The 81,875-nt window shown below is 61.7% G+C and carries 67 protein-coding genes and 4 tRNA genes (1 of these 71 only partly in view); 44 read left to right on the top strand and 27 right to left on the bottom strand.

Features of this window, described 5'->3' with window-relative positions:
* Positions 1-49: 49 nt before the first annotated feature.
* Both CTATCC11996_RS21310 and CTATCC11996_RS21305 read right to left on the bottom strand, forming a co-directional pair.
* A tRNA-Leu gene (locus CTATCC11996_RS21310) sits at positions 50-134 on the bottom strand.
* 145 nt (positions 135-279) lie between these two features.
* Positions 280-364 (bottom strand) — tRNA-Leu (locus tag CTATCC11996_RS21305).
* Positions 365-398: 34 nt separating this feature from the next.
* Between CTATCC11996_RS21305 and rnr the strand changes: the two genes are divergently transcribed.
* Positions 399-3,032, top strand: a complete 2,634-nt coding sequence (gene rnr, locus CTATCC11996_RS21300) for a ribonuclease R (RefSeq protein ID WP_034349916.1) — start codon at positions 399-401, stop codon at positions 3,030-3,032.
* A gap of 64 nt (positions 3,033-3,096) precedes the next feature.
* Here the strand turns inward: rnr and CTATCC11996_RS21295 are convergent, their stop codons facing one another.
* On the bottom strand, positions 3,097-4,692 hold the full coding sequence (locus CTATCC11996_RS21295) for an NAD(P)H-hydrate dehydratase (RefSeq protein ID WP_003080322.1): 1,596 nt from the start codon (positions 4,690-4,692) through the stop codon (positions 3,097-3,099).
* A 97-nt stretch (positions 4,693-4,789) separates the two neighbouring features.
* A complete protein-coding gene (locus tag CTATCC11996_RS21290; RefSeq protein ID WP_003080320.1) occupies positions 4,790-6,178 on the bottom strand; it encodes an amidase in 1,389 nt (462 codons plus the stop codon).
* A gap of 226 nt (positions 6,179-6,404) precedes the next feature.
* Between CTATCC11996_RS21290 and rpsB the strand changes: the two genes are divergently transcribed.
* From rpsB to CTATCC11996_RS21185, 21 genes are all read left to right on the top strand, one after another.
* Entirely contained in the window at positions 6,405-7,157 is a 753-nt protein-coding gene (rpsB, locus tag CTATCC11996_RS21285) for a 30S ribosomal protein S2 (RefSeq protein ID WP_003080318.1), read from the top strand.
* Between the two features lie 108 nt (positions 7,158-7,265).
* On the top strand, positions 7,266-8,159 hold the full coding sequence (gene tsf / locus CTATCC11996_RS21280; RefSeq protein ID WP_003080316.1) for a translation elongation factor Ts: 894 nt from the start codon (positions 7,266-7,268) through the stop codon (positions 8,157-8,159).
* 93 nt (positions 8,160-8,252) lie between these two features.
* The gene (gene pyrH, locus CTATCC11996_RS21275; protein WP_003053409.1) at positions 8,253-8,975 is read left to right on the top strand and encodes a UMP kinase; all 723 of its coding nucleotides are present in this window, start codon (positions 8,253-8,255) and stop codon (positions 8,973-8,975) included.
* A gap of 37 nt (positions 8,976-9,012) precedes the next feature.
* Positions 9,013-9,573 (top strand): ribosome recycling factor, encoded by a 561-nt coding sequence (gene frr, locus CTATCC11996_RS21270; RefSeq protein WP_003067379.1) that lies wholly within the window; start codon positions 9,013-9,015, stop codon positions 9,571-9,573.
* A gap of 23 nt (positions 9,574-9,596) precedes the next feature.
* The gene (uppS, locus tag CTATCC11996_RS21265) at positions 9,597-10,334 is read left to right on the top strand and encodes a polyprenyl diphosphate synthase (RefSeq protein WP_003080314.1); all 738 of its coding nucleotides are present in this window, start codon (positions 9,597-9,599) and stop codon (positions 10,332-10,334) included.
* A 14-nt stretch (positions 10,335-10,348) separates the two neighbouring features.
* A complete protein-coding gene (locus tag CTATCC11996_RS21260; RefSeq protein WP_003080312.1) occupies positions 10,349-11,206 on the top strand; it encodes a phosphatidate cytidylyltransferase in 858 nt (285 codons plus the stop codon).
* A complete protein-coding gene (gene ispC / locus CTATCC11996_RS21255; protein WP_003080309.1) occupies positions 11,203-12,381 on the top strand; it encodes a 1-deoxy-D-xylulose-5-phosphate reductoisomerase in 1,179 nt (392 codons plus the stop codon). The genes CTATCC11996_RS21260 and ispC overlap by 4 nt, the downstream gene beginning before the upstream one ends.
* Positions 12,382-12,472: 91 nt before the next feature.
* Complete coding sequence (rseP, locus tag CTATCC11996_RS21250; RefSeq protein WP_034349911.1) at positions 12,473-13,843, top strand: RIP metalloprotease RseP; 1,371 nt, start codon at positions 12,473-12,475, stop codon at positions 13,841-13,843.
* 43 nt (positions 13,844-13,886) lie between these two features.
* On the top strand, positions 13,887-16,202 hold the full coding sequence (gene bamA / locus CTATCC11996_RS21245) for an outer membrane protein assembly factor BamA (RefSeq protein ID WP_003080306.1): 2,316 nt from the start codon (positions 13,887-13,889) through the stop codon (positions 16,200-16,202).
* Entirely contained in the window at positions 16,202-16,708 is a 507-nt protein-coding gene (locus CTATCC11996_RS21240; protein ID WP_003080304.1) for an OmpH/Skp family outer membrane protein, read from the top strand. The genes bamA and CTATCC11996_RS21240 overlap by 1 nt, the downstream gene beginning before the upstream one ends.
* A gap of 16 nt (positions 16,709-16,724) precedes the next feature.
* Positions 16,725-17,726, top strand: coding sequence for a UDP-3-O-(3-hydroxymyristoyl)glucosamine N-acyltransferase (gene lpxD / locus CTATCC11996_RS21235; RefSeq protein ID WP_034349908.1), 1,002 nt, complete (start codon positions 16,725-16,727; stop codon positions 17,724-17,726).
* Positions 17,726-18,166 (top strand): 3-hydroxyacyl-ACP dehydratase FabZ, encoded by a 441-nt coding sequence (fabZ, locus tag CTATCC11996_RS21230; RefSeq protein WP_003053425.1) that lies wholly within the window; start codon positions 17,726-17,728, stop codon positions 18,164-18,166. The genes lpxD and fabZ overlap by 1 nt, the downstream gene beginning before the upstream one ends.
* Before the next feature lie 15 nt (positions 18,167-18,181).
* Positions 18,182-18,970 carry an acyl-ACP--UDP-N-acetylglucosamine O-acyltransferase gene (lpxA, locus tag CTATCC11996_RS21225; RefSeq protein WP_172590556.1) on the top strand — a complete coding sequence of 263 codons (789 nt, stop codon included), beginning with the start codon at positions 18,182-18,184 and terminating at the stop codon, positions 18,968-18,970.
* 50 nt (positions 18,971-19,020) lie between these two features.
* On the top strand, positions 19,021-20,217 hold the full coding sequence (gene lpxB, locus CTATCC11996_RS21220; protein WP_034349904.1) for a lipid-A-disaccharide synthase: 1,197 nt from the start codon (positions 19,021-19,023) through the stop codon (positions 20,215-20,217).
* Positions 20,180-20,911 carry a ribonuclease HII gene (gene rnhB, locus CTATCC11996_RS21215; RefSeq protein ID WP_034349901.1) on the top strand — a complete coding sequence of 244 codons (732 nt, stop codon included), beginning with the start codon at positions 20,180-20,182 and terminating at the stop codon, positions 20,909-20,911. Before lpxB ends, rnhB begins: the two co-directional genes overlap by 38 nt.
* A 216-nt stretch (positions 20,912-21,127) precedes the next feature.
* Entirely contained in the window at positions 21,128-21,919 is a 792-nt protein-coding gene (locus tag CTATCC11996_RS21210; protein WP_003080290.1) for a TrmH family RNA methyltransferase, read from the top strand.
* A gap of 172 nt (positions 21,920-22,091) precedes the next feature.
* Positions 22,092-23,264 carry a glutamine-hydrolyzing carbamoyl-phosphate synthase small subunit gene (gene carA, locus CTATCC11996_RS21205; RefSeq protein ID WP_034349897.1) on the top strand — a complete coding sequence of 391 codons (1,173 nt, stop codon included), beginning with the start codon at positions 22,092-22,094 and terminating at the stop codon, positions 23,262-23,264.
* Positions 23,257-26,508, top strand: coding sequence for a carbamoyl-phosphate synthase large subunit (gene carB / locus CTATCC11996_RS21200; protein WP_003080284.1), 3,252 nt, complete (start codon positions 23,257-23,259; stop codon positions 26,506-26,508). Before carA ends, carB begins: the two co-directional genes overlap by 8 nt.
* A gap of 220 nt (positions 26,509-26,728) precedes the next feature.
* A complete protein-coding gene (greA, locus tag CTATCC11996_RS21195) occupies positions 26,729-27,205 on the top strand; it encodes a transcription elongation factor GreA (RefSeq protein WP_003053437.1) in 477 nt (158 codons plus the stop codon).
* Between the two features lie 121 nt (positions 27,206-27,326).
* Entirely contained in the window at positions 27,327-27,746 is a 420-nt protein-coding gene (locus CTATCC11996_RS21190; protein WP_003080281.1) for a DUF4149 domain-containing protein, read from the top strand.
* A gap of 46 nt (positions 27,747-27,792) precedes the next feature.
* On the top strand, positions 27,793-28,677 hold the full coding sequence (locus CTATCC11996_RS21185) for a Kdo hydroxylase KdoO (RefSeq protein WP_003080279.1): 885 nt from the start codon (positions 27,793-27,795) through the stop codon (positions 28,675-28,677).
* Between the two features lie 84 nt (positions 28,678-28,761).
* Here the strand turns inward: CTATCC11996_RS21185 and CTATCC11996_RS21180 are convergent, their stop codons facing one another.
* Both CTATCC11996_RS21180 and CTATCC11996_RS21175 read right to left on the bottom strand, forming a co-directional pair.
* Positions 28,762-29,520: a glycosyl transferase gene (locus tag CTATCC11996_RS21180; RefSeq protein ID WP_003080276.1), complete on the bottom strand. Its 759-nt coding sequence runs from the start codon at positions 29,518-29,520 to the stop codon at positions 28,762-28,764.
* Positions 29,521-29,582: 62 nt separating this feature from the next.
* The gene (locus tag CTATCC11996_RS21175) at positions 29,583-30,053 is read right to left on the bottom strand and encodes a YhbY family RNA-binding protein (RefSeq protein WP_003067342.1); all 471 of its coding nucleotides are present in this window, start codon (positions 30,051-30,053) and stop codon (positions 29,583-29,585) included.
* Positions 30,054-30,085: 32 nt separating this feature from the next.
* On the opposite strand from CTATCC11996_RS21175, the gene CTATCC11996_RS21170 reads away from it, so the two are divergent.
* From CTATCC11996_RS21170 to ppk1, 5 genes are all read left to right on the top strand, one after another.
* Entirely contained in the window at positions 30,086-30,748 is a 663-nt protein-coding gene (locus tag CTATCC11996_RS21170; RefSeq protein WP_003080273.1) for an RlmE family RNA methyltransferase, read from the top strand.
* A gap of 246 nt (positions 30,749-30,994) precedes the next feature.
* Entirely contained in the window at positions 30,995-32,917 is a 1,923-nt protein-coding gene (ftsH, locus tag CTATCC11996_RS21165; RefSeq protein WP_003053443.1) for an ATP-dependent zinc metalloprotease FtsH, read from the top strand.
* Between the two features lie 71 nt (positions 32,918-32,988).
* Complete coding sequence (gene folP, locus CTATCC11996_RS21160) at positions 32,989-33,837, top strand: dihydropteroate synthase (RefSeq protein ID WP_003080270.1); 849 nt, start codon at positions 32,989-32,991, stop codon at positions 33,835-33,837.
* A gap of 36 nt (positions 33,838-33,873) precedes the next feature.
* Positions 33,874-35,208: a phosphoglucosamine mutase gene (gene glmM, locus CTATCC11996_RS21155; RefSeq protein WP_003080266.1), complete on the top strand. Its 1,335-nt coding sequence runs from the start codon at positions 33,874-33,876 to the stop codon at positions 35,206-35,208.
* A gap of 471 nt (positions 35,209-35,679) precedes the next feature.
* Positions 35,680-37,746, top strand: coding sequence for a polyphosphate kinase 1 (gene ppk1, locus CTATCC11996_RS21150; RefSeq protein ID WP_003080264.1), 2,067 nt, complete (start codon positions 35,680-35,682; stop codon positions 37,744-37,746).
* A 180-nt stretch (positions 37,747-37,926) separates the two neighbouring features.
* On the opposite strand, the gene CTATCC11996_RS21145 is transcribed toward ppk1, so the two are convergent.
* Positions 37,927-39,408, bottom strand: coding sequence for a Ppx/GppA phosphatase family protein (locus CTATCC11996_RS21145; RefSeq protein WP_003080261.1), 1,482 nt, complete (start codon positions 39,406-39,408; stop codon positions 37,927-37,929).
* Between the two features lie 440 nt (positions 39,409-39,848).
* On the opposite strand from CTATCC11996_RS21145, the gene pstS reads away from it, so the two are divergent.
* The 7 genes from pstS to phoR all read left to right on the top strand — a co-directional run bounded on the left by pstS (position 39,849) and on the right by phoR (position 46,563).
* Positions 39,849-40,880 carry a phosphate ABC transporter substrate-binding protein PstS gene (gene pstS / locus CTATCC11996_RS21140; RefSeq protein ID WP_003080259.1) on the top strand — a complete coding sequence of 344 codons (1,032 nt, stop codon included), beginning with the start codon at positions 39,849-39,851 and terminating at the stop codon, positions 40,878-40,880.
* A gap of 173 nt (positions 40,881-41,053) precedes the next feature.
* Positions 41,054-41,992 carry a phosphate ABC transporter permease PstC gene (pstC, locus tag CTATCC11996_RS21135; protein ID WP_034349891.1) on the top strand — a complete coding sequence of 313 codons (939 nt, stop codon included), beginning with the start codon at positions 41,054-41,056 and terminating at the stop codon, positions 41,990-41,992.
* Positions 41,989-42,879 carry a phosphate ABC transporter permease PstA gene (gene pstA, locus CTATCC11996_RS21130; protein ID WP_003080254.1) on the top strand — a complete coding sequence of 297 codons (891 nt, stop codon included), beginning with the start codon at positions 41,989-41,991 and terminating at the stop codon, positions 42,877-42,879. The genes pstC and pstA overlap by 4 nt, the downstream gene beginning before the upstream one ends.
* A gap of 17 nt (positions 42,880-42,896) precedes the next feature.
* Positions 42,897-43,673 (top strand): phosphate ABC transporter ATP-binding protein PstB, encoded by a 777-nt coding sequence (gene pstB, locus CTATCC11996_RS21125; RefSeq protein ID WP_003080251.1) that lies wholly within the window; start codon positions 42,897-42,899, stop codon positions 43,671-43,673.
* 10 nt (positions 43,674-43,683) lie between these two features.
* Entirely contained in the window at positions 43,684-44,385 is a 702-nt protein-coding gene (gene phoU, locus CTATCC11996_RS21120) for a phosphate signaling complex protein PhoU (RefSeq protein WP_003067322.1), read from the top strand.
* Between the two features lie 18 nt (positions 44,386-44,403).
* Entirely contained in the window at positions 44,404-45,099 is a 696-nt protein-coding gene (gene phoB / locus CTATCC11996_RS21115; RefSeq protein ID WP_003080249.1) for a phosphate regulon transcriptional regulator PhoB, read from the top strand.
* 87 nt (positions 45,100-45,186) lie between these two features.
* Complete coding sequence (phoR, locus tag CTATCC11996_RS21110) at positions 45,187-46,563, top strand: phosphate regulon sensor histidine kinase PhoR (RefSeq protein WP_003080247.1); 1,377 nt, start codon at positions 45,187-45,189, stop codon at positions 46,561-46,563.
* Here phoR and CTATCC11996_RS21105 read toward each other — a convergent pair.
* The 3 genes from CTATCC11996_RS21105 to CTATCC11996_RS21095 all read right to left on the bottom strand — a co-directional run bounded on the left by CTATCC11996_RS21105 (position 46,560) and on the right by CTATCC11996_RS21095 (position 50,076).
* Positions 46,560-47,933, bottom strand: a complete 1,374-nt coding sequence (locus tag CTATCC11996_RS21105) for an MATE family efflux transporter (RefSeq protein WP_003080245.1) — start codon at positions 47,931-47,933, stop codon at positions 46,560-46,562. The genes phoR and CTATCC11996_RS21105 overlap by 4 nt on opposite strands.
* Positions 47,930-49,657: a hypothetical protein gene (locus CTATCC11996_RS21100; RefSeq protein ID WP_003080243.1), complete on the bottom strand. Its 1,728-nt coding sequence runs from the start codon at positions 49,655-49,657 to the stop codon at positions 47,930-47,932. The genes CTATCC11996_RS21105 and CTATCC11996_RS21100 overlap by 4 nt, the downstream gene beginning before the upstream one ends.
* Before the next feature lie 173 nt (positions 49,658-49,830).
* Positions 49,831-50,076, bottom strand: coding sequence for a type B 50S ribosomal protein L31 (locus CTATCC11996_RS21095; protein WP_003053459.1), 246 nt, complete (start codon positions 50,074-50,076; stop codon positions 49,831-49,833).
* Positions 50,077-50,432: 356 nt separating this feature from the next.
* Here CTATCC11996_RS21095 and CTATCC11996_RS21090 point away from each other — a divergent pair, with 356 nt between their 5' ends.
* The 5 genes from CTATCC11996_RS21090 (at position 50,433) to CTATCC11996_RS21070 (ending at position 57,585) form a co-directional block, all read left to right on the top strand.
* Complete coding sequence (locus tag CTATCC11996_RS21090) at positions 50,433-52,136, top strand: PHA/PHB synthase family protein (RefSeq protein ID WP_003080223.1); 1,704 nt, start codon at positions 50,433-50,435, stop codon at positions 52,134-52,136.
* A gap of 87 nt (positions 52,137-52,223) precedes the next feature.
* Entirely contained in the window at positions 52,224-52,697 is a 474-nt protein-coding gene (locus CTATCC11996_RS21085; protein WP_003080220.1) for a phasin family protein, read from the top strand.
* Between the two features lie 183 nt (positions 52,698-52,880).
* Complete coding sequence (locus tag CTATCC11996_RS21080; RefSeq protein WP_003080217.1) at positions 52,881-55,199, top strand: DUF3141 domain-containing protein; 2,319 nt, start codon at positions 52,881-52,883, stop codon at positions 55,197-55,199.
* On the top strand, positions 55,196-56,317 hold the full coding sequence (locus CTATCC11996_RS21075; RefSeq protein ID WP_003080215.1) for a bifunctional enoyl-CoA hydratase/phosphate acetyltransferase: 1,122 nt from the start codon (positions 55,196-55,198) through the stop codon (positions 56,315-56,317). The genes CTATCC11996_RS21080 and CTATCC11996_RS21075 overlap by 4 nt, the downstream gene beginning before the upstream one ends.
* A 71-nt stretch (positions 56,318-56,388) precedes the next feature.
* Positions 56,389-57,585, top strand: coding sequence for an acetate/propionate family kinase (locus CTATCC11996_RS21070; protein ID WP_034349944.1), 1,197 nt, complete (start codon positions 56,389-56,391; stop codon positions 57,583-57,585).
* Positions 57,586-57,680: 95 nt separating this feature from the next.
* Here the strand turns inward: CTATCC11996_RS21070 and CTATCC11996_RS21065 are convergent, their stop codons facing one another.
* From CTATCC11996_RS21065 to trxA, 7 genes are all read right to left on the bottom strand, one after another.
* Complete coding sequence (locus CTATCC11996_RS21065) at positions 57,681-57,941, bottom strand: hypothetical protein (RefSeq protein WP_003080206.1); 261 nt, start codon at positions 57,939-57,941, stop codon at positions 57,681-57,683.
* Between the two features lie 89 nt (positions 57,942-58,030).
* Complete coding sequence (locus CTATCC11996_RS21060; protein ID WP_034349889.1) at positions 58,031-59,158, bottom strand: ABC transporter permease; 1,128 nt, start codon at positions 59,156-59,158, stop codon at positions 58,031-58,033.
* 159 nt (positions 59,159-59,317) lie between these two features.
* Entirely contained in the window at positions 59,318-62,104 is a 2,787-nt protein-coding gene (gene rbbA, locus CTATCC11996_RS21055; RefSeq protein ID WP_034349887.1) for a ribosome-associated ATPase/putative transporter RbbA, read from the bottom strand.
* 20 nt (positions 62,105-62,124) lie between these two features.
* Positions 62,125-63,204 carry an HlyD family secretion protein gene (locus tag CTATCC11996_RS21050; protein ID WP_034349941.1) on the bottom strand — a complete coding sequence of 360 codons (1,080 nt, stop codon included), beginning with the start codon at positions 63,202-63,204 and terminating at the stop codon, positions 62,125-62,127.
* 11 nt (positions 63,205-63,215) lie between these two features.
* Positions 63,216-64,658, bottom strand: coding sequence for an efflux transporter outer membrane subunit (locus tag CTATCC11996_RS21045; protein ID WP_003080194.1), 1,443 nt, complete (start codon positions 64,656-64,658; stop codon positions 63,216-63,218).
* Between the two features lie 232 nt (positions 64,659-64,890).
* The gene (rho, locus tag CTATCC11996_RS21040; RefSeq protein ID WP_003053478.1) at positions 64,891-66,153 is read right to left on the bottom strand and encodes a transcription termination factor Rho; all 1,263 of its coding nucleotides are present in this window, start codon (positions 66,151-66,153) and stop codon (positions 64,891-64,893) included.
* Positions 66,154-66,436: 283 nt separating this feature from the next.
* Complete coding sequence (gene trxA / locus CTATCC11996_RS21035; RefSeq protein ID WP_003053480.1) at positions 66,437-66,766, bottom strand: thioredoxin TrxA; 330 nt, start codon at positions 66,764-66,766, stop codon at positions 66,437-66,439.
* Between the two features lie 213 nt (positions 66,767-66,979).
* Here trxA and CTATCC11996_RS21030 point away from each other — a divergent pair, with 213 nt between their 5' ends.
* Both CTATCC11996_RS21030 and CTATCC11996_RS21025 read left to right on the top strand, forming a co-directional pair.
* The gene (locus tag CTATCC11996_RS21030; protein WP_003080192.1) at positions 66,980-68,266 is read left to right on the top strand and encodes a TIGR03862 family flavoprotein; all 1,287 of its coding nucleotides are present in this window, start codon (positions 66,980-66,982) and stop codon (positions 68,264-68,266) included.
* 539 nt (positions 68,267-68,805) lie between these two features.
* Positions 68,806-69,120 (top strand): hypothetical protein, encoded by a 315-nt coding sequence (locus CTATCC11996_RS21025; RefSeq protein ID WP_003080190.1) that lies wholly within the window; start codon positions 68,806-68,808, stop codon positions 69,118-69,120.
* A 45-nt stretch (positions 69,121-69,165) separates the two neighbouring features.
* Here the strand turns inward: CTATCC11996_RS21025 and CTATCC11996_RS21020 are convergent.
* Positions 69,166-69,241, bottom strand: a tRNA-Asn gene (locus CTATCC11996_RS21020).
* Between the two features lie 48 nt (positions 69,242-69,289).
* Positions 69,290-69,365 (bottom strand) — tRNA-Asn (locus tag CTATCC11996_RS21015).
* A 180-nt stretch (positions 69,366-69,545) separates the two neighbouring features.
* Between CTATCC11996_RS21015 and def the strand changes: the two genes are divergently transcribed.
* Positions 69,546-70,085 (top strand): peptide deformylase, encoded by a 540-nt coding sequence (gene def, locus CTATCC11996_RS21010; protein WP_003080185.1) that lies wholly within the window; start codon positions 69,546-69,548, stop codon positions 70,083-70,085.
* A gap of 531 nt (positions 70,086-70,616) precedes the next feature.
* Positions 70,617-72,107: a nucleobase:cation symporter-2 family protein gene (locus CTATCC11996_RS21000; RefSeq protein ID WP_003080181.1), complete on the top strand. Its 1,491-nt coding sequence runs from the start codon at positions 70,617-70,619 to the stop codon at positions 72,105-72,107.
* Between the two features lie 136 nt (positions 72,108-72,243).
* Here CTATCC11996_RS21000 and CTATCC11996_RS20995 read toward each other — a convergent pair whose 3' ends face one another.
* The 7 genes from CTATCC11996_RS20995 to CTATCC11996_RS20965 form a co-directional block, all read right to left on the bottom strand.
* Positions 72,244-73,311 carry an NAD(P)/FAD-dependent oxidoreductase gene (locus CTATCC11996_RS20995; RefSeq protein WP_042438059.1) on the bottom strand — a complete coding sequence of 356 codons (1,068 nt, stop codon included), beginning with the start codon at positions 73,309-73,311 and terminating at the stop codon, positions 72,244-72,246.
* A gap of 36 nt (positions 73,312-73,347) precedes the next feature.
* The gene (gene fdxA, locus CTATCC11996_RS20990; RefSeq protein WP_003053491.1) at positions 73,348-73,677 is read right to left on the bottom strand and encodes a ferredoxin FdxA; all 330 of its coding nucleotides are present in this window, start codon (positions 73,675-73,677) and stop codon (positions 73,348-73,350) included.
* A 145-nt stretch (positions 73,678-73,822) separates the two neighbouring features.
* Positions 73,823-75,196: a sulfate adenylyltransferase subunit 1 gene (locus tag CTATCC11996_RS20985; RefSeq protein ID WP_003080176.1), complete on the bottom strand. Its 1,374-nt coding sequence runs from the start codon at positions 75,194-75,196 to the stop codon at positions 73,823-73,825.
* Positions 75,197-75,329: 133 nt separating this feature from the next.
* Positions 75,330-76,262, bottom strand: coding sequence for a sulfate adenylyltransferase subunit CysD (gene cysD, locus CTATCC11996_RS20980; RefSeq protein ID WP_003080167.1), 933 nt, complete (start codon positions 76,260-76,262; stop codon positions 75,330-75,332).
* Between the two features lie 190 nt (positions 76,263-76,452).
* Positions 76,453-77,100, bottom strand: a complete 648-nt coding sequence (locus tag CTATCC11996_RS20975; RefSeq protein WP_003080162.1) for a phosphoadenosine phosphosulfate reductase domain-containing protein — start codon at positions 77,098-77,100, stop codon at positions 76,453-76,455.
* Positions 77,097-77,483 (bottom strand): DUF934 domain-containing protein, encoded by a 387-nt coding sequence (locus CTATCC11996_RS20970; RefSeq protein ID WP_003080160.1) that lies wholly within the window; start codon positions 77,481-77,483, stop codon positions 77,097-77,099. Before CTATCC11996_RS20970 ends, CTATCC11996_RS20975 begins: the two co-directional genes overlap by 4 nt.
* Positions 77,484-77,507: 24 nt before the next feature.
* Positions 77,508-79,292 carry a nitrite/sulfite reductase gene (locus tag CTATCC11996_RS20965; RefSeq protein ID WP_003080158.1) on the bottom strand — a complete coding sequence of 595 codons (1,785 nt, stop codon included), beginning with the start codon at positions 79,290-79,292 and terminating at the stop codon, positions 77,508-77,510.
* 284 nt (positions 79,293-79,576) lie between these two features.
* On the opposite strand from CTATCC11996_RS20965, the gene CTATCC11996_RS20960 reads away from it, so the two are divergent.
* A complete protein-coding gene (locus CTATCC11996_RS20960) occupies positions 79,577-80,896 on the top strand; it encodes a hemolysin family protein (RefSeq protein WP_003080155.1) in 1,320 nt (439 codons plus the stop codon).
* Between the two features lie 78 nt (positions 80,897-80,974).
* Here CTATCC11996_RS20960 and mnmC read toward each other — a convergent pair whose 3' ends face one another.
* Positions 80,975-81,875, bottom strand: the 3' end of a protein-coding gene (gene mnmC / locus CTATCC11996_RS20955; RefSeq protein WP_034349880.1) for a bifunctional tRNA (5-methylaminomethyl-2-thiouridine)(34)-methyltransferase MnmC2/FAD-dependent 5-carboxymethylaminomethyl-2-thiouridine(34) oxidoreductase MnmC1. It continues 1,067 nt past the right edge of the window; 901 of the gene's 1,968 nt are visible here — the last part of the coding sequence; the start codon falls outside the window, past its right edge; it ends in the stop codon at positions 80,975-80,977.

The following is an 81,875-nucleotide window of genomic DNA, read 5'->3' as shown; positions in this document are numbered from 1 at the left end:
TGCCAAAACGAAAAAGCCGCTGCATTTGCATGCAACGGCTTGTCGTGTTTGGTGCCCAGGAGAGGACTCGAACCTCCACGGAGTTACCCGCTAGTACCTGAAACTAGTGCGTCTACCAATTCCGCCACCTGGGCTTTCAGGGAAGCTTCGTATTGTAATGCATTTTTCTGCATTCAATCCGAATCTTTAAATTTTCATAAGATGCCGTTTGGCTTGCAAACATTCCCTTGAGGAATGTTTTCCAAGTTTGTTTCAACCCTTGCAGGTTGTCGTTAAACTTGGTGCCCAGGAGAGGACTCGAACCTCCACGGAGTTACCCGCTAGTACCTGAAACTAGTGCGTCTACCAATTCCGCCACCTGGGCATCTCAGGAAAGACATAGATTGTATATCAAGAAAATGAACCCTCGCGCAAAAGTTGCCGATATGAACGAAGAAATTTTGGGCACAGTGCAGGGCCACCGCGACGGACACGGCTTTGTCGTCCGTGACGATGGTGAGCGTGACATCTACCTTCCCCCCAATGAAATGCGTGCGGTGTTGCACAAGGACCGAGTCCAGGTGCGCATTGCTCGCCATGATCATCGCGGTCGCCCCGAAGGGCGCGTGGTGGAAATCGTGGAGCGTCCCGATCAGCCCATCATTGGCCGCTTTCTGCAGGAAAGCGGTGTGTGGCTTGTGGCCCCTGAAGACAAGCGCTACGGTCAGGATGTTCTGATTCCTTCCAACGCCACAGGCGCGGCCAAGCCGGGGCAGGTGGTGGTGGTCGAATTGACGGAGGCGCCGGCGCTGTTCGGTCAGCCTGTGGGCCGCATCATCGAAGTGCTGGGTGAGGTGGATGACCCAGGCATGGAAATCGAGATTGCGGTGCGCAAGTATGGCGTGCCGCATATCTTTTCCGACGCCTGTCTCGAGCAAGCCAAGGCGCTGCCAGAAAAAGTCCGGCCCGCAGACTACAAGCACCGCATTGATCTGACCGATATTCCTCTGGTCACCATTGACGGCGAAGATGCGCGCGACTTTGACGATGCCGTGTATTGCGAGCCCGCCAAGGTGGGGCGCAGCAAGGGCTGGCGTCTGCTTGTTGCGATTGCGGATGTGAGTCACTATGTGACCACAGGCAGCGCCATTGATGTGGATGCCTACGATCGCGCCACCAGCGTGTATTTCCCGCGCCGAGTGATTCCCATGCTGCCGGAAAAACTCAGCAACGGGCTTTGCTCCTTGAACCCCGACGTCGATCGGCTGTGCATGGTCTGCGACATGCTGATCACGGCGCAAGGTGAGATTCACGCCTATCAGTTCTACCCGGCGGTCATGCACAGTCATGCGCGCTTCACTTATACAGAGGTGGCTGCAATCCTGGCCAATACGCGTGGCCCTGAAGCAGCCAAGCGCAAGGAGCGCGTACAGGATTTGCTGAACCTGTATGGCGTCTTCCAGTCCCTGCTCAAGGCTCGCGAGGCGCGCGGCGCAGTGGACTTTGAGACGACAGAGACGCAGATCGTCTGCGACGACAACGGTCGCATCGAAAAAATCGTGCCGCGTACCCGCAACGATGCGCACAAGCTGATTGAAGAGGCCATGCTGGCGGCGAATGTCTGCAGCGCAGATTTCATCGACCAAAGCGGGCAGCTTGGTCTGTTCCGAGTGCACGACAAGCCTTCGCTGGAAAAGCAGGAAATTCTGCGCAACTACCTCAAGGCCATGGGTGTGAGCATGAGCATCAGCGAAAACCCTTCGACCAAGGAGTTTCAGCAGATTGCCAATGCCACCAAGGACCGTCCTGACTCGCAGCAGATTCACACCATGCTGCTGCGCTCCATGATGCAGGCCTTCTATACGCCGGAGGGCTCGGGGCACTTCGGCCTGGCCTTTGAGGCCTATACCCACTTCACCAGCCCGATTCGTCGTTATCCGGACTTGCTGGTGCACCGCGTGATCAAGGCTGAGCTGAACGGCACACACTACAAGCTGCCCAGCCTGCCCACGCCGGGTGAAGCCGAAGCCAAGATGGCCAAGCGCCTCTCTTCGCGTGTGGTCGAGCCGGGGCAAAAGCCGCGCAAGCGCTCGGCGGCCAAGGAATTCCAGGCATGGGAGGCTGCCGGCCTGCACTGCAGCGCCAACGAGCGCCGCGCCGATGAAGCCAGCCGCGATGTGGAGGCCTGGCTCAAGTGCAAATACATGCGCGAGCATCTGGGCGAGGAGTTTGCGGGCACGGTTTCCTCGGTCACGACCTTCGGCGTCTTTGTGACGCTTGATGCCATGTATGTGGAAGGCTTGGTGCATATCACCGAGCTGGGCGGCGATTACTTCCGCTTTGACGAAGCTCGCCAGGAGTTGCGTGGCGAGCGCTCGGGTGTTCGCTATGGCATCGGCGCACGAGTGCGGGTGCAGGTCAGTCGCGTGGATCTGGATGGACGTCGCATCGACTTCCGTCTGGTTCGCGATGGCGAGGATGGCTTGGTACAAACACCGCGCAGCGGGCGTGGCCAGGCCAAGGATGAAGGGCGTGGGCGCCGCGAGTCACGTGACGAGCGCAGTGCGGGCGGCTATGCCGACAAGTGGAGTCGCCGCGATGCCAAGGCAAATCGTGCGCAGCGCAATGCCGCTGCGGGCCCTGCTTCTGCACCCGAGCCCGATCGCGCCAAGCAGGGGCGAAAGGCAGCCAAGAAAGCCATGCTGAAAAGCGTGAATCTGGCCGCACTGGAGGCAGAGTACGCACAAGAGCAAGCCGCGCCCAAGCCTGAGCCTGTGATGGAGTCCGTCACAGCGGTGCAGCAAGCCAAGCCGCGCAAGGCGGGGGGCAGGAAAAAGGTTGCAGCCCTGCTTGCGCCTGATGCTCCGGCCATCTCCGTTGCCAAGGCTGCGGTCAAGACCGAATCAAAGTCGGTCGCAAAGCCCGCAACAAAGGTCGCAGCGAAGTCTGTGGTGAAGTCGGCTTCCAAAGTCGTAAAGGCTGCTGCCAAGCCTGCGGCAGGTGCCAAGGCTGTGCCGGCAAGCAAGACCAGCAAGCGCAAGACTGAGCGCTGATTGCTCTCCTATCAAGAGCTGAAAGGCCTTGCCAGATAATGGCAAGGCCTTTGTTTTTGGCAGTTTATGGATTGCCCAGACGCAGAGCCAGTGCACTGGCGCTGAATGGGAGATCTGCTGGCCAGCAATCTGCAATGTGGCCATGGCGGAATGCAGCCTGAGTCGCTGCCATATCGGCACTTTGACCCTGTGTCCATAGCGCCGCTATCAATCCGGCCAGCACATCGCCCGTGCCGCCCGTGGCCAGGCGGGCATTGCCGCTGGCATTGATCCAGACTTGCTGCTGTGGATTGGCAACAACCGTGCCCGAGCCCTTGAGCAGCACCGTGCACTGAAATTTGCTGGCAAGCTGCAGGCAGGATTGAAGGCGGTCGGCCTGTACTTGAGCGGTGCTCGTTCGCAGCAGGCGCGCGGCCTCCAGCGGGTGGGGAGTCAAGACCGTGCTCTGCTGGAGTGCGGCGCGCTGGCTCAGCTGCTGTGCCAGTGCCGGGCTGGCCGCAACGGCGTTGAGTGCGTCGGCATCCAGCACCAGTTGCGGTGCTTGTGCCAGTATATGGGGCAGCCAGGCCTGCACGGCTTCGCCGCCACCGCAGCCGCAGACCACGGTGGCCTGGCTCCAGTCCTGTGCGGCGGGCCGGCGCAACATGATTTCCGGCCAGGGCGCAATGCCTTGCGGTGATGGCTCGTCCAGCAAGGCCAGCATGACGCGGCCGGCACCAGTGTGCAGTGCAGCCAGTGCCGCCAGCCAGGCTGCGCCCGTCATCGACAGGCCGCGCATGCCCAGGCCTTCGCCACCGAGCACGGCCACATCGCCAAAGCTGCCTTTGTGACTGGCGTGCGGGCGTGTTCTTGAGGAGGCAAGGCCAGGGTTGCTCAGGTGCGCCACGGGCTGTGCTGCAGCGGCTAGGGTGGGCGAGCTCGGTACGTCGGGGGTGCTGGCAATGCCGCAGCCCAGGTCGTCCCACCAGATTTGTCCGCAGGCATCGCGGCCTTGACCGGTGAACAGGCCGGGTTGCAAGGTCAGCAAGGCAAGCGTGTGGCGTCGTTGGTCGGTGGTGATATGGACAGGCGCGAACTCCCTCAGATATTGACCGGTATCGGCATCGAGGCCTGAAGCAATGTCTACACAGAGTACGCTGCAGGTGCAATGCTGAACCTGGGCCAGCAACTGCAGCAGGCGCTGATAGGCAGCCGAGGTCTTGCCAGAAGTGCGCGGGCTCAGTCCTATACCCAGCAGTGCATCGACGCACAGATCTTGTGGGCCCAGATCGACGGGTGCGCCATCGAGCCACTGCGCGCCAGCCTGCAAGGCCTTGTCCCGGGAAGTCTGCGCGTCGGAGGGCAGCTCGGCAGCCGCCCGCACTTCGCTGACCATGATTTGTGCATGGGGCAGCATGGCCCTGAGTTGCGCCGCCGCCTCAAAGCCGTCGCCGCCGTTGTTGCCAGGGCCGCAGGCAATCCAGATGCGTTGCGCGTGCGGGGCTATTGCCATTGCCAGCTTGGCGATGGCAAGGCCTGCGCGTTCCATCAGCCTGTGAGGCGGCAGGCGCTCGGCGCAAGCCTTCTCAATCTGACGCGTGGCAGTGGTGCTGAACAGCGGCCAGCCTTGACCAGCGGAAATGGAGGCGGGCGGGGTGTCGGTGGGAGAAATGCGCAGCATGGTCCGAGGATAGCCTCCGGCTGCGTATTTGTGGGTTTTGATGATGTTTGCCTTGTGGCCCGATAACCATAAGCGGTTATAGCTACAAAAATGGAAGTCAGTCCCGATTGAGCATGGCTTCGATGCCCGCGCTGATATTCAGGATGGCGTCGTCGTGCAGGGCGGCATGCCAGATCATCAGGCCCATGGGGAGCTCGTTCGGGTTGTGGCACGGCAGTGACAGGGCGCAGCCGTCCAGCATATTGACCACGCTGGTATTGCGCAGCAGCAGGCCGTTGACGCGGAAAAATTCTTCGTCACGCCTGAGGTCGGCTGCAGCATCGAAGCCGTTGGCCGGGGCGACGGAGGCAATCGTGGGTGCTGTGATTGGCGTGGTGGGCGAGAGCAGGGCGTCATAGCCGGCGATGGCACTCTCCATCTTGGCAATCCAGCTCTTGCGCGCGGCCAGCAGATCAAGATAGTCGGCAGCGCTCATGCTCGCGCCTCGCTCTATGCGCGAGCGCACCCGGGGATCGTAGAGCTCGGCTTTGGCGGGGTCCTGCAGATGGCGCCGGTGCCAGGCATAGCTTTCAGTGGGCGAGAAGCCCCCGATGATGTTGACGCCGTCCAGCTCCTGCAGCTCTGGCAGGTCAATCCACTCGATCTGTGCGCCGCCGGCCTGCAGCTTGGCGATGCTGCGTTCGAAGGCGTTGCGCACGGCGGGCTCGATCTGATCGAAGAAGACGGGGCGTGGCACTGCCAGGCGCCACTGGCTCAGGCTGCGTTCATCCTTGGTGACTTTGCGCCCGGCCAGAATCTCGTGCAGCAGCACGGCATCGCGCACGCTGCGGGTGATGGCACAGGCGGTATCCAATGTGGGCGATAGAGGTACTGTTCCTTCGGTGGGAACCAGTCTAGCCGTGCTTTTGAAGCCAACCAGGCCATTGAGCGCAGCGGGAATGCGTATGGAGCCGCCAGTGTCCGAGCCCAGTGCCGCCCAGGCGGCGCCGCTGGCGACGGAAACAGCAGCGCCTGACGAGGAGCCGCCGGGAATGCGCGCCGGCCACGTGGGCGCCAGCTGAGGGTTGGCGGGGTGGCGGGCGTCCAGCGCGGCGGGGGTGCCGAAATGCGGGTTCACGCCAACGCCGGAAAAAGCGAACTCGACCATATGGGTGCGGCCGATGATGGCAGCGCCTGCCGCGCGCAGGCGGGCAACGGCCGTGGAGTCTGTCCGGGCGAGGGGCGCATCCTGCAGCACCAGGGAGCTGGCGGCGCTGCGCGTGCCTTGCGTGTCGAACAGGTCCTTGACCGAGATGGCCAGGCCGGCCAGGGGCGTAGTGGATGGCGTTTCTGCAGCAGCCCAGCGTGCCTCGTCAAAAAAAGTCTGGCTGAAAACGTTGGCGCACAAGGGGCTTTGCGCGGCAGCAATGCTCATTTGCATGAGGTTTGCAGCGCTTTGGCGGCCTTCGCGGATCTCAAGAGCGACGTGACTGAGGTCGAGTTGCATGGCAGTGTGCTAAAATTTTGCGGCTTTGCTAAGGGTTAGTCCGTGAGGATTGACTTGAAAAGCTCTGAAGGTGGTTGATGCGATGGCGTTTTGTGTGTTGCAGCAATTGCTTTTAAGTCGGCAAGGCAAATAGCAAACCGGCCTATTCAAGGTGTTGCGATCGCTTTTTTCAAGGCGGCTGCAATCGTTGGGCCGGATTTTAGACCCAACCTTTGAGGTAATTAACATGGCAGTAACAATGCGCGAGATGCTGGAAGCCGGCGTCCACTTCGGTCACCAAACTCGTTTCTGGAATCCCAAGATGGCTCCGTTCATCTTCGGTGCCCGCAACAAGATCCACATCATCAACCTGGAAAAGTCCCTGCCGATGTTCCAGGAAGCCCAGAAGTTCGCCAAGCAGCTGACTGCTAACGGCGGCACCATCCTGATGGTGGGTACAAAGCGTCAAGCCCGTGAGCTGGTGGCTGAAGAAGCCAAGCGCGCTGGCGTGCCCTTCGTTGACCAGCGCTGGCTGGGCGGCATGCTGACCAACTTCAAGACCGTCAAGACCTCCATCAAGCGTCTGAAGGACATGAAGGCTCAGCAAGAAGCCGGTCTGGAATCCATGTCCAAGAAGGAACAGCTGATGTTCGTTCGCGAACTGGAAAAGCTGGAAAAGGACATCGGCGGCATTCAGGACATGAACGGTCTGCCCGACGCCATTTTCGTGATCGACGTGGGCTTCCACAAGATCGCTATCGCTGAAGCCAAGAAGCTGGGCATTCCTCTGGTCGGCGTGGTTGACACCAACCACAACCCCGAAGGTATCGACTACGTGATCCCCGGTAACGACGACTCCGCCAAGGCAGTCGAGCTGTACGCCCGCGGTATCGCTGACGCGATCCTGGAAGGCCGTGAAGCCCGTCTGAACGACGTGGTCAAGGCTGCTGCCGGTGAGAACGGCGACGAATTCGTGGAAGTGGAAGCGTCCGCCGCCTAAGCGAAGTCCGGCTGCGCGACCGCATCGCGAGAAAAAGCGGGGCTCTAGGTAGCCCCGTTTTTTTAGCCGGAATCCTGTAACGAATCGAACTGATACTGGAGAAATACGATGGCAATTACTGCAAGCATGGTCGCTGAACTGCGCGCCAAGACCGACGCCCCCATGATGGAATGCAAGAAGGCTCTGACCGAAGCTGATGGCGATATGGCCAAGGCTGAAGAGCTGCTGCGCGTCAAGCTGGGTACCAAGGCTGGCAAGGCCGCTTCCCGTGTGACTGCTGAAGGCGTTGTGGCTGCTTTCATCGAAGGCGGCAAGGGCGGCCTGATCGAAGTGAACAGCGAAACCGACTTCGTGTCCAAGAACGACAGCTTCTTGGCCATGGCCAACGCCGCTGCCAAGCTGGTCGCTGAGCACAACCCCGCTGACCTGGACGCTCTGGGTGCTCTGGCCTACGAACAAGACGGCTACGGCCCCACTCTGGAAGACGTGCGCAAGGGTCTGATCGGCAAGATCGGCGAAAACATGTCCTTCCGTCGCTTCAAGGCTTTCAGCGGCGCTGGCCTGGCTGCCTACGTGCACGGCACCCGCATTGGCGTGGTGGTCGAGTTCGACGGCGACGCTGCTGCTGCCAAGGACGTGGCAATGCACGTGGCTGCCATGAAGCCCGTGGCTCTGACTTCCGCTGACGTGCCTGCTGATCTGATCGCCAAGGAACGCGCTGTGGCCGAAGGCAAGGCAGCTGAATCCGGCAAGCCTGCCGACATCGTCTCCAAGATGGTGGAAGGCTCCGTGCAGAAGTACCTGAAGGAAGTGTCCCTGGCTGACCAGGTCTTCGTGAAGGCTGCTGACGGCAAGCAAACCGTGGCTCAGATGCTCAAGGCTGCCAACACCAATCTGAAGGCGTTCACGATGTATGTCGTGGGTGAAGGCATTGAGAAGAAGACTGACGACTTCGCCGCTGAAGTGGCTGCCCAGGTGGCAGCAGCCAAGGCTGGTGCTTAAACCTAAGCCTTAGCAACAATCGCGGCCTAGAGCCGCGATTGATTTATTCCCCTCCCGTTTTCATACTCATTCAACTTCCATCGGAGAAACACCATGTCCAACGCCATTCCAGCCCACAAGCGCATCTTGCTCAAGCTGTCGGGGGAGGCGTTAATGGGAGATGACCAGTTCGGCATCAACCGTGCAACCATCGAGCGCATGGTGGCTGAGATCGTGGAAGTGACCAAGGTGGGTGTGCAGGTCGCCGTGGTGATCGGCGGCGGCAACATCTTCCGCGGCGTGGCAGGCGGCTCGGTCGGCATGGACCGTGCGACTGCCGACTATATGGGCATGCTGGCCACGGTGATGAATGCCCTGGCTCTGGCAGATGCCATGGACAAGCAGGGTTTGACGGCTCGCGTGATGTCCGCCATCGGTATCGAGCAGGTGGTCGAGCCCTATGTGCGTCCCAAGGCGCTGCAGTACCTGGAAGAGGGCAAGGTCGTGGTGTTTGCTGCCGGTACGGGCAATCCCTTCTTCACCACTGACACCGCCGCTGCGCTGCGTGGTGCTGAAATCGGCGCCGAAGTCGTGCTCAAGGCCACCAAGGTGGATGGCGTGTACACGGCTGACCCGGTCAAGGATCCTTCGGCCACGCGTTACGACAAGCTGGCTTTCGATGAGGCCATCTCGCGCAATCTGGGCATCATGGATGCCACGGCCTTCGCGCTGTGCCGCGACCAGAAGCTGCCGATTCGCGTGTTCTCCATCGTCAAGCCTGGCGCACTCAAGCGCGTGGTCATGGGTGAAGACGAAGGCACTCTGGTGTACGCTTGAGCGTTTTGCTGCCACATGCCCGCAAAGGAACAAGAACATGACGATCGCTGAAATCAAAAAGAATACCGAAACCAAGATGGGTCAGTCCATCGAGGCGCTGAAGAACAACCTGGCTCGCGTGCGTACCGGCCGTGCGAATCCCGCGCTGCTGGATGCCATTCATGTCGAGTATTACGGCTCCATGGTGCCTCTGTCCCAGGTGGCCAATGTGTCTTTGCTGGATTCCCGCACCATCAGCGTGCAGCCCTGGGAAAAGAACATGGCTGCCAAGGTGGAAAAGGCCATTCGCGAGAGCGATCTGGGCCTGAATCCCGCTTCCATGGGCGATCTGATTCGCGTGCCCATGCCTCCCATGAGCGAAGAGCGCCGCAAGGAAATGACCAAGCTGGCGCGCAACGAAGGCGAGAACGCCAAGATTGCCGTTCGCAACCTGCGCCGCGATGCCAACGAAGGCGTGAAGAAGCTGGTCAAGGACAAGGAAGCCTCTGAAGACGATCAGAAGCGCTCCGAAGCCGAAATCCAGAAGATCACGGACAAGCATATTGCCGAGGTCGATACGCTGGTAGCGGCCAAGGAACAGGACATCATGGCGGTCTGAGTCTTTTCGAAGGACTTGCACTTTTGACATCCAAGAAAAACGGCGCGGTTCCGCGCCATATCGCCGTCATCATGGACGGCAACGGACGGTGGGCCAAGCGCCGTCTGCTTCCGCGTCTTGCCGGTCACAAGCAAGGTGTAGAGTCCCTGCGCCGCTGCGCTCGCGCCTGCGTCGAGCGTGGCGTGCAGGTGCTCACGGTGTTTGCGTTTTCCTCCGAGAACTGGAACAGGCCTCAGGAAGAGGTCTCGGGCCTCATGAGCCTGCTGGCCAATGCTCTGGCCAAGGAAGTTGCTCAACTCAGTCGCGACGGCGTGCGCCTGTACTTTGTTGGCGACCGTCAGGGGCTGAGCGACAAGGTCCGGGAGGGCTTGGCAGAGGCTGAGCGCATCACCGCTCACAATACGCGTCTGGTTCTCAACGTCTGCTTCAACTACGGTGGCCGCTGGGATATTGCCCAGGCTGCTCAGAAGCTGGTGGTCCAGGGGCTGGAGCTGACTCCCGAGAATCTTGACAGGGCCATGGCCTTGGCCCATGTGCCCGATCCTGATCTCATGATCCGCACCGGCGGTGAAACTCGCATCAGCAATTTCCTGCTTTGGCAGGCTGCTTATACAGAGCTTTTTTTCAGCAATGCCCTGTGGCCTGATTTCGACGAGGCCGCTCTTGACGAGGCCATTGCCGTGTTTGGCGGCCGTGAGCGCCGCTTCGGTCAGACTTCCGAGCAGATTCAACCATCATCTGCCGTCACCTTGACGGCTTAACCATAAGAGGTGCCATGCTCAAGCAGCGCGTCATTACCGCCTTGATTTTGCTGGCCATTTTGCTGCCGGCACTGTTTTATACGGCCAGCACCGTGCCCTTTGCCGCACTGATGCTGCTGTTCATGGCGGCTGGTGCCTGGGAGTGGGGGCGACTCAATGGTTTTGGACAGGCCGGTTCACTGGGGCTGGGTGCTGTCTGTACGGCGCTGTGCGCCGGCTCCTGGTGGGCCGGCTGGGTCGATCAGCCTCTGTCCACGCTGTGGCTGATTGCGGGTTCTCTCTGGGTACTGGGGGGCGTGCTGCTGCTGCGTGCTGGCGTGGCTGGCTGGCCGCATATTCCCGCTGCAGTTCGTCTGGTCGGCGGCGTGCTGGCATTGTGGCTGGCTTGGCTCGCCGTGGTGCAGGCGCGCAATATCGGCATCAACTTCCTGCTGTCGGTGCTGGTGCTGGTCTGGGTGGCTGATGTCTTTGCCTATTTTGCCGGCCGCACTTTCGGCCTGAAGTTCACCAGAAACAAGCTGGCGCCTTCCATCAGTCCCGGCAAGAGCTGGGAAGGTGTCTGGGGCGGCATGCTGGGGGTGATTGTTCTGGCTCTGGTCTGGAGTTGGGCAGATCGCCACTACGGCGCCGGTGTTCCCAGTTTCTATTCGGTGCTGCAGTCGCGCGGACTTTGGTTCCTGCTGCTGGCTGCGGTGTTTATGGCTGCGATGAGTGTGGTGGGCGACCTGGTCGAATCCCTCATCAAGCGCAGCGTCGGTGTCAAGGACAGCAGCGGCTTGCTGCCCGGCCATGGTGGTGTCCTGGATCGCATTGATGCCCTCCTGCCCACACTGCCGTTGGCGATGATGCTCTCATCCTTTGTGCATCCATGAAGCAGAAAATCACGGTTCTGGGTTCTACCGGTTCCATCGGAACCAATACCCTGGATGTGGTGGCGCGCCACCCTGAACAATACGAAATCTTCGCGCTGAGCGCAGCCACGCAAGTGGATCTGATGCTCAGTCAATGCGCGCAGTTCAAGCCGCAGTTCGCCGTGATGGCCAGTGCGCCCCATGCACGGCAGCTGGCTGAAAAGATCAAGCAGAGCGGACTCCAGACGCAGGTTCTTCAAGAGCGGGATGCTCTTGAAGTGATAGCTTCGCATCCTGATGTGGATGCCGTCATGGGGGCGATTGTCGGTGCGGCTGGACTGCCCCCCTGTCTGGCCGCGGCCAGAGCGGGCAAGCGCTTGCTGCTGGCCAACAAGGAAGCCCTGGTGGTGGGCGGTGCGCTGTTCATGGACACCGTCAGGCGCCATGGCGCCACCTTGCTGCCCATCGATAGCGAGCACTCGGCCATCTTCCAGTGCCTGCCCGAAGACAGCAGCACCTGGGCCGAGCGCGTCGACTCCTTGCTGCTGACGGCCTCGGGCGGCCCGTTCCGCCAGCGCGACCCGGCGACACTGTCCGAGATCACTCCCGAGCAGGCCTGCTCGCATCCCAACTTCTCCATGGGGCGCAAGATCTCGGTGGACTCCGCCACCATGATGAACAAGGCGCTGGAGGTGATCGAGGCGCGCTGGCTGTTCGATATGTCGCCCGAGAAGATCAAGGTGGTGATCCATCCGCAGCAGATCGTGCACTCCATGGTGCAGTTCAAGGATTCGTCGGTGCTCGCCCAGCTGGGAACGCCCGATATGCGGGTGCCGATTGCCTGCGGTCTGGCCTGGCCCGAGCGCATCGAAAGCGGCGCACCTGTGCTGGATTTCGCCAAGCTGGCGGCGCTGACCTTCGAGGAGGCGGATGCGCATCGCTTTCCCGGCCTGCATCTGTCCTGGCAGGCGCTGCGTGCGCCCGAAGGTACGACCACGGTGCTCAACGCCGCAAACGAAGTGGCGGTCGCCGCCTTCCTGGAGCGTCGCCTGTCGTTCGACCGCATTCATGCCGTCAACCTGCAGACGCTGGAATCCGTGCAACCGGGAGCCGTGAGCAGTCTTGAGGATCTGATGGCTCTCGATGCGCGAGCACGCGAGAGCGCGGCCGCCATAGCCGGCCGGTGGGCGCGCTGAACGGGCGCGAAGTGCGGGTGCTTGCAGGGCGGCAGTTGAACTTGCGGCCCGGCGCACACTCCAAGCATCGATTGGCAAAAAGGAGTTTCAGGTGTTGCTGACAGTTGTGGCTTTCATCGTGGCGCTCGGCGTTCTGATTGCGGTGCATGAGTGGGGCCACTATCGCGTTGCCGTGGCCTGTGGCGTCAAGGTGCTGCGCTACTCCGTGGGCTTTGGCAAGCCGCTGCTGCGCTGGGTCGGCAAGAAGTCGGGCACCGAGTATGTAATCGCGGCGCTGCCTCTGGGCGGCTATGTGCGCATGCTTGACGAGCGTGAGGGCGAGGTCAGGCCCGAGGAAAAGCATCTGGCCTTCAACAATCAGCCCCTGCGTTCACGTGCAGCCATTGTTGCGGCGGGGCCGGCAGCCAATCTGGTGCTGGCCGTGGCGCTGCTGGCGGTGGTCAACTGGGTGGGCACCAACGAGCCTGCAGCCCGACTGGCGGCTCCTGCGCAAGGCTCGTTGCTGAATCAGGCCGGTATTCAAAGTGGCGACTGGGTGCAGCGTGCCTCTGTGGGGGGCAAGGAATGGCAGCCTGTGCGCGCCCTGGGTGATCTGCGCTGGCTGGTGACGACAGCTGCCATTGAAGGTGAAACCTTGCAGCTGGAGGTGGCTGCCCAAGAGCATGGCGCGGCGCGTGTCGTGCCTCTCGATCTCGCTTCTTTGCAACAAAAGGAACCGGATGCAGCCTTCTTTGACAAGGTCGGGCTGCAGGGTGCCTGGAGTCGTCCGGTCATAGAAGAGGTTGTTGCCGGTGGCCCGGCAGAAAAGGCGGGTCTGCAAAAAGGCGATGTGTTGCTCAGCATCGATGGCCAGGCAGCTCAGGATGGTGCTCAGGCGCGTGCCGCGATTCGTGCCTCGGGCGCATCCGGTCAGGTTGAGCCGCAGGCCTGGGTTGTGGAACGTGCGGGCCAGCGTCTGAATCTGCGGGTGCAGCCGGAAATAGTTCCTGGCAAGGATGGGCAAGCTGCAACTGCGCGTGTGAATGCCTTTATCGGCAGCCAGCCCGAGATGGTGCTGGTGCGCCATGGCTTTCTGGATGGCCTGAGCGCCGGTGTGAAGAAGACCTGGGAGCTGTCCTCCATGACGCTGCGCATGATGGGGCGCATGCTGATCGGTCAGGCCTCGCTCAAGAATATCAGCGGTCCTTTGACGATCGCAGACTATGCCGGCAAGTCCGCCAGCATGGGATTGGTGCAATACCTGTCGTTCCTCGCGCTGATCAGCATCAGCCTGGGCGTTCTCAACCTGCTACCATTGCCCGTTCTGGATGGTGGGCACCTGATGTATTATCTTTGGGAAGGTTTGACGGGGCGCAGTGTCTCTGATGTCTGGGCTGAAAGATTGCAGCGTGCAGGCATCGCAGTCATATTGCTGATGATGTCAGTCGCCTTTTTCAACGATATCAACCGGCTCTGGGGCTAATTTTTACCGCTACGGTAGGCCGCATTCGCGGCGATTTCCACTCATGAAAAAACATTTCAATCGCTTGGGCGTGCGCTCTGCAACTGCCCTGGCTGCTATGGTTTTAGCTGCGCAAGCGGCATGGGCATTGGAGCCCTTCAAAGTTCAAGATATCCGCGTCGAGGGTTTGCAGCGAGTGGAGCCCGGTACGGTGTTCGCTTCCATGCCTTTGCGCGTGGGCGATGACTACAACGACGAAAAGGGCGCTGCTGCCATTCGTTCGCTGTTTGCCCTGGGTCTGTTCAAGGACGTGCGCCTCGAAGCCAATGGCAATGTGCTGGTGGTGGTTGTGGAAGAGCGACCCACCATTGCCGAGGTGAACTTTGCCGGCACCAAGGAGTTTGACAAGGACACTCTGCTCAAGGCCATGCGTGACGTGGGGCTGGCCGACGGCCGCCCCTTCGACAAGGCGCTGGCCGATCGCGCCGAGCAAGAGCTCAAGCGCCAGTACATCAACCGCAGCCTGTATGGTGCAGAAGTGGTGACCACGGTGACGCCTATCGAGCGCAACCGAGTGAACCTGACCTTCACAGTCTCCGAAGGTGAGCCGGCCAAGATCAACGAAATCCACATTGTGGGCAACAAGGCCTTCAAGGAGTCGACGCTCAAGGACTTGTTCGACCAGGACACCGGCAACTGGATGAGCTGGTACACCAAGTCTGACCGCTACGCCCGCAACAAGCTCAATGCCGACCTGGAGTCGCTGCGCTCCTACTATCTGCAGCGCGGCTATCTGGAGTTCCGTGTGGAGTCCACACAGGTCGCCATTTCTCCTGACAAGCAGAGCATCGGCCTGACCGTGAACATTCACGAAGGCAATCAGTATGTGGTCTCCGGCGTGAAGCTCGAAGGCAACTACCTGGATCGCGACGACGAGTTCAAGTCGCTGGTCAAGATCAAGCCCGGCGAGCCCTATAACGCCGACCAGGTTTCCGAGACCATCAAGGCTTTTACGGACTATTACAGCAATTTCGGTTTTGCTTTCGCCAAGGTGGAAGCCGTGCCCGAAATCGATCGTGCCAACAACCGTGTGTCCCTGGTGCTGCAGGCTCAGCCTTCGCGCCGTGCCTATATCCGTCGCATCAGCGTCAGCGGCAACAACAAGACGCGCGACGAGGTGATTCGCCGCGAGTTCCGCCAGTTCGAGGCCTCCTGGTATGACGGCCAGAAGATCAAGCTGTCGCGCGACCGCGTGGACCGTCTGGGCTTCTTCACCCAGGTCGACATTGAGACCCAGGAAGTGCCCGGCTCTCCCGATCAGGTCGATCTGATGATCAATGTGGTTGAGAAGCCCACAGGCTCGATCCAGCTGGGCGCAGGTTTTTCCAGCGCTGAAAAGGTCTCGCTGTCCTTCGGCATCAAGCAGGAAAACGTGTTCGGCTCGGGCAACTACCTGGGGCTGGATGTCAACACCAGCAAGTACAACCGCACCATGGTGGTGTCGACAACCAATCCGTACTTCACGGATACCGGTATCTCGCGCACCTATGACCTGTACTACCGCACCATCCGTCCCTACTACGACGATGGCGCCTACAAGATCGTCACCAAGGGTGCCAGCGTGCGTTTCGGCGTGCCCTTCAGCGAAATCGACACCATCTTCTTCGGCGCCGGTGTCGAAGGCAATGAAATCAAGCCGGGCACCTATATGCCCGAGGTCTACAACGAGTATTGCGGCGGGGCCGTGGGCGCGAATGTCGGCTGCTCCAAGACCGGCATTCCCCTGACGCTGGGCTGGTCTCGAGATAACCGCGACAGCGCGCTGGCCCCGAATGCCGGTCGCTATCAGCGCGTGAATCTGGAAGCTTCGTTCATGAGCGATATGCGCTATGCGAAGGCCAACTACCAGATTCAGCAATATATTCCGCTGAACAAGAAGTACACGATTGCCCTGAACGGCGAGCTGGGCTGGGGCAAGGGTCTGGGCGGCAATCCCTATCCCATCTTCAAGAACTTCTATTCGGGCGGTCTGGGCTCGGTGCGCGGTTTCGAGCAAGGCTCTTTGGGCAAGCACGATTCCGTGAACACCAATCTGGCCCTGGGTGGTACCCGCAAGCTGACCCTGAACGGTGAATTCATGGTTCCATTCCCCGGTGCCGGCAACGACAGAACCCTGCGTCTGTTCGGCTTTGTGGACGTGGGTAATGTGTGGGCGGAAGGTGAAAGCATGGATCTGGGGACCTTGCGTGCTTCCACCGGTATCGGTATCAGCTGGATTTCGCCGCTGGGTCCTCTGCGTTTGGCGTATGCTCAGCCAATCCGTAAGGAAACCGGCGATAGAATCCAGAAACTGCAATTCCAAATCGGAACATCTTTCTAATGAAATCTCTCTCTAGCCATCTTTCTCTGGCTGTGCTGCTTGGCGCCATGGCCGTCTCTGCGCATGCACAGGAATTCAAGGCCGGTTTTGTGAACACGGATCGCATCTTCCGTGAGGCATCCGCTGCCAAGGCTGCCCAAGCCAAGCTTGAGCAGGAGTTTTCTAAGCGTGAAAAGGATTTGGTCGATCAGGGCAATTCCTTGAAGACTGCTTCGGACAAGTTCGAGCGTGAAGCTACTACCATGTCCGAGAGCCAGCGCGCTTCGCGCCAGCGTCAGCTGGTGGATCAGGACCGTGAATTCCAGCGCAAGCGCCGCGAATTCCAGGAAGACCTGAACGCCCGTAAGAACGAAGAGCTGGCTACGGTGCTCGATCGTGCCAACAAGGTTGTCAAGCAAGTGGCCGAGACTGAAAAGTACGACGTCATCCTGCAAGAGGCCGTGTATATCAACCCCAAGTTCGATATCACCGACAAGGTCATCAAGGCCCTGAACGGCACAAAGTAATCCCAAGGATACTTTTGTGAGCGTTCTATTGGGACAGATTCTCGATGCGCTCGGTGGAGAACTGGTCGGTGGCGAGCGCGAGATGCCTATCTCGCGCATCGCTCCACTGGACTCTGCGGGTCACGGTGATCTGAGCTTTTTAAGCAATCCCCGCTATCGCCAGCAACTGGCCGCCTCACAGGCGGCCTGTGTCATTGTGGCGCCGACGATGCGTGATGAAGCGGCGCAGCGTGGCGCCTGCATTGTCACGGCCGATCCTTATGCCTATTTCGCGCGTGCCACCCAGTGGTGGAAGGCGCACCAGCAGGGCGGCAGGCCGCGCGGCATCCATGCGAGTGCGGTGGTGGATGCCACGGCACAGGTGCATGAAAGCGCCTATGTGGGGCCGCAGTGCGTGGTGGAGGCCGGCGCGGTCATCGGTGCCGATACGGTGCTGAAATCCCGTGTCACCATCGGCCAGGGCTGTGTGCTGGGCGAGCGTTGCATTGTGCATCCCGGTGTGGTCATCGGTGCCGACGGCTTCGGCTTCGCGCCTTCGGCGGGTCAATGGGAAAAGATCGAGCAGCTGGGGGCCGTGCGCATCGGCAACGATGTGGAAATCGGCGCCAACACCTGCGTGGATCGTGGGGCACTCGATGACACCGTCATTGAAGACGGCGTCAAGATCGATAATCTGGTGCAGATTGCCCACAATGTGCACATTGGTGCGCATACGGTGATTGCCGGCAATACCGGTATTGCCGGCAGTGCGCGCATCGGCAAGCGCTGCCAGATTGGTGGAGCCGCCAATATTCTGGGGCATTTGACGATTGCGGACGGTACGGTGATTTCGCCGACCTCCATGGTCACTCGTTCCTTGCCCAAGGCAGGTTTTTATACAGGCATCTTTCCGTTGCAAGAGAACGAGCAATGGGAAAAGAACGCTGCAACCTTCAGGCAGTTGTACACGCTCCGGGAGCGGGTCAAAAAGCTTGAACAAGCGCTGGCAGAGGGCCGGCAAAGCAACAACGGAAATTGATGATGGATATTCAAGAAATTCTCAAGCAACTGCCTCACCGCTATCCCTTTCTTCTGGTGGACCGGGTGCTGGAGCTTGAGCGCAACACGCGCATCAAGGCGATCAAGAACGTCACCTTCAACGAGCCGTTCTTCACCGGGCATTTCCCCGGTCGTCCGGTCATGCCCGGCGTGCTGATTCTTGAAGCTCTGGCCCAGGCTGCCGGCTTGCTGGCCTTCGATGCGATGGGCCAGGTGCCCGACGAAAACAATATCTACTACTTCGTGGGCATCGACTCGGCTCGCTTCAAGCGCCCCGTGGTGCCGGGAGACCAGCTGGCTCTGGAGATCACCATCGACCGCGTGCGCGGCGGCATCTGGAAGTTCAACGCCGTCGCCAGCGTGGATGGCGAAGTGGCCGCTGAAGCCCAGCTGATGTGCACCATGCGTCACGTGGGATAAGCGTTGATGGCGGCTGTGAGCTTGATTCATCCCACCGCCGTGGTGGACCCTGCGGCCCAGCTTGACACCTCGGTGTCGGTGGGGCCGTATGCGGTCATCGGCCCCAGGGTGCGCATTGGCGCCGGCAGCAAGGTGGGCGCGCATTGCGTGATCGAAGGCGACACCACCATTGGTGAAGGCAACCACATCTTCCAGTTCGCGTCGCTGGGTGCGCAGCCCCAGGACAAGAAGTACGCGGGCGAGCCCACGCGCCTGGTGATGGGCGACCGCAACACGGTGCGCGAGTTCTGTACCTTCAACACGGGGACCACGCAGGATCGCGGCGAGACGACCATCGGCAATGACAACTGGATCATGGCCTATGTGCATATCGCGCATGACTGCATCATTGGCAACCAGACCACGCTGGCCAACAACACCACGCTGGCAGGCCATGTGCATGTCGGCGACTGGGTGACGATTGGGGGCCTGACCGGTGTGCTGCAGCGCATGCGCATCGGCGCGCACGCCATGGTGGGCTTTCAGGCCCATGTGAACAAGGATGTGCCGCCCTTCATGACGGTGGACGGCAATCCGCTGGCCGCGCGCAGTGTGAATCTGATCGGTCTCAAGCGCCGTGGCTTCTCGGATGCACGCATTGCCGCGGTGCGCGAGATGCACAAGCTGCTGTACCGCCAGGGTCTGACGCTGGAACATGCCATTGCGGCCATGGATGCGATCAAGTCGGCAACGCCTGAAGCGGTGCAGGATGTGGACTTCATGCAGTCCTTTCTGGCATCGGCAAGCAACGGCATTACACGTTGATAGCAGCTCGCGCTGTCCCTATCTGAGTTTGAGACGTGAATGGCTCTGAAATGCCCAATAAGCAAACGCAAGTAGCTGCAGATTCAATAGCGCCCAGCATTGCCATGGTGGCCGGCGAGGCCTCCGGTGATCTGCTGGCTTCGCTGTTGCTGGACGGCCTGCGTCAGCGCTGGCCCGATGCGAGCTCCATGGGCATAGGCGGCGACAGAATGCAGGAGCGCGGCTTTGACGCCTGGTGGCAGTCAGAGCGCCTGGCTGTGCACGGCTACAGCTGGGAAGTGCTGGCGCGCGTGGCCGAGTTGCTCGGCATTCGCAAAAAGCTGCGTCAGCGCCTGATTGCGCATCCGCCCTCGGTCTTCGTGGGCGTGGATGCGCCGGACTTCAACCTGGGGTTGGAAACCGGCTTGCGCGAAGCCGGCATCAAGACCGTGCACTTTGTCTGCCCTTCGATCTGGGCCTGGCGTGCCGATCGCGTGGAGAAAATCCGTCGCGCGGCCGACCATGTGCTGTGCATCTTCCCGTTCGAGCCGGAACTGCTGGCCCAGCACGGCATCGAAGCCACTTACGTCGGCCATCCGCTGGCGCAGGTGATTCCCTTGCATCCCGACAGGGTGGCCGCGCGTGCGCGCCTGGGTCTGGCCGAAGAGGGGCTGGTGCTGGCCTTGCTGCCCGGCAGCCGCCGCTCCGAGGTGCGCTACATTGCCTCAGGCTTTTTCAAGGCGGCCGCGCTGGTCCGCAAGGCATTGCCGCAGACCCAGATCGTGGTGCCGGCCGTGCCTTCCCTGTATGAGGAGGTGCAGCGCATTGCGGCCGAGGCCGGCATGCAGGACCACTGCCTCATCGTCAAGGGCCAGTCCCACGATGTGCTGACTGCCTGCGACTGCACGCTGATTGCCAGCGGCACCGCCACGCTGGAGGCCGCGCTCTACAAGCGCCCCATGGTCATCAGCTACAGCATGCACCCCTGGAGCTGGCGCCTCATGAAGCGCAAACAGCTGCAGCCCTGGGTGGGGCTGCCCAATATTCTGTGCGGAGATTTTGTCGTGCCCGAGCTGCTGCAGGATGCGGCAACACCCGAGGCGCTGGCCCAGGCCGCACTGGGCTGGCTCAGAGCCAGCCAGGATTCTCCTGCCACCATTGAAGCGCTGGTTGAGCGCTTCACCGCGCTACATCACGAATTGCGCCGCGATACCGCCGAACTGGCTGCCCATGCGATCCAAAAAATCATTGCCACCCCCGCTGCTTGAGCAAGGCTGCCTGCCCTGGCATCCGCCCGGGCTGGTTGCCGGGGTGGATGAGGCAGGGCGTGGCCCGCTGGCCGGCCCGGTGGTGGCTGCTGCCGTCATTCTGGACGATCTGAAGCCTATTGCCGGGCTTAACGACTCCAAGAAGCTCACGGCCAACCGTCGCGAGGTGCTCTACGACGAAATCCGTGCCAAGGCGCTGTGCTTTTGCATAGCACAGGCCTCGGTGCAGGAGATTGACGAGATCAACATCCTCAAGGCAACGCTGCTGGCCATGCGCCGCGCGGTGATGGGCTTGCGTCTCAAGCCCGTGCTGGTGCTGGTGGACGGCAACCAGCTGCCGCAGATCGATGTGCAGGCCGAGGCCATCGTCAAGGGGGACTCGCTGGTGCAGGCCATTTCTGCGGCGTCCATCTTGGCCAAGGTCACGCGCGACCGCTGGTGCGAGCGGCTGGATGCCCAGTACCCGCAGTACGGCTTTGCGGGCCACAAGGGCTATGGCACGGCCGCGCATCTGCAGGCCTTGCGCGCCCATGGCGCGACGGCAGAGCACAGGCGCTCCTTTGCGCCCGTGGCCCAGGTGCTGCAAGCCGGCCAGGTGTGTGCGGGCGGCACGGCGCAGCCCGTGCTGTGCGAGACCGGGCTGTCGGGCGTAACGTCCAGCCTGCAGATGTCGCAGGCTTTGCTCTACGTCTGATGCGCGCCTGATCGACATTGTCTGCATTCCCGAGTGCGGCGCAGGGCCGCCTCGGGCGTTCTATCTTCTTTGGGGCTTACGCAAACAAGAGTGTCACAACGGCCTGCCTTCTGAGGCAGTCGCCCGGCCTGAACCCGTTTTGCGTAAGTCGTGTTTTCGTTTCAGGCTCGGCCAGGCGCTTGCATGCCGGGTTTTTGTTTTTTCTCAGAGGTCGACATGGCTGCACGCCCCCAGGTCACGGACATTCATTCGCGCGACAACGCTTTCGTCAAGGAGCTGCGCCGTCTGTCCCAGGACAGCACGGCCTACCGCAAGCAGGGCCAAGTCTGGCTTGAAGGCGATCATCTTTGCCGTGCAGCCCTGGTGCGGGGCCTGAAACCAAAGGTTGCCGTTTTTGCTCAGTCTTTCTGGCCTCAGGCGCCCGAAGAGTGGGTGCAGGCAGCCGGCAAGGTAGTGGTGCTGGCAGATGTCTTGTTCGACGAGATCAGCGCCCTGGAGTCTCCCGCCCGCATGGGCTATGTGATGGACTGGGATGCGGGTGTGCAGGTGCAGCCGGGCGTTGCGACCGTGGTGCTGGACCGCGTCCAGGATGCCGGCAATGTGGGCAGCATCCTGCGCAGCGCGTCGGCCTTCGGCTTCACCCAGATCGTGGCACTCAAGGGTACGGCCGCGCTGTGGAGTCAGAAGGTGCTGCGCGCCGGAATGGGTGCTCACTTCGGCCTGCATCTGGTCGAGGCGGCATCGGTCGAGGATGTGCAAGCCCTGCAAGTGCCCCTGGTAGTGACCAGCTCCCACCAGGGGACATTGATTCATGAGGCGGACCTGCCCTGGCCCTGTGCCTGGGCCATGGGCCATGAGGGGCAGGGCGTGGGTGATGCGCTGATGGAGATGGCGAGCCACCGCATCAGCATTGCACAGCCCGGAGGTGAGGAGTCACTCAATGTGGCTGCTGCTGCAGCGATCTGTCTGCACGCGAGCAGCGTAAGCATGCTACGCCGTAGAGGGTAATCCCGGGGCGCTTCAAAGGGGTGAAGCGGACAGAGCCTATAATGGGCGGCTTTCAAGCATTCCTTCATACGCCTAGCGACGCTTCCTCGCCATTCCCTGCAGACACAAATGTCCCAGCGCACACGCCGGGGCTTCGTTGGGCGTAACCGTAATTAAAAAACCGGAGAACCCAGTGCTTTTGTCTCTCAAGGGAAATTTCCCATCCGCCATTCTGGCGCTCGCAGACGGCACGGTCTTTATTGGCAACTCGATTGGTGCGCAAGGCACCACTGTTGGCGAAGTCGTTTTCAACACTTCGCTGACCGGCTACCAGGAAATCCTCACAGACCCCAGCTATTGCCAGCAGATCGTGACGCTCACGTATCCGCACATCGGCAACTACGGTGTCAATCCTGAAGACGTCGAAGCTGACAAGATCCATGCCGCAGGTCTCATCATCAAGAACCTGCCTTTGCTGGCCAGCAACTTCCGAAGCACCCAGACGCTGTCCGAGTACCTGATCGAAGGTAAGACCGTCGCCATCGCCAACATCGACACCCGCAAGCTCACGCGACTGCTGCGTGATCAAGGCGCGCAGAACGGCGCAATCGTGGGTCTGGCCGCTGGTGAAGAAGTCACCCAGGCCAGGATCGACGAGGCCATCGCCGCCGCCAAGGCAGCCCCCAGCATGAAGGGTCTGGATCTGGCCAAGGTCGTGTCCACCGACAAGTCCTACCCATGGACCGAGACCGAGTGGTCGCTGGGCGAAGGCTACGGCAAGCTCGAATCGCCCAGGTTCAAGGTCGTGGCCTATGACTTCGGCGTGAAGAAGAACATTCTGCGCATGCTGGCCGAGCGCGGCTGCGACGTGACCGTCGTGCCTGCCCAGACACCAGCCAAGGATGTGCTGGCTCTGAATCCGGACGGCGTGTTCCTGTCCAACGGCCCTGGCGACCCCGAGCCTTGCGACTACGCGATTGCCGCCGTGCAGGAGATCATGGCCGCCAGGATGCCGGTGTTCGGTATCTGCCTGGGCCATCAGATCATGGCTCTGGCCTCCGGCGCCAAGACCTTCAAGATGCAGAACAGCCATCATGGTGCCAACCACCCCGTCAAGGACCTGGACACCGGCCGCGTCAGCATCACCAGCCAGAACCACGGTTTTGCGGTGGAGCTGGAGTCGCTGCCCGCCAATGCCCGCGCCACGCACATCAGCCTGTTCGACGGCACGTTGCAAGGCCTGGAGCGCACCGATGTGCCTGCCTTCTGCTTCCAGGGTCACCCCGAAGCATCGCCCGGCCCCAACGATATCGGCTATCTGTTTGACCGCTTCACAGCGCTGATGGAGAAACACAACAATGCCTAAGCGCAACGACCTTAAAAGCATTCTGATCATTGGCGCCGGTCCCATCGTGATCGGTCAGGCCTGCGAGTTTGACTACTCTGGCGTGCAGGCCTGCAAGGCCCTGCGCGAAGAGGGTTACAAGGTCATCCTGATCAACAGCAACCCTGCCACGATCATGACCGACCCGGCCACTGCCGACGTCACCTACATCGAACCCATCACCTGGCAGACGGTCGAGAAGATCATCGCCAAGGAGCGTCCCGATGCGATCCTGCCCACCATGGGTGGCCAGACTGCGCTGAACTGCGCACTGGATCTGTGGAAGAACGGCGTGCTGGACAAGTACAAGGTCGAGCTGATCGGCGCCAAGCCCGAAGCCATTGACAAGGCCGAAGACCGTCTGAAGTTCAAGGACGCCATGACCAAGATCGGTCTGGGCTCCGCGCGTTCCGGCATCGCCCACTCCATGGACGAAGCCTGGGCCGTGCAAAAGCAGATGGGCTTTCCCACCGTCATCCGCCCCAGCTTCACGCTGGGCGGCACCGGCGGCGGCATTGCCTACAACCCCGAGGAATTCGAAACCATCTGCAAGCGCGGTCTGGAGGCTTCGCCCACCAACGAGCTGCTGATCGAAGAATCCCTGCTGGGCTGGAAAGAGTACGAGATGGAAGTGGTGCGCGACACTGCTGACAACTGCATCATCGTCTGCTCCATCGAAAACCTGGACCCCATGGGCGTGCACACCGGTGACTCCATCACCGTGGCACCGGCCCAGACACTGACCGACAAGGAATACCAGATCATGCGTAACGCATCTCTGGCCGTTCTGCGCGAAATCGGTGTGGACACTGGCGGCTCCAACGTGCAGTTCTCGGTGAATCCCAAGGACGGTCGCATGATCGTCATCGAGATGAACCCCCGCGTCTCGCGTTCCTCGGCACTGGCTTCCAAGGCCACGGGCTTCCCCATTGCCAAGATCGCGGCCAAGCTGGCCGTGGGTTTCACGCTGGACGAGCTCAAGAACGAAATCACCGGTGGCAAGACCCCCGCTTCGTTCGAGCCCTCGATCGACTACGTGGTCACCAAGATCCCGCGTTTCGCTTTCGAGAAGTTCCCCGCCGCCGACAACCGCCTGACCACGCAGATGAAGTCCGTGGGCGAAGTGATGGCCATCGGCCGTACCTTCCAGGAGTCCTTCCAGAAGGCCTTGCGCGGCCTGGAAGTGGGCGTGGACGGCATGAACGAAAAGACCCAGGATCGCGAAATCCTGGAAAAGGAACTGGGCGAGCCCGGTCCCGATCGCATCTGGTATGTGGGTGACGCTTTCGCTGCCGGCTGGTCGCTGGACGAGGTGCACAACATCACCAAGATCGACAAGTGGTTCCTGGTGCAGATCGAAGAGATCGTCAAGATCGAACTCGAGCTGGACAAGCTCTACGAAGCCAAGGGTGAAGGCGCTCTGGCGGCTCTGGATGCGCAGACCCTGCGCAGCCTCAAGCAAAAGGGCTTCTCGGACCGCCGCCTGGCCAAGCTGCTGCACACCAGCGACAAGGCCGTGCGCGAAGCGCGCAAGGCGCTGAAGGTGCGTCCCGTGTTCAAGCGCGTGGATACCTGCGCTGCCGAGTTCGCTTCCAATACCGCATACATGTACTCCACGTATGACGAAGAGTGCGAAGCCGCTCCCACGGACAAGAAGAAGATCATGGTGCTGGGCGGTGGCCCGAACCGTATCGGCCAGGGTATCGAGTTTGACTATTGCTGCGTGCACGCCGCCATGGCCATGCGCGAAGATGGTTACGAAACCATCATGGTCAACTGCAACCCCGAGACCGTGTCCACCGACTACGACACTTCCGATCGCCTGTACTTCGAGCCCCTGACGCTGGAAGACGTGCTGGAAATCGTGGACGTGGAGCAGCCCGAAGGCGTGATCGTGCAGTACGGCGGCCAGACGCCTCTGAAGCTGGCTCTGGGCCTGGAGCGCGAAGGCGTGAAGATCATCGGCACCACGCCCGACATGATCGATGCCGCCGAGGACCGCGAGCGCTTCCAGAAGCTGCTCAACGAACTGGGTCTGCGCCAGCCTCCCAATGCCACTGCGCGTACCGAAGCCGAAGCCCTGGAAAAGGCTGCCGGCCTGGGTTACCCCCTGGTGGTGCGTCCTTCCTATGTGCTGGGCGGCCGTGCCATGGAAATCGTGCACGAGCAGCGCGACCTCGAGCGCTACATGCGCGAAGCCGTGAAGGTCTCCAACGACTCTCCCGTGCTGCTGGATCACTTCCTGTCCAACGCCATCGAGTGCGATGTGGACTGCGTGCGCGACAAGACCGGCGCCGTGTACATCGGCGGCGTGATGGAGCACATCGAGCAAGCCGGCGTGCACTCCGGTGACTCCGCCTGCTCGCTGCCTCCTTACTACCTGAAGGCCGAAACCGTCGCTGAAATCAAGCGCCAGACCGCAGCCATGGCCGAAGGCCTGCATGTGGTGGGCCTGATGAACGTGCAGTTCGCCATCAAGGAAGCAGACGGCCAGGACGTGATCTACGTGCTGGAAGTGAACCCCCGCGCCTCGCGCACCGTGCCTTTCGTCTCCAAGGCCACCGGCGTGCAACTGGCCAAGGTGGCGGCACGCTGCATGGCCGGCCAGACTCTGGCCGAGCAGGGCGTCACCAAGGAAGTCACGCCGCCTTACTTCAGCGTCAAGGAAGCCGTGTTCCCGTTCGTGAAATTCCCCGGTGTGGACACCATTCTCGGCCCCGAGATGAAGTCCACCGGTGAAGTCATGGGCGTGGGCAAGACCTTTGGCGAAGCCTTTGTGAAGAGCCAGATGGGCGCCGGCGTGCACCTGCCCGCCGAAGGCAAGGTCTTCCTGTCGGTGAAGAACAACGACAAGACCCGTGCCGTGGCCGTGGCCAAGGAGCTGGTTGCCATGGGCTACCACCTGTGCGCCACACGCGGCACGGCTGCAGCGATTGCTGAAGCTGGCCTGGAAGTGCAAGCGGTCAACAAGGTGACTGAAGGCCGTCCTCACATCGTGGACATGATCAAGAACGGCGAAATCGCCCTGGTCATCAACACCGTGGAAGAGCGCCGCAACGCCATCGCCGACTCGCGCCAGATCCGTACCAGCGCGCTGCTGGCACGCGTGACCACCTTCACCACCATCTTCGGCGCGGAAGCGGCCGTGGAAGGCATGAAGGCCATGCGCGGCAGCCTGGACGTGCACTCGGTGCAAGAGCTGCACGCCATGCTGACCAAGGCCTGAAAAGGCTGACGCCCGATGCAGCCCGCAAGGGCTGCCGGGTTTTTACCGCACTTGTGCCGCGGCAAACACGGCATAATCTGCGGTAATGTATTTGAACCGCCGCGCGGCAACGTGCGGCGGTTTGCTTTTGGGGCACAGGCCCCTGTTTGACGTTGTCACTCAGGCCTGTGCGAGAGGTGCCGCGCTGGGCGCGGCGTTTGCTGAATTTGGAGACTCGATCATGGCCACCATCCCAATCACCAAGCGCGGAGCAGAAAAGCTCAAGGTGGAACTGCAACGCCTGAAGACGGTGGATCGTCCTGCGGTCATTCAAGCCATTGCAGAGGCCCGTGCCCAGGGTGACCTGAGCGAAAACGCCGAATACGAATCCGCGAAGGAGCAGCAGGGCTTCATCGAGGGTCGCATCATCGAGGTCGAAGGCAAGCTGTCTGCCGCGCAGGTGATCGATCCTACCGAGCTGGATGCTGGCGGCCGTGTGGTGTTCGGTGCGACCGTGGACCTGGAAGATGAAGACAGCGGCTCGGCCGTGACCTACCAGATCGTGGGCGAGGACGAGGCTGATCTCAAGCACGGCCTGATCAACGTGTCCAGCCCGATTGCCCGCGCCTTGATCGGCAAGGAAGAGGGCGATACCGCCGTGGTGCAGGCACCGGGCGGCGAGCGTCGCTACGAGATCGTAGGCGTAAAGTACATCTAATCACCCCTGAGGCGCTGCGCGCCTTCCCCTCTCTCTTCGGGAGGGGACGACATCCTCGCTGCGGGGCGGCCCTTGCTTGATGTCCTTTGCTTGGGCTGTGCCGGTTTACAGACTGGTCACTATGTTTGAACGCCTGCCTTTCTTTTGCGCTGCTCTTTGGTGGGGCAGTTTGTCGACCATCGGCTTTGTGGCCGTACCCATGCTGTTTGCCCATCTGCCCACGCCGGCTCTGGCGGGCTTTATGGCAGCCAAGCTGTTTGCGGCGCAGACTTGGATTTCCATAGCATGTTGCGCTCTGCTGCTGGTGTTTTCAAAGCGAAAACATGCTGAAAAGCTTGAGCAATGGGCGCAGGCAGCTATCGGTTTTGTGATCACCGGCATGTTGCTGGCCCTGCTGGTGCAGTATGGCGTGTCGCCCAAGATCGTAGCGCGCGAGAACCTCAGACTCTGGCACAGCGTGGGCACCGGCATGTATGCGCTGCAGTGGCTGTGCGCCGCCGTCGTGCTGTGGCGTGTGGCGGGTGCTCGCAAGCCGGCTTGATCCAGTGCAAGCCCGCCCCAGTTGCCGGGAGTACACTGCCGAAGCCATGGAATCTCAAATCGTAAAAATCGACGCGACCGACTGGAGCAATGTCCAGGGGCGCGATGAATGGACTGCTGCCGTCGAAGCCGGCAAGGTGCTGTACTTTCCCCAGCTGAGCTTTGAGCTCTCCGAGCAGGAAAAAACGCTGCTGCGCCCCGATGTGCGCGATCCCAAGACGCGCAATATCAGCCTCAATGTGGATGGCTCGATCAAGGGCGTGGCGGGCGACGAGTCCACGCAGGCGCAGGTGGCGGCCATGGTCGGGCGCTTTCGCGAGCAGGCCACGGCGCTGATCGCGGGCCTGTTTCCTGCCTACATGCCGGTGGTACGCATGGCACCTACCAGTTACCGCCCCTCGCAGGTGGAAACGCGGGCGCAGTCCTGGCGTGCGGACGACAAGCGCATGCATGTGGATGCCTTTCCTTCGCGGCCCAACTATGGCGAGCGCATTCTGCGCGTCTTCACCAATGTCAACCCGGATGGCCAGCCCCGGGTCTGGCGGGTGGGCGAGCCGTTCACCGATGTGGCCAAGCGTTTTGTGCCGCGTGCCAAGCCCTACAGCGCCTGGCAGGCCAAGGCGCTGGAGCTGCTGCATGTGACCAAGTCCTATCGCAGCGAATACGACCATCTGATGCTTCAGCTGCATGACGGCATGAAGGGCGATCCTGACTATCAGCAAAATGCACCCCAGGAAACCGTGCCTTTCGCGGCAGGTTCCACCTGGGTGTGCTTCTCCGATCAGGCAGTGCATGCCGTCATGTCGGGGCAGTACATGCTGGAGCAGACCTTGTTTCTGCCGTCAGGCAGTGAATACAACCCTGCGGCCAGCCCGCTGTCCATTCTCTCGCGCATGAAGGGGCATCCGCTGGTCGATGCCAAATATCGCTGATCCATCGGTCAGGCGAGCACAAAAAAGGCGTTGAACCTCGCGGTCAACGCCTTTTGTTTTTGAGGCTGCAACTGCAGTCGTCTCTCAGCCCCAGGCCTTCTCGATCCACCTGGCGGGCTCGATATGGCGAAAGCGCTTGTTGCGGCGCCCTTCCAGGGCATCGGGCGGGTTCACTTCGCCGTGGAAGATCACGATGCGCGCATCGGCGGGCGGCAGCGGCTCCTTCCAGTAGTTGCTGGGCCAGGTCGGAATGCAGTAGTACTTGAAGCTGGGGCACCAGGCGGCAGGCCAGTAGTCCAGCTTGCCCTGCTTGTGCAGAAAGTGCGACAGGTACTCCTGCTCGTTGCGGTACTTGGCACGCATCTCTTCGGTGTGCGCACGGAAATGCTCCAGCACATCGGCATGGGCACCCAGCTCGAAGCGGTAGACCGAGGAGTTGCCGACAATGCGTTCGCCAAAGCGCCAGAAACGCGGATAGTCGTGAATGATGCGGAAGTCGCCGGGCAGCGTGAAGAACTCGTCGAGGCTGCCCACAATCACCACATCCAGGTCCAGGAACAGCGCCTGACCCTTGAGGCCGTGCAGGTCGCGCTCGAAGGTGGTGAGCTTCTTCCAGGCGCCGTCACGCTGGCCGGGAGCCAGATGAATGTTCAGGTCGGGAATGGGAAAGCACTCCACTTCGGAGCGAATCCCCTCTGTGCTGTCGGTCAGGCAGACAAAGCGAAAATCTCCGCTGAGATGGCGGCGCACCATGGCGTAGAGTCGGTTGACGTACTCCGGGCCGTATTTGGTGCCCCATTTCATGCAAAGAATGTGGCGTTGCTGCTGTGTGGTCTGAGCCATGGCTTGGTGGTCTAGGCGAAGAAAAAAGGCGGGTGGGCGGGCAGACAGGGCGGATCGGCAGATCAGTCCTGACGGCCTTTCTTGACCGACTTCTGCTTGGGCTTGGCGCGCTTGATGGTGCCGCCGGCGGTCAGGCGCTGGTTGCCGAGCACGCGCAGCTGCTTGACTTCGGGCTTCTGGCCGGCGCGGCCGAACTTGAGCACCTTGACGTCGCGAGGACCGGGCATGCGGTCTTCGTCAAAGGCCTTTTCCTTTTCGGGAATCGGGCGCCACAGCACCAGCAGCTTGCCGATGTGCTGGATGGGGGCGGCGTTCAGCTCGTCGCAAAGTTGTTGATAGATCTGCTCGCGGGCTGCACGGTCGTCGCCGAAAACGCGGACCTTGATCAGACCATGGGCATTGAGTGCGGCGTCCACTTCCTTTTGAACGGCAGTGGTCAGACCATCGCCACCGATGAGGACGACGGGGTCCAGATGGTGGGCTTCGGCGCGGTGTTCCCGGCGCTGCGCGGGAGTTAATTCAATTTGGGGCATACCCGTATTATCAAGGCTGCGAGAATTCAGGCATGAAAACGAAAACCAAAAGCAAGAAGGTCAATAAGAATTGGCTGCACGATCACATCAATGACCCGTATGTGAAAGCCGCCCAAAAGGATGGCTATCGTGCCCGCGCGGCCTACAAGCTCAAGGAAATTGACGAGTCGCTCAAGCTGATTCAGCCCGGCCACACCGTGGTGGACCTGGGTTGTGCGCCCGGCGCCTGGAGTCAGTATGTGCGCCGTCGTCTCTCTCCCAGCGGTGCGGCTGTGGGCGAGCTCAACGGCCGCATCATCTCGCTGGATCTGCTGCCCATGGAGCCCATCGAGGGCGTGCATTACATCCAGGGCGACTTTCGTGAAGAGGCGGTGCTGGCGCAGCTGGAAGAAGCCATGGGCGGCGGCAAGGCCGATGTGGTGGTCTCTGATATGGCGCCCAATCTGTCGGGCCATGGCGCCACTGACGGCGCGCGGGTTGCGGTGCTGATCGAGATGGCCGTCGATTTTGCGATCAATAACATGAAGCCCGAGGGCGCGCTGGTGGTCAAGTTGTTCCACGGCAGCGGCTATAACGAGCTGGTGGATCTGTTCAAGCAGACCTTCAAGGTGGTCAAGCCCATCAAGCCCAAGGCCTCGCGCGACCGGTCTTCCGAGATTTTCCTGGTGGGGATGGGGCTGAAGCAGGGCTCCTGACTCAGTTGCCGGCTTGCATAGGGGCATTTGATCTCATGCCTTGCTGCAGCAAACCAGTGAAACTGATAGCGCAAAGCCCTGATAAAACACAGGCTTAGAGCCGTTTGCCTGTCGGACCATAGCTTGCCTATGGCCGCTATAGGGGGAAATAGGCGTCCTGGTCGCTTGAAACACCTAAAATGAACCTCAACTAGGTCTGGAGTCCCCTCCGGGCCTTTACGTCTGAATATTCCATTGGAGCCCCGCTTGAACAATCAGTGGTTTTCAAAAGTCGCCGTCTGGCTGGTCATCGCCATGGTGCTGTTTACGGTGTTCAAACAGTTTGACACCCGAGGTGCTGGCGGTGCCTCTCATGTTGGCTACTCGGAATTCCTGGAGCAGGTGCGCAACAACCGTATCAAGAGCGCCACCATTCAGGAAGGTGCCGGCGGTACCGAGGTCGTAGCCACCACCACCGATGATCGCAAGATCCGCACTACAGCCACCTACCTGGATCGTGGTCTGGTGGGCGACCTGATCAACAACAACGTCAAGTTCGACGTCAAGCCACGTGAAGAAGGCTCGCTGCTCATGACGCTGCTCGTGAGCTGGGGCCCCATGCTGCTGCTGATCGGCGTATGGGTGTACTTCATGCGTCAGATGCAGGGCGGCGGCAAGGGCGGCGCCTTCAGCTTCGGCAAGTCCAAGGCGCGCATGCTCGACGAGAACAGCAACACCGTCACCTTTGCCGACGTGGCTGGTGCCGATGAAGCCAAGGAAGAGGTCAAGGAAGTCGTGGACTTTCTCAAGGACCCCAACAAGTTCCAGAAGCTCGGCGGCCGTATTCCCCGTGGTCTGCTGCTGGTCGGCCCTCCCGGCACCGGCAAGACGCTGCTGGCCAAGTCCATCGCGGGCGAAGCCAAGGTGCCTTTCTTCTCGATCTCGGGTTCCGACTTCGTTGAAATGTTCGTCGGCGTGGGCGCGGCCCGTGTGCGCGACATGTTCGAGAACGCCAAGAAGAATGCACCCTGCATCATCTTCATCGACGAAATCGACGCGGTCGGTCGCCAGCGCGGCGCCGGCATGGGCGGCGGCAACGACGAGCGCGAGCAGACGCTGAACCAGATGCTGGTCGAGATGGACGGTTTCGAGACCAACCTCGGCGTGATCGTGGTGGCGGCAACCAACCGTCCCGACATTCTCGACGCAGCGTTGCTGCGCCCCGGCCGCTTCGACCGTCAGGTCTATGTGACGCTGCCCGATATCCGTGGCCGCGAGCAGATCCTGAACGTGCACATGCGCAAGATTCCCGTGGGCCAGGACGTGAACCCCGCCATCATCGCGCGCGGCACGCCCGGCATGTCGGGTGCCGACCTGGCCAATCTCTGCAACGAAGCGGCTCTGATGGCGGCACGCCGCAATGCTCGCACCGTGGAGATGCAGGACTTCGAGAAGGCCAAGGACAAGATCATCATGGGCCCCGAGCGCAAGTCCATGGTCATGCCCGAGGAAGAGCGCCGCAATACGGCCTACCATGAGGCGGGCCACGCCCTTATCGGCAAGCTGCTGCCCAAGTGCGATCCCGTGCACAAGGTCACCATCATCCCGCGCGGTCGTGCGCTGGGCGTGACCATGAGCCTGCCCGAGAAGGACCGCTACTCCTACGACAAGGAGTACATGCTCAACCAGATCGCCATGCTGTTTGGCGGACGCATCGCCGAAGAAGTGTTCATGAACCAGATGACGACTGGTGCATCGAACGACTTCGAGCGTGCGACCCAGATCGCCCGTGACATGGTGACGCGCTACGGCATGAGCGATGCGCTGGGCACCATGGTCTACTCCGAGCAGGAAGGCGAGCCTTTCCTGGGCCGTACCTTCAGCCGAGGCTCCAATCTGTCCGAATCCACCATGCAGAAGGTGGACGACGAAGTGCGTCGCATCATCGACGAGCAATATGCGCTGGCGCGCAAGCTGATCGAAGACAACAGCGACAAGATGCACGCCATGGCCAAGGCCATGCTGGACTGGGAGACGATCGACTCCGAGCAGCTCAACGACATCATGGCCGGCAAGGAGCCTCGTCCTCCCAAGGACTGGACGCCTCGCAACCCACCTTCATCGGATGGTGGCAATTCCTCGGGAGGCAATCCCGCATCGAATGCCGAGCCCTCGCCGACTACGGCTTGAGCGCCAAGCCTCATACACAAAAGGTCCCTCAGGGGCCTTTTGTTTTTGCACTCTCAGATATCGGAAGATTTATGTCGCAACAGTGGCAAACCTCGCGTTTTCTCTTGCAGCTCGACAAGCCTCAGGTCATGGGCATTGTGAATGTGACCCCGGATTCCTTTTCGGACGGAGGCAGGCATGCCGGTGTATCCCAGGCCATGGCCCATGCGGAGCTGCTGCTGGAGCAGGGGGCGCATATTCTGGATATAGGTGGCGAGTCCACCAGGCCGGGCTCACCCGCTGTGAGCCTTGAAGACGAGCTGGCTCGCGTTCTGCCCGTGCTGCGCGAAGCCGTCAAGCTCAACGTGCCCATCTCCATCGATACCTACAAGCCCGAAGTCATGGCCGCGTCTCTGGATCTGGGGGCCGACATCATCAACGACATCTGGGCGCTGCGCCAGCCCGGTGCCTTCGAGGTGGTGAGCAGGCACGCCAGCTGTGGCGTGTGCCTGATGCATATGCACAAGACCCCGCAAGACATGCACCTGGAGCATATGCAGGGCAATGCCGTGGCCCAGGTTCGGGACTTTCTGCTGCAGGTGACGCAGCCTTTGCTCGACGCAGGCGTTGCTCGCACCCGCATTGCCTGGGATTACGGTATTGGTTTCGGCAAGAGCGTGGTACAAAATTTTGCCTTGCTTGCACATCAGCGTGAGTTGCTGGGCCTAGACTTCCCCCTGCTGGCGGGCTGGTCGCGCAAGGGCTCCCTGGGGCAGGTGACCGGCCTGCCTGTGGACCAGCGCATGGTGCCCAGCGTCGCGGCGGCATTGCTGGCGGTCGAGCGTGGGGCCAAAATTGTGCGTGTCCACGATGTGAAGGATACGGTGGCTGCGCTGGCAGTCTGGCAGGCCATGCATGATGCGCAAGCGCCGCAGGCCTGATGACAGGGTATTGAATCTAAAAAGGACAACGAGAATATGGCACGACAGTATTTCGGCACCGACGGGATTCGCGGCACAGTGGGCAAGTCGCCCATCACGCCTGACTTTGCCCTGCGTCTGGCGCATGCCGTGGGTCGCGTGTTGCGCCGCACGCAAGAGCGCCCTCTGGTGCTGATCGGCAAGGACACCCGCATCTCCGGCTACATGCTGGAGAGCGCGCTCGAGTCGGGCTTCAACTCTGCCGGTGTCGATGTCATGCTGCTTGGCCCTTTGCCGACACCGGGCGTGGCCTATCTGACGCGTGCCCAGCGTGCCAGCCTGGGGGTGGTGATCAGTGCCAGCCACAACCCGTTCTACGACAACGGCATCAAGTTCTTCAGTGCTGAGGGCACCAAGCTGCCTGATTCCTGGGAAGAGGATGTGGAAGCCGCTCTCAAGGAAGACCCCGTCTGGGTGGATTCGGCCTCTTTGGGCAAGGCGCGACGCCTGGCCGATGCCGCCGGCCGTTATATCGAGTTCTGCAAGAGCACTTTCGATCACAGCCTGTCGTTGCGCGGCCTGAAGGTCGTCGTGGATGCGGCCCATGGCGCGGCCTATCAGATTGCTCCCAAGGTCTTTCACGAGCTGGGCGCCAGCGTGGTGGAAATCGGCTGCTCTCCGGACGGCCTGAACATCAACGAGGGAGTTGGCGCGACCCATCCCGAAGCGCTGGTGAGGGCCGTGCGAGCCAACAATGCCGACTATGGCGTGGCGCTGGACGGCGATGCCGACCGCCTGCAGCTGGTCGATGCGCAAGGCCGTCTCTACAACGGCGACGAGCTGCTCTATCTCATGGCGGCCGATCGTCTGGCGCGCGGCGACGTAGTCAGCGGTGTGGCGGGAACCCTGATGACCAATATGGCGGTGGAGCAGGCGCTCAAGGAGCAGGGCGTGGGTTTTGTCCGTGCCAAGGTGGGAGACCGCTATGTGCTGGAAGCGCTCAATGCCAAGGGCTGGCAGCTGGGCGGCGAAAGCTCGGGCCACCTGCTGGCGCTGGACAAGCATACGACCGGTGACGGCCTGGTCAGCGCACTGCAGGTGCTGCAGGCCTGTGTGCGCTCGAAAAAGACCATTGCCCAGTGGCTGGAGTCCGTGAAGCTGTTCCCCCAGGTCATGATCAATGTTCGCTTGAAGCCTGGTCAGGACTGGAAAAATAACGCCAAGCTGCCCGGCGAGCAGGCGGCTGTCGAGAAACTGCTGGGCAGCGACGGCCGCGTGCTGATCCGTCCCAGCGGCACCGAGCCTCTGGTGCGCGTCATGGTCGAGGCCAGGAGTGCGGATATGGCCAGCAACTGTGCCGAGCGTCTGGCCGAGGTGGTCAGGGCCAGCTGAAGTTGTGCAAACCCTGATGACTGTCATGAACAACAATGACAGTCATCTTTTGGTCATCTAATTGTCATAAACCATGGGCAGACTGCGGACATGCCCTCAGGGGCGCTTCAAGCTTTCGCAGGCTGCTGCCACATGTCCCAATCCGTATCTGGTCCCGACTCTTTTTTCCCCACTTCCATCACTTCATCTTCAGGGCAGGATCCGGCTGCAGTTTCCCCAGTGACCTCGCAGACCGGCAGTCAGGCGCATGAGGCGGGACCTGCATCTCTGGGTCTGGCGCATATCTCGCTTGTGCCTCCCGCCGCGACGGCGGTCGTCAACTGCGCGAGCGAGCCGGCTGCAGTTGCGCAAGCCGGAGCTGCCGGGCACCATGGTGTGCCCGGTGCCGTTTCTGACGCTGCGACACCGGTTTCTTCCGCCCCTGCCAAAGCGCCGCGCCGACGCCGAGCGGCGTCCAAGAACGAGGTAGCCATGCCGCCTGTGATCGAGCCGACTCTGGAGCTGCTGGACCGCGATCAAAGCATTCTGGTCTTCAATGAGCGCGTGCTGAACTGGGCCGAGCGCGAGGATGTGCCGCTGCTCGAGCGCTTGCGCTATCTGTGCATCGTGTCTTCCAATCTCGACGAGTGGTTCGAGGTGCGCTGCGCCCCTCATGTCTCGGCCGCCAAGGTGGGCGATGAACAGGGCCCGTACTCGCGCGCCAGCTTCGAGCGACTGATGACCACGGCCCACGGCCTGGTGGCCAAGCAGTACCAGCTCTATAACCAGTCCATCATTCCCGCGTTCGACAAGCATGCGATTCGCCTGGTCTCTCACGGCGAGCGCAGCGTGGCGCAGCGCAAATGGGTGCGCGAGTACTTTATGCGCGAGGTCCAACCCCTGCTGATGCCGGTGGGGCTGGATCCGTCGCATCCCTTTCCGCAGGTCGCCAACAAGGCCCTGAATTTCATCGTGCGCCTCAATGGCGTGGATGCTTTCGGGAGGGCCAATGAGGTGGCCATCGTCAAGGTGCCGCGTGCCTTGCCGCGCCTGATCCGCCTGCCCGAGAAGATCTCGGGCAAGCAAAAGCTGTTTGTCAGCATCTCCAGCGTGGTGCGTGCCCATCTGGCCGAGCTGTTCCCGGGGCGCGAAGTGTCGGAGTTCTCGCAGTTCCGTGTCACCCGTCACTCCGATCTGGCCGTGGACGAGGACGATGTGGTGGACCTGCGCATGGCCCTGCGCCAGGGCCTGCACCACCGCCATTACGGCCAGGCGGTGCGTCTGGAAGTGTCTTCCTCATGCTCCGTGGTGCTCTCTGACCTGTTGCTCGAGCAATACGGCTTGCCGGCCGAGGCGCTGTTCCGCGTCAAGGGGCCGGTGAATCTGGTGCGCCAGATGCAGCTGATCGATCTGGTCGACGACCCGGCCCTGCTGTTTCCCAAGTGGAAGCCGGCCTGGCCCACGCAGCTCGTGCCCGGCCGCTCCATCCTGGCGCAGATGCGCAAGAGCGACATCATCATCCACCAGCCCTTCGAGAGTTTCGATGGCGTGCTGGAGCTGCTGCGCGAGGCCGTGAACGATCCGCAGGTGCTGGCCATCAAGCAGACCATCTACCGCACTGGCACCGACTCCGAGATCATGAGCCTGCTGGCCGAGGCCGTGAGCCGCGGCAAGGAGGTGCTGGCCGTGCTGGAGCTCAAGGCACGCTTTGACGAAGAGGCCAATATCAACTGGGCGGAAAAGCTGGAATCGCTGGGCGTGCAGGTGGTGTATGGCGTGGTCGGTCTCAAGACCCATGCCAAGATGCTGCTCATCACGCGCCGTGAAAAGCGCAACAACCAGCTCAAGCGCTATGCCCATCTGTCCACGGGCAACTACAACGCCCGCAGCGCGCGTCTGTACACCGACATCAGCCAGCTGACCTGCGATGACGAGATCACGGCCGATATGGATGCGGTGTTCCGCCACCTGTCCAGCCATAACACCATGCCCAAGCTGCAAAAGCTGGTCATGGCGCCGTTCCATCTGCAAAACCGCATGCTGGAGCTGATCGACCTGGTGGCCGCCGCAGCGGCGCGGGGCGAGAAGGCACGCATGGTGCTCAAGATGAATGCGCTGACCGATGAGCCCCTGATTCGCGCCCTGGTCGAGGCAGGCCGCAAGGGTGCGCAGATCGATCTCATCGTGCGCGGCTCCTGCATGCTGCCGGCACAGCGCCCGGGCGTGACGGACAATATCCGCGTGCGCTCCATCATCGGCCGTTTTCTGGAGCATTCGCGCGTCTTCTACTTTGCCTGGGGCCAGGAAGAAGAGCTGCTGCTGTCCAGTGCCGACTGGATGAATCGCAATATGCTCAGCCGCGTGGAGCTGGCCTGGCCGGTGCTGGACAAGAAGCTGCGCCAGCGCGTTATCGACGAGTGCCTGGTGGCCTATCTGGGCGACGACCGCGATGCCTGGACGCTGGACGCCTCGGGCATTTACCAAAAGCCCGCGCGTCCGCTGGAGGGCAAGGGCGCCCAGCAGGCCCTGATGGTGCGCTACGGCGGAAAGAGCGTTTGAATACTCTGAAAAGAGGAGCATCTTGCGCCTGATATGCAATGTTTTCAGATATCTTTAGTATTGAAATCATTGTTTCGCAGGCGCTTGCAGCTATCTTTTTGAAGGGTTCTGCAGAATAAAAAAGGGACTGCCTCGCAGTCCCTTTGCCTTTTGCAGGCCGCAGCGGCCTGACTGGTGATATCAGCGCAGCTGCAGCTTCAGGCTCCAGGGCGTCTTGCTCCAGGCCATGGCTTCCTCTTCGAGCAGGCGGGCGGACTGCGGGTAGGTCAGCATCCAGCCAGAAGGAGTGGAGAGCTTGCATTCCGAGCCTGAGCGCTTGATCTGTATGCCCTGCATGTCAGGGTCGCGGCGGGTATGGCTCAACTGCACGGCAATGCGCAGTGCCATCAGCGGCAGGGCCAGTTGCGGCTCCTCTATCGCATCTTCCAGCTTGCGCAGCTTGCCCTGGTGACCGAGCACCAGCTGGCAGATGCGCTGGCGCAGCTCGGGCTGCCAGGTGGCCAGACCGCAATGCTCGACGATATAGGCGCCGTGGCGATGGTAGTTGCTCAGTGCCACGCGCATGCCCACCTCGTGCAGCTGCGCCGCAATGGCCAGGGCCTGGGTGCTCTGCGCAGCGGTTTCTCCGGGCAGGATTTGCCGGTACAGCTCGCAGGCGATGCGCTGCACGCGCTGGGCATGAGGTGCGTCCACGCCGAAGTCCAGCTGCAGGGCGCCGACTTCCGCCGCTTCCTTGTCGGCAGGGGGCTCATGGTCGAGCAGGTCGTGCAAGGCTCCCTGGCGCAGTGCGCCCTGGGCGACTTCCAGCTCGGTAATGCCCAGCAGATCGACCACGGCCATCATCACGCTGATGCCGCCTGCGACCACGGGGCGGCGATCTTCCTTGAGGCCCGGCATGCGCAGGCGGTCCACATGGCCAATGTCCAGCAGCATCTCGTAGAGGTGGCGCAGCTTGGCGGGCGTGATCACCTGTCCGCCCAGGCCCTGTGCCGTCAGGGCATCGGCCACGGCATTGGCCGTTCCCGAGGAGGCATAGGCGCAGTCCCAGGCCGTGCCCGGGTAGGCGAACTGGGCCTGGGCCAGGCATTGCTTGGCAGCGGCAACGGCGGCCTGGAAGTTGGCCTTGTTCAATGCGCCATCGCTGAAGAAGCGGCTGCTCCAGGAGACGCTGCCCAGCGCATACGACGCCACTTGCATAGGCTGGCTGTGCTGGCCGATGATGATTTCGGTGGAGCGCCCGCCAATGTCGATGACCAGGCGCTTTTGCTGGCTGGGCGGCAGCGAGCTGGCCACGCCGCGATAGATGAGCCGGGCTTCTTCCTCGCCGGGGATGACTTCGATGGGAAAGCCCAGCAACTGGCTGCCACGCGTCACGAACTCGTCGGCATTCAGGGCCTCACGCAGGGTCTGGGTGGCGACGGCGCGCACATGCGAGGCATCAAAGCCTCTGAGGCGCTCGCCAAAGCGAGCCAGGCATTCCCAGCCGCGCTCCATGGCTTCGCGCGAGAGTTCCTGGCGCGAGTTCAGGCCGTTGCCCTGGCGCACGGTTTCCTTGAGATATTCCACACGCTCGATGCGTTGATGCGAGCCGATGCGGCCTATTTCCAGGCGAAAACTATTGGAGCCAAGGTCTACGGCGGCAAGCAGCGATTCAGGAGCCATTTCTGAGCCAATCAATGCGTTGTTGTTATGCGGGTTGGGGCACGGGCAGAGCATGAGCGTGATGGAACTGGCGATACATGCACTGGGCAGTGGAATATGCAATACGGGCCGTCATCGAGCTTGAGGGGCGCTGGGTTCAACCTCTGCCAAGTCAGGTATTTGCAGGTATTAGCCCGATGGGGCTGCCAGAGTGCGGACACGCTGTGTGACAGACTATGTCATACATTGCCGGCGATCAGACTCCAGCGTTGCGACAAGCTGTTACCCAGGCCGAGCCTGCGGCTCAAGGCTCAGCAGTTTGCGAATGAAATATGACACTCGCATGACTGCTTTGGAGGTCTTTCACTCGGTTGCGCCTTGAAATTTCCATGTCACGACCTTGTCATAAAAGGTTTTTAAAGTTCACTCCATCGAATCTTTCAACCCTAAGAGGTCGTTTCATGAAGTTGTCCTTGATTCACGTTCTGGTGGCTGGTGCTCTGTCTGCAGCGGGTATTGCCAACGCCAGCCAGGAAGCCACAGGTGCCGGTGCGAGCTTCCCGGCTCCTCTGTATTCCAAGTGGGCTGCCGACTATCACAAGGCCACCGGCGTCAAGATTAACTATCAGTCCGTGGGCTCCAGCGCCGGCGTCAAGCAGATCGAAGCCAAGACCGTGGACTTTGGTGCTTCCGATGAACCCCTGAAGGATGACGAACTGGCCAAGAAGGGCCTGGTTCAGTTCCCCACCGTGATCGGCGGCATTGTTCCCGTGGTCAACATCAAGGGCGTGGCTCCCGGCCAGCTGAAGCTGTCGGGCCAGGTGCTGGGCGATATCTACCTGGGCAAGATCTCCAAGTGGAATGACCCCGCCATCACGGCTCTGAACCCCGGTGTTGCGCTGCCTGACGCCGCGATCGCTCCCGTGCGCCGCGCTGACGGCTCCGGCACCACCTTCGGCTTCACCAACTACCTCTCCAAGGTCAATGCCGAGTGGAAGGAAAAAGTGGGCGAGGGCAAGGCCGTGAACTGGCCCACCGGTGCCGGCGGTAAGGGTAACGAAGGCGTTGCCGCCTTTGTGGGTCGCCTGCCCAACTCCATCGGCTATGTCGAGTACGCCTATGTGAAGCAGAACAAGCTGACCTACACACAGCTGCAGAACAAGGAAGGCGCTTTTGTCTCTCCTGACGACGAGACCTTCAAGGCAGCTGCTGCCGGCGCTGACTGGGCCAAGAGCTTCTACCAGATCCTGACCAACCAGCCCGGCAAGAACGCCTGGCCCATCACCTCGGCAACCTTCATCCTGATGCACAAGACTCAGGAAAAGCCTGCTCAGGCTGCCACCTCGCTGAAGTTCTTCGACTGGGCTTACAAGCAAGGTGACAAGACTGCCGCCGACCTGGACTATGTGCCCATGCCCGACGCTGTCAAGAACGTGATCTTCAAGTCCTGGAACGACATCAAGGACGCTTCGGGCAAGGTTGTTTCCAAGTAACTTCGTGTCATCAGTGAGCAGCGGGCTGCCGTGCCGGACGGTATGTTCGCTGCTTGTTTCAACCCTTTGCGAATAAAGGCGCTCACGTGTCCACTACGTCGCCCTCCAGTTCGCTGGCTGCAGCCCCCACCGATGCCGCCAAGCGACGCTCTCCCTCTCCGCCACGTGCTCCGATGATCTCGGGACGTATGGCGGATCGTTTGTTTGGTGGCCTGGCACGCAGCGCAGCGATTTTGACGCTGGTGCTGCTGCTGGCCATCATGGTTTCGCTGATCATCGGTGCCTGGCCCGCCATCTCCGAATATGGTCTGGGCTTTCTGACCAGCAGTGTCTGGGACCCCGTGCAGGATCAATACGGCGGTCTGGTCATGATTTACGGCACGCTGGCCACTTCGGCCATCGCGCTCATCATTGCAGTGCCCGTGAGCTTCGGCATTGCCCTGTTTCTGACGGAACTCTCGCCCGCCTGGCTCAAGCGCCCGCTGGGCACGGCCATCGAGTTGCTGGCCGCAGTTCCCTCCATCGTTTACGGCATGTGGGGCCTGATGGTGTTCGGCCCCGTGCTGGCCACCTATGTGCAGCAGCCTCTGCAGAACCTGCTGACCGGTGTGCCCTATCTGGGCGCTTTTGTCTCCGGCCCTCCCGTGGGCATCGGTATTTTGTCGGCCGGCATCATTCTGGCCATCATGATCATCCCCTTCATCGCCTCCGTGATGCGCGATGTGTTCGAAGTCACGCCGGCGCTGCTCAAGGAGTCGGCCTACGGTCTGGGCTCCACGACCTGGGAAGTGGTCTGGAAAGTAGTGCTGCCCTATACCAAGACCGGCGTGCTGGGCGGCGTCATGCTGGGCCTGGGCCGCGCACTGGGCGAGACCATGGCCGTGACCTTTGTGATCGGCAACATGAACCAGCTCAATTCCCTGTCCGTGTTCGAGGCTGCGAACAGCATCACCTCGGCGCTGGCCAATGAGTTTGCCGAAGCGGGCGAGGGTCTGCATCAGGCGTCGCTGATCTATCTGGGTCTGGTGCTGTTCTTCATCACCTTTGTGGTGCTGGCCTGCTCCAAGCTGCTGCTCAACCGTCTGCAGAAGAACGAAGGAGCTCGCTCATGAGCCCGACTTCCACCTCCTCCAAAATGCTCGACGCAGCCGATCTGGCTGCGGTGCGTCAGGCCAAGTACAACAAGCGCAAGCACCTGAATCAGGTCGCGCTGACCCTGTCCATGGCCGCCATGCTGTTTGGCGTGTTCTGGCTGGTCTGGATTCTCTGGGAAACCATCCGCCAGGGCCTGGGCGGTCTGAACTTCGCCCTGTTCTCGCAGATGACGCCTCCCCCCAACGAGGAGGGCGGTATTGCCAATGCCATCTGGGGCTCGCTGATGATGGTGGCGCTGGCCACTTTCGTGGGCACGCCTATCGGCGTGATGGCCGGGGTCTATCTGGCCGAGTACGACAAAAAAGGCTGGTTGGCTTCCATCACGCGTTTCGTCAACGACATTTTGCTGTCGGCCCCCTCCATCGTCATCGGTCTGTTTGTCTATACCGTGGTGGTGGTGCGCTTCAAGAGTTTCTCCGGCATGGCCGGCGTGATCGCGCTGGCGCTGATCGTGATTCCCGTGGTCATCCGCACCACGGAAAACATGCTGGTGCTGGTTCCCGCCAGCCTGCGTGAAGCGGCTTATGCGCTGGGTACGCCCAAGTGGAAGGTCATCATCATGGTGACCTTGCGCGCAGCCCGCGCCGGCGTGATCACCGGTGTGCTGCTGGCCGTGGCCCGTATTGCCGGCGAGACTGCTCCGCTGCTGTTCACGGCGCTGAACAACCAGTTCTGGAATGCCGACATGAGCAAGCCCATGGCCAGCCTGCCGGTCACCATCTTCAAATTTGCCATGAGCCCGTATGAGAACTGGCAGCAACTGGCCTGGGCCGGTGTCTTCCTCATCACTGTGGCTGTGCTGGGTCTGAATATCCTGGCGCGTTTCATCACCCGCCAGAAATAATTCGAAAGTTCAAGATCATGACTGCAACCACTGCTCCCGCCAACATCAAGCTGGCCGTGCGCGACCTGAACTTCTACTACGGCAAGTTTCATGCGCTGAAAAACATCAATCTCGATATTCCAGAGAAGAAGGTCACGGCCTTCATCGGCCCCTCGGGCTGCGGCAAGTCCACACTGCTGCGCACCTTCAACCGCATGTTCGAGCTCTATCCCGAGCAGCGCGCCGAAGGTCAGATCATGCTGGACGGCGACAACCTGCTGACCAGCAAGCAGGATGTGGCACTGATTCGTGCCAAGGTCGGCATGGTGTTCCAGAAGCCCACGCCGTTCCCGATGTCCATTTATGACAACATCGCTTTCGGCGTGAAGCTGTTCGAGAATCTCAACGCCTCGGACATGGACGACCGCGTGGAGTGGGCACTGCGCAAGGCTGCGCTGTGGAATGAAGTCAAGGACAAGCTGCAGCAAAGCGGATCGGGCCTGTCGGGCGGGCAGCAGCAGCGTCTTTGCATTGCGCGCGGCATTGCCATCAAGCCCGAGGTGCTGCTGCTCGACGAGCCCTGCTCGGCGCTGGACCCCATCTCCACGGCCAAGATCGAGGAGCTGATTGCGGAGTTGAAGAACGACTACACCGTGGTCATCGTGACACACAACATGCAGCAGGCCGCCCGTTGCAGCGATTACACGGCCTATATGTATCTGGGGGATCTGGTGGAGTTTGGCGACACCGAAAAAATGTTCTTCAAGCCCCAGCGCAAGGAAACGGAAGACTACATCACAGGCCGCTTCGGCTAAGGACTTAAAAATGACAGAAAAACATTTGTCCACGCAGTTCGACTCCGAACTCAATCGTGTCTCTGCCCGCGTCATGGAGCTTGGCGGTCTGGTCGAGTCGCAGATCAGCAATGCCGTCTATGCGCTGACCAGCTTCAGCACCGAGGCGGTTGAGCAGGTCATCAGCACCGAGCAGCGCGTCAACGCCATGGAGGTCGAGATCGACCATGAGCTGTCGTCCATCATTGCGCGCCGCCAGCCCACGGCCCGCGACCTGCGCCTGCTGATCGCCTTCTCCAAGGCCACAGCCAACCTGGAGCGCATGGGCGACGAAGCCTGCAAGATGGCCCGTATGGTCAAGTCCATCATCGAAAGCGGCGCTGCCCGTTCGCTGCCCAGCGGCGAGTTGCGCATGGCTGCCCAGATGGCTTCCGAGCTGCTGCGCAAGACCCTGGATGCCTTCGCCCGACTGGACACCAAGGCGGCAGTGGCCATCTTGCGTGAAGACGATCTGATCGACGAAGAGTTCGACGGCTTTGTGCGCAAGCTCATCACCTACATGATGGAAGATCCGCGCACCATCTCCGCCAGCCTGGACCTGCTGTTCCTGGCCAAGGCCATCGAGCGTATCGGCGACCACTCCAAGAACGTGGCCGAGCTGATCATCTACCTGGTCGAGGGCAAGGATGTGCGCCATCAGACCATGGCTGAAATCGAATCTGCGGTGTTGTAAGACGGAGGCTACTCAGGGATGAAGAAGATGCCCATGGTCCTCATCGTGGAGGACGAACCTGCGATTGCAGAGTTGATCGCGGTCAATTTGAGGCATAACGGCTTCCAGCCCGTCTGGGCGGAAGACGGTGTTTCGGCGCAGCGCGAGCTCGATGCCGTGCTGCCCGACGTGATCTTGCTCGACTGGATGCTGCCCGGGGCCAGCGGTCTGTCTCTGGCCCGCAAATGGCGTGCCGACAGCCGCACCAAGGCCGTGCCCATTCTCATGCTGACGGCGCGCGGCGACGAGCCTGACAAGGTGGCGGGCCTGGATGCCGGGGCCGATGACTACATCACCAAGCCTTTCTCCACTCAGGAGCTGCTGGCCCGCATTCGTGCCGTGCTGCGCCGCCGTGCGCCTGAGCAGGTGCAGGACAAGGTCAGCATTGGCGAGCTGGTGCTGGATGCAGCGGCCCACCGCGTGAGCTGGCAGGGCGATCTGATCAAGATCGGTCCCACCGAGTTCAAGCTGCTCAACTATCTGATGAAGCACCCCGAGCGTGTGCACAGCCGTGCGCAGTTGCTCGACAAGGTCTGGGGCGATCATGTCTTCATTGAAGAGCGCACCGTGGACGTGCACGTCAAGCGCTTGCGAGAATCGCTGGGCGTGGCGGGTGTTCTGATTGAGACCGTGCGCGGTGCGGGCTACCGTTTCAGCGCCCAGGCCATGGCCTGACAGTACTTCCCCCCGAACCTCGGCCCGGCCTGGCTGGGTCGTCAAAAATCACAACTGAAAGCAAATATGGGGTGGCGTGGTTTTCGATTGTTGGCTTCTCAGCTCGCGGCAGCCGTGGTGGTATGGCTGCTGTGGGCCTATCTCGTTGCACCTGCTGCGACGGCGCTGCAGCAATGTGTGGCGGCCATGACGGGCGCCTTGATCGGCGGCTGGATATGGTGGCTGGTGGACAGCTGGAATGGCGCGCGTCTGCTGCACTGGCTGCGTCAGTCGGAGCTGGGCGCGGTGCCCAATCTGGCTGGTATCTGGGGCGAGGCCAGCGTGCGCATGCGCCGCTGGATTCGCCAGAGCGTGCAGCAGGTGCAGCAGGGCGACCAGCGGCTCAATGACATTCTGTCAGCCTTGCAGGCCAGTCCCAATGGTGTGGTGCTGCTCGATGCACAGGGCCGCATCGAATGGTGCAATCAGATTTCTGCCAGGCAGTTCGGCTTTGATGCCGAGCGCGACGTGCTGCAAAGCATCGGTAATCTGGTGCGAGATCCTCAGTTCAGTGCCTATTTTGCGGCGCAGGACTTCAGCCATGATCTGGTCATGCAGGGGCGCGAAAGCACGCCTTCGCGGCCGGTCAAGCTGTCGGTGCAGCTCTACGGCTATGGTGAAGGGCGCAAGCTGCTGCTGGCGCGCGATGTGACGGCGCTGGAGCAGGCCGAGGCCATGCGACGTGACTTCGTGGCCAATGTCTCCCACGAAATCCGCACGCCGCTGACCGTGCTGGCCGGTTTTGTCGAGACCCTGCAGAACCTGCCGCTCGAGGAAGACGAGCGCAGGCGCTATCTGGAGCTGATGGCCCAGCAGGCCGAGCGCATGCAGCATCTGGTCGAGGACCTGCTGACCTTGTCGCGCCTGGAGGGCAGCCCGCTGCCCAGCAACAATGACTGGGTGTCGGTGGCCCAGCTGCTCAATCGCTGTGAGAACGAGGCTCGCGGCCTGTCCAATGCCTTGACGCGCAAGCAGGCCAAACCCCATGTGCTGAACTTTCCTGATGAGCAGGCACTGCGGCAGGCCGGAGATCTGGCAGGCGCGAGCGCAGAGCTGCACAGTGCGTTTTCCAATCTGCTGGCCAATGCCATGCGCTATACGCCGGCGGGCGGGCAGATTGATGTGCGCTGGCAACTGCTGCCCGATGGATCGGCCCGCTTTGCCGTCAAGGACTCCGGCCCCGGCATCGACGAAAAGCACGTGTCGCGTCTGACGGAGCGCTTTTATCGCGTGGACCGCAGCCGCTCGCGTGACACGGGCGGCACTGGCCTGGGGCTGGCCATCGTCAAGCATGTGCTGCAGCGGCATGGCGCCAGGCTCAGCATCCAGAGTGAGCTGGGCAAGGGCTCGGAATTCGCCGTCACCTTCCCGCCCAGCCGAGTGCGGGCGGTTGCTGAAGTGCCCGCCAAGGCACTTTCTCATTAGGAGGCACTAGGCTCGGCCTGCGGCTTTGGGGGGCGTATGGCTCTGTGCAAAATGCTGCTGAAGGCCATGGCAGTGACAAACAGGGCTGCCGCGCTGCAAACCCACAAGGGCATGGGCGTGGCCTGCCAGTCCCGCCAGCCTTCGGCTGCCTGCCATCGGTAGGTCAGCCAATAGCCAAGGCCCAGGCCGCCGCCCCACAGCAGCAGGCAATAGATCACCAGAGGTGCCACGGTCACGCGATAGCAGCGCAGCACGAAAATGCAATAGGTCTGCACGCAGTCCGCCACATGGTATGCCGCCACGCAGATCAGCAGCCAGGACGTCATGGCCAGCACCCGTGGGGAGTCGGTGTAGATGTCTGCAATCCAGGTGCGAGCGATCAAGAGCGTAGCTGCTGTCGCAATACCGATGAGCAGAGCAAGCTTGAAACACTGTTGAATCAGCGTCCTGGCCTGGGCTTCGTCGCCGGCGCCGCGCCAGTAGCTGACGCGGGCGCTGGTGGCAATGGCCAGAGACAGCGGCACCATATAGCAGATGGCGGCCAGATTGGCGGCGATCTGGTGGCTGGCAGATGAGAGCGAGCCCTGCCTTGCCACATACAGGGCCATGAGGGTGAAGGAGGTGACTTCCACCAGAATGGCCAGGCCTGCAGGGATGCCAAGGCGGCAGAAGCGGCCCAGTTGCAGCCAGTCAGGGCGCTCCAGCCTCTGCCAAAGCGCCAGCGGAGCATAGAAATCCTGAGTGCGCATCAGCCACAGGGCCACGGCAAACATGGTGTAGTTGACCAGCAGCGTGGCCAGTGCGCAGCCCACTGCTCCCAGGGGGGCAAGGCCCAGTCCGCCAAAGGTGAACCAGATGGACAAGGGGATCTTGATCAGCAGCGAGATGAGTTGCAGCCAGGTGACCAGCTTGGGGTGGCCCAGCGCCTGGTTGAGCGCGCTGTAGATGCGAAACAGCAGCGCCGGCGGCAAGCCCCAGGCCAGTACGGCGAGATAGCGCTTGACTTCCAGTTGCAGCGCATCGGGCACATCGGTCCAGCGCAGCAGTGCGTCGGGCATGAGCAGCACCGTCATGCCCAGCACACAGGCCAGTGCACACAGATACATGGACTGGCGCAGAGAATGGCCGATGGCCTGGGGCTGACCGGCGCCACGCTGCTCGGACCACAAGGGCAGAAGAGCCTGAAAGATACCCATCAGCGAGGCATAGATACTGATGAAAATGGCCGACCCTACGGAGAGGGCGGCGACGGCATCGTTGGAGTAGCGGCTGGCCACGATGGTATCGGTGGTGCCGAAGGCCATGACGGCCAGCTGCCCGGCCAGCACGGTACCTGCATGCCGGCCGATGTATTGCAGCTCGCCTTTCATGGCGCGGCTTTGGGGCCGGTGTACTTGAGCAGTACCAGGACTTCCTTCTGACCTGCCAGACGGGTGATGCGGCTGACTTCATCCCAGCCTTGACGCAGCTTGCGATTGTGATCGCCCGCCCAACGGTCTGCGTCGACCAGTGCCCAGCCGCAGTCGCCTGGATTGCTGCGACGCAATAGCGCCGTATTCACATGGGTGTAGTAGCGCACGGCCGCAATCTGCGAACGGCCCAGGCCGTAGGTCAGCACGCAGCTTGTGGCTCCGTTGTGCTTGAGTTCGCCGCCCAGCTGTGTCATCTGGAATTCATAGCTGCGAGCATGATCCAGCGGCTCCATCCAGAGTGTGGACAGCAGCACCCAGCTCAGTGTGGCGCCGCCGGCCGGAAGCACCAGACTCTTCCAGATGGCTGCACGATTGCGCGAGGTGCGCCAGACCACCAGCACAAACCAGCCGGCCGTGGCGATCAGCGCCACGATGACCGTGGGCCAGGAGATGCTTGCTTCGAATTGAGGGGCGAGGCGCGCAATATTGGCGGCGATCTTGGGCGGGAATCCGGTCTGAAACGCCAGCCAGACCACCCAGATGGCAATCGCGGATGCCGTAAAGAACAGCAGCGTGAACCAGTCGATCAGCGCGCTGATGCTGCGGCGGAAAGTGGGCAGGGCGAAGGCGGCCAGGGTGGCAATGGCCGGAAGTCCCAGCAGCAGCGCGCGATCGGCCGGGGTGCTGCTCAGGCAGGCGGCCACAGGGACGGTGGCAAACAGCAGGGCGATGGACAGATGCGGGTTGTGGCCGGGGTGTGCAATCTGGCGGCGCCAGACCCACAGCGTCCACAAAGCCAGGGGCCAGGCAGGCCAGCAGAACCACAGCAGCAGCTGCAGCAGTGCGCTCCAGTCCTTGAGCGAGTCCACGAGATGCCAGACCCATTGATCCAGTGCGGTGGTCAGGCTGGCGGCCAGCACCGTGGCGGCCATCCAGGCTGCGGCCCAGATGCGTGCCTGGCGGTGTGAGCGGCCCGGACTGTCGCCCCAGCTGCGCTGGGTGAAGGCGATCACACTGCCGCCCAGTCCGAACAGCACGGCAAGTGTGGGGGCGCCGCTCAGTGCCAGTCCCAGCAGGCCGAATATCAGTGCTGCCGCTGACTTCCTGGGGTGATAGGCCATGGCTGCAGCTGCGAAGAACAGCAGTGCCGTGCAGCCCAGCTGAGTGACGTAGCTGGTGGTTTCGTGCGAGAGCTGGGCCAGGCCCAGGCAGGCAACCAGGGCCAGCAAGGCCGCGTCGGCCATGGCGCGGGCGTAGTCGATCAGCTGCGCCTCTCCGCCAAAGGCAAAGGCCACGGGCTGCGCACCCGGCGTGCGTGCAAGGTAATAGGCGCCCCACCAGGTGGCTCCCAGGGTCAGGATCAGCAAGGCGATGAACGGCAGGCGCGCAGCCATCTCGGCGCCGAGCAGCCACTCGAAGCCCAGCAGGGACAGGGCGCCCAGCCAGTAGGGCAGCAGACCGTCGATGCTGGGAGCCAGACCCGAAAGCGTGGGAGACAGCCAGTCGGTATGACCCAGTGCCAGCTCGCGCATGTAGCCGAAGGCCTCCATGTCGTTGGAGCGCCAGGGGCCGCGCATGACAAAGCCGGGAATCACATAGGCCAGGCACAGCAAAAGCAGGGCCCAGCGCGGCAGTCGGCGCACGGCGCTTTGGGCAACGATGGCAGGTGTGGGCTGGTTCACGCAATCAATCCGGTAGCGGCGGTGCGAGTCTGCACGGCCTGATCAGGCGAGAGCGCCCGGGTTCGGAGCGCTTGGTGCTCCGATGATAGGAGCATTGGGATGCCGCGGGGCAGCTCCCAAAAAGAAAAGGCAGCACGGTTGCCCGAGCTGCCTTTTCAGCAAAAAAGTAAGATTTACTTCTTGCCGAAGCGGTTGCGGAACTTCTCCACGCGGCCACCCATGTTGTCCACCGACTTTTGTGTGCCAGTGTAGAAGGGGTGCGATTCAGAAGTGGTATCCAGCTTGAACAGAGGGTACTCTTTACCTTCGAAGTTTTCGGTTTCCTTGGTGGAAACGCAAGAACGTGTCACGAACTTGAAGCCGTTGGACATGTCAACGAACAGAACTTCGCGGTAATTGGGGTGAATGCCTTCTTTCATGATCTTTCCTTTGGTCAAGTGCGGGAGCCGCACCAGCCTGTCCGGTGTACTTTCCGCATAAAAGCTCTCCATTATTGCACACAATGAGAAAACAGTGCCGCATGCGTCAGCGGGCAGTGGTGTGCATTCAGCTTGCAAACCATGGCCACCAGCTTCGGTGGCAGGCCTGATCCAGGCAAGACTGCAGAGCTCTTTTCGCTGCAGCAGCCCGGCGTTTGGGGCCGGCAGCCGCATGCCGGAGCGCTTGCGGCGGCGGGAGCTTGATGTGGCTCAACTCCGGGCAGGCCGTGACTATGCAACAACTTCTGCAGCGCATAAGATGTTGCGTTATTGCCATGCAGCAAAAAGGGGCCGCTATGGTTGACCGCAAGGCCGAAGCTCAGTTCAGTTCCAGCCAGCAGCTTGATCAAGCTGTGCGTGCGATGTGGGCACAGCAGTGGCTGTCGGTTTCCCCCGAGTCCCAATGGCAGGCCTGGATGGATTGGGCCGGCAATCTTGCCATCAGCCCGGCAAAGCGTCTGGATCTGGCACGGCTGGCGCTGGAGGAATGGGTCAGGCTTTGTTATGGCGGGCCACAGACGCAGGAGGCAGAACGTCTCTTTCAGGCTCCTGAATGGAAGCAATGGCCGTTCACGGTCATGAGTGCGGGATTCGTCGCCCAGCAACGCTGGTGGCAGGCTGCCAGCCAAGGCGTTGCAGGTGTTGAAAAACATCACGAGCGTCTGGTCGGGTTCTGGGGCAGGCAGTGGCTGGATATGCTTTCGCCCGCGAACTTTTTTGCCACCAACCCGATAGTTCTGGAACGTACCGCCAAAGAGGGCGGGGCGAATCTGGTGCGTGGCTTCCAGTACCTGATGGAAGATGTGCATGCCCAGCTCACCAACAAGCTGCCTGCGGGCTGCGAGGAGTTTCAGGTGGGGCGCGATGTGGCCGTCACCGCTGGCAAGGTGGTGCTGCGCAACCAGCTGATGGAGCTGATCCAGTACGCACCGACCACCGACAAGGTCCATCCCGAGCCGGTATTGATCATGCCGGCCTGGATCATGAAGTACTACATCCTGGATCTTTCGCCACACAATTCGCTGATCAAGTATCTGGTCGATCAGGGGTATACGGTGTTCTGCGTCTCCTGGAAGAATCCCGATGCCGGAGATCGAGATCTGGGCATGGACGACTATATCGAGCTGGGCTGGCGCGCTGCGCTGGATGCTGTCACAGCAATCGTTCCGGGGCAGAAGGTACATGCTGCAGGCTATTGTCTGGGCGGAACCTTGCTGGCCATTGCAGCGGCCGCGATGGCGCGCGATGGAGACGAGCGTCTGGCATCGATGACCTTGCTGGCCGCGCAGACCGATTTCACCGAACCCGGCGAGCTGGCGCTGTTCATCGACGAAGCACAGGTCAGCCTGCTTGAGGCCCAGATGGCCCAGCAAGGCTATCTGCGCGCCGATCAGATGGCGGGCGCGTTCCTGATGCTGCGCTCCCATGATCTGCTGTGGTCGCGCATGGTCAATCAATACCTGCTGGGCGAGCGGGCACCGATGAGCGACCTCATGGCCTGGAATGCCGATGCCACGCGCATGCCAGCCAGGATGCACTCGCAATACCTGCGCCGTCTGTTTCTGAATAACGATCTCAGTGAAAGCCGCTATCCGGTCGATGGCAAGCCGGTCTCGCTCCTCAATCTGCAAGTGCCCATCTTCTGTGTGGGAACGCTCACCGATCATGTAGCGCCTTGGCAATCGGTATTCAAGCTGCACCACCACACTGCGGCTGAAATCACCTTTGTGCTGACGAGTGGCGGCCACAACGCCGGCATTGTCAGCGAGCCCGGCCATCCGCGACGCCGCTACCAGTTGCTCACGCGGTCTGTCGGCGCGCAGGACGTTGTCGCCCAGCAGTGGCAGCAAGAGGCCGAGCAGCGCCAGGGCTCCTGGTGGCCGGCATGGGACGAGTGGCTCAAAAACAGATCCGGCACACCGATAGCTCCGCCGCGCATGGGCGGCACGAGCGGCGGGCCCCTGTATGACGCTCCGGGCCAGTACGTGCTCGGGCATTGAGTTTTCAAAAGCCGTTTGGTCACGGTGATATGCCGGACGGTCCGCCAGCCTCTCGATAGGCACCACCATCACCATAGGGAGAACGATATGAGTATTCAAGCGACCCCCCTGAATCTGTTCAAGGCCAATGCCGAGCTGCAACTGCGCATCGCTCAGCTCATGCGTGAAAGTGGCCATCGCTGGCTGGAGGCGGCGCAGCACAGCAGTGCTACCGGCATCAGCGAAACCACGGCAGAGCTGCAAAGCCTGCTGCGTGCCGAAGACTGGCAATCGCTGGCCAGCCTGCCCGCCGAGACTTTCATGCGCAGGCTCGAGGACCGCATGAGCGATGCCAAGAGCTCCAGCGATATCGCGATCAAGAACCAGCAGGCTTTTGCCAGCGGTCTGCAGCAGGCCCTGGAGGCCTGGCAAAAATCTGTGGCCGAGGCCCTGCGTGCAGACGGCACGCCCAATCTGCCTGCTTTGCCACTGCAGGACATCTTCAAGCAATGGCTGTCTGCCTGGACTCCGGCCACTCAGGACCCCGCTCAGGCCAAGAGCGGCAAAGCAGCTCAGAAGTAGGCAATCGGCTGGCGCAGCTTCAGCCCAAGATGGCGACGCTGCCGCCTGCGGGCCGGCTGATCAGCTGGCTCTCCATTGCAAAAAATCCGATGTTTTCGGCGTTTTGTGGTGACCCATAAAACGCTGGATGCTATTGTTTTTGAATCTTCTTGAGACAGAAGATTGTGACTTCGGGAGCAAGACATGAGCAAACCCAGCGGGGTCGGTCCGTCGACCAACGGGTCTGTTGATCCTTTTGCATGGTGGCGGGCCGCCGGGGCCTATGCGGTGGATGCCGCTCAACGTGCGGTGCTGTATGCCGACATCGAGCGGCAGGTGGGCGACCAGTACCGGACCCAGCGTGAGGCCAGGATGCCCAACGTGCTGCATTTCCCCGCAGAGCTCGTGATGTCGGGGCTGGAGCTCCCAAGACCCGTCAACTATGGCCTGGTGCGCATTCAGGCGTCCGAAGATCGGCCTGCCGACCCCGCCAAGCGTCCATTCGTCGTGATAGATCCACGCGCCGGGCATGGCCCGGGCATAGGTGGCTTCAAGCCCCATAGCGAGATCGGTGCGGCGCTGGAGGCCGGTCACCCTTGCTACTTCGTCGGCTTTCTGCCTGATCCCGTACCTGGTCAGACGGTGGAGGACGTGATGCGTGCCGAGGCCGCATTCATGCGTCGCGTGGCCGAGCTTCACCCCGAGAGTGAGGGCAAGCCTGCCGTCATCGGCAACTGCCAGGCGGGCTGGCAGATCCTGATGACGGCCGCTGTCTGGCCCGAGCTGTTCGGGCCCATCATTGTTGCCGGAGCGCCCCTGTCGTACTGGGCCGGAGACAATCCCATGCGTTATTCGGGCGGGCTCCTCGGGGGCAGCTGGATGACGGCACTGGCCAGCGATCTGGGTAACGGCCGCTTCGACGGCGCCCATCTGGTGCAGAACTTCGAGCAGCTCGATCCGGCCAACACGCTCTGGAGCAAGCAGTACAAGGTCTATGCGAATGCCGACACCGAAGCCGAGCGCTATATAGACTTCGAGAAATACTGGGGTGGCTATGTCTTCCTCAACGATGTGGAGATGCAGTACATCGTCGACAATCTGTTCATAGGCAACAGGCTGTCGACGGCCCAGTTGCTGACATCGGACGGAGTGCGCATCGATCTGCGCAATATCCGCTCGCCCATCCTGGTGTTCTGCTCCTATGGCGACAACATCACGCCGCCGGCCCAGGCTCTGGGCTGGATCACCGATCTGTACGCCAGCGACGACGACGTGCGCGCTCATGACCAGACCATCATCTTCAGCACGCACGACAGCATCGGTCATCTGGGCATCTTTGTTTCGGGCGCCGTCGGCAGCAAGCAGCACCGCAAGTTCGCCAGTGCCATCGAGCAGATCAATCTGCTGCCGGCAGGCATCTATCGCGCCAGCGTTGACGATGCCACGAAGCAGGAGCAAAAGCTGCTCCATGATCCTTATCTGCTGAGCATCCGTGCCAGCGGCATCGATGAAGTGCGCGATATCGTCAAGCCCGATCCCGAGTCCGATCGCCGTTTCGACGCGGCGGCCAGGGTATCCGACATCAACCTGGCTCTGTATCGCAGCATGTGGCAACCCTGGGTGCGTGCGCTGAGCACTTCCCAATCGGCACACTGGTTGCAGACCTTGCATCCCATGCGCCTGCAATTCGAGGCCTGGAGCAGCCAGCACCCGCTGGCTTGCCTGATACGCAGCAGCGCCCAATACATACGCGAACATCGCCAGCCCGTGGATGAGGCCAATCCATGGCTGCATATGCAGCAGCAGTGCTCGGCTGCACTGGATCGCGCTCTCGATGATTTCCGCGACCGGCGAGACCATATCTACGCCCTGTGGTTCGACATGCTCTATGGCTCGCCGCTCATGCAGGCGCTGGCTGGGCATGCTTATGGCGAGAGCGCACCAGTGCGCCAGCATCCTGGCTCCACCCCCGAGCATCTGGCGCTGATGGCGGCCAGGCAGCAACAGATCAAGAGCAGTGTGGATCAAGGGGGCGTGCTCGAGGCCACGCTGCGCGGCTTGCTGAGCGTGCTCTCCCAGCGTCGCGCTGTGGACGAGCGCTACTACCACCTGGCTGCGCAATTGCTGGAGCAGCAGGCGCCTGGGCGCTGGAGTCTGGCCGAACTGCGAGCCGCCATCCGCGAGCAGACCCTGGTGATGAGGCAATGCGGCAGCGCTGCCATCGAAGCCATTCCCGGCCTGCTGAAGAACACGCCTGCCGACACCATCCGCAAGGCCGGCGAAGCCATTACCCAGATGGCAGCCATCGATAAGGAGCCTGGTGCGCAGGATGATGCCGTGAGACATGCCTTGCAGCAGGTGCAGGCCTTGTTCGAGCAGGCCGTGCTGGCGCAGCAGCCCCGGATCCAGGAGCCTCTCGAGCTGGTGCCGGCTCCGGTACAGACTCCTGCAGCTCCCCAGCGGGCTGCGGCTGCTGCGCGACGTAAACCGGCCGCCCCACGCGGCAAGAAAGGAGTGCGATGAGTCAACCGAGCCCAGACATGACGCAGCAGCCGTTTGAGGGCATAGCCGTCGGCGACAGCCTGCGCGTTACCGTGGCTTCCCGTGACGCGGGCACGCTGACGCTGCTCTGCGCCCACGATGCACAGCCCCGGCAGCCAGCCGCGCAGCAAGCGGCGTCCATGTCATCAGGCGGCGCGGCGCAGCCGCTTGACGTTGCCTCACATCACGGCCTGACCCGGCTGCTGGCGGCTGTCAAGGAACTGCCGCCGGTTCGCGTGGGGGTCGTTCATCCCTGCGATGCCACCAGCCTGTCCGCCGCGCTTGATGCGCATCGGCTGGGGCTGATCGAGCCAGTCCTGATCGCTCCGCGCGCCAGGCTGGAGGCGGTTGCACTTGCGCAGGGGGTCGAGCTGCAGGGCCTGCGCATCGAGGACGTGCCGCACAGTCATGCAGCAGCCGAGCTTGGTGCCAGACTTGCCGCCAGCGGCGAAGTCGAGGCACTGATGAAAGGCAGTCTGCACACCGACGAGCTGATGGCGGCTGTCGTTGCCGGCAGTGCCGGGTTGCGCACCAAGAGGCGTGTAAGCCATTGCTTTGTGTTGCAGACGGCCAGCTATCCACGCCCCTTCATCGTCACCGACGCTGCCATCAACCTGGCCCCCGATCTGTTGCAGAAGGCCGATATCGCGCGCAATGCCATCGAGCTGGCACAGGTTCTGGGCGTGGCAAGGCCCAGGCTCGCCATCCTCGCCGCCGTCGAGACGGTCAACCCCAACATGCCCGCGACACTGGATGCTGCCGCACTGTGCAAGATGGCCGACCGGGGCCAGATCACCGGAGGCGTGCTGGACGGACCGCTGGCTTTCGACAATGCAGTCTCCATCGAGGCCGCGCGCACCAAGGGCATCGCTTCGCCAGTGGCCGGTCAGGCCGACATCCTGCTGGTGCCCGATCTGGAAAGCGGCAATATGCTGGCCAAGCAGCTCATGTACCTGGGCGGCGCAGCCAGCGCAGGCATCGTGCTTGGTGCCAAGGTACCCATCGTGCTGACCAGCCGCGCGGATTCGCGCGAATCCCGTATTGCATCCTGTGCGATTGCGCTGCTGCTCGCACATCACTACCGGCAGACGCCGCCCTGAAAATCATGGCCGATGGCACCGGACTGGCAAGCGCAGCAGTCTCTGTCACGTCGGCAGGCAAAGGTCCTGACATGAGCAAGTCCGTCATCATCGTCCTGAACTGCGGCTCGTCGAGCATCAAGTTCGCCGTCTTCGAGGCCGCCAGTCCCCTGCCGCGCAAACCCCTGTGGAACGGCAAGGTGCAGGGCATTGGCGGGCCCGCTCCCGACTTCGGCGAAACCGGCGTCCAGCCCTTTGCCATCGAGCTGGGTGCAGAGCATCCGTATCGCGATGCGCTGCGCATCATCCGCGAGCGCATCACGGCCCGGCTCGAGGGCCGGCCCGTGGCGGCGATCGCCCATCGGGTGGTGCATGGCGGCAGCAAATATTTCGAGTCCACCCGCATCGATGCAGGCGTGTTGAGAGACTTGCGCAGCTATGTGCCGCTGGCACCGCTGCATCAGCCGTTTGCGCTGGAGGCCATCGAGATCCTGCTGCGCGAGCGCCCCGACATCGTGCAGATTGCCTGCTTCGATACAGGCTTTCATCACAGCCTGCCCAAGGTGGAGCAGATCCTGCCACTGCCCTACGAATGGTGGCAGCGCGGCGTGCGCCGCTATGGCTTTCACGGGCTCTCGTATGCCTATATGGCAACCGCGCTGGCCGAGCGTCATGGCGACAGGGCCAGGGGCCGCACCATCGTCGCCCATCTGGGCAGCGGCGCCAGCCTGTGCGGCATGCAGCAGCTGCAAAGCATGGCGACCACCATGGGCTTCTCGGCCCTGGACGGATTGATGATGGGCACCCGTACAGGGGCGCTGGACCCGGGGGCCGTGCTCTATCTGATGGAGATCGAGAAGCTGACGCTTCAGGAGGTGGGGCATCTGCTCTATCACGACTCGGGGCTGCTGGGCGTCTCGGGCATCTCGTCCGAGCCGCGCGTGATCCTGCGCCATGTCCGGGATTCAGGTGAGGCTGGCGAGCGGGCGCGCATCGCGCTGGACCTCTTTGTGCGCCGCATCGTGCGCGAGATCGGCTCTCTGGTCGCTGCGCTGGGCGGGTTGGACATGCTGGTGTTCACGGCGGGCATTGGCGAGCACAGCGAGGAGATTCGCGGCCGCGTCTGCACCGATCTGGCATGGCTGGGCCTGGGGCTGGATGACCAGGCCAATGCAGCCCATGCACCGGTCATTTCATCTGCAGACAGCCGGGTACTGGTGGGAGTTGAGCCCACGAATGAGGAGTGGGTGGCCGCCCGCGATACGGTGCGGCTTCTCGCGCACTCATAGTCTTTTTGACGCGCATCGGGTGGCGGCCGGCCGGGCTTGAAACGCCATGGGGATATTCATGGCGGCCCAACGCAGCGGCTGGGTGGTTGCGCGCCTTACCGAATGGCTTCGCTCTCTTGCGCCGGATGCTGCCTGGCCGCATCGATGCTCGCCTGGATGGCCGCGCGTGCCTGAGGGCTGTTCTTCCAGCAGCTGGAGCCTGTGAGGGCCGAGGCCTTGGCGACAATGTCCAGGGCGTTGGCCTGACGCAACTGCGCAAATGAGCCGTAGCCCAGGGATTCCAGCCGGCTCAGTACCGTCGGGCCCACGCCCTTGAGGACAAGCAGTGATTGGCGTTCTTCAATGGTGAATGGCATGGGTCGAGGCCTTGAAGTTGGAAGGAAAAAGACTTTCAGCAGAAACAGGCGATACGCCCGCCATGGTTGCCGTGGCGCCCGGCCAGAACTCAGGCCATGCTCGACAAGGTTTTTCTGAACCGCATCAGCGACAGCCAGAACAGCACTGCGCCGATTCCCGCCAGCCACAGAAAGGGCTTCCACACGGTTTCTATGCCGGCGCCGCGATACAGAATCGCCTGCCCCAGCTCCACAAAATGCGTGGTGGGGGCGAACAGCATCACATCCTGCACCAGCTGGGGCATGGATTCGCGGGGTGTCATGCCGCCGGACAGCAATTGCAGCGGCAGCAGCGTCAACACCATCAGCAGGCCGAACTGCGGCATGCTGCGCGCCACCGTGGCCAGAAAGATGCCCATGGCCGTAGTTGCGAACAGGCACAGGGCCGAGCCTGCCATGAACAGCAGCAGACTGCCTTCGATGGGCACCTTGAGCGCGCCGCGCACGACCAGATTGAGCGAGACGCCTGCCGCCAGCAGCACCACGGCGCCCATGGACCAGACCTTGGCCAGCATGATCTCGGTAGGCGTCACGGGCATGACCAGCAGATGCTCGATGGTGCCGTGCTCGCGTTCGCGGATCAGCGCCGCGCCCGTGAGGATGATGGAGAGCATGGTGACGTTGTTGATGATCTGCATCAGCCCGCCGAACCAGATCTTGTTCAGTCCGGGGTTGAAGCGGGCGCGCAGCTCCAGGTCCACGGGCAGTGCGCTGCCTCCCCGGTGACGCTGCACGAACTCGTTGACTTCGGCCAGCACGATCTGCTGCACATATCCGCTGCCGGAGAACGCCTGGCTCATGCGGGTGGCATCCACGTTCAGCTGCAGCTCGGCCTTTTTGCCGGCCAGCACATCGCGCTGGAAGTTGGGAGGAATGGTCAGCGAGAAGGTGAAGTCGCCTGCATCCAGCCCGGGATCCACATGGCTGAAATCCACCATCTGCGGCGGCATGAACTGAGGTGGGTAGAACGCCGAGGTGATGCGTGCGGACAGTGGCGACTGGTCTTCGTCGACGATGGCAATCGGCGCCTTGTGCAGCGTATCGGGCATGGCCGTGGCCGCGGTGTACACCGAGGCCGTGAAGGTGTAGACGATGAGCACCAGCATCACCGGGTCGCGCCACAGGCTCCACAGTTCCTTGACGCCCAGGCGCCAGATATTTTTCAGACTATGCAACATCGCAAAAATCCAAGATGTGCCGTGAAGCAGAAGATGCTTTGAACAAGCGCAGGCCCAACGCAGAGACACCGAGCAAGGGCCGCCCCGCAGCGAAGGTGTCGTCACCCTCCCACGAAGTGAGAGAGGGGGAAGGCGCGCAGCGACTCAGGGGGAGCTTCATCATTTCTCCTGCTTGGGCAGAGCCCAGATGGCCACGCCCATGATCACGGGAACGGCAATCAGCAGCGGCACCAAGGTCGGCGCCAGATCGTGCAGGCCCAGCGCCTTGTTGAAGACGCCGCGGCTGATGGCGAACATGTAGGTGGCCGGGTAGATCTCGCCGATCCATCGACCGGCGCCTTCCAGCGAGGACACCGGGTCGGTCAGCCCCGAGAACTGCGTGGCCGGGATCAGCGTGCCCAGCATGGCAAAGAACATGGCGGCAATCTGGCTGCTGGTGACGGCCGAGGCCAGCAGGCCCATGCCCGTGGCAATGACGCTGAAGAGCAGGGCGGCCAAGACGAGCAGCGGGAAGCTGCCGGTCATGGGCACGCCGAACACGAATACCGCCATGGCGCACATCAGAAAGAAGTTCAGCATGGCCAGCACCACATAGGGCAGCTGCTTGCCCAGCAGAAACTCGGTGCGGGTCACGGGAGTGACGTACAGGTTCACGATGGAGCCCAGCTCTTTTTCGCGCACCACGGCCAGGGCCGTGAGCATGGCTGGCAGCATCATCAGCAGCAGCGGAATCACGGCCGGCACCATGGCGGGCAGGCTTTTCACATCGGGGTTGTAGCGAAAGCGGGTCTCCAGGCTGACCTGGCTGACTAGCTGCACGCCCAGACGTTCGCGCGCCTGCTGTGCCAGCCAGAGCTGGTGCATGGCCTGGACATAGCCTTTGACGGTCTCGCCGCGCTGGGGCATGGCGCCGTCGAACCAGGCGCCCACGGCTACCTTAGAGCCGCGCAGCACATCACGGCCAAAACCGGGTGGAATCTCGATGGCCAATGCCAGTTCGCCGCTTTTCATGCGCCGGTCCAGGTCCGCATAGTCCTGGATGGGCGGCATTTCAATGAAGTAGCGCGAGCCTGCGAGGTTGTTCACATAGTTCTGGCTGATGGTGCTCTGGTCGCGGTCCAGCACGGCAAACTTCAGGTCTTCGACGTCCATGCTGATGCCGAAGCCGATCACCACCATCAGCACCAGCGATCCCACCAGGGCCAGCGTGGCGCGCACGGGATCGCGCTGCAGCTCCAGCGACTCGCGCCACAGATAGCTCCACAGGCGTTGCAGGCTGAAGCCAGGGCCTTTGTGTGCTTCTGAAACAGGAGCTTGCTCCGCTTTATCTGTATTGATATCAGATACTTTTGATGCTGAGGATAAGGCTGAGTCAGCGGTAGTAGCTTCTTTTTTAATATCAAGCACGGGCGCTGCCTCGCCCGAGGCCTCCACCAGATAGCCGATGAAGGCCTCCTCCAGTGTGGCCGCGCCGCGCTTGGCGGTCAGGGCTGCGGGCCGGTCGCTGTCCAGCACCTTGCCCGCATGCATCATGGACATGCGGTCGCAGCGCTCGGCCTCGTTCATGAAGTGCGTGGAGATGAAGATCGTCACCCGGTCGCGGCGCGAGAGCTCGATCAGTAAGCGCCAGAACTGGTCGCGCGCCACGGGGTCCACGCCCGAGGTGGGCTCGTCGAGAATCAGCAGCTCCGGCTTGTGCACCATGGCCACGGCCAGCGACAGGCGCTGGCGCATGCCCAGCGGGATATTGCCGGGCAGCGTCTCGCGCACTTCTGTGAGCCCGAAGCGGGTGAGCATCTCCTCGACCCGCGCGGGGATCTCGGCCGGATCCACGTGGAAGAGTTCGGCGTGCAGCACCAGGTTCTGCAGCACGGTCAGCTCGCCGTAGAGCGAGAAGGCCTGCGACATATAGCCCACGCGCCGGCGCGTGGCCACGTCATGCGGATCGATCTTCTTGCCAAACAGCCAGGCATCGCCCTCGCTGGCGGGCAGCAGCCCGGTCAGCATCTTCATGGTGGTCGATTTGCCGCAGCCGTTGGAGCCCAGAAAGCCGAAGATCTCGCCGCGACGAATGCGGAAATTCACATGGTCCACAGCCACAAAGTCGCCAAAGCGCATGGTGAGATCACGCGCCTCGATGGCGATGTCGTCATCGCTGGTCTGCAGCGGCGGGATCACCACGGCGGCATGGCCGCGCTTTTTTTCCTCGGGCAGCAGGGCGATGAAGGCAGCCTCCAGCGCCGGCATGCCAGTGCGCTCCAGCAGCTCGGCGGGGGTGCCGGTGGCCAGAATCAGGCCGTCATCCATGGCCGCCAGCCAGTCAAAGCGCTGGGCCTCGTCCATATAGGCCGTGGCCACGATCACGCTCATCTGCGGGCGCTGGCTGCGGATGCGGTTGATCAGATCCCAGAACTGCGCGCGCGCCAGCGGGTCCACGCCGGTCGTGGGCTCGTCCAGAATCAGCAGGTCGGGGTCGTGGATGAGGGCGCAGCACAGCGCCAGCTTCTGCTTCATGCCGCCCGAGAGCTTGCCGGCTGGGCGGGAGAGGAATTTCTGCAGTCCGGTGCTCTGGGTCAGATCGTCGATGCGCGCCCGGCGCTCGGCCGCGTCATGACCGAAAAGGCGCCCGAAGAACTGCAGATTCTCTTCCACCGACAGCGTGGGGTAGAGGTTCTTGCCCAGGCCCTGAGGCATGTAGGCAATGCGGGGGCAGACGGCATCGCGGTGCTTTTTGCTGCCCATGTCGCCGCCAAGCACCTGTATCTCGCCGCCCTGCAGGGCGCGCGCGCCGGCAATCAAAGACAACAGGCTTGACTTGCCCACGCCGTCAGGGCCGATCAGGCCGACCATGATGCCTGCAGGAATCTCCAGGCTCAGTCCGCGCAGCGCCTGCGTCTTGCCGTAGGCGAGCGTCACATCGCGCAAGGTGGCTACATGCTGGGTCATGGCAAATGGGGTCGCAACGTTCACGAGGCTGAAGCGTCGCCGGTGCGCAGCTCCAGCTTGGCCGGCCATTGGCGCTCTTTATCGAGCTTGATCCAGGCTACGCCGGGCAGGCCTGTCTTGACTTGCGTCAGGTGCTTTTGCAGCAGATCCGGTGCAATACGTGCCTTGACGCGGAACATCAGCTTCTGTCTTTCGCTGGCCGTTTCCACGGTCTTGGGCGTGAACTGGGCGGTGCTGGCGACAAAGGACACCTGAGCCGGGATCACATATTGCGGAGCCGCATCCAGCACGATGCGCACCTCGGTGCCAAGGGCCACTCGGCCAGCCACGGTCTCGGGCAGGAAGAAGCTGATGTAGACATCCGAGACATCCACCATGTTCAGCACCTTGCCGCCGGCGCCGATCACCTCGCCGGGCTGGGCCAGCCGGTATTGCACGCGGCCATCGCGCGGGGCGGTGAGTTCGCTGTCTTTCACATCGGCATCGATGCGCTGGACGGTGGCGGCGGCGGCCGTCACCGCCGATTCCGCACCAATGGTCTGGGCCTTGGCCGCGTCGATCGCTGCCTTGGCGGCCGTGGCCTGGGCCTGGGCGGCCTTGAGCGCGGCCTGGGCGCCACGCACACGCGCCCGGTCGTCGTCCAGCTCCTGCTCCGACGAAGCACCTTCGCGTGCCAGTGTCTCGGAGCGCTTGACGCGGCGCAGCGCCGCATCCAGCTCGGCTTCGCGCTGGGCCACCGTGGCCATGGTGGCGGCGTACTGGCTTTCGCGCAGCGCGATTTCGGCGCGAGCCGAGGCCACCGCATGAGAGGCGCGCTCACGACCGGCGATGGCTTCACGCTGCTGAGCCTGCAGGCTTTCGATCTGCATGCGCGCCAGTGGCTGACCGGCTTTCACGAACTCGCCTTCCTGCACCAGGATTTCAGCGATGCGGCCGGCGTATTTGGTGGCGACGTCGATTTCGGTGGCTTCGATGCGGCCGTTGCCGCTGACCAAGCCTTCGGATGCCTGTGCGCTGCGCCATTGCTGCCAGCCATAGGCGCCCAGGGCGGCGGCGGCAACGATGAGCGCGGCGATGGTCAATTTCTTGTTCATGGACATGGATTCGCTGGTCAAGGTTGGAGGGCGGCAGGGGTGGGAGCGCTGCTCTGGCCTTGAGCAAAGTAGCCTCCACCCAAAGCGGCATACAGAGCGACCTGGGTGGACAGCAGGGCCTCGCGGCCCTGAACCAGTTGCTGCTCGGCGCTCAGCAGGTCGCGTTCGGCATCCAGCACATCGAGATAGGGCGAGGCTCCCTGGTCATAGCGCAGCCGGGCCAGTCGGGCGCGTTCCTTGAGTGCTGCGCGCTGATCGGTCAGCACCACGAGCTGCTGCTCGAGCATGGTGCGGCTGGACAGTGCGTCCAGCACTTCGCGCATTGCTGTCTCTATGGTTTTTTCGTACTGGACGACCGCCATGCTCTGTCGCACGGCCTGCAGATTCAGGTTGGCCTGGCGCTGGCCGCCATCAAAGATCGGCAGCGAAATCGTGGGAGCAAACTGCCAGGCACGGCTGCCGCTTCTGAACAGGCCGTCGAGCTCCGCGCTGGCCGTGCCCCAGCTGCCGGTCAGGGCGATGCGAGGCAAAAACGCAGCGCGCGCGGCAGATACATTGGCCTTGGCGGCCTGCAGGCCGTACTCGGCGGCAATGATGTCGGGGCGCTGTGTCAGCAGATCGGACGGCAGGCCTTCGGGAATGGGTTTCAGGATCACTGCGGTGGAGCTGCTTTGCGGCAAGCGGTCTGCATCCATGCCCGTGAGCTGCTGCAGTGCATTGGCCTGCAGCGCCCGCTGCTGTGCCAGCTGGGTGCCTATAGCCTTGGCCTGGTGAACCAGAGTCTGCACCTGCGTGAGCGCATAGCGTGAAGTGGAGCCCACCTCGGTGCGGCGCTTGAAGATGCGCAGCGATTCCTCGCGGCTGGCAATCGTGCGCTGGGTCAGGGCCAGGCGCTCATCCAGACTGCGCAGAGCCAGATAGCTCAGCGCTACCTGCTTGACGAGACTGGATTGAACCGCATGCTGCGTGGCATCCAGCGCCAGATAATTGCCTAAAGCGGCCTCGCTGAGGCTTTTGACACGGCCCCAGAGATCGAGCTCCCAGCTGTTGAGGCCGACAAACACTTGCTGATCGCCGGCGACGACGGAGCGGCCGCTGGCGTTGAGGTCGGCGGGAACACGTGCTCTGCCATGACTGCTGCCCAGGCCGATCGTCGGCAGTCGCGCAGCACTCTGTATGTCATAGGCGGCCTGGGCCTCCTGCACACGCAGCAACGCGAGGCGCTGGTCCTGATTGTGGGCAAGAGCTGCGCCAATCAGCTCCTGCAGGTTTCGGTCAAGGTAGAAGTCTTGCCAGGCAATCGATGCCGTATGTGCTGGCGCAGCGCCCTCTTGTTTTTTGGTCCATTCCTGAGGCCACTTGTCCGGTAGCCTGGCCTGGGCCTGTGGCTGCAGAATCGGCACCGTCGGGCTGCAGGCTGCCAGCGCTGTCAGCAATGTGGCGGCTGCCAGCAGGCGCATCGGTGTGGTGTTGTAGGGTGGTGTGCGATTTGCTGAAGGGGCCATGAATGCAGAACCTGCGACTTGCAAGCTTTTGGCTTCCGGTTATCGCAAGATTTGTATAGATGTGTATCCCTAGTATTGAAGGACGGCTTGCAAGTCAGTTTGAGCTATGTCAATTAATGGCGTCAAGCGCCAGAAACAACAAAGCCCCGCGAGGCGGGGCTTTGTTGTTTCGATGCACGAAGAGGCCTTAGCCGCCGCGACGCATCATGTCGAAGAATTCGACATTGTTTTTGGTCGCCTTCATGTTCTTGATCATCAGCTCCATGGACTCGATCTCGTCCATGTTGTACATGAACTGGCGCAAGATGCGGGTCTTTTGCAGAATCTCGGGAGCCAGCAGCAGCTCTTCGCGGCGTGTACCGCTCTTGGTGAGTTCGATGGCTGGGAACACGCGCTTTTCGTACAGGCGACGGTTCAGGTGCAGTTCGCTGTTGCCGGTGCCCTTGAATTCTTCAAAGATCACTTCGTCCATGCGGCTGCCGGTGTCGACCAGTGCCGTGGCGATGATGGTCAGCGAGCCGCCTTCTTCCACATTGCGGGCCGCGCCGAAGAAGCGCTTGGGGCGCTGCAGTGCGTTGGAGTCCACACCGCCCGACAGCACCTTGCCCGACGAGGGCACGACGTTGTTGTAGGCGCGGGCCAGGCGGGTGATGGAGTCCAGCAGGATGACCACATCCTTGCCCAGCTCCACCAGGCGCTTGGCGCGCTCGATCACCATTTCGGCCACGTGCACGTGACGGGTAGCTGGCTCGTCGAAGGTCGAGGCAATGATTTCGCCCTTGACCGAGCGCTGCATTTCCGTCACTTCTTCAGGGCGCTCGTCCACCAGCAGCACCATCAGGTGCACATCGGGGTGGTTGGCGGTGATGGCGTGTGCAATGCTTTGCATCATCATGGTCTTGCCGCTCTTGGGCGGTGCCACGATCAGCGCGCGCTGGCCGCGGCCGATGGGGGCGATGATGTCGATGATGCGGCCGGTGATGTTTTCTTCGCCCTTGATGTCGCGCTCAAGGCGCATCTGCTCCTTGGGGAACAGAGGGGTCAGATTCTCAAACAGCACCTTGTGCTTGTTTTGCTCGGGTGGGCCGCCGTTGACCTTGTCGAGCTTGGTCAGTGCGAAGTAGCGCTCGCCATCCTTGGGGATGCGCACTTCTCCTTCGATCATGTCGCCGGTGTGCAGGTTGAAGCGGCGCACCTGGCTGGGCGAGATGTAGATATCGTCGGTGCTGGCGGTGTAGCTGGTATCGGGGCTACGCAGGAAGCCGAAGCCATCGGGCAGGATTTCCAGCACGCCGTCGGCGAAGACCTGTTCACCGGCCTTGGCGCGCTTTTTGATGATGGCGAACATCAGTTCCTGCTTGCGCATGCGACCGACGTTTTCGATCTCAAGCGCTTCGGCCTGCTTCAAGACTTCAGACACGTGCAGTGCCTTGAGTTCATTAAGGTGCATGAAATGACTCCAAGCGTGGAGTGAGAATAACCAGGGGGGGAGGCGTAGAGCCTAACGAAACACTGTGAAAGTGGGCAGGCTTGCCTGAAGAAAATCCAGCGCGGTCCCATGCGGTGGCCGGCGGTTCATACATTATGACAGGAAAACTGGCGCAGCTTGCAAGCAATTTATTGAGGACTTGTCATCTGCAGCCTGTGCCGGGTCTGTAGCAGATGCAAATGAAGGGGGAGCGGGTGCCCAGAAGCAAACAGAGCTCCATTGGGAGCTCTGTTTGTGGAATGCATCAGATGTGCTGGTCGAGGAAGGCGGACAGTTGCGTCTTGTTCAGCGCGCCGACCTTGGTGGCGGCCAGCTGACCGTCCTTGAACAACATCAGCGTGGGAATGCCGCGAATGCCGAACTTGGCAGGGATCTCACGGTTTTCGTCCACATTCATCTTGGCGATCTGCACCTTGCCTTTGTAGCCTTCGGCCACATCGTCCAAGATGGGGGCGATCATCTTGCAAGGGCCGCACCATTCAGCCCAGTAATCCACCAGCACGGTCGTGCCGGGTTGCAGTACGTCAGACTCAAAGCTTGCATCCGTGATGTGCTTGATCAATTCGCTGGCCATTTGTAGTCCTGGATTTTCTTGAATCAAAAAAGTAGGCGGTCTAATCGCCTAGTGAGTTGATTGTGACAGAAACTCATCTCCCGTCTCTGTGTGTGGCTGGTTGTTTGCAGCTATCGCGCTAATAGTGCCCGCAATATTGCAGAAATGCCGTCGGTGGTATTCTGCGCACCCTTTGGCGGCCGGTGGCTGCCAGCAGATTGAGGTGGTAGAAGTATGAGTGTCTCGGAGCCCTTGATGGCCGATTCCGAATGGGTCTGTGATGTGGCTGTGATCGGTGCCGGGCCTGCAGGCTTGATGGCGGCCGAGCAATTGGCGAAGGCCGGCTTGTCGGTCAGGGTGTTCGAGGCGAAAGCCTCGGCGGCTCGCAAATTCCTCATGGCCGGCAAGGGCGGTCTCAACCTTACGCACTCCGAGGAGTTTTCGAGCTTTGTGACCCGCTATGGCGGCCGCTCTGCAGATTTGACTCCGTGGCTCGAAAAGTGGGGTGCGAGCGAGCTTCAGGCCTGGGTCAAAGAGCTGGGCTTCGATACCTTTGTGGGGTCATCCGGAAGAGTGTTCCCTGCAGACATGAAGGCGGCGCCGCTGCTGCGTGCCTGGCTGGTGCGGATGAAGTCGCAGGGCGTGCAGTTTCATATGCGCCATCGCTGGATCGGCTGGGCAGAGGATGGCAAGCCGGTTCTCCAGACAGAGGATGCCAGAGTCAAGATTGGCTGCAAGGCTTTGGTGCTGGCAACAGGCGGAGGCAGCTGGGCGCGTCTGGGTTCGGACGGTGCTTGGGTTTCGTTGCTGCAGGACAAGGGGGTAGGCATTGCCCCGCTGCAGGCGGCCAACTGCGGCTTTGATGTGGGCTGGCAGCAAGGGCGTGAAGCTGGCTGGAGTGAGGTCTTTGCTCAGCGCTTTGCCGGGCAGCCATTCAAATCGGTGGTTTTGAAGTTTATGGACGAGCAAGGTGCCGTCTTTGAGCGTCAAGGTGAATTTGTTGCAACGCAGACCGGGGTGGAGGGGAGCCTGATCTATGCTGTCTCCTCCCTGTTGCGGGACTGCATTGCCCGCCAGGGCGCTGCGCGCTTCGAGCTGGATCTGTTGCCGCAGTGGAGTGCGGAGCGTGTTCAGCAGGAGGTGATGCGGCCGCGCGGCTCGCGCAGCCTCAGCAGTCATCTCAAAGGGCGCTTGGGCCTTGATGGCATCAAGGCGGGTTTGCTGTATGAGGTGCTCGGCAAGGATGGCATGGCGGACATGAAGCGCCTGGCATCCACGATCAAGACGGTGCCTTTGACGGTGATCGCACCGCGCCCCATCGATGAGGCCATCAGCACTGCAGGCGGAGTTCGTCTGGAGGCTCTGGACGCACGGGGGATGTGTGCCGCCCTGCCTGGTGTCTTCTGTGCGGGAGAAATGCTGGACTGGGAGGCCCCCACGGGTGGTTATCTGCTCACGGCCTGTATGTCCTCTGGTGTTCATGTGGCCGAAGGGGTGCTGAGCTTCCTGCAGGGCAACTGACTCGCGAGCTTGTGCTTGTGTGTGCTGCGCAGACGCTGCATTGAATTCTGGGGTGATCCCGTCTTGACGGCGGGTGCTCTTGCCTGCCTCAGCGCATAGGCGGGCTGGGGTTGGCGGCAACTCGAGGTTCGTGGCTCGCGGCGATGCAGTCCTGCGTGCTTGCTCCCGCCTGAGTCGCCGAGCAAGCCCTGGGAGGGGTTGACTGGTCGGCATCGGGCTGGGTTCTGGTGCGTGGCTGTAGTGAAGATCCTCAATCCCAGGGACAAACCCTTGATCGCCGGGCGATGTGGGGGCGGAAATACCCGAACAATGTGTCTGATTGATTCTTGAGCTGGGCTTTGTGACGGGAAGGCTGTATCTCAAGCCCTGTCTGGAACCGGCTTTGAGTGGGCGGCCACAAGTGGCGGGCACCCCTCCTACGAGGCGAACTCTTGCTGTGGGACAGATGTCTTGAACCTGAGACATTACGCTGGCAACATTGCTCCATCGGTTGAGGAGTCGTGACGGATTTGCGTTGTTACCGGAAAAGGAGGTTGGTCATGTTTTTCGGCAAGATCTTCGGTTTTGGACGTTCCGAACCGCGCTATATCCGCCGCACGCGTGCCTATCTGCAGGAGGCGCGCATGGCTGTTCTGGAGCACACTATCGCGGCGGAGTACTACCAGTCCTCCGCTCAGATGTATGCCGAACGTGCTGCTCGACTGGAAGATGAATTGCGAGCCTGGGAGCAGGGCGAGCAGCATGTTCCCGTGGTGCCGCATCACTATCCCTATGTCCCTCACTCTGCACACAAGGCAGTTGCCGTAGATGCGCCGCCCGTGGGTGCTTCGGTGGGCGTGGTGAGGGCTGCCTGAGCAGGCAAAAGAAAAAGCCTGTATGCATGCATACAGGCTTTTGAATGGCTCCTCAACCTGGGCTCGAACCAGGGACCTACGGATTAACAGTCCGGCGCTCTACCGACTGAGCTATTGAGGAATATGTCGGTGTGATGCTTTGATATACCGCAAAGCATCGAAATTACTTTGGCTCCTCAACCTGGGCTCGAACCAGGGACCTACGGATTAACAGTCCGGCGCTCTACCGACTGAGCTATTGAGGAAGAAGACCTAGATTATAGGGTGTAAAAATGAGCTCGCAGGAAGTTCATCACAATTTCATTAAATTCTCTGTGCCTGATACCCGAACAGGCCGCACCGTTCACGTGGATTGGCGGCGGCGCTATGCTTTTGATGATTGAACAGTGCGGTGACCCGGTGGTTGCTGCACGCCGTATTGATATATGACTGTACGTACCATTTTGAAGATGGGTGATCCCCGTCTGCTGAAGCTTGCCAAGCCGGTGACTGAATTTGATACGGATGCACTGCATCTGCTTCTCAAGGATTTGCTGGACACCATGCATGCTGCCAACGGTGCCGGCTTGGCGGCGCCGCAGATCGGTGAGGATTTGCAGATGGTGGTGTTTGGCTCGGGTGAACCCAACCCTCGTTATCCGGATGCCCCCATAGTGCCCCGCACCGTGCTGATCAATCCAGTCATCACACCCATCGGTGAAGAGGAGCAGCTGGACTGGGAAGGTTGCCTGTCTGTTCCCGGCCTGCGGGCCATGGTGCCACGCTGGAACAAGGTGCGCTACACCGGCTTTGATATCTACGGCGACCCGATCGACCGCACGGTCGAGGGCTTTCACGCGCGCGTGGTCCAGCATGAGTGCGACCACCTCTGGGGCAAGCTCTATCCGATGAGGGTGCGCGATTTCAGTCGTTTCGGCTTTACCGATGTGCTGTTTCCCGGCATCGCTCAGGCCGAGGAAGACTGATCGGCGCACTGACAAGCGCTCCAGGTCTCTTTTTACTCTTCTCTACTGGATGCAAGACACAACGGGGAATGTGTCTTGCATCCTTTTGTTCTTTATGGAGGGCATGGAAGCCGCGATGGACGTGATCTGTGTCAATTTCCAGTGCCTGATCGCAGCCAATGAGTGTTCCTTTTTGCTTTGGAAAGGTTCTGGTCAGCACTTTGTATACAAAACTGTAGACAATTTTGGTGTCCTGGCAACGTACAGTCTCGACTCATGCCCTTCTGGGTATGGCTTTGATTGCGTAATGGAATAGTCCGTCCGGCGGATGTCATGCAATCAAAGGAGATTGAAAGACTGACTTGGGTGAATGAAAGAGTGGTTTGCTCTTTTCTATAGGTCGGATCGCTCTCGCAGAAGAGCGACTGGCTGCAGCACAAGGCCTCGCTGGGGCGATTGGAAAAGATCGCTGCCGAAAGAGTTGCTGCAAGTCGACCAGACAGAGCGAAAGGCCTCTAGAGCCTTGGTGAGTAGGTAATTTAGGAGACAAAGATGAACGATCAGACCGGAGCATCCAGGGATGCGGCCGTCAAGCGCCCCGAGGATGAGAATCTTGGCGTCACCGCCAACCTCATGTATGGCTTGCAACATGTGTTGACCATGTACGGCGGCATCGTGGCGGTGCCTCTGATCGTGGCTGAAGCGGCTGGCATGTCCGCTGCCGATGCCGGTCTGCTGGTGACCGCCTGCCTGTTCATGGGTGGTGTGGCAACCTTGCTGCAGACGCTGGGCATCCCTTTCTTCGGCTGTCGTCTGCCTCTGGTTCAAGGCGTTTCATTCGCAGGCGTGGCCACCATGGTCAGCATCCTGCACACCGGTGGCGGCATGCAGGGCGTGCTGGGGGCTGTCATGTACGCCTCGGTACTGGGTCTGATCATTGCGCCGGTTTTTTCGCGCATCACCAAATTTTTCCCGCCGTTGGTCAATGGCTGCGTGATCACGGTGATCGGCATGTCGCTGATGCCTGTGGCTGCGCATTGGGCCATGGGCGGCAATGCCAAGTCTGCTGATTACGGCAGCATGGGCAATATCGGTCTGGCCGGTCTGTCGCTGTTCATGGTGCTGCTGTTCAGCAAGCTGGGCAATGCCATGCTGTCGCGCCTGTCGATTCTGGTGGCGATCGTGGTGGGCACCATCACGGCCGTCTTCATCGGCAGGGCCGATTTCTCGCAGGTGTTCAACGGCCCCATTTTTGCGGTGCCCACACCTTTGCATTTCGGCTGGCCCACTTTCGACATGGCGGCCACCATCTCCATGTTCATCGTGATTCTGGTGATCCTGGTGGAAACCTCGGCCGACGTGCTGGCCGTGGGCGAAATCGTGGACAGCCCTGTGGACGGTCGCCGTCTGGGTGATGGTCTGCGCGCCGACATGCTCTCCAGCATCGTGGCTCCCATCTTCGGCGGCTTCACACAAAGCGCTTTTGCGCAGAACGTGGGTCTGGTGGCCGTGACCGGCATCAAGAGCCGCTTCGTGGTGGCTTTCTCCGGCCTGATCCTGATCGTGTTTGGCGTGCTGCCGGTGATGGGCCGCATCGTGGCCTGCGTACCTCCGTCCGTGCTGGGCGGTGCCGGTCTGGTGCTGTTCGGTACCGTGGCTGCCAGCGGCATCCGTACCCTGGCCAAGGTGGAATACAACAACAATATGAATCTGATCATTGTTGCCACCTCGGTGAGCGCGGGTCTGCTGCCAGTGGTGGCACCCAAGTTCTATGACCAGTTCCCCGCATGGTTTGCCACGATCTTTCACTCGGGCATCAGCGCAACGGCCCTGGTTGCCGTGACCCTGAACCTGCTCTACAACCACTTCAAGCAAGGCAATTCCGATCAGCCTTCCGTCTTTGAAGCCGGCTATGGCCGCGCTCTGAGTCAGCATGTGCTGGAAGCCCTGGCCGATGGCGACCGCGTCGAAGGTGGCAAGGTCTACGACAAGGAAGGCAAGGAAGTGCCCATCATTCCGGTCAAGCCGGCACATGGCCACTGAGCCGAGATCAAAGTGCGCGCGGTGGGGTCTGACCCCGTCGTGATTTACACCGCTATCCCGAGGGATAGCGGTTTTTTTATGCCAGGCTCAAAAGCTGCTGACTTCAAGGAGTCCGGGGCAGGACATCGGCGGCCCTTCAGTGAGACACGCCCAAGATGGCATGCAGGCGCGCGCTGGTTGTCGTGTATTCGAGCAAGGGCTTGCTGCCTTGCAGATATTCGGCGGCTGCAAACGCGGCCATGGTGGCCTCATGAAAGGCGCAGAGGATCAGCCGTTTCTTGCCGCTGTAGCTGACGATGTCGCCGATGGCATAGATTCCCGGGGCGCTGGTGGCAAGCGTTGCCGGATCCACCGCCAGTTGCTTGCGCTCCAGCGCCAGGCCCCAGTCCGTCAAAGGACCCAGCTTGGGTGAAATGCCCTGGTAGACCAGCAACTGTTCGACAGGCCGCGTATGTTCGTCGCCTTCGCCATCCATCCATTGCACGGCCTGCAGTCGGCCGTCGCCGTGCCGCACTTCGGTGATCTGGCCGATCAGCACTTCGACAGCGCCAGATTCGCGCAGTTGCTTCAGCTTAGCCAGTTGCGCAGGCTCGGCATTGAAGCTGTCACGGCGATGCATGAGAACGGTTCTGGCCGCGCTTGAACTGCAGGCAATGGCAGCTGCTACGGCTTCCTCATCGCCGCCATAGACCAGCACCTGGCGGCCTGCGGCCATATCCAGCTGCTGCGGGTGATAGTGCAACTGGCCCGTGCCGAGTTCATCCACACCCGGTGCCTTGAGGGCCTTGGGCACGAACGCGCCAACGCCTGCGGCAATGAAGACGGTGCGGGTGTGGAACAGCGCTCCTGCCGTGGTGCCGACCTGCCAGCGCCCGTCGTCAAGGGCTTGCAGAGTCTGTACTTGCTGGGACAGATGGCGGACCACCTGCATGGGGGCGATCTGCTTTTCCAGCAGTTGCACCAGCTCCAGGCCCGTGCAGACGGGAATGCCGGGAATGTCGTAGATGGGCTTGTGCGCGTAGAGCTGGCTGCACTGGCCGCCCACATGGGGCAGGGCATCGATCAAATGGGCTTGAATGCCCTGCAGGCCAAGCTGGAAGGCCTGAAACAAACCCGCCGGACCTGCGCCAATGATGATGGCGTCGGTTTCCACGGCGGGTTGTAGCGAGAGGGAAGCGTTGGTCGTTGCGTTGGACAGGCTCATGCAGGCAAGCGTAGCGCAGTCCGCGCCCAGACTGGCTTAGCGCTCCAGCAAATCCACTTTGTTCGGCTTGCCATTCCACTCGTCGGCGTCGGGCAGCGAAGCCTTGCGCTTGGTGATGCTCTTCCAGCTCTTGAGCTGGGACAGATCCACGTTCAGCTTGATGAAGGCCAGTTGATCGGCAGGCACATCTTCTTCGGCAAAGATGGCATTGGCCGGGCACTCGGGAATGCAGACGGCACAGTCGATGCATTCATCGGGATCGATCACCAGAAAGTTGGGGCCTTCACGGAAGCAGTCCACGGGGCAAACGTCCACGCAATCGGTGTACTTGCACTTGATGCAGTTTTCGGTAACGACGTGAGTCATTGAGAATCTTCTTCTTGGGTGGGGATTGGTAAAACCCCGTGATTTTAGGTTTTTTCCCGCGCAGCGCCAGTGCCAGGCTGGATAAGGCCGTATGGAGATCTGGTTTGACGCTCAGATCGCCGTTGCGGCCCTGTCTTCATCGGCTTCAGTTCACCAGCGCAGCACCGGCTGTTGCATTGCTGGCGGTGTCCACCAGAATCAGCGAGCCCAGCTGGCGGGCTTGGGTGAAGGGGGCGGCCGGAATGGCTTCCTGCAGCACCAGCTCCACCTGGCCGATGGCATTGGCCTCGAGCTGCTGGGCGTCTTCCTTGGCCAGTGTATTGATATTGAGGCGGTGCACCAAGCGGCGCGCCTTGGCCTTGACCCAGCGATGGCCATGCAGCGCCCAGTAGACACGGCCGGGCACCAGAGGTTCGGTGTCCATCCAGGCCACGGTGGCGGTGATCTCGCGGCTGCTGGGCCAGGGGCTTGCGGCAGCAGGGGCATCAAAGTCGTCCTCGGCCACTTCGGCTTGCACGGGGGCGGCAATGATCCAGTCGCCGCGCGAGACATCGACCTCGCGGTCCAGCGTGATGCCGGCGGACAGGCCCGCAGCCACTTCCTTGGGCGCGCGGGCGTGGTCTATGACCTGGGCAACGGTCGCGAGCTGGCCGCTGGGCAGAATCTGCACCTGGGCACCGACCCGGGCAATGCCCGTGGCGACACGGCCCCAGAACACGCGGCGGCCCTGGCTGGTGTCGGACGAGGAGGAGAACTTCTCCACCCACTGCACGGGGAAGGCCAGCGCCAGATCGCTGTCGGTGGGCGTGTTGGGCAGTTGCTCCAGCAGTTGCAGCAGGCTGGGGCCGTGGTAGCCGGCCCAGCCGTCGGTGCTGTTGACCACGTTGTAGCCCTTGAGCGCGGACACGGGCACGGTGGCCGTGATCTTGATGTCTGCGGAGGCCGTGAACTTTTGCAGCGCCGCGCTGATATGGGCAAAGGCCAGGGCCGGGTCCTGAACGGCGTCGAGCTTGTTGACGGCAAACACCAGCGAATTCACACGCAGCAGATGGGCCAGCAGGCTGTGGCGGCGGGTCTGGGGCAGCAGCTCCAGATCGGCATTCTTCCAGTCCAGCTTGGTGGCATCGACGAGCACCACGGCGGCGTCGGCGCTCGATGCTGCCGTCACCATATTGCGTGTGTACTGCTCGTGACCGGGAGCGTCGCCAATGATGAACTTGCGCGACTCGGTGGCGAAGTAGCGGTAGGCCACATCGATCGTGATGCCTTGCTCGCGCTCGGCGGCCAGGCCGTCGGTCAGCAGGGCCAGATCCGTCTCGCCGGACTTGGTGACGCCAGCCAACTGATCCTGCAGCACGGCGCGGGTGTCCACCAGCAGGCGGCCGATCAGCGTGCTCTTGCCGTCATCGACCGAGCCGCAGGTGATAAAGCGCAGCGCGCTGCTGTTATGTGCATCAAATTGGCCTGAAGCGCTTGATGGATTTGCGCTAGCAGCTACGGAATTAATAGTTTCAGTCATCGCATTCTTTCTAAAAACCGACATGTCCCAACTCAGAGACACCGAGGAAGCGCCGCCGCGCACCGAGGGTGTCGTCCCCTTCCGGAGCGAAGCTCCAGAGAAGGGGAAGGCGCGTAGCGCCTCAGGGGATGTCTTAGAAGTAACCGTCTTTCTTGCGCTTTTCCATGGATGCTTCGCTGGTCTTGTCGTCCATGCGTGTCGCGCCACGTTCGCTGACCTCGGCGGCAAGGGTCTCGATCACGATGTCTTCGGCCGTTGCTGCCGTGCTTTCCACGGGGCAGGTGCAGGTGATGTCGCCCACGGTACGGAAGCGCACATCGCGCTGCACGACTTCCTCGCCGTCACGCGGCGGGGTCAGTTCGGTCACGGGCACCAGCAGGCCCTTGCGCTCCACCACATCGCGCTTGTGGGTGTAGTAGATCGATGGCAGGGCGATGTTTTCACGGGCGATGTACTGCCACACGTCCAGCTCGGTCCAGTTGCTGATGGGGAAGACGCGGAAATGCTCGCCCTGTGCAATGCGGGTGTTGAACAGCGTCCACAGCTCGGGCCGCTGAGCCTTGGGCTGCCACTGGCCGAAGCTGTCGCGGTGGCTGAAGATGCGCTCCTTGGCGCGGGCCTTTTCCTCGTCGCGGCGCGCGCCTCCGATCAGGGCGTCGAAGCGGAACTCGTCAATCGCCTCCAGCAGCGTCACCGACTGGTGCACATTGCGCGATTCGCCGGGGTGTGCCAGACGCACAGTGCCGCGCGCCATGGAGTCTTCCACGCTGCGCACGATCAGCTCGGCACCCAGTTCCTTGGCTCGCTGGTCACGGAAATCGGTCACTTCGGGGAAGTTGTGGCCGGTGTCGATCATCAGCAAGGGATAGGGAATGCGGCCCGCGCCGAAGGCCTTTTCGGCGCAGCGCAGCATGACCAGCGAATCCTTGCCGCCCGAAAACAGCAGGGTGGGGCGTTCAAAAGTCGCGGCCACTTCGCGCAGGATGAAAATGGTTTCTTCTTCCAGTGCATCCAGGTGGCGGTTGCTGAGATGGCTCAACACGGAAGTATCCACACGAGCGTTCATTTTTTATCCAATCAAATAATGCTGTAGCGCTTATAGATATTGGGCTATCAGCTATCTTTTTAAATCGACGGCTTACAAAACGGGCGCGCTGCAATTCCAGGGGCAGCAAGCAAGAGCCGCCTTGCGGCGAGGCTGCCGTCCCCCTCCCGAAGAGAGAGGGGAAGCCGCAAAGCGGCTCAGGGGGAGCACGTCAGTGACTCAAATGAAGTCCGCATTCGCGGTTGTCTTCACCCTTGGTCGGATCCACATAGTCAAAGTTGTTGGGCAGGCCGTGCTTCTCGCAGTATTCGTACAGCTCCTTGGACGACCAGTGCAGCAAAGGTGCAACCTTGATCAGACCGTCGGGATTGATGCTAACGGACTCCATCTGCGCACGCACGGCGGTGTCGGTGGCGCGCAGGGCGGTGAACCAGACCTTGGGTGCGGTTTCGCGCAGGGCGCGGGCAAAAGGCTCCAGCTTCACTTCTTCCGTGAAGGCCGCATGGCGCGGATCGTCCAGCGCTGGCGTGGCGCCTTCCACGGCCTCGCGGTGGGCGCGTGAGCGCAGCGGCAGGTAGATCTTGAGGTTGAGCCCAAGCTGCTTGGTCACCGCATCGGCAAATTGATAGGTGGCTTCGGTGTTGTAGCCGTTGTCCATCCAGACCACGGGCACGTCGGGGTTGGCGCGCGTGACCATGTGCAGGATCACCGCCTCGAAGGGGCGGAAGTTGGTGGTGACTATGGTGGGCTGATCCAGGCCCACAGCCCAGTTCACCAGCGCCTGGGCGTCGCGGCCCAGTTCGGCATTGATTTGTGCCAGATCCAGGTCGAGGGTGCTTACGGGGGCGAGCTGGCTCATGCTTGCACCTCTACGAAATGGGGCTGTGTGTGCACGGCATCGGCCTGGTAGAAACCGCCAAAGCGCTCGAACTGGCGCTGGGCATCGGCGGCGTCCACGCCTTCGCGCAGCACGGCGCTGCTGAAGCCCGTGCGCTCCATCTGAACCAGCTGATCGATCAGCACATCACCGGTGGCACGGATATCGCCCGCAAACTTCAGACGGCGGCGCAGCAGATAGGCCTGGCTGAAGGCGCGGCCGTCGGTGAAGTTGGGGAAATGCAGATCCACCTGCGTGATGCCGTCCAGATTTACCTCAAGGGCGTTCACATCGTTGGCCAGCACCAGCACATTGCCGGTGCTCTCGCTGGGGGCCTGGTATTCGTTGCTTGCCAGAATTTTCATGACTCTATCCTTGTTCTTATGGCTTCAGGCCAGCGCTTCTTCTTCGGCTTCCACAGGGTGGCGGGCTGCCTTGCCGGCTTCCTTGAAGGGGTCCAGGCCGATGCGGCGCACGGCGTCAATGAAGTGCTCGCCGGGCTGGCGCAGGTCGCGATAGGTGCTGAGCACGGCCTCGATCACATCGGGCACTTCGGCTGCGCTGAACGAGGGGCCGATGACCTTGCCGGCCACGGCCTGGCCGGACAGGGTCGAGCCGTCGGAGCCGCCCAGCGTGACCTGGTACCACTCCTTGCCGTCCTTATCCACGCCCAGAATGCCGATATGGCCGCTGTGGTGGTGGCCGCAGCTGTTGATGCAGCCGCTGATGTGCAGATCGATCTCGCCAATGTCGTCCAGCTCGTCCAGATCCTGGTAGCGGGCCGTGATGGCGTCGGCAATCGGCAGGCTGCGGGCATTGGCCAGCGCGCAGAAGTCGCCGCCGGGGCAGGCGATCATGTCGGTGAGCAGCGCCACATTGGTGCTGGCCAGACCCAGGGCCTTGGCCTCGGTCCACAGTGCATGCAGCTGGCCGACCTGCACCCAGGGCAGCATCACGTTCTGGTCGTGCGTCACGCGGGCTTCACCGGCAGAGAACTTGTCCACCAGATGAGCCAGTGCGTCGAGCTGTTCGCTTTGTGCATCGCCGGGGGCCTGGCCCACACGCTTGAAGGACAGGGTCACGGCGCGCAGACCGGCCACGCGGTGGGCGTGGACGTTGCGGGCAATCCAGCGTGCAAATGCGGGTTCCTTGGCGGTCTGGGCAATCAGGGCCTGCTCATCGCCTGCGGCATCGGCCACGACGGGCAGGGCGGGCGTGGTGAACATGGCAGCCACGCGATCGAACTCGGCCTGGGGCACGGTGTGAGGGCCGCCGTCCACTTCGACGATCTGGCGGAATTCCTCTTCCACGGCATCGATATAGGCCTGGCCTTCGGCCTTGACCAGAATCTTGATACGGGCCTTGTACTTGTTGTCGCGGCGGCCCAGCTCGTTGTAGACGCGGACGATGGCCTCGATGTAGTTCATGATCTGGTTCCAGGGCAGGAACTCGCGGATCGCGGTGCCGATCACGGGCGTGCGGCCCATGCCGCCGCCCACGAAGACCTTGAAGCCGATCTCGCCGGCTTCGTTCTTGACCATGTGCAGGCCCACGTCATGCCAGCCCGTGGCGGCGCGGTCCTCGCTGGCGCCGGTGATGGCGATCTTGAACTTGCGTGGCAGAAACGCGAACTCGGGGTGCAGCGTGGTCCACTGGCGCAGGATTTCTGCGTAGGGGCGGGGGTCGATGATCTCGTCGGGTGCGATACCGGCCAGCGCATCGGTGGTGGTGTTGCGGATGCAGTTGCCGCTGGTCTGGATGCCGTGCAGGTTCACGGATGCCAGCAGATCCATCACGTCGGCGGACTTGCTCAGAGGAATCCAGTTGAACTGCACATTGGTGCGGGTGGTGAAGTGGGCGCAGTTCTTGGGCAGATAGGTCGTGCCCAGCTTGCCCTGGCCTTCCAGAGCCTGCTTGAAGACTTCGGCTTCGGGCTCGTCGTACTCGCGGGCCACCTTGGCCAGCACGCGGATCTGGGCCGAGTTGATTTCGCCGTAGGGCACGGCCACGCGCAGCATGGGGGCATAACGCTGCACATACCAGCCGTTTTGCAGGCGCAGCGGGCGGAAGTCGTCTTCCGTGAGCTTGCCTGCCTGCCAGCGTTGGAGCTGGTCACGGAACTGGTCGGCGCGTTGCTTGACGAACGCTTTGTCGAAATCGGTGTATTGATACATGTCTTCAGTTCTTCCGTGGAGCGGATGCCTTGCCTCGGGTGGCACTGCACTTTGATCGTTGGTCAGAACTGTAGAGAGGCTTTATATAAAAACAAACGATTATTTAGTGCTTCATATATATCTGAATGAATATGTGAAGGGCTGCCAGAACGCTCTTACGGAGCTCCTGAATCAATTTCCTTTCTGCGCGCTTGCATTTTGTGAGCGCCCCTGTGCCGGGCATTCTCTAGAATCAAGGCTTGTTCAATGATTGAGGCGCCTGGATTGAAAGCGGGTGCCTGACTATGGAAATAGCCATACTTTTCGCTCTCATCTGTCTGAACGGCGTCTTCGCCATGTCGGAAATTGCGCTGGTCACCGCCCGCAAAACCCGCATGCAGAAACTGGTGGATGAGGGCGACAGCGGCGCAGCAGCTGCTATCAAATTGGGAGAGGACCCAACGCGTTTCCTCTCCACCATCCAGATCGGTATCACCTCCATCGGCGTGCTCAACGGCATCGTCGGCGAGGCGGCTCTGGCCGGCCCGCTGGAGAACTGGCTGATCACCCTGGGCATGACCCAGAAATACGCCGACTACCTCTCCACCGGCCTGGTGGTGGTGCTGATCACCTACTTCTCCATCGTCGTGGGCGAGCTGGTTCCCAAGCGCCTGGGTCAGACCCATCCCGAGGCCCTGGCGCGCCTGATCTCGCGTCCCATCAACTTCCTGGCCCTGGCCACCAAACCCTTTGTCTGGCTGCTGTCGGCATCGACGCGCGGTCTGCTCAAGGTCCTGGGTGTCAAGGAGAGCAATGGCAGCGTGGTGACCGAAGAGGAAATCCAGGCCATTTTGGTGGAAGGCCACACGGCCGGCGTGATCGAGTCGCAGGAGCACACCATGGTGCGCAATGTGTTCCGTCTGGACGATCGCCAGATCGGCTCGCTGATGGTGCCGCGCAGCGATGTCATCTGTCTCGATATCGACGAGAGCCTGGAAGAGACCCTGGCCCGTGTCGAACAGGCCGACCACGCGCGCTTCCCGGTCGTGCGCGGCGATATGAACAATATCGTGGGCGTGCTCAATGCCCGCCAGTGGCTGACGCAGGCCTTGCTCAACAAGGGCAGGCAGGCGCTCAAGGACCAGCCTTTGCAGGCTGCCCTCTATGTGCCCGAGACCATTACCGGGATGGAGTTGCTGGACAACTTCCGCACCTCCGATCTGCATATGGCCTTTGTGATCGACGAGTACGGCGAGGTGCAGGGCATTGTCACGCTGCAGGACCTGATTGAGGCGATTACCGGCGAATTCCAGCCACGCGACCCCGAAACCAGCTGGGCCGTGCAGCGCGAAGACGGCAGCTGGCTGCTGGACGGCCATATTCCCGTGCCCGAACTCAAGGACCGCCTGAGCCTGCATGCCGTGCCCGAGGAAGAGCGCGGTCGCTATCACACCCTGAGCGGCATGATCATGCTGCTGCTGGGCCGTGTGCCCACCGAAGCCGACGTGGTGGAGTGGGAAGACTGGCGCTTTGAAGTCGTGGACATGGACGGCAAGACGCTGGACAAGGTACTGGCGACCAGACTCGAGCCCCTGGTCACCGTGGCATCGTTAAGCAGCGAATAAACCTGGCTTCAGAATCAGGCCCGAAACGGCACGCAGCACTTCTCCGTAAGCGCTGCGTGCTTTTTTTTGCGAGTGGCCTTACCTGGGCTGCTGCTGGGCGCGGCTCCACAGACGTTGCGTACCCAGGGCCTGAGCCAGCCGGGCATCCAGCGGCAGCGGCTCGCCATGCAGGCGTGCCGCCAGCAGCTCGCCGCAAAGCATGGACAGCGTCAGCCCGCGTGAGCCCAGCCCCGTCAGCACCCACAGGCCCGGTAGATCGGCTGCCGACTGCCCGGCGGGGCCTGCCAGCGGCAGACGGTCATAGGCCGCGCAACGCAGGCGCGCCCAGGTGGCCGGCCGCTGGTCGGCATCGAAGAAGGAACTCAGCGCCTGCCGGCACCCGGGCAGCAAAGCGCCCAGCTTTTCGCCATTGCTGGCGTGGGCGGCCTGCTGGTCGGCGGCGGTGGGTGGCAGCTCGGTCACATCGCGCTCGAAGGTCGATCCCATGATCCACTGGTGCGCGCCAACCTGGTTGGCCGAGGGAAAGTCCGGCACGAGATTGCCATGACCGTTGACGGGGAAGGGCGGCATGGCCGCCAGCGTCCCGGCATCATGCTCGGCCACGCTGACCTGGCCGCGTATGGCTTGCAGCTCCCATTCCCCTGCTGCCAGGCCGCTGGCTTGCAACAAGGGCTTGGTGTCCGGGCCCAGGGCCAGCACCAGCATGGGGGCTTGGGCCTGGGTCTGGCCCTGGGCATCCAGCACTTGCCAGATGTTGCGCACTTCATCGCGCACCAGTCGTGAAGCTCGGGCATGGCCCTGCCAATGAATCCCGGGGGCTTGCAGCAGCGCGCGCACCAGTTGTGCGGGGCGTACCCAGCCAGCCTGCTCATGCCAGACGGCGTGACTGTCTGCAGGCAGCTTTGCCGCAGCCAGCTGAGCCGGCAGCGCAGGCGCACTCCAGTGCAGGCCCCAGGGGCTGGTCTCGCTGCCGGGTTGC

The sequence above is a fragment of the Comamonas testosteroni ATCC 11996 genome (assembly GCF_000241525.1).
Taxonomy (GTDB): Bacteria; Pseudomonadota; Gammaproteobacteria; order Burkholderiales; family Burkholderiaceae_C; genus Comamonas; species Comamonas testosteroni.
This window is presented reverse-complemented; position numbering and strand designations above follow the sequence as displayed.

What these genes read in the sequence shown, in the direction of transcription:
- rnr (WP_034349916.1), top strand. Translation starts at nt 399, where the DNA reads ATGAACCCTCGCGCAAAAGTTGCCGATATGAACGAAGAAATTTTGGGC.
- CTATCC11996_RS21295 (WP_003080322.1), bottom strand. Translation starts at nt 4,692, where the DNA reads ATGCTGCGCATTTCTCCCACCGACACCCCGCCCGCCTCCATTTCCGCT.
- CTATCC11996_RS21290 (WP_003080320.1), bottom strand. Translation starts at nt 6,178, where the DNA reads ATGCAACTCGACCTCAGTCACGTCGCTCTTGAGATCCGCGAAGGCCGC.
- rpsB (WP_003080318.1), top strand. Translation starts at nt 6,405, where the DNA reads ATGGCAGTAACAATGCGCGAGATGCTGGAAGCCGGCGTCCACTTCGGT.
- tsf (WP_003080316.1), top strand. Translation starts at nt 7,266, where the DNA reads ATGGCAATTACTGCAAGCATGGTCGCTGAACTGCGCGCCAAGACCGAC.
- pyrH (WP_003053409.1), top strand. Translation starts at nt 8,253, where the DNA reads ATGTCCAACGCCATTCCAGCCCACAAGCGCATCTTGCTCAAGCTGTCG.
- frr (WP_003067379.1), top strand. Translation starts at nt 9,013, where the DNA reads ATGACGATCGCTGAAATCAAAAAGAATACCGAAACCAAGATGGGTCAG.
- CTATCC11996_RS21260 (WP_003080312.1), top strand. Translation starts at nt 10,349, where the DNA reads ATGCTCAAGCAGCGCGTCATTACCGCCTTGATTTTGCTGGCCATTTTG.
- ispC (WP_003080309.1), top strand. Translation starts at nt 11,203, where the DNA reads ATGAAGCAGAAAATCACGGTTCTGGGTTCTACCGGTTCCATCGGAACC.
- bamA (WP_003080306.1), top strand. Translation starts at nt 13,887, where the DNA reads ATGAAAAAACATTTCAATCGCTTGGGCGTGCGCTCTGCAACTGCCCTG.
- CTATCC11996_RS21240 (WP_003080304.1), top strand. Translation starts at nt 16,202, where the DNA reads ATGAAATCTCTCTCTAGCCATCTTTCTCTGGCTGTGCTGCTTGGCGCC.
- fabZ (WP_003053425.1), top strand. Translation starts at nt 17,726, where the DNA reads ATGATGGATATTCAAGAAATTCTCAAGCAACTGCCTCACCGCTATCCC.
- lpxB (WP_034349904.1), top strand. Translation starts at nt 19,021, where the DNA reads ATGCCCAATAAGCAAACGCAAGTAGCTGCAGATTCAATAGCGCCCAGC.
- rnhB (WP_034349901.1), top strand. Translation starts at nt 20,180, where the DNA reads ATGCGATCCAAAAAATCATTGCCACCCCCGCTGCTTGAGCAAGGCTGC.
- CTATCC11996_RS21210 (WP_003080290.1), top strand. Translation starts at nt 21,128, where the DNA reads ATGGCTGCACGCCCCCAGGTCACGGACATTCATTCGCGCGACAACGCT.
- carB (WP_003080284.1), top strand. Translation starts at nt 23,257, where the DNA reads ATGCCTAAGCGCAACGACCTTAAAAGCATTCTGATCATTGGCGCCGGT.
- greA (WP_003053437.1), top strand. Translation starts at nt 26,729, where the DNA reads ATGGCCACCATCCCAATCACCAAGCGCGGAGCAGAAAAGCTCAAGGTG.
- CTATCC11996_RS21190 (WP_003080281.1), top strand. Translation starts at nt 27,327, where the DNA reads ATGTTTGAACGCCTGCCTTTCTTTTGCGCTGCTCTTTGGTGGGGCAGT.
- CTATCC11996_RS21185 (WP_003080279.1), top strand. Translation starts at nt 27,793, where the DNA reads ATGGAATCTCAAATCGTAAAAATCGACGCGACCGACTGGAGCAATGTC.
- CTATCC11996_RS21180 (WP_003080276.1), bottom strand. Translation starts at nt 29,520, where the DNA reads ATGGCTCAGACCACACAGCAGCAACGCCACATTCTTTGCATGAAATGG.
- CTATCC11996_RS21175 (WP_003067342.1), bottom strand. Translation starts at nt 30,053, where the DNA reads ATGCCCCAAATTGAATTAACTCCCGCGCAGCGCCGGGAACACCGCGCC.
- CTATCC11996_RS21170 (WP_003080273.1), top strand. Translation starts at nt 30,086, where the DNA reads ATGAAAACGAAAACCAAAAGCAAGAAGGTCAATAAGAATTGGCTGCAC.
- folP (WP_003080270.1), top strand. Translation starts at nt 32,989, where the DNA reads ATGTCGCAACAGTGGCAAACCTCGCGTTTTCTCTTGCAGCTCGACAAG.
- glmM (WP_003080266.1), top strand. Translation starts at nt 33,874, where the DNA reads ATGGCACGACAGTATTTCGGCACCGACGGGATTCGCGGCACAGTGGGC.
- ppk1 (WP_003080264.1), top strand. Translation starts at nt 35,680, where the DNA reads ATGCCGCCTGTGATCGAGCCGACTCTGGAGCTGCTGGACCGCGATCAA.
- CTATCC11996_RS21145 (WP_003080261.1), bottom strand. Translation starts at nt 39,408, where the DNA reads ATGGCTCCTGAATCGCTGCTTGCCGCCGTAGACCTTGGCTCCAATAGT.
- pstS (WP_003080259.1), top strand. Translation starts at nt 39,849, where the DNA reads ATGAAGTTGTCCTTGATTCACGTTCTGGTGGCTGGTGCTCTGTCTGCA.
- pstC (WP_034349891.1), top strand. Translation starts at nt 41,054, where the DNA reads ATGATCTCGGGACGTATGGCGGATCGTTTGTTTGGTGGCCTGGCACGC.
- pstA (WP_003080254.1), top strand. Translation starts at nt 41,989, where the DNA reads ATGAGCCCGACTTCCACCTCCTCCAAAATGCTCGACGCAGCCGATCTG.
- pstB (WP_003080251.1), top strand. Translation starts at nt 42,897, where the DNA reads ATGACTGCAACCACTGCTCCCGCCAACATCAAGCTGGCCGTGCGCGAC.
- phoU (WP_003067322.1), top strand. Translation starts at nt 43,684, where the DNA reads ATGACAGAAAAACATTTGTCCACGCAGTTCGACTCCGAACTCAATCGT.
- phoB (WP_003080249.1), top strand. Translation starts at nt 44,404, where the DNA reads ATGAAGAAGATGCCCATGGTCCTCATCGTGGAGGACGAACCTGCGATT.
- CTATCC11996_RS21105 (WP_003080245.1), bottom strand. Translation starts at nt 47,933, where the DNA reads ATGAAAGGCGAGCTGCAATACATCGGCCGGCATGCAGGTACCGTGCTG.
- CTATCC11996_RS21095 (WP_003053459.1), bottom strand. Translation starts at nt 50,076, where the DNA reads ATGAAAGAAGGCATTCACCCCAATTACCGCGAAGTTCTGTTCGTTGAC.
- CTATCC11996_RS21090 (WP_003080223.1), top strand. Translation starts at nt 50,433, where the DNA reads ATGGTTGACCGCAAGGCCGAAGCTCAGTTCAGTTCCAGCCAGCAGCTT.
- CTATCC11996_RS21085 (WP_003080220.1), top strand. Translation starts at nt 52,224, where the DNA reads ATGAGTATTCAAGCGACCCCCCTGAATCTGTTCAAGGCCAATGCCGAG.
- CTATCC11996_RS21080 (WP_003080217.1), top strand. Translation starts at nt 52,881, where the DNA reads ATGAGCAAACCCAGCGGGGTCGGTCCGTCGACCAACGGGTCTGTTGAT.
- CTATCC11996_RS21075 (WP_003080215.1), top strand. Translation starts at nt 55,196, where the DNA reads ATGAGTCAACCGAGCCCAGACATGACGCAGCAGCCGTTTGAGGGCATA.
- CTATCC11996_RS21070 (WP_034349944.1), top strand. Translation starts at nt 56,389, where the DNA reads ATGAGCAAGTCCGTCATCATCGTCCTGAACTGCGGCTCGTCGAGCATC.
- CTATCC11996_RS21065 (WP_003080206.1), bottom strand. Translation starts at nt 57,941, where the DNA reads ATGCCATTCACCATTGAAGAACGCCAATCACTGCTTGTCCTCAAGGGC.
- CTATCC11996_RS21060 (WP_034349889.1), bottom strand. Translation starts at nt 59,158, where the DNA reads ATGTTGCATAGTCTGAAAAATATCTGGCGCCTGGGCGTCAAGGAACTG.
- rbbA (WP_034349887.1), bottom strand. Translation starts at nt 62,104, where the DNA reads ATGACCCAGCATGTAGCCACCTTGCGCGATGTGACGCTCGCCTACGGC.
- CTATCC11996_RS21050 (WP_034349941.1), bottom strand. Translation starts at nt 63,204, where the DNA reads ATGTCCATGAACAAGAAATTGACCATCGCCGCGCTCATCGTTGCCGCC.
- CTATCC11996_RS21045 (WP_003080194.1), bottom strand. Translation starts at nt 64,658, where the DNA reads ATGCGCCTGCTGGCAGCCGCCACATTGCTGACAGCGCTGGCAGCCTGC.
- rho (WP_003053478.1), bottom strand. Translation starts at nt 66,153, where the DNA reads ATGCACCTTAATGAACTCAAGGCACTGCACGTGTCTGAAGTCTTGAAG.
- trxA (WP_003053480.1), bottom strand. Translation starts at nt 66,766, where the DNA reads ATGGCCAGCGAATTGATCAAGCACATCACGGATGCAAGCTTTGAGTCT.
- CTATCC11996_RS21030 (WP_003080192.1), top strand. Translation starts at nt 66,980, where the DNA reads ATGAGTGTCTCGGAGCCCTTGATGGCCGATTCCGAATGGGTCTGTGAT.
- CTATCC11996_RS21025 (WP_003080190.1), top strand. Translation starts at nt 68,806, where the DNA reads ATGTTTTTCGGCAAGATCTTCGGTTTTGGACGTTCCGAACCGCGCTAT.
- def (WP_003080185.1), top strand. Translation starts at nt 69,546, where the DNA reads ATGACTGTACGTACCATTTTGAAGATGGGTGATCCCCGTCTGCTGAAG.
- CTATCC11996_RS21000 (WP_003080181.1), top strand. Translation starts at nt 70,617, where the DNA reads ATGAACGATCAGACCGGAGCATCCAGGGATGCGGCCGTCAAGCGCCCC.
- CTATCC11996_RS20995 (WP_042438059.1), bottom strand. Translation starts at nt 73,311, where the DNA reads ATGAGCCTGTCCAACGCAACGACCAACGCTTCCCTCTCGCTACAACCC.
- fdxA (WP_003053491.1), bottom strand. Translation starts at nt 73,677, where the DNA reads ATGACTCACGTCGTTACCGAAAACTGCATCAAGTGCAAGTACACCGAT.
- CTATCC11996_RS20985 (WP_003080176.1), bottom strand. Translation starts at nt 75,196, where the DNA reads ATGACTGAAACTATTAATTCCGTAGCTGCTAGCGCAAATCCATCAAGC.
- cysD (WP_003080167.1), bottom strand. Translation starts at nt 76,262, where the DNA reads ATGAACGCTCGTGTGGATACTTCCGTGTTGAGCCATCTCAGCAACCGC.
- CTATCC11996_RS20975 (WP_003080162.1), bottom strand. Translation starts at nt 77,100, where the DNA reads ATGAGCCAGCTCGCCCCCGTAAGCACCCTCGACCTGGATCTGGCACAA.
- CTATCC11996_RS20970 (WP_003080160.1), bottom strand. Translation starts at nt 77,483, where the DNA reads ATGAAAATTCTGGCAAGCAACGAATACCAGGCCCCCAGCGAGAGCACC.
- CTATCC11996_RS20965 (WP_003080158.1), bottom strand. Translation starts at nt 79,292, where the DNA reads ATGTATCAATACACCGATTTCGACAAAGCGTTCGTCAAGCAACGCGCC.
- CTATCC11996_RS20960 (WP_003080155.1), top strand. Translation starts at nt 79,577, where the DNA reads ATGGAAATAGCCATACTTTTCGCTCTCATCTGTCTGAACGGCGTCTTC.